Source organism: Pseudomonas sp. FG-3G (assembly GCF_901007645.1).
In the GTDB taxonomy this organism is placed as follows: Bacteria; Pseudomonadota; Gammaproteobacteria; order Pseudomonadales; family Pseudomonadaceae; genus Aquipseudomonas; species Aquipseudomonas rhizophila.
Genome location: NZ_CAAKGZ010000034.1, coordinates 1 through 113,182 on the forward strand (window position 1 = coordinate 1; position 113,182 = coordinate 113,182).

Annotated in this window: 97 protein-coding genes and 1 pseudogene (1 of these 98 cut by a window edge); 44 read left to right on the plus strand and 54 right to left on the minus strand. The window is 60.2% G+C overall.

The genetic code is table 11. From position 1 onward, the window contains the following. Positions 1-117 precede the first annotated feature (117 nt). Both PSEUDOMOFG3G_RS28455 and PSEUDOMOFG3G_RS28460 read right to left on the minus strand, forming a co-directional pair. The gene (locus tag PSEUDOMOFG3G_RS28455) at positions 118-903 is read right to left on the minus strand and encodes a methyl-accepting chemotaxis protein (RefSeq protein WP_370695180.1); all 786 of its coding nucleotides are present in this window, start codon (positions 901-903) and stop codon (positions 118-120) included. Positions 904-1,020: 117 nt separating this feature from the next. Further along, positions 1,021-2,046: pseudogene (locus tag PSEUDOMOFG3G_RS28460) on the minus strand (cache domain-containing protein); the annotation flags it as partial. A gap of 203 nt (positions 2,047-2,249) precedes the next feature. Between PSEUDOMOFG3G_RS28460 and PSEUDOMOFG3G_RS22090 the strand changes: the two are divergent. The 3 genes from PSEUDOMOFG3G_RS22090 (at position 2,250) to PSEUDOMOFG3G_RS22100 (ending at position 6,332) form a co-directional block, all read left to right on the plus strand. After that, the gene (locus PSEUDOMOFG3G_RS22090) at positions 2,250-2,750 is read left to right on the plus strand and encodes a sigma-70 family RNA polymerase sigma factor (protein ID WP_047230328.1); all 501 of its coding nucleotides are present in this window, start codon (positions 2,250-2,252) and stop codon (positions 2,748-2,750) included. After that, a complete protein-coding gene (locus PSEUDOMOFG3G_RS22095) occupies positions 2,740-3,741 on the plus strand; it encodes a FecR domain-containing protein (protein WP_139048639.1) in 1,002 nt (333 codons plus the stop codon). The genes PSEUDOMOFG3G_RS22090 and PSEUDOMOFG3G_RS22095 overlap by 11 nt, the downstream gene beginning before the upstream one ends. An 86-nt stretch (positions 3,742-3,827) precedes the next feature. Continuing rightward, positions 3,828-6,332: a TonB-dependent siderophore receptor gene (locus tag PSEUDOMOFG3G_RS22100; RefSeq protein ID WP_139048640.1), complete on the plus strand. Its 2,505-nt coding sequence runs from the start codon at positions 3,828-3,830 to the stop codon at positions 6,330-6,332. A gap of 152 nt (positions 6,333-6,484) precedes the next feature. On the opposite strand, the gene PSEUDOMOFG3G_RS22105 is transcribed toward PSEUDOMOFG3G_RS22100, so the two are convergent. Then, a complete protein-coding gene (locus PSEUDOMOFG3G_RS22105) occupies positions 6,485-7,558 on the minus strand; it encodes a fatty acid desaturase (RefSeq protein WP_047230302.1) in 1,074 nt (357 codons plus the stop codon). Positions 7,559-7,658: 100 nt separating this feature from the next. On the opposite strand from PSEUDOMOFG3G_RS22105, the gene PSEUDOMOFG3G_RS22110 reads away from it, so the two are divergent. Continuing rightward, complete coding sequence (locus tag PSEUDOMOFG3G_RS22110; protein WP_139048641.1) at positions 7,659-8,663, plus strand: AraC family transcriptional regulator; 1,005 nt, start codon at positions 7,659-7,661, stop codon at positions 8,661-8,663. Between the two features lie 95 nt (positions 8,664-8,758). Here the strand turns inward: PSEUDOMOFG3G_RS22110 and PSEUDOMOFG3G_RS22115 are convergent, their stop codons facing one another. The 3 genes from PSEUDOMOFG3G_RS22115 to PSEUDOMOFG3G_RS22125 form a co-directional block, all read right to left on the minus strand. Further along, on the minus strand, positions 8,759-9,997 hold the full coding sequence (locus PSEUDOMOFG3G_RS22115; protein WP_139048642.1) for a type II toxin-antitoxin system HipA family toxin: 1,239 nt from the start codon (positions 9,995-9,997) through the stop codon (positions 8,759-8,761). Continuing rightward, complete coding sequence (locus tag PSEUDOMOFG3G_RS22120; protein WP_139048643.1) at positions 9,990-10,238, minus strand: helix-turn-helix domain-containing protein; 249 nt, start codon at positions 10,236-10,238, stop codon at positions 9,990-9,992. The genes PSEUDOMOFG3G_RS22115 and PSEUDOMOFG3G_RS22120 overlap by 8 nt, the downstream gene beginning before the upstream one ends. A gap of 121 nt (positions 10,239-10,359) precedes the next feature. Beyond that, a complete protein-coding gene (locus tag PSEUDOMOFG3G_RS22125) occupies positions 10,360-11,046 on the minus strand; it encodes a Crp/Fnr family transcriptional regulator (RefSeq protein WP_047230304.1) in 687 nt (228 codons plus the stop codon). A gap of 87 nt (positions 11,047-11,133) precedes the next feature. Between PSEUDOMOFG3G_RS22125 and PSEUDOMOFG3G_RS22130 the strand changes: the two genes are divergently transcribed. Further along, complete coding sequence (locus PSEUDOMOFG3G_RS22130) at positions 11,134-11,658, plus strand: DUF962 domain-containing protein (RefSeq protein WP_139048644.1); 525 nt, start codon at positions 11,134-11,136, stop codon at positions 11,656-11,658. Positions 11,659-11,709: 51 nt separating this feature from the next. Here PSEUDOMOFG3G_RS22130 and PSEUDOMOFG3G_RS22135 read toward each other — a convergent pair whose 3' ends face one another. The 9 genes from PSEUDOMOFG3G_RS22135 to dibA all read right to left on the minus strand — a co-directional run bounded on the left by PSEUDOMOFG3G_RS22135 (position 11,710) and on the right by dibA (position 22,340). Beyond that, positions 11,710-13,932, minus strand: a complete 2,223-nt coding sequence (locus tag PSEUDOMOFG3G_RS22135; RefSeq protein ID WP_139048645.1) for a GMC oxidoreductase — start codon at positions 13,930-13,932, stop codon at positions 11,710-11,712. Beyond that, positions 13,929-14,441, minus strand: coding sequence for a sorbitol dehydrogenase (locus PSEUDOMOFG3G_RS22140; protein ID WP_107321448.1), 513 nt, complete (start codon positions 14,439-14,441; stop codon positions 13,929-13,931). Before PSEUDOMOFG3G_RS22140 ends, PSEUDOMOFG3G_RS22135 begins: the two co-directional genes overlap by 4 nt. After that, on the minus strand, positions 14,431-15,801 hold the full coding sequence (locus PSEUDOMOFG3G_RS22145) for a cytochrome C (protein WP_139048646.1): 1,371 nt from the start codon (positions 15,799-15,801) through the stop codon (positions 14,431-14,433). Before PSEUDOMOFG3G_RS22145 ends, PSEUDOMOFG3G_RS22140 begins: the two co-directional genes overlap by 11 nt. Before the next feature lie 334 nt (positions 15,802-16,135). After that, the gene (locus PSEUDOMOFG3G_RS22150; RefSeq protein WP_139048647.1) at positions 16,136-17,125 is read right to left on the minus strand and encodes a sulfate/molybdate ABC transporter ATP-binding protein; all 990 of its coding nucleotides are present in this window, start codon (positions 17,123-17,125) and stop codon (positions 16,136-16,138) included. A 3-nt stretch (positions 17,126-17,128) separates the two neighbouring features. After that, complete coding sequence (gene cysW, locus PSEUDOMOFG3G_RS22155) at positions 17,129-17,998, minus strand: sulfate ABC transporter permease subunit CysW (protein ID WP_139048648.1); 870 nt, start codon at positions 17,996-17,998, stop codon at positions 17,129-17,131. 12 nt (positions 17,999-18,010) lie between these two features. Beyond that, entirely contained in the window at positions 18,011-18,829 is an 819-nt protein-coding gene (gene cysT / locus PSEUDOMOFG3G_RS22160; protein ID WP_047230311.1) for a sulfate ABC transporter permease subunit CysT, read from the minus strand. Between the two features lie 213 nt (positions 18,830-19,042). Continuing rightward, positions 19,043-20,056: a sulfate ABC transporter substrate-binding protein gene (locus tag PSEUDOMOFG3G_RS22165; protein WP_047230312.1), complete on the minus strand. Its 1,014-nt coding sequence runs from the start codon at positions 20,054-20,056 to the stop codon at positions 19,043-19,045. 51 nt (positions 20,057-20,107) lie between these two features. After that, complete coding sequence (gene oscA / locus PSEUDOMOFG3G_RS22170) at positions 20,108-20,290, minus strand: sulfur starvation response protein OscA (protein WP_047230313.1); 183 nt, start codon at positions 20,288-20,290, stop codon at positions 20,108-20,110. Positions 20,291-20,432: 142 nt separating this feature from the next. Then, positions 20,433-22,340, minus strand: a complete 1,908-nt coding sequence (dibA, locus tag PSEUDOMOFG3G_RS22175) for a phosphodiesterase DibA (protein WP_139048649.1) — start codon at positions 22,338-22,340, stop codon at positions 20,433-20,435. Positions 22,341-22,486: 146 nt separating this feature from the next. On the opposite strand from dibA, the gene desA reads away from it, so the two are divergent. Together desA and PSEUDOMOFG3G_RS22185 are read left to right on the plus strand one after the other, a co-directional pair. Then, a complete protein-coding gene (desA, locus tag PSEUDOMOFG3G_RS22180; RefSeq protein ID WP_076383221.1) occupies positions 22,487-23,671 on the plus strand; it encodes a delta-9 fatty acid desaturase DesA in 1,185 nt (394 codons plus the stop codon). 273 nt (positions 23,672-23,944) lie between these two features. Next, positions 23,945-24,478, plus strand: coding sequence for a cysteine hydrolase family protein (locus tag PSEUDOMOFG3G_RS22185; RefSeq protein ID WP_139048650.1), 534 nt, complete (start codon positions 23,945-23,947; stop codon positions 24,476-24,478). Between the two features lie 69 nt (positions 24,479-24,547). Here the strand turns inward: PSEUDOMOFG3G_RS22185 and PSEUDOMOFG3G_RS22190 are convergent, their stop codons facing one another. Continuing rightward, positions 24,548-25,423, minus strand: coding sequence for a serine/threonine-protein kinase (locus tag PSEUDOMOFG3G_RS22190; protein ID WP_139048651.1), 876 nt, complete (start codon positions 25,421-25,423; stop codon positions 24,548-24,550). Positions 25,424-25,814: 391 nt separating this feature from the next. On the opposite strand from PSEUDOMOFG3G_RS22190, the gene PSEUDOMOFG3G_RS22195 reads away from it, so the two are divergent. Next, complete coding sequence (locus PSEUDOMOFG3G_RS22195) at positions 25,815-26,174, plus strand: DUF6124 family protein (protein WP_107323128.1); 360 nt, start codon at positions 25,815-25,817, stop codon at positions 26,172-26,174. Between the two features lie 238 nt (positions 26,175-26,412). On the opposite strand, the gene PSEUDOMOFG3G_RS22200 is transcribed toward PSEUDOMOFG3G_RS22195, so the two are convergent. Then, positions 26,413-26,775 (minus strand): hypothetical protein, encoded by a 363-nt coding sequence (locus tag PSEUDOMOFG3G_RS22200; protein WP_139048652.1) that lies wholly within the window; start codon positions 26,773-26,775, stop codon positions 26,413-26,415. 290 nt (positions 26,776-27,065) lie between these two features. Between PSEUDOMOFG3G_RS22200 and PSEUDOMOFG3G_RS22205 the strand changes: the two genes are divergently transcribed. Both PSEUDOMOFG3G_RS22205 and PSEUDOMOFG3G_RS22210 read left to right on the plus strand, forming a co-directional pair. Next, positions 27,066-27,764, plus strand: a complete 699-nt coding sequence (locus PSEUDOMOFG3G_RS22205; RefSeq protein WP_139048653.1) for a hypothetical protein — start codon at positions 27,066-27,068, stop codon at positions 27,762-27,764. Then, the gene (locus tag PSEUDOMOFG3G_RS22210; RefSeq protein ID WP_139048654.1) at positions 27,761-28,669 is read left to right on the plus strand and encodes a hypothetical protein; all 909 of its coding nucleotides are present in this window, start codon (positions 27,761-27,763) and stop codon (positions 28,667-28,669) included. Before PSEUDOMOFG3G_RS22205 ends, PSEUDOMOFG3G_RS22210 begins: the two co-directional genes overlap by 4 nt. A 192-nt stretch (positions 28,670-28,861) precedes the next feature. Here PSEUDOMOFG3G_RS22210 and PSEUDOMOFG3G_RS22215 read toward each other — a convergent pair whose 3' ends face one another. The 3 genes from PSEUDOMOFG3G_RS22215 to PSEUDOMOFG3G_RS22225 form a co-directional block, all read right to left on the minus strand. Next, on the minus strand, positions 28,862-29,137 hold the full coding sequence (locus PSEUDOMOFG3G_RS22215) for an HU family DNA-binding protein (protein ID WP_024777879.1): 276 nt from the start codon (positions 29,135-29,137) through the stop codon (positions 28,862-28,864). A gap of 192 nt (positions 29,138-29,329) precedes the next feature. Then, on the minus strand, positions 29,330-30,478 hold the full coding sequence (locus tag PSEUDOMOFG3G_RS22220; RefSeq protein WP_047226792.1) for an NAD(P)/FAD-dependent oxidoreductase: 1,149 nt from the start codon (positions 30,476-30,478) through the stop codon (positions 29,330-29,332). A 35-nt stretch (positions 30,479-30,513) separates the two neighbouring features. Next, entirely contained in the window at positions 30,514-30,678 is a 165-nt protein-coding gene (locus PSEUDOMOFG3G_RS22225; protein WP_047226732.1) for a rubredoxin, read from the minus strand. A gap of 197 nt (positions 30,679-30,875) precedes the next feature. Here PSEUDOMOFG3G_RS22225 and PSEUDOMOFG3G_RS22230 point away from each other — a divergent pair, with 197 nt between their 5' ends. Beyond that, complete coding sequence (locus PSEUDOMOFG3G_RS22230; RefSeq protein WP_047226791.1) at positions 30,876-31,439, plus strand: chorismate lyase; 564 nt, start codon at positions 30,876-30,878, stop codon at positions 31,437-31,439. After that, on the plus strand, positions 31,439-32,329 hold the full coding sequence (gene ubiA, locus PSEUDOMOFG3G_RS22235; protein ID WP_139048655.1) for a 4-hydroxybenzoate octaprenyltransferase: 891 nt from the start codon (positions 31,439-31,441) through the stop codon (positions 32,327-32,329). Before PSEUDOMOFG3G_RS22230 ends, ubiA begins: the two co-directional genes overlap by 1 nt. A 92-nt stretch (positions 32,330-32,421) precedes the next feature. Here the strand turns inward: ubiA and PSEUDOMOFG3G_RS22240 are convergent, their stop codons facing one another. Then, the gene (locus PSEUDOMOFG3G_RS22240; RefSeq protein ID WP_076383212.1) at positions 32,422-32,808 is read right to left on the minus strand and encodes a hypothetical protein; all 387 of its coding nucleotides are present in this window, start codon (positions 32,806-32,808) and stop codon (positions 32,422-32,424) included. A gap of 152 nt (positions 32,809-32,960) precedes the next feature. On the opposite strand from PSEUDOMOFG3G_RS22240, the gene phoB reads away from it, so the two are divergent. From phoB to PSEUDOMOFG3G_RS22255, 3 genes are all read left to right on the plus strand, one after another. Then, positions 32,961-33,650, plus strand: coding sequence for a phosphate regulon transcriptional regulator PhoB (gene phoB, locus PSEUDOMOFG3G_RS22245; RefSeq protein WP_003177195.1), 690 nt, complete (start codon positions 32,961-32,963; stop codon positions 33,648-33,650). Between the two features lie 81 nt (positions 33,651-33,731). After that, the gene (gene phoR, locus PSEUDOMOFG3G_RS22250; protein WP_230682609.1) at positions 33,732-35,018 is read left to right on the plus strand and encodes a phosphate regulon sensor histidine kinase PhoR; all 1,287 of its coding nucleotides are present in this window, start codon (positions 33,732-33,734) and stop codon (positions 35,016-35,018) included. Between the two features lie 123 nt (positions 35,019-35,141). Beyond that, complete coding sequence (locus PSEUDOMOFG3G_RS22255; RefSeq protein WP_047226728.1) at positions 35,142-36,482, plus strand: hemolysin family protein; 1,341 nt, start codon at positions 35,142-35,144, stop codon at positions 36,480-36,482. A gap of 144 nt (positions 36,483-36,626) precedes the next feature. On the opposite strand, the gene PSEUDOMOFG3G_RS22260 is transcribed toward PSEUDOMOFG3G_RS22255, so the two are convergent. From PSEUDOMOFG3G_RS22260 to PSEUDOMOFG3G_RS22295, 8 genes are all read right to left on the minus strand, one after another. Further along, a complete protein-coding gene (locus PSEUDOMOFG3G_RS22260; protein WP_047226727.1) occupies positions 36,627-37,523 on the minus strand; it encodes a M23 family metallopeptidase in 897 nt (298 codons plus the stop codon). A gap of 237 nt (positions 37,524-37,760) precedes the next feature. After that, positions 37,761-38,723, minus strand: a complete 963-nt coding sequence (locus PSEUDOMOFG3G_RS22265) for a response regulator (protein ID WP_047226726.1) — start codon at positions 38,721-38,723, stop codon at positions 37,761-37,763. Between the two features lie 169 nt (positions 38,724-38,892). After that, on the minus strand, positions 38,893-39,654 hold the full coding sequence (gene phoU, locus PSEUDOMOFG3G_RS22270; RefSeq protein WP_047226725.1) for a phosphate signaling complex protein PhoU: 762 nt from the start codon (positions 39,652-39,654) through the stop codon (positions 38,893-38,895). A 121-nt stretch (positions 39,655-39,775) separates the two neighbouring features. Beyond that, positions 39,776-40,609, minus strand: a complete 834-nt coding sequence (pstB, locus tag PSEUDOMOFG3G_RS22275) for a phosphate ABC transporter ATP-binding protein PstB (RefSeq protein ID WP_047226724.1) — start codon at positions 40,607-40,609, stop codon at positions 39,776-39,778. Between the two features lie 139 nt (positions 40,610-40,748). Then, a complete protein-coding gene (gene pstA, locus PSEUDOMOFG3G_RS22280; protein ID WP_047226723.1) occupies positions 40,749-42,419 on the minus strand; it encodes a phosphate ABC transporter permease PstA in 1,671 nt (556 codons plus the stop codon). A 15-nt stretch (positions 42,420-42,434) separates the two neighbouring features. Further along, positions 42,435-44,468, minus strand: coding sequence for an ABC transporter permease subunit (locus tag PSEUDOMOFG3G_RS22285; RefSeq protein WP_171061290.1), 2,034 nt, complete (start codon positions 44,466-44,468; stop codon positions 42,435-42,437). Positions 44,469-44,934: 466 nt separating this feature from the next. Continuing rightward, positions 44,935-45,939 carry a phosphate ABC transporter substrate-binding protein PstS family protein gene (locus PSEUDOMOFG3G_RS22290; RefSeq protein WP_047226721.1) on the minus strand — a complete coding sequence of 335 codons (1,005 nt, stop codon included), beginning with the start codon at positions 45,937-45,939 and terminating at the stop codon, positions 44,935-44,937. Positions 45,940-46,169: 230 nt separating this feature from the next. Beyond that, a complete protein-coding gene (locus PSEUDOMOFG3G_RS22295; RefSeq protein ID WP_047226720.1) occupies positions 46,170-47,468 on the minus strand; it encodes an MFS transporter in 1,299 nt (432 codons plus the stop codon). 362 nt (positions 47,469-47,830) lie between these two features. Here PSEUDOMOFG3G_RS22295 and PSEUDOMOFG3G_RS22300 point away from each other — a divergent pair, with 362 nt between their 5' ends. Both PSEUDOMOFG3G_RS22300 and PSEUDOMOFG3G_RS22305 read left to right on the plus strand, forming a co-directional pair. Then, entirely contained in the window at positions 47,831-48,235 is a 405-nt protein-coding gene (locus PSEUDOMOFG3G_RS22300; protein WP_003177184.1) for an acyl-CoA thioesterase, read from the plus strand. A gap of 57 nt (positions 48,236-48,292) precedes the next feature. Next, entirely contained in the window at positions 48,293-49,192 is a 900-nt protein-coding gene (locus tag PSEUDOMOFG3G_RS22305; RefSeq protein ID WP_047226719.1) for a D-hexose-6-phosphate mutarotase, read from the plus strand. Positions 49,193-49,326: 134 nt separating this feature from the next. Here the strand turns inward: PSEUDOMOFG3G_RS22305 and PSEUDOMOFG3G_RS22310 are convergent, their stop codons facing one another. The 5 genes from PSEUDOMOFG3G_RS22310 to PSEUDOMOFG3G_RS22330 form a co-directional block, all read right to left on the minus strand. Next, entirely contained in the window at positions 49,327-49,863 is a 537-nt protein-coding gene (locus PSEUDOMOFG3G_RS22310; protein WP_076383207.1) for a DUF3299 domain-containing protein, read from the minus strand. A gap of 87 nt (positions 49,864-49,950) precedes the next feature. Continuing rightward, on the minus strand, positions 49,951-50,196 hold the full coding sequence (locus PSEUDOMOFG3G_RS22315; RefSeq protein WP_039593587.1) for a GlsB/YeaQ/YmgE family stress response membrane protein: 246 nt from the start codon (positions 50,194-50,196) through the stop codon (positions 49,951-49,953). 103 nt (positions 50,197-50,299) lie between these two features. Further along, on the minus strand, positions 50,300-51,385 hold the full coding sequence (locus PSEUDOMOFG3G_RS22320; protein WP_047226717.1) for a 5-(carboxyamino)imidazole ribonucleotide synthase: 1,086 nt from the start codon (positions 51,383-51,385) through the stop codon (positions 50,300-50,302). A 12-nt stretch (positions 51,386-51,397) separates the two neighbouring features. Further along, positions 51,398-51,889 (minus strand): 5-(carboxyamino)imidazole ribonucleotide mutase, encoded by a 492-nt coding sequence (gene purE / locus PSEUDOMOFG3G_RS22325; RefSeq protein WP_003196369.1) that lies wholly within the window; start codon positions 51,887-51,889, stop codon positions 51,398-51,400. Positions 51,890-52,224: 335 nt separating this feature from the next. Beyond that, positions 52,225-53,142, minus strand: a complete 918-nt coding sequence (locus PSEUDOMOFG3G_RS22330; protein WP_139048657.1) for a LysR substrate-binding domain-containing protein — start codon at positions 53,140-53,142, stop codon at positions 52,225-52,227. A 181-nt stretch (positions 53,143-53,323) separates the two neighbouring features. Here PSEUDOMOFG3G_RS22330 and aspA point away from each other — a divergent pair, with 181 nt between their 5' ends. The 8 genes from aspA to PSEUDOMOFG3G_RS22370 all read left to right on the plus strand — a co-directional run bounded on the left by aspA (position 53,324) and on the right by PSEUDOMOFG3G_RS22370 (position 67,024). Beyond that, positions 53,324-54,748, plus strand: coding sequence for an aspartate ammonia-lyase (gene aspA, locus PSEUDOMOFG3G_RS22335; protein WP_025216214.1), 1,425 nt, complete (start codon positions 53,324-53,326; stop codon positions 54,746-54,748). A 492-nt stretch (positions 54,749-55,240) separates the two neighbouring features. Further along, positions 55,241-56,692 (plus strand): sodium:alanine symporter family protein, encoded by a 1,452-nt coding sequence (locus tag PSEUDOMOFG3G_RS22340; protein ID WP_139048658.1) that lies wholly within the window; start codon positions 55,241-55,243, stop codon positions 56,690-56,692. A 129-nt stretch (positions 56,693-56,821) separates the two neighbouring features. Beyond that, positions 56,822-57,826, plus strand: a complete 1,005-nt coding sequence (locus PSEUDOMOFG3G_RS22345; protein ID WP_139048659.1) for an asparaginase — start codon at positions 56,822-56,824, stop codon at positions 57,824-57,826. Between the two features lie 182 nt (positions 57,827-58,008). Beyond that, positions 58,009-59,001, plus strand: a complete 993-nt coding sequence (locus PSEUDOMOFG3G_RS22350) for an AraC family transcriptional regulator (RefSeq protein WP_139048661.1) — start codon at positions 58,009-58,011, stop codon at positions 58,999-59,001. A 384-nt stretch (positions 59,002-59,385) separates the two neighbouring features. After that, entirely contained in the window at positions 59,386-59,748 is a 363-nt protein-coding gene (locus PSEUDOMOFG3G_RS22355) for a DUF6124 family protein (protein ID WP_139048662.1), read from the plus strand. A 379-nt stretch (positions 59,749-60,127) separates the two neighbouring features. Continuing rightward, on the plus strand, positions 60,128-61,159 hold the full coding sequence (locus PSEUDOMOFG3G_RS22360) for a histone deacetylase family protein (protein WP_139048663.1): 1,032 nt from the start codon (positions 60,128-60,130) through the stop codon (positions 61,157-61,159). 11 nt (positions 61,160-61,170) lie between these two features. Further along, positions 61,171-62,271, plus strand: coding sequence for a polyamine ABC transporter substrate-binding protein (locus PSEUDOMOFG3G_RS22365; protein WP_139048664.1), 1,101 nt, complete (start codon positions 61,171-61,173; stop codon positions 62,269-62,271). A 151-nt stretch (positions 62,272-62,422) separates the two neighbouring features. Next, a complete protein-coding gene (locus PSEUDOMOFG3G_RS22370) occupies positions 62,423-67,024 on the plus strand; it encodes a dermonecrotic toxin domain-containing protein (RefSeq protein WP_139048665.1) in 4,602 nt (1,533 codons plus the stop codon). Between the two features lie 124 nt (positions 67,025-67,148). On the opposite strand, the gene PSEUDOMOFG3G_RS22375 is transcribed toward PSEUDOMOFG3G_RS22370, so the two are convergent. After that, a complete protein-coding gene (locus tag PSEUDOMOFG3G_RS22375) occupies positions 67,149-68,699 on the minus strand; it encodes a PLP-dependent aminotransferase family protein (protein ID WP_139048666.1) in 1,551 nt (516 codons plus the stop codon). Positions 68,700-68,799: 100 nt separating this feature from the next. On the opposite strand from PSEUDOMOFG3G_RS22375, the gene PSEUDOMOFG3G_RS22380 reads away from it, so the two are divergent. The 3 genes from PSEUDOMOFG3G_RS22380 to PSEUDOMOFG3G_RS22390 are packed head-to-tail and all read left to right on the plus strand — an operon-like array spanning position 68,800 to position 70,572. Further along, entirely contained in the window at positions 68,800-69,441 is a 642-nt protein-coding gene (locus PSEUDOMOFG3G_RS22380; RefSeq protein WP_139048667.1) for an FMN-binding negative transcriptional regulator, read from the plus strand. 2 nt (positions 69,442-69,443) lie between these two features. Next, positions 69,444-69,890: a GNAT family N-acetyltransferase gene (locus PSEUDOMOFG3G_RS22385; RefSeq protein ID WP_139048668.1), complete on the plus strand. Its 447-nt coding sequence runs from the start codon at positions 69,444-69,446 to the stop codon at positions 69,888-69,890. Between the two features lie 10 nt (positions 69,891-69,900). Continuing rightward, on the plus strand, positions 69,901-70,572 hold the full coding sequence (locus tag PSEUDOMOFG3G_RS22390) for a GNAT family N-acetyltransferase (protein WP_047226706.1): 672 nt from the start codon (positions 69,901-69,903) through the stop codon (positions 70,570-70,572). Between the two features lie 159 nt (positions 70,573-70,731). On the opposite strand, the gene PSEUDOMOFG3G_RS22395 is transcribed toward PSEUDOMOFG3G_RS22390, so the two are convergent. Beyond that, the gene (locus PSEUDOMOFG3G_RS22395) at positions 70,732-76,080 is read right to left on the minus strand and encodes a dermonecrotic toxin domain-containing protein (RefSeq protein ID WP_139048669.1); all 5,349 of its coding nucleotides are present in this window, start codon (positions 76,078-76,080) and stop codon (positions 70,732-70,734) included. Between the two features lie 235 nt (positions 76,081-76,315). After that, positions 76,316-77,215 (minus strand): homocysteine S-methyltransferase family protein, encoded by a 900-nt coding sequence (locus tag PSEUDOMOFG3G_RS22400; protein WP_139048670.1) that lies wholly within the window; start codon positions 77,213-77,215, stop codon positions 76,316-76,318. 113 nt (positions 77,216-77,328) lie between these two features. Here PSEUDOMOFG3G_RS22400 and PSEUDOMOFG3G_RS22405 point away from each other — a divergent pair, with 113 nt between their 5' ends. Beyond that, positions 77,329-78,150 (plus strand): ABC transporter substrate-binding protein, encoded by an 822-nt coding sequence (locus tag PSEUDOMOFG3G_RS22405; protein ID WP_076383200.1) that lies wholly within the window; start codon positions 77,329-77,331, stop codon positions 78,148-78,150. Next, positions 78,147-78,983 carry an amino acid ABC transporter permease gene (locus PSEUDOMOFG3G_RS22410; RefSeq protein WP_047226702.1) on the plus strand — a complete coding sequence of 279 codons (837 nt, stop codon included), beginning with the start codon at positions 78,147-78,149 and terminating at the stop codon, positions 78,981-78,983. The genes PSEUDOMOFG3G_RS22405 and PSEUDOMOFG3G_RS22410 overlap by 4 nt, the downstream gene beginning before the upstream one ends. A gap of 282 nt (positions 78,984-79,265) precedes the next feature. Here the strand turns inward: PSEUDOMOFG3G_RS22410 and PSEUDOMOFG3G_RS28170 are convergent, their stop codons facing one another. Further along, on the minus strand, positions 79,266-79,730 hold the full coding sequence (locus tag PSEUDOMOFG3G_RS28170) for a hypothetical protein (RefSeq protein WP_257220618.1): 465 nt from the start codon (positions 79,728-79,730) through the stop codon (positions 79,266-79,268). On the opposite strand from PSEUDOMOFG3G_RS28170, the gene PSEUDOMOFG3G_RS22415 reads away from it, so the two are divergent. Next, complete coding sequence (locus tag PSEUDOMOFG3G_RS22415; RefSeq protein WP_257220619.1) at positions 79,695-81,353, plus strand: autotransporter domain-containing protein; 1,659 nt, start codon at positions 79,695-79,697, stop codon at positions 81,351-81,353. The two genes, PSEUDOMOFG3G_RS28170 and PSEUDOMOFG3G_RS22415, sit on opposite strands and share 36 nt — an antisense overlap. Before the next feature lie 63 nt (positions 81,354-81,416). Here the strand turns inward: PSEUDOMOFG3G_RS22415 and oadA are convergent, their stop codons facing one another. Together oadA and PSEUDOMOFG3G_RS22425 are read right to left on the minus strand one after the other, a co-directional pair. Then, positions 81,417-83,225 (minus strand): sodium-extruding oxaloacetate decarboxylase subunit alpha, encoded by a 1,809-nt coding sequence (oadA, locus tag PSEUDOMOFG3G_RS22420; protein WP_047226700.1) that lies wholly within the window; start codon positions 83,223-83,225, stop codon positions 81,417-81,419. An 11-nt stretch (positions 83,226-83,236) separates the two neighbouring features. Then, positions 83,237-84,652 (minus strand): acetyl-CoA carboxylase biotin carboxylase subunit, encoded by a 1,416-nt coding sequence (locus tag PSEUDOMOFG3G_RS22425; protein ID WP_047226699.1) that lies wholly within the window; start codon positions 84,650-84,652, stop codon positions 83,237-83,239. Between the two features lie 188 nt (positions 84,653-84,840). On the opposite strand from PSEUDOMOFG3G_RS22425, the gene PSEUDOMOFG3G_RS22430 reads away from it, so the two are divergent. Next, a complete protein-coding gene (locus PSEUDOMOFG3G_RS22430; protein ID WP_047226698.1) occupies positions 84,841-85,803 on the plus strand; it encodes a LysR family transcriptional regulator in 963 nt (320 codons plus the stop codon). On the opposite strand, the gene PSEUDOMOFG3G_RS22435 is transcribed toward PSEUDOMOFG3G_RS22430, so the two are convergent. From PSEUDOMOFG3G_RS22435 to PSEUDOMOFG3G_RS22445, 3 genes are all read right to left on the minus strand, one after another. After that, positions 85,745-85,954: a PA3496 family putative envelope integrity protein gene (locus PSEUDOMOFG3G_RS22435; RefSeq protein WP_047226697.1), complete on the minus strand. Its 210-nt coding sequence runs from the start codon at positions 85,952-85,954 to the stop codon at positions 85,745-85,747. The two genes, PSEUDOMOFG3G_RS22430 and PSEUDOMOFG3G_RS22435, sit on opposite strands and share 59 nt — an antisense overlap. Positions 85,955-86,086: 132 nt before the next feature. Continuing rightward, positions 86,087-86,953: a transcriptional regulator HexR gene (hexR, locus tag PSEUDOMOFG3G_RS22440; RefSeq protein WP_003187110.1), complete on the minus strand. Its 867-nt coding sequence runs from the start codon at positions 86,951-86,953 to the stop codon at positions 86,087-86,089. Between the two features lie 140 nt (positions 86,954-87,093). Next, entirely contained in the window at positions 87,094-89,967 is a 2,874-nt protein-coding gene (locus PSEUDOMOFG3G_RS22445) for a bifunctional diguanylate cyclase/phosphodiesterase (RefSeq protein WP_076383197.1), read from the minus strand. Positions 89,968-90,227: 260 nt separating this feature from the next. Between PSEUDOMOFG3G_RS22445 and uvrD the strand changes: the two genes are divergently transcribed. The 3 genes from uvrD (at position 90,228) to PSEUDOMOFG3G_RS22460 (ending at position 94,141) form a co-directional block, all read left to right on the plus strand. Then, positions 90,228-92,411, plus strand: coding sequence for a DNA helicase II (uvrD, locus tag PSEUDOMOFG3G_RS22450; RefSeq protein ID WP_047226695.1), 2,184 nt, complete (start codon positions 90,228-90,230; stop codon positions 92,409-92,411). A gap of 308 nt (positions 92,412-92,719) precedes the next feature. Continuing rightward, the gene (locus PSEUDOMOFG3G_RS22455; protein ID WP_139048672.1) at positions 92,720-93,595 is read left to right on the plus strand and encodes a Tim44 domain-containing protein; all 876 of its coding nucleotides are present in this window, start codon (positions 92,720-92,722) and stop codon (positions 93,593-93,595) included. A gap of 138 nt (positions 93,596-93,733) precedes the next feature. Continuing rightward, positions 93,734-94,141: an SMI1/KNR4 family protein gene (locus tag PSEUDOMOFG3G_RS22460; RefSeq protein ID WP_003187120.1), complete on the plus strand. Its 408-nt coding sequence runs from the start codon at positions 93,734-93,736 to the stop codon at positions 94,139-94,141. A 22-nt stretch (positions 94,142-94,163) separates the two neighbouring features. On the opposite strand, the gene PSEUDOMOFG3G_RS22465 is transcribed toward PSEUDOMOFG3G_RS22460, so the two are convergent. Next, on the minus strand, positions 94,164-95,927 hold the full coding sequence (locus PSEUDOMOFG3G_RS22465; protein WP_139048673.1) for a cation:proton antiporter: 1,764 nt from the start codon (positions 95,925-95,927) through the stop codon (positions 94,164-94,166). 255 nt (positions 95,928-96,182) lie between these two features. On the opposite strand from PSEUDOMOFG3G_RS22465, the gene PSEUDOMOFG3G_RS22470 reads away from it, so the two are divergent. Then, positions 96,183-96,668: an acyl-CoA thioesterase gene (locus PSEUDOMOFG3G_RS22470; RefSeq protein WP_047226692.1), complete on the plus strand. Its 486-nt coding sequence runs from the start codon at positions 96,183-96,185 to the stop codon at positions 96,666-96,668. Positions 96,669-96,707: 39 nt separating this feature from the next. Here PSEUDOMOFG3G_RS22470 and pdxY read toward each other — a convergent pair whose 3' ends face one another. Continuing rightward, on the minus strand, positions 96,708-97,580 hold the full coding sequence (gene pdxY / locus PSEUDOMOFG3G_RS22475; protein ID WP_139048674.1) for a pyridoxal kinase PdxY: 873 nt from the start codon (positions 97,578-97,580) through the stop codon (positions 96,708-96,710). A 119-nt stretch (positions 97,581-97,699) separates the two neighbouring features. On the opposite strand from pdxY, the gene PSEUDOMOFG3G_RS22480 reads away from it, so the two are divergent. Continuing rightward, positions 97,700-98,122, plus strand: a complete 423-nt coding sequence (locus tag PSEUDOMOFG3G_RS22480) for a DUF3301 domain-containing protein (protein ID WP_139048675.1) — start codon at positions 97,700-97,702, stop codon at positions 98,120-98,122. 12 nt (positions 98,123-98,134) lie between these two features. Here PSEUDOMOFG3G_RS22480 and PSEUDOMOFG3G_RS22485 read toward each other — a convergent pair whose 3' ends face one another. Beyond that, a complete protein-coding gene (locus tag PSEUDOMOFG3G_RS22485; RefSeq protein ID WP_139048676.1) occupies positions 98,135-99,100 on the minus strand; it encodes a GTP-binding protein in 966 nt (321 codons plus the stop codon). 27 nt (positions 99,101-99,127) lie between these two features. Between PSEUDOMOFG3G_RS22485 and PSEUDOMOFG3G_RS22490 the strand changes: the two genes are divergently transcribed. Continuing rightward, complete coding sequence (locus PSEUDOMOFG3G_RS22490; RefSeq protein ID WP_047226688.1) at positions 99,128-99,481, plus strand: hypothetical protein; 354 nt, start codon at positions 99,128-99,130, stop codon at positions 99,479-99,481. Here the strand turns inward: PSEUDOMOFG3G_RS22490 and PSEUDOMOFG3G_RS22495 are convergent. Both PSEUDOMOFG3G_RS22495 and zigA read right to left on the minus strand, forming a co-directional pair. Continuing rightward, positions 99,478-100,128, minus strand: a complete 651-nt coding sequence (locus PSEUDOMOFG3G_RS22495; protein ID WP_139048677.1) for a DUF1826 domain-containing protein — start codon at positions 100,126-100,128, stop codon at positions 99,478-99,480. The genes PSEUDOMOFG3G_RS22490 and PSEUDOMOFG3G_RS22495 overlap by 4 nt on opposite strands. Next, positions 100,128-101,336 (minus strand): zinc metallochaperone GTPase ZigA, encoded by a 1,209-nt coding sequence (zigA, locus tag PSEUDOMOFG3G_RS22500; protein ID WP_139048678.1) that lies wholly within the window; start codon positions 101,334-101,336, stop codon positions 100,128-100,130. The genes PSEUDOMOFG3G_RS22495 and zigA overlap by 1 nt, the downstream gene beginning before the upstream one ends. 162 nt (positions 101,337-101,498) lie before the next feature. Between zigA and PSEUDOMOFG3G_RS22505 the strand changes: the two genes are divergently transcribed. From PSEUDOMOFG3G_RS22505 to PSEUDOMOFG3G_RS22525, 5 genes are all read left to right on the plus strand, one after another. Beyond that, the gene (locus PSEUDOMOFG3G_RS22505; protein ID WP_139048679.1) at positions 101,499-101,891 is read left to right on the plus strand and encodes a glutamine synthetase; all 393 of its coding nucleotides are present in this window, start codon (positions 101,499-101,501) and stop codon (positions 101,889-101,891) included. 127 nt (positions 101,892-102,018) lie between these two features. Beyond that, positions 102,019-102,915 carry a GTP cyclohydrolase FolE2 gene (gene folE2, locus PSEUDOMOFG3G_RS22510; protein ID WP_047226685.1) on the plus strand — a complete coding sequence of 299 codons (897 nt, stop codon included), beginning with the start codon at positions 102,019-102,021 and terminating at the stop codon, positions 102,913-102,915. Continuing rightward, on the plus strand, positions 102,912-103,580 hold the full coding sequence (locus PSEUDOMOFG3G_RS22515) for a metal ABC transporter ATP-binding protein (RefSeq protein ID WP_047226684.1): 669 nt from the start codon (positions 102,912-102,914) through the stop codon (positions 103,578-103,580). The genes folE2 and PSEUDOMOFG3G_RS22515 overlap by 4 nt, the downstream gene beginning before the upstream one ends. After that, positions 103,580-104,446: a metal ABC transporter permease gene (locus PSEUDOMOFG3G_RS22520; protein WP_139048680.1), complete on the plus strand. Its 867-nt coding sequence runs from the start codon at positions 103,580-103,582 to the stop codon at positions 104,444-104,446. Before PSEUDOMOFG3G_RS22515 ends, PSEUDOMOFG3G_RS22520 begins: the two co-directional genes overlap by 1 nt. Before the next feature lie 11 nt (positions 104,447-104,457). Beyond that, positions 104,458-105,333 (plus strand): metal ABC transporter substrate-binding protein, encoded by an 876-nt coding sequence (locus PSEUDOMOFG3G_RS22525; RefSeq protein WP_139048681.1) that lies wholly within the window; start codon positions 104,458-104,460, stop codon positions 105,331-105,333. A gap of 105 nt (positions 105,334-105,438) precedes the next feature. On the opposite strand, the gene PSEUDOMOFG3G_RS22530 is transcribed toward PSEUDOMOFG3G_RS22525, so the two are convergent. Beyond that, positions 105,439-105,960, minus strand: coding sequence for a DUF3617 domain-containing protein (locus PSEUDOMOFG3G_RS22530; protein WP_139048682.1), 522 nt, complete (start codon positions 105,958-105,960; stop codon positions 105,439-105,441). 141 nt (positions 105,961-106,101) lie between these two features. Here PSEUDOMOFG3G_RS22530 and cls point away from each other — a divergent pair, with 141 nt between their 5' ends. Continuing rightward, positions 106,102-107,541, plus strand: a complete 1,440-nt coding sequence (gene cls, locus PSEUDOMOFG3G_RS22535) for a cardiolipin synthase (protein WP_139048683.1) — start codon at positions 106,102-106,104, stop codon at positions 107,539-107,541. Between the two features lie 15 nt (positions 107,542-107,556). Here the strand turns inward: cls and cfaB are convergent, their stop codons facing one another. The 5 genes from cfaB to hflK (PSEUDOMOFG3G_RS22560) form a co-directional block, all read right to left on the minus strand. Then, positions 107,557-108,744, minus strand: a complete 1,188-nt coding sequence (gene cfaB, locus PSEUDOMOFG3G_RS22540; RefSeq protein WP_047226679.1) for a C17 cyclopropane fatty acid synthase CfaB — start codon at positions 108,742-108,744, stop codon at positions 107,557-107,559. Between the two features lie 152 nt (positions 108,745-108,896). After that, positions 108,897-110,840, minus strand: a complete 1,944-nt coding sequence (locus PSEUDOMOFG3G_RS22545) for a cation-translocating P-type ATPase (protein WP_139048684.1) — start codon at positions 110,838-110,840, stop codon at positions 108,897-108,899. Next, positions 110,837-111,889: a protease modulator HflK gene (hflK, locus tag PSEUDOMOFG3G_RS22550; protein WP_139048685.1), complete on the minus strand. Its 1,053-nt coding sequence runs from the start codon at positions 111,887-111,889 to the stop codon at positions 110,837-110,839. The genes PSEUDOMOFG3G_RS22545 and hflK (PSEUDOMOFG3G_RS22550) overlap by 4 nt, the downstream gene beginning before the upstream one ends. Next, positions 111,886-112,923: a protease modulator HflC gene (gene hflC / locus PSEUDOMOFG3G_RS22555; RefSeq protein WP_139048686.1), complete on the minus strand. Its 1,038-nt coding sequence runs from the start codon at positions 112,921-112,923 to the stop codon at positions 111,886-111,888. Before hflC ends, hflK (PSEUDOMOFG3G_RS22550) begins: the two co-directional genes overlap by 4 nt. Next, positions 112,920-113,182, minus strand: partial view of a protease modulator HflK gene (hflK, locus tag PSEUDOMOFG3G_RS22560; protein ID WP_139048687.1) — the end only. 1,699 nt of this gene lie beyond the right edge of the window; the window shows 263 of its 1,962 coding nt (coding positions 1,700-1,962); its start codon lies beyond the right edge, outside the window; its stop codon occupies positions 112,920-112,922. Before hflK (PSEUDOMOFG3G_RS22560) ends, hflC begins: the two co-directional genes overlap by 4 nt.

A 113,182-nucleotide genomic window follows, 5' to 3' on the forward strand; every position in this document is an offset into this window, starting at 1 on the left:
GGCTCGCTCCCACACTGATTTCGGTTGGGCGCAAGATCCAGTCACACCGCCAATCCCCTGTGGGAGCGAGCCTGCTCGCGATGGCGGCGGCACGGTTGGCGGTGAGGTCGGCTGAGATCAGATCTTGAAGCTGTCCACCAACTGCTTCAGCCGATTGGCCTGTTGCGACAGGGCATCGCAATCCTTCAGGGTTTCATTGAGGTTGGCGACGCTTTGCTGGTTCAGCAGGTTGATGTGGCTGACATCCATGTTGAGGGTTTCCACCACGGCGGTCTGTTCTTCGGTGGCCGCAGCCACCGACTGGTTCATGCCGTCGATTTCACCGATGCGCTGCGTCACGCTGACCAGCCGCAGACCCGCCTGGTTGGCCACTTCCACGCTTTCTTCGCTGGAAAGCTGGCTGGCGTTCATCGTCGTCACCGCTTCACGGGAACCGACCTGGAGCGAGGTGATCATCTTGTGGATTTCTTCCGCCGACTCCTGGGTGCGGTGCGCCAGGTTGCGCACTTCATCGGCCACCACCGCAAACCCGCGCCCGGCTTCACCGGCACGGGCCGCTTCAATGGCAGCGTTCAGCGCCAGCAGGTTGGTTTGCTGAGAGATGCCCTTGATCACGTCCAGGATGTGCCCGATGTTGTCGGTGCTGGCGTTCAGGGTTTCGATCTGGGTGCACGAGAGGCTGATCTTCTGTGACAGCTCGGTCATGGCCTGGATGGTTTTTTCCACCACCTGGCGTCCGTCATCGGCTTGCTCGCTGGCACCACTGGCCTGTTGCGAGGCGTCGGCGGCATTGCGGGCGATTTCCTGGGTCGCGGCGCCCAACTGATTGATGGCCGCTGCCACGCTGTTGGTGCGGGCGCTCTGTTCGTCGGAGCCAACGAGCGAGGCATTGGACGAAGTCATCACCCGCTGCGACAGGTCATGCACTTGTCGAGTGGCGGAAGACACCTCCGAGATCGACGCGTGAATCCGCTCCACGAATTGGTTGAACGAGCTGCCCAGCTCACCGAACTCATCCTTGCCCTGTACCACCAGACGCCGGGTCAGGTCGCCTTCACCTTGGGCGATGTCCTGCATGGCGCGCCCCATGGTGGTCAATGGACGCATCAACACCTGGATCAACAGGCTCAGCAGCAACGCAATGGCCGCCACCGCCACAAACATCGCAATCAGCGCCGAGGTACGGAAATGGCTCAGCGGCGCGTAGGCCTTGTCTTTGTCGATCGATAGACCGATGTACCACTGGGTATTCGGCAGGCCTGCGACGGGGGTAAACGAAAGAATGCGATCCTGCCCATTGAGCTCAACCTCCTGGATACCTTTCTCGATGCGCACTGGCGTACCGGGGTAGATGTCCTTGAGGTTCTTCATCACCTGATCCTTGTCCGGGCTGACGATGACCTGACCGTCGCCGCTGACCAGAAACCCATGGCCGATGCCGCCGAAATCCACGGAGTTGATGATTTTCACCAGGGTTTCCAGGCTCAGGTCGCCCCCCACCACACCGAGCAGCTCACCGTTGTGCTTCACCGGCAGGGCGATGGTCACCACCAGGCCACCGACCGCTGCCAGGTAGGGCGGGGTCAGCATGGTTTGATCGATGGTGACTGCCTGTTTGTACCAGGGGCGCTGGCGCGGGTCGTAGCCGTCGGGCATTTTTGCGTCAGGGCGCTGGGTGAAGACGCCGTTGGCCTGACCCACGTAGGTGAACTGGAAATTCGACGTCAGCGCCGGCTGATCCACCAGCCCCGGCAGATCGGCACCCGCGCCCTGGTGCGCAATATTCTGCGCCAGGTTTTCCAGCACCAGCACCCGGCCGCTCATCCAGTTCTGGACGCTGCTGGCCGTCAGGTCGCCGGACTGCTGGATGGAGGATTCGAGACTGCTGCCAATGGTTTTTCGTTGCAGGTAGTCGTTGTAGAGCGTGAACAGGGCAAAAGCCAGAACGACCACACCAGAGGCGGCCAGAAGGATTTTATGGCTGAACTTCAGATTCATCGACAGGCTTCTTATGCAGGGAGTGGGGGTGCATTCCGGTTGCAGCATTCATGTCACAGCGCGGGCGGACTTGTGATCTGCTCCACTTTGGTGCACGCATATAACGCTGTCGGCAAAAGTTAAAAAAATATGAGCCCTTTAAACAAATGGGCGACGGAAGGACACGGTGCGTCGAACGGTGGTTGCAAATTCACTGACCCCTGATGACAATGCGACCTATTATCATTTGCGACATCCAGGCCTTCGCGTTCATGTCATCTCCCGAGTTTGCAGTACAGACGCTCTACAGCAACCATCACGGCTGGCTTCACACATGGCTGCGCAGCCGCTTGGGCAATGCTGCCGACGCAGCGGACCTGGCCCAGGACACCTTCGTGCGCCTGCTGCAACGCACCGAACGCCTGGAGCTCAAGTCGCCCCGCGCCTTTCTACGCACCATCGCCCAAGGCCTGGTGATCGATCATTGGCGCCGGGAAGAAATCGAACGCGCTTACCTGGAATCCATCGCCCACCTGCCACCCGCCCAAGCCCCCGACACCGAAGCCCAGGCCTTGATCCTGGAGCTGCTGGAAGCCATCGCCAGAATGCTCGAGGGCCTTAAGCCGAAAGTGCGCAGGGCATTTCTGCTGGCCCAGTGCGAAGGCCTGACGTACAAGCAGATTGCCGAGCAGATGGGCATTTCCTTGCGCTCGGTGGAACGATACGTCGCCGATGCGCTGTATCACTGCTATGTGTTGCGCTATGAAAGCTGAGCCTGTGGATAACGTGTTGAATCGACGCAGCGGCCCATCCCAACAGGTAGTCAGGCAAGCGATCAACTGGCTGCTGCGCCTGCGCAACCATGCTGCCAATCCGGCCTTGCGCCAACAATGCGAAGTCTGGCGCGCCGCCCATCACGAACACGAATTGGCCTGGCAGCGGGTGCAAGCGCTGCACAGTGAGTTGACCTCGAACCTGCGGGCGGTCCCCGGCGCCCACGTCGCTCTCGACACCCTGGAAAACAGCGCCCAGCGACTCGGTCGGCGCCAGGCCTTGAAACTGTTGTCGGGGGTGGCGCTGCTAGGCTCCGCCGCGTGGCTGGGCAAGGACCTGGGCTGGCAGCCGTGGAGCGCGGATTTCGCCACGGCCACCGGCGAACATCGAGGTTTCCAGTTGCCCGACGGTACGCGGCTTGAACTGAACACTGACAGCGCCGCCGACCTGGACTACACGACCGAGCATCGCCTGATCAGCCTGACGCGAGGTGAAATCATGCTCACCTGCGGACGCGATCCCGCGCGGCCGCTGCTGGTGCGCAGCCGACATGGCCTGTTCGAAGGGCTGGACGGGCGCTTCGTGGTACGGCAGGACAATGCCTGCACACGCCTGAGCGTCACCCGTGGCAGGGTCGCGATCCTTTCACACCGTGGCGCCGATGGTGCCCCGCTACAGGTGAGCGCCGGGCAGAGCTATCTGCTCAGCTCATCGACAGCGACCATGGCGCCGCCGCTGGATATGGACATCGGTGCCTGGGCGGAGGGTTTGCTCGTGACACGCAACATGCGTCTGGAGGACTTCCTCAACGAGGTAGGACGTTACCGCCAGGGCTATCTGAAATGCGCCGCGTCGATTGCGGACCTGCGCTTGTCAGGCGTTTTCCGCCTGGAAGACACCGACAGGTTGCTGGCCGTCCTGCCGCGCACGCTCCCCGTTCAATTACGCTATCGAACTCGTTGGTGGGTCACGGTGCAGGAATCGGTCTGATTTTTTTTGGCGGGTTTTGCGCACAAGTCCGGCTAGGACAGTAAGCAACGCTTATCTGCCCTTAGCGACTCCAACGGAAACCCACAATGACTGAGCGCGTAAACCTCAACACCCCCTTTGGCTGCTCCTCGCAAACAGGCCTGTTGCGCCATGCCATCCGTGCTGCACTGTTCTGCACGGTGTTGAGTGCGGGCGCCGTGCCAATGTTCGCCGTCGCGGCGCAAGACGGTGTCACCACCGCGCGCCAGAGCTACAACATTGCCGCCGGCCCCCTGAGCGATGTGCTGAACCAGTTCGCTCGTCAGGCCGGCATCACCCTGGCAAGCACTCCGCAGCAGACGAGCGGTATCCAGTCCCCGGGACTGCACGGCGAGTATTCGACGGACCAGGCCCTGAGCCATCTGCTCAGCGCTTCAGGCCTGACCGCCGTCAGCCCGGATGGCAGCAGCTATGTGCTGCAAGCCGAGGCCTCGGGCGGCACGTTGGCGCTGCCGACCACCGACATCAAGGGGTTTGCCCTGGGTAACGCGTTGGGCAGCATGGCGGGCTACAACGCCACCCACAGCCAGGTCGCCACCAAGACCAGTACCGCCCTGCGGGAAACCTCGCAAAGCGTCTCCGTGGTCACCCGCGAGCAAATGGACGACCAAGGCGCGCAAACCGTCTCCCAGGCCATGCGCTACACCCCAGGGGTATTGACCAACCCCTACGGCGCGACCCATCGCTACGACTACGTGGCGATGCGCGGCTTCAACGATGGCTCGGTGGACAACATCTACCTCGACGGCCTCAAGTCCATGGGCGACAGCGGCACCTACAGTTCCATGCAAGTCGACCCGTACTTCCTTGAGCGGGTCGACATTCTCAAAGGCCCGTCCTCGGTGCTCTACGGTCGCAGCTCGCCCGGCGGCCTGGTGGCACTCACCAGCAAGAAACCGCTGTACGAGGCCTATCACCAAATCCAGGCCACGGTCGGCACCCAGGGCCAACGCGGCATGGGCTTCGACTTTACCGGGCAGGTGGATGATGACAAACGCATCGCCTATCGCCTGGTGGGGCTGGCGGATACGTCCGACACGCAGTTCGACCACACCAAGGAAAAGCGCTTTGCCCTCGCCCCCACGGTGAGCATCGACTTTACCGAAGACACGTCGCTGACGCTTCAGGCCTACCTGCAGCACGACCCCGACGGTGGTTATCACGGCGGCATGCCGGCCGACGGCGCCTTGCATCAGCGCAACGGCAAGCGTATCTCGGAAAATTTCTTCGAAGGCGAGCCGGGCGTCGATGGCTATGAACGTGATCAGCAGTCGTTCGGCTACCAGTTCGAACACCGTTTCAACGATGTCTTCACCGCCCGGCAGAACTTCCGTTACCTGGACTCCCAAGTCACCAATGATCAGGTCTACGCCTACGGCTGGACCACGCCGACCAGCAACGAGCTGAACCGCTACTACACCGGTGCCGAAGAAAAACTGCATTCGTTCATCGTCGACAACATGCTGCAGGCTGAATTTTTCAGCGGGGCGACCAAGCACACCGTGCTGATGGGCGCTGACTATCAGCGGCGCAAGACCGTGGTGGATTGGACCAGCGGCAGCCTGGCCCCGATCAACGCCTTCGACCCGGTCTATGGCAACTCGGCTATCACCTACTTCAGCCCCACCAGCTACCTGCGGCGCCTGGAACAGACCGGTGTCTACCTGCAAGACCTGATCGAGATGGATAAATGGCGTTTCTCCCTGGGCCTGCGTCAGGACTGGGTGAAAACCTCGGATGAAAACCGCATCGCTGAGTTCGGCCGCCCGGAAGGCACCGAGATCAACGACAAACGCAGCAAGCTCACAGGCCGCGCCGGGGCGCTGTACCTGTTCGACAACGGCCTGGCGCCGTACGTCAGCTACTCCGAGTCGTTCAACCCCAACTCCTACGCCGACAGCGCCGGCAACCCGCTGTCGCCGACCGATGGCAAGCAATGGGAACTGGGCCTGAAGTATCAGCCACCGGGTACGGATGACCTTTACACCGCCTCGCTGTTCCGTATCGACCAGGAGAACCTGGCGACCAAACTACCCCAGGAAAACTTCTACCGCGCCGTCGGTGCCGTTCGCTCCCAGGGCCTGGAACTGGAAGCGCACCTGCAACTGACCGAGCAGTTCAAAGTGCTGGGCAGCTACACCTTCACCGATATCGAATATTCGAAATCGATGATCAGCACGTTGAGCACCGCCACCGACATCATCGAAAACAAAGGCAACTCACCGACCCAGGCCCCACGCCACATGGCTTCGGTGTGGGCGGACTACAAGTTCGACAGCGGCGCGCTCGATGGCCTGCGACTGGGCGGTGGCGTACGTTATGTCGGCTACAGCTGGGCCGATGCGGAAAACACCATGAAGGTGCCGTCCTATACGCTGTTCGATGCGTCGGTGGGGTATGACCTGGGCAAGGTCGGCTTGAAAGGTGTGGACGTGCGCCTGAACGCAAACAACCTGACCAACGAAACCTACGTCGCCTCCTGCGCCAGCTTGAGCTACTGCTACCTGGGCGAAGAACGCAACGTGGCGGCGACGGTGAGTTACCAGTTCTGACCCGTTCTCTTTGGTAACTCATTCTCTGTGGCGAGGGAGCTTGCTCCCGCTGGACGCGAATCGGCCCTGGTTTTTTTGGGGCTGCTGCGCAACCCAGCGGGAGCAAGCTCCCTCGCCACAAGGTTCGGCTTTACTTCTCGAACCTGTTTGCGTCAAACCCGCACCGCATCCCCTTCCTCCCGCACCACACCCTCTTCCCGCACAAACCGGTTCGCCCGCCCAAACGTGCCGAAATCATTGAACCGCACGCCCATCTCACGCATCACTTTGTGGGCCACCGGCACCGTCATCTGGCGGATGTAGAACGGCTCTTTGACCACGAAATGATGGACCCCGTGGCTACTGCCGAAGTTGAAGCAGAACGCCTGCAATGGCCACAGCCACCAGGGGTTGAGCACCTGGGTTTGCTGGATGACATTGCCCGGCTCGATGTCGCCGTAGTAATGCATGTTCGAGCTGATGAAATGCAGGCAAAAGGTGCGCAGCACGTTCGGGCCGATGATCACCACCGCTGCGATATCGATCACGTGCATCACTGCCAGCGTGGTTGCCGACCAATCAATCGACGTGCCAAGCAGATAGGCGACAGCGTTGGCCCCATGGAAACCGAGAAACACGTACCACGCGCCCCAGTGCAACAGCGCCAGCGGGAAATACACCTTCAGCGTGCGCTTGAGGATGCTGCGCTTGTGCGCCCAGGTCTTGGCCCGCAGCAGGCGAATGAAGGCCGACATCACGTTGTCGCCCACCATCAGCAAGCGCGCCAGCCCCCAGGGCTCGCCATTGGTAATGGCCCGCTCTTCCAGGTCGGCCTCGCTGCCGGACACTTTGTGATGATTGAGGTGCAAATGGCGGCGGATCCAGGGGTTGATGGTGCTGGGCCGCGCCAGCCAGACCAGGCCCATCATCAGGTTGTGGGGTACGCGCTGCTTGCGAAAATACATGCTGTGGATCAGGTCGTGTTCCAGCTCGTGGGTCAGTGAAGCGAAAAAAGCGTTGAGCAGCAGGCATGCCCAACCGGCCAGGTGACCGTTGATGTAGAGCAGCGCCGAACCGACCATCCCGGCCAGGGCGAACGCCAGGATGCCCGCGCCCAACGCATCCTGATGACGCAGGATCGGGTAGCGCTGGCGCAGTTCCTCGCCTCGGGCCAAGACCACCTGGCGAATATGGGCCGATCGCTGTTGTGCATTCAATCGCTCGGGGCTTGCGCAAGTGCCGTGCATGGCTTACATCCTCTTCTATCGATGTGCTCATCCTGCCGGGCGATGCCCCTTAGGGTGGTAGCCGTAAACGCCAACCTGTTGACCGCAAGCGCCAATCGCCATGACTGAACCCACCTCCCTCGCCAGTTGGACCCGCGCCCTGCGCAAACAGCTTGATGCGTTGGGCCTGGACAGCCATGCCCTGTGCCTGGAGGCCGGGCTCGATCCGCAGTTGATGGACGACCCGAATGCCCGTTATCCGCTCTCGGCCACCACGCGTCTGTGGGAACTGGCCGTGCAGGCCAGCGGTGATCCGGCGATCGGCCTGCGGGTTTCGCGCTTCGTCAGTCCCACCACGTTCCACGCTCTGGGTTATGCCCTGGTGGCCAGCGGCAGTTTGCGAGAAGTGTTTGAGCGAATCGTGCGTTACCACCCGGTGGTCAGCGATGCGTTGATGCTGCAACTGAGCCGCTGCGAAGACCGATACCGCTTCACGCTCGACGTGCCCCAGGGCCGGGCGACGCCGGCCTTTGAAGCCATCGATGCGTTCGCCGCGATTTACGTGCGCACGTGTCGCAACCGACTGGGCCGCGATTACGCGCCGCTGGCGGTGTACTTGCGGCGCCCGGAACCGACGGACCCCGGCCCCTGGCATAAAGTGTTCCGTTCACCTGTGTATTTCGGCGCCGAGCAAGATTGCCTGGAATTCAACCTCGTCGATTTCGACAGCCACCTGGACGACGCCAACCCGGAGCTGGCTGAACACAACGAGACGGTACTCAAGCGCACCCTCGCCCAGCTCCAGCCGCTGACCTGGGAGCGCAAGGTGCGAGCCGCTATCGAGGCCCAACTGCCCGAAGGCGAACCCAGCGCCGAGCGTATCGCCCAGGCCATGCACCTGAGCCTGCGCAGCCTGCAACGGCATTTGGCCGATGAAGGCTGCCGCTTCGACACGCTGCTTAACGAATGTCGGGAAAACCTGGCACTGCTGCACCTGCGCGACCCACAGTGCTCACTGAGTGAAGTCGGTTATCTCCTGGGTTTTGCCGATGCCAGCAGCTTCAGCCGGGCGTTCAAGCGCTGGACCGGAATGACCCCGGGGCAGTTTCGGGACGGGTTGCGCTAGGGGTTTGCGTTGGCTGGGCCGGCCCTATCGCGAGCAGGCTCGCTCCCACATTTGATCTGTGGCATACACAAATCCCTGTTCGAGAAGGCGATGGGTCAGTCGATGCCGGGCTTGAGGCTGCGAGCGAGCCCAGCCGTCCATACTTCGATCATTGCTTCGCCGGTCGCCCTGAACTGTTGATTAGCGCCCATATAACGGCGCATCTCGGCCATGGCAAGGTCCATCCCATGAATGACCTGCTCTATCAGTTCCTTGCAACGCTTTTCGGTCAGGTTGCAGGCCGATCGACCGAATTGCATGAGCATCTTGTGTTTGGGCCAGGCTTTTGAGCCGCCCAGCAACAGCGCCATGTTGTCGTTGCGGATATACACCGCAGTGGTGACGATGTCATAGGCTGGCGCGAGCCGGATGGTCGCATCAACGCCGCAATGCCCATACAGCACACCGAAATTTTTCAGATGCGCGTCGCCATTTTTCAGGCCCGCCGAGAGGGCAACGATTTTGAACAGAGACTCCAGTGCCTGATTGAGCAAGTGCGGCGAGACAAATGCCTTGATCTGTCGAGCCGCCCCTTCATAGGAACCGTCATATTTGGTCCTGGACGGAGAGCCGTTGAGTACACAGAAGTCCTCAAAGCCCAGATACTCCCCGGTATCCGCCATATCAAAGCGTTTGATGATTAGAAATTTGCCGCGCTCACTCAGCTCGAACTCCGGTACCTCAAGCCCCGCGTGCAGCGCAGCTCGCATGCAAAAAAATTCATTCGCCGCCAGTTCCGGAAATTCGTCAGCCCGAAATGCCTTGATCAAATGCGTGGCGCCCCGGTGGGTCAAGCGATCAACTGTCGATGCACTGTCACGTACCAGCACCTTGGGTTGTACCCCGGAAACCCCCGAATACTGTCCATAGGTGTGCAGTAAATCGTCGAACAAACCTTCAGCCCCGTCGTGCACCAGCAAATCCGCCAGGCTGGTTTCGGGTGGTACAGCTTCTGCCCGCAAAGGACCGATGCCAACGCGCCCCAATTGATGAGGCCCCACAATGGCAAGCATGGCGAAGTCGTCAAATCCGCGCACCGCCTTGCTGAAGCGACGAACCAACTCATCACGCAAAGCACCTTCCGGCAAGTTCATTTCAAAGATCGGCAGGACCCCTGATTCCCAGGTGTAGCTTTCAAGACGCACGGGCATGGTCAACGAGACAGACTGCTCCTCACTCGTGGTTGCGGCATAAGTAAATACGGAGTTACTGCGCTGTTGGCCTCGTCCCAGAATGCCAACAGGCGTTTCGCCGACGCAGACCTGCAACCTGTCCAGACCTTGCTCGTCAGCCATGGAAAGAGTCCTTTTTCAGGGAGTCGAGCGTAGGACGCTTCGGTGGACGGGCAACAGCTGTCAGCTCATAACCGAAGCCATTGAGGATCGCTTCGACCTTGCGGATCCCGACTTCAGCAATCGTATTGTTTTCGATGCCCGAGATCGTGGCACGGCTCATGCCGTATTGCGCGGCCAATGCATGTTGAGAGAGGTTATGTTCCTTGCGCAGTCTCCTGAGCAATGGGCCAAGGGTTTCCATCATTGTCTCCGCATTGTATACAGTGCAATATTGTCATAAACACATAATTTGCACTGCATTTAATTCAAATACAACACCAGCGTAGCCTATTCACATATCCTGTGGAGGCTTCAGGTCGGCTTCAGATTGTGGTCAACGCCCGAAGCCGCTCGATATCCAGGATTTCAATCTCACCATAAGCCAACTGCACAATGCCCTGGGCCTGAAGGTCCTTGAGGATCTGGTTGGTGGTCTGGCGCGACAGTGAGAGCATGAGCGCCAGTTGCTCCTGGGGCAGTTGCAAGACCCGTCGCGCCGGTTCGATTTCGCCGTAGCCTTCGGCGATCATCAGCAGGCGATTGGCAACACGTACCGGGGCGGGCATCAGGCTCAGGTGTTCGAGATTGATGAAGGTCAGGCGCAGTTTGTGGCTCATCAGCCGCGCAATATCTCGCCAATAGACCGGATGTTCTTGCAGAAACGCCATCAACGGCGCCTGAGGCAAGTGCAGCAAGGTGCACTGGCCCACGCTCACCGCGTCATGGGTGCGCGGCTGGCCATCGAACAGGCAGATTTCACCAAACCAGTGGGGCGCTTCCACCACGCTGAGCAGCGCTTCCTTGCCCTGTTCGTTCACTGCGCCGATCCGTACCGCGCCCTCCAATACGGCGTACATCCCGCAGGGCGGGTCACCGCGCTGGAACAACCGATGCCCCGGCACCAGTCGGCGCACCCGCGACATGCCCAACAGACTATTCTGTAACTCAGCGGGCAAGTGGCTGTACCAGTGACCGGCCAACAGGTGCGAGTGCCAGGGATGCGTATTCATGAAAACTCCGGGACAAGTGTCGGCTAGCTGACAGAACACCTCGTGGGGCCCGGGCATCATGCAGGCATCACCTCAGGAGGAACAACAATGAAAAGCCTCGTTGATCATCTCAGTCAATACGCCGCCTACCACCGCGATCCACGCAACATCGCCACGCACTTCATCGGTATTCCGCTGATTTTCGTCGCCGTCGCCGTACTGCTGTCACGGCCGGGTTGGCCGGTGGGCGTGCTCCTGGTGTCGCCGGCGTTGCTGATAGCGGTAGCCAGTGCCTGGTTCTATCTGCGCCTTGAGTTGCGCCTGGGGGTGCTGATGACGGTACTGCTGGCCCTGGCGCTATGGCTGGGCCAGGTGCTCGCCGCGCAAAGCACCTTGGTATGGCTGGGCAGTGGCTTGGGGATGTTCGTGGTGGGCTGGGTGATCCAGTTCGTCGGTCACTATTGCGAAGGCCGTAAACCGGCGTTCGTCGATGACCTCACCGGGTTGATTGTCGGGCCGCTGTTCGTGGTGGTGGAGGCGGGCTTCCTGCTGGGGCTTCGTAGCGAACTGAAGCGGGCCATTGAAGAACGCGCCGGGCCCGTGGCCTTGCGTCACCAACGCTCGGCCGTCTGAATCTGTGGGAGCAAGGCCTGCTCCCACAAGAGTCAGGCCTTACCGCTCAAGTTACAGCGCACCAAACTCGACCCGTATCGTCAGCGCGCCGGTGTTATCTTTCAAACCAGACCCATGTTGCCCGGTCAGGTCATCGTTGATGCACAGTTGCAGTTCCCCTTGCTGGTCGCCCGGAACCTGCGCCAGATCCCCCACCAGGAACGGCGTTCCATCGTTGCCCACACGACCGATCAAGGCGCCTTCGGCGGCACCGGGCAAGGCATAGCTGCTGTAGTCGATGTGCCGCGAACCGCCCTTTCCATCGACATTGCCGCCCTGCGGGCTGGCACACCATAACCCACTGACGTAGCGAACCACGCGCGGTATCAACCCGTTGATCTGCACTCCAGTGCCCTGCCAGGCGATGTTGGATTGGACCTGCATGGTCACCGCCTTCAGGTCGTTGGCCACGGTGTCCCCGGCCTGGAACGACAGCGCCGCAATCGTCAGGCTCGGGTTCGAGGTGCCCGTGCTGGGGAACACGCCATCGCCCACCAGGAACAGGTTCTTGTGGTCCCAACTGCGCTGGTATTTGTCCACCACCGACTTGGCTGGATCATCGCCCATGCGATAGGTCCCCATCAGGTGTCCGGCGCCCTGGAAGCTGTAATCTTCGCCTTTGTAGTTGAAGGTCCCTTTGCCAATGGGTGCTGTCAGTTCCACGGCGCCGAGCAGGTCCTTGATGATGTGGCTCGCCAGTATCTTCGCCTGCCTGAAACCTTCCTTGGTGTAATCGGACAGGTCGTAGTGGATTTCCGGCCGAAGAATGCCGAGCCCGTCCTTGTAGTTATCCGTCGAGGGCACGATGTAGCTGTTGGACTGGTCGGGATGGTCTTCCACCTGTTCCACCAGGAAGCCGATCCGAAACTGGCGGATGAACAGTTCGTTGAGTTTTTTGATCAGTGCCGTGCCGTAAAGCGCTTCAGTGGGCGGCGCCGGTGTCTCTTTCGCCGGCAATGGATTGGTGCGACTTATGTTCTTCCCGTCGATAAAATCGGCCACGGTGACGTAAGGATCGCCAACCGGCCAGTTCCAGCCTTCATTGCCGATTTCGATGCGCCATGCCGCTCGCTGGCTGCGGAAGGCACCGTCACGCAGGCTCTCGATGCCCGCCGTGGACACCGGGCCACGATATGGGAAAACCGTCTTGCCTTCCGGCATCAGCCCCCACGCCAGGTAAATCGGATGGTCGGACAGGCTGCGTCCCACCTGCCCGCTGCTGTTGGCCACACCTTTGGGCCAGTCCGGGGTCTTGGAGTTGAGCAACAATTTAGGGGTTTCGATGGCATGGGCCGCGATCACGTAACGCTGCCCGATGGCCACACCGTTTCCCGTCTTCGGTCCCTCGCCAAGCTGATATTGAATGAATTCGATGCCATTGATGTTCTTGTCCGGGCCCACGGTCACTTTGCTGGCCACGGTCCGGTACATGACCCGGACGTTGCCGGTGGCCCGGGCCTTGTTCATGGTCACCGTGGCGTCGTACTTGGCCTGGATCGGGCAGATCGGCGTGCAGTTGGTATTGCCGGCACACACCCGGCGCCCGGCGTAGGGCTGGGAATTGCGCCCCGCCGGGGTCGGACTGACCACCAGCGGCAAGCCGTCGAACGTCTGCCCGGTCACGGCGCTGACAAAACTGCCGTCAACCAGTGACAGCGGAATGCTGTGCATCGGGAATGAATAGCCCTCGGGAAAGGTCATGCCCAGATAAGCCTGGTCGGCGACATTGGCCGACACACCGATTTCCGCCTCGGCCCGGCAATAGGCACTTTGCAGATCGTCGTAGCCGATCGGCCAGTCCACCCCGACGCCGTATTTGCTCTTCAGACGAAAATCGTTCGGCACCATGCGCAGGCACGTCCCGACCCAATGCCAGGTCGTCCCGCCGCCCACCCGTTCATAGGTGCTGTTGAAGGGCAACGGGCCTTTCTGCACCAGGTAACTGATTTCCGGTTTGTCCCAACCCAGGATCAGATCGGCGATGGTTGCCCGCGGGGCATTTTCCTTGGTCGGGTCGCGCGGTGTGTCCAGGGTCGATACCGGAGGATAGGGCGACTCCGGGGTTTTCAGGGTCGCCGTGTAGAAGCGCTCCAGATACTGCGTACGATTGGCCGGGATCTCCGGGCCCGATTCGAGCACCAGCACATCCACGCCAGCCATGCCCAACTGATAAGCGATGATGCTGCCGGCCAGCCCCGCACCAACGATGACCACCTCTGCTTGTTCGGTACTCATGACGAAGCTCCTTGCTGCGCGTTGGCAGCTACTCCGGTGTAATCCTCAAGGCTGGGCGGCGTCGTGTTCCAGTAGCCGAAGAACATCTCGCTGTAGCCCATAGGGTGAGCCTGGGCGGCTTTCCAGGCCCATCCATTGATATAAGCCTGGTCGGACACCACCGTCTGCTCATCCTTTTTGAAACTCGCCGCGTCATAGGGTTGGTACCAGACGCCCAGCAACCACAGCTTCATGATCGAACGCGCGGCTTTGGCGGTCTGCGTGTCGGCCGGTAGCGCTCCGTCCATCAATACCGCTTGGGCGATCTGATCCGGGGATTGATTGTCCCCCGCCAGGTTGGCGTATTGAGTCAGCAATGTACTGAGCACATCAGGCGTGATTCTTGGCGTGATGAATTCAAGAAACAGCGGAGGCAAACCCACCTGGTCGATCGCCGGTGCCAATCGCTCAGTGGAAATGCCAGTCAGGACCGATGAAAGGCCTACGAAATTTTCCAGTTCACTGCTCATGCTTGACTCCTTGTCCAGTCGTGGACTGCGCGCGTTCGAGCAAATAGGTGAAATCCGCGAAGCTGGTGCGCGGCGATTCGGTGACATGGGTTGCCGCATTGCCATGACACGCCATGCAACTGGAGGACGCTTGGGGCACGGTGCCCTGGATGTAGGTTTCCAGTGTGGCGTTGGCCAGGAACAACGGGGCAGGATTGCCCAGCGGGTTGGCGGCTGATATCTGACAGTTGGGCTGTGGTGCCGACGGCCACTGGGTACTGATCAATTGATAGTTCGCCCAGACGCTCTGTGGGTTGACCGTACGCAACAGCGCTTGATAGGTGGCGTTCAGGGTTTTGGTGGCTTCGGTCAGCGGTATCTCACGCACGATCTGCGAGGGGGTTGCCTTGACCGCCGGGTTCCATGGCCGGGGCGGCGGCTGGTTGATATCGCTTTGGCTGGCAGCGTTGTAGAACAGATAAGGTCCCACCCGTTGGGCCGGGGGGGTGGTCTGTTCGGGTACGTTTTTTACATGTTCAAAGGTCGACCAGACCCACTGCGCGGCGCTGTCGGTCTTGTGAACGATGTGCAGTCCCACCAACCCCACCGGTTCGGACTTGCACGACTCCCCGACAATGGGTCCTTTGCTCGGGTCGCTGTTTCCCGGTGTATAGACCAGCGCATCGACGGTGTGAAAATCCTGCGGACGATCATTGGCGCCCAGCACTTTCCACGATGCTTTCACCATCAGCGCGCCGACGTCCTGTGTCTTGGCCGAGCCGCAACTGAAAGCCACGGCGTTGGTCGGGTTTGCGGCAAAAAACTTCTGCTGGCCTTCGATGCTGTACAGACCATTGTCGACAATGGAATTGAACATCGATCGGTTGACCACGATTTCGTTGCGCGTATAGGCCCCGTTCTGATCCACCAGCGGGCCGCTCTCGAAAGGCTGGATAAACTCATCCAGCACATCGGGCACCTTGCCCATCTGCTGCAACAGGCGCCCGGACTTGAGCGACTTGCACGCTTCGGGAATCGTCGCCGGCGCGTCCCAGGCCAACGGCGCCTGACCCTTGGCCCGGAAGATCTGGTAGCTCTCTTTCCAGCTTTCCCACACCGTGGCCCCATCCTGTTTGCCGATGGGAGTGCCGGTATTGGGATTGCCGTTGTCCAGCGCCGGCCAGTTCAAGGCAATGAAGGTCTGCCATGACAGGTCATCGAAATCGCGCTGAAGGCTGGCCAGCGTGGGATGTTCCTCGGCAACCGTGACATCGAAGGGTATCTGCGGTGACAACGAGGGGGTGGCGCTGACGGATGGGCTCAATAAAACGCTTAGCAAGGCACAGCCAAACGGGCCATGCCGACTGACTTCCATTCTCATGCTTTATCTCCTTGGCATCAGGGCGCCAGGGGATAACACCGGTCCGTCATTGGACTCTTACTGCCTCCTGGCAAGTCAGAGTCTAGGTAGGGTTTGGTTCAAGGCCAGGTGCAGAAGTAGAACCGATCGAAGCAAGGCCAAGCGGGGTTATTCGGATTCGGCTCGGGGTGTCAGTGAGGGCGCCATCGCGAGCAAGCTCGCTCCCACAGGAGACTGGGGCTGGGCCGCAGATGTTGTGGCCGACACCGCTCCCACAGGTTTTTTGGGTTGCCCACAGACTTGTGGTCAAGCCCATTCCACTGTGGGAGCGAGCCTGCTCGCGATGCTTTTGATCTTAAAGGTTTGAGACTTTCTGCCAGACCTTCGGCTTGAAGAACAGCGTCTCGCCCTTCGCCAGGCCCACCAGGCTGTCGTGGTCCTTCACCACTTCAGCTTCGATCAGCTCGCTCTGGCCTTCCACCTTCAGGGTCACCCGAGTGGTGGCGCCCAGCGGGCGAATGTCGCGCACTTCGGCGGCGTGGTGATCCTCCAGCTCCGAACGCGACAGCGAGACTTCATGGGGGCGGAACAGCACATGTCGATCCTCACCCAAGTGCAGGCGGTTCGAGTCGCCGAGGAAGTGATACACAAAGTCGCTGGCCGGGTTTTCGTAGACATCGCCCGGTGAGCCAATCTGCTCGATCACACCCTTGTTCATCACCACGATCCGATCCGCGACTTCCATGGCCTCTTCCTGGTCGTGAGTCACGAACACCGAAGTCAGGTTGATGTCCTCGTGCAACCGTGCCAGCCAGCGCCGCAGTTCCTTGCGTACCTTGGCGTCGAGGGCGCCGAAGGGTTCGTCCAGCAGCAACACCTTGGGCTCCACCGCCAGGGCGCGGGCCAGGGCGATACGCTGGCGCTGGCCGCCGGAAAGCTGTTCGGGGTAACGGTCGGCAAGCCAGTCCAGTTGCACCATGTTCAATAACTCGTGGACCTTGGTCGCGATCTGGCTTTCGTTCGGGCGTTGGTTCTTGGGCTTCATGCGCAAGCCGAAGGCAACGTTGTCGAACACCGTCATGTGGCGGAACAGGGCATAGTGCTGGAATACGAAACCGACGTTGCGATCACGCACGTCGTGGCCGGAAACATCCTCGCCGTGGAACACGATGTTGCCCTGGTCCGGGGTTTCGAGGCCGGCGATGATCCGCAGCAAGGTGGTCTTGCCGCAACCCGACGGCCCCAGCAGGGCCACCAACTCGCCGCTCTGGATGTCCAGGCTGATATCGTCCAGCGCCTTGAAGGCGTGGAAATTCTTGCTGACGTTACGAACTTCGATCGACATGACTTATTCCTCCGCGGCGCTGGCGCGCAGGCGGTTGATTCGGTTTTCGCTCCACTGCTTGAGCAGCAGGATCAAGAGCGCCAGGATCAGCAACAGGCTCGCCACAGCGAACGCGGCCACGTGGTTGTATTCGTTGTAGAGGATCTCGACGTGCAAAGGCAGGGTGTTGGTGACCCCGCGAATGTGCCCGGACACCACCGATACCGCGCCGAATTCGCCCATGGCCCGGGCGGTACACAGCACCACGCCATAGATCAGCCCCCACTTGATGTTCGGCACGGTGACATGCCAGAACATCTGCCAGCCATTGGCACCCAACAGCCGCGCGGCTTCTTCTTCCTGGGTGCCCTGCTCCTGCATCAGCGGGATCAGCTCACGGGCCACGAACGGCACGGTGACGAAGATCGTCGCCAGCACGATGCCCGGCAGCGCAAACACAATCTGGATGTCGTGATCCGACAGCCACGGCCCGAACAGGCCCTGGGCACCGAACATCAGCACATAGACCAGGCCGGCGATCACCGGCGACACCGAGAACGGCAGGTCGATCAGGGTCACCAGCATGCTCTTGCCACGGAATGAATATTTGCTCACGCACCACGCGGCGCTGACCCCGAACACCAGGTTCAGCGGCACCGAGATCAGCACCGCGATCACCGTGAGCTTGAGCGCCGACAGGGCATCGGGTTCGAAGATTGCGGCAAAGAACGCCGCCAGGCCCAGCTTCAGCCCCTGGGAGACTACGATGAACAGCGGCAGCAGCAGGAACAGCGCAAAGATCAACCAGCCAAGACCGATCAGGACTCGCCGCGATGTTGCACTGCCGCGGCGGGCGGCGTTGGTGGAGGCCGCGTAAATAGACGATTGGGACATGTTCGCGCCTCCTTATGGGGTTTCGATGCGCCGCTGCAGCAGGTTGATCAGCAGCAACAGGACGAAGGAAACCACCAGCATCAGCACGCCGATGGAGGTGGCGCCGGTGTAGTCGTATTGGTCGAGCTTGACCATGATCAGCAGCGGCAGGATCTCGGTTTTCATCGGCATGTTGCCGGCGATGAAAATCACTGACCCGTACTCACCCACGCCACGGGCAAAGGCCAGGGCGAAGCCGGTCAACCAGGCCGGCAACAACGCCGGCACAAGGACGTGGCGGAACACCTGCCACGGCTTGGCACCGAGACAGGCGGCGGCCTCTTCGACTTCACGGGGGATATCGGCCAGCACCGGCTGCACCGTGCGCACCACGAACGGCAGCGTCACGAAGGTCAGCGCCAGGGTGATGCCCAGCGGGGTGTAGGCGATCTTGAAACCCAGGTCGGTGGCAAACTGGCCGACCAGACCGGTCGGCGCATACAACGCCGTCAGTGCAATACCCGCCACGGCGGTGGGCAAGGCGAACGGCAGATCGATCATTGCATCGATGATCTTGCGACCGGGGAAGGTGTAGCGCACCAGCACCCAGGCCAACAGCGTACCGATCACACCGTTGATGATCGCCGCGCACAGAGCAGTGCCGAAGCTGAGCTTCAAGGCCGCCAGCACCCGTGGCGCGGAGATGATCGCCCAGAACTGTTCCCAGGTAAGTTGGGCGGCATGTACGAACATTGCCGCCAGGGGTATGAGCACAATCAGACTGAGGTACACCAGGGTGTAGCCCAGCGTCAGCCCGAAGCCGGGTATGACGGGGGATATGCGACGCGACATAAAGGTCCTTGGTTGAGAACGCGCAAAAACTGTGGCGAGGGGATTTATCCCCGTTGGGCTGCGAAGCAGCCCCAAAGCAGCCGACTCAATTCACCTGAGCATAAAGACATGCCAGATTCGGGGCCGCTTCGCGCCCGAACGGGGATAACTCCCCTCGCCACAGATTCAGTGTCCGGCCTTAGCTTGTAATCAGCTCATTCAGGCCTGCCCAGCTTACTGCGCCTGATAGATCTGGTCGAAAATACCGCCATCGTTGAAGAATTTCGGCTGGGCGGTTTTCCAGCCACCGAAGTCCTTGTCGATGGTCACCAGGTCCAATTTCGGGAACTGCCGGGAGTACTTGGCGGCCACGTCCTTGTCACGTGGACGATAGAAGTTTTTCGCGGCGATTTCCTGGCCGGCCGGGCTGTAGAGGTGCTTGAGGTAGGCTTCGGCGATCTCCAGGTTGCCCTTTTTCTCGGCATTCTTGTCCACCACCGCCACCGGCGGCTCGGCGAGGATCGACAACGACGGCACGACGATGTCGAATTTGTCCGCGCCGCCGTCTTCTTTCAGCGCCAAGAAAGCTTCGTTTTCCCAGGCCAGCAACACGTCGCCCTGACCGTTGTTGACGAAGGTAATGGTCGAGCCGCGGGCGCCGGTGTCGAGGATCGGCACATGCTTGAACAGTGCTTGAACGTATTGCTTGGCCTTGGCTTCGTCACCACCGTTGGCCTTGAGGCCATAGGCCCAGGCGGCGAGGAAGTTCCAGCGAGCACCGCCGGAGGTCTTCGGGTTCGGGGTGATGACCGACACGTCATCCTTGATCAGATCGCCCCAGTCCTTGATGCCCTTGGGATTGCCTTTACGCACCAGGAAAACGATGGTCGAGGTGTACGGTGTGCTGGCTTCCGGCAGGCGTGTTTGCCAATCCGCCGGCAGGGACTTGCCCAGCTTGGCGATTTCGTCGATGTCGCCAGCCAGAGCCAGGGTCACCACGTCAGCCCGCAGGCCATCGATCACCGCCCGACCCTGCTTGCCCGAGCCACCGTGAGATTGCTGGATCTTCACGCTATCGTCCGGGTGCGCTTTCTTCCAGAAACTGGCGAATTCGGCGTTGTAATCCTGGTACAGCTCGCGAGTCGGGTCGTAGGACACGTTAAGCAACTCGTAATCCTTGGCAAAAGCGGAACCTGCAAAAACAGCGCTGGCCAAGACGGCCAAGGCATAACGGCGAATTGACGGCATGGTGAAAACTCCTGGAATTCCGGTTTTTTTATGTTTGTGAAGTGTTGGTCTTCAACCCGGTTTGTGGCTCGGCTGCTGCAACCGGAATTTTTCCTTGCGCTCGATCTGGACGACTTGCGCGTTGTGCACAGTGATTTCCACCGCGCCAAAACGAAGGTCCCGCAAGGCATTGAGGATCTCGCGCAACAGAGTTGCTTCGTCCTGACCGTCAACGCTGCGTAGAGATGCGCTCATGCTATTGCTCCTTGAATGCCTGGAAGTGGGCGGCACCGTTTGTGGCGTAGGAGCAATACTAGATAGGCGTAGATATTCTTAAAAAGACTATTTAAGAATTTTTATATAACCAAAAACACAAGCAGCCGATGTGCAAAGGCAATTAATTGATTGCGGGCGCGCGATCCCAATCCAGCTGCTGCGCGGCAACGGGTCGTCCGAACCAGTAGCCCTGCCCCATCCCACAGGCATGTTCCAGCAGGAACGCTGCCTGCTCGCGCTGCTCGATGCCTTCGGCTTGCACTTGCATACCCATGCTGCGGGCCAGGGCGATGATTACCCGGACAATCGCTGCGTCGTCCTCATCCCACGGCAACCCGGCCACAAAGCCCTGATCAATCTTGAGCTTCTGGACGGGCAAGCGTTTGAGTCGCAGCAGCGACGAATAACCGGTACCAAAATCATCGATAGCCAGTCGCACCCCCAATTCCCGCAGACGGTGCATTTGCTCCAGGGCCACCTCCGGATCGTCCATCACCGCGCTTTCGGTCACTTCCAATTCCAGACAGGCCGGGTCCAGGCCTGAAACGTGCAGCACCCGCGCGACCTGTTCGTACAGCTCGCGACGGGCGAACAGCCGACTGGAAACGTTGACCGCGACAAACGATAACGCCACCCCGGCCTCCTGCCATTGACGCATCTGTCGACAGGCCTGCTCCATGACCCAGGCATCGATTTGGGCGATCAGCCCGGTGCGCTCGGCGATGGGAATGAACTCGGCCGGCGAAACCAGACCGCGCTCGGGATGTTCCCAGCGCACCAAAGCCTCGACACCGATCAGGCGGCTGGTCGCCAGATCGTGTACCGGCTGGTAATGAACCCGCAGCTCCTGCTGCTGGAGCGCGCGTCGCAGTTCGAAGGCGATCTCGACCCGTTGCTGGGCATGAGCGGTGAGTTCTTCGGTATACAGGGCGTAGCCATCGCGCCCGGCACTCTTAGCCTTGAACAAGGCGGAGTCGGCATTGCGCAGCAGTTGCCCCGCGCTGAGGGCATCCCCGGGAAACAGGCTGATGCCCACGCTGGCATTGATGAACAAGAGCTGGTTTTCGAGGCGTAACGGTTCTTTCAGGGCATCGATAATGCGCTGGGCCAGCACCGCCGCCTGCGCCGGCTGCGAGCAATTTTCCACCAGCACCGCAAACTCGTCGCCCCCCAGCCGGGCCAAGGTCACGCCGGGCGCAAACAACCCCCGGAATCGCTCCGCCACGCTTTTGAGCAATTGATCGCCAACGTGATGCCCCAGGCTGTCGTTGATGTTCTTGAAATGGTCCAGGTCCACCAGCAACAAGGCGCAGCCGCGTTTGTGCAACTGCGACGACGCCAGCGCCTGCTCGGCGCGATCGGAAAACAGCAGGCGATTGGGCAGACCGGTCAGCGGATCGTGGTGGGCCAGGTACGCCAGTTCGTGCTCCGAATCCTTGATCGCGCTGATGTCCGAGAACACCGCGACGTAATGGCTCACCTGACCGTTATCGTCGCGAACGACGCGGATCGTCTGCCATTGCGGGTAGATCTCACCGCTTTTACGTCGGTTCCAGATCTCGCCGCTCCACTCGCCACGGCTGCCCAGGGACGCAAACATCTCCTGGTAGAAATCCGCCCCGTGACGGCCAGACTTGAACAGGTTGGGCCGCCGGCCCAACACCTCATCCCGGGCATACCCTGTAATCGTCATGAAGGCGCGATTGACGTGCACGATCAGGCCGTTCGGGTCCGTCACCAACACCCCTTCGCGCGTGCAATCGAAGACGGCGGCGGCCTGGCGCAAACGTTCGCCGTCGGCACGGTGTTCGCCTGTTCCGAAAAGCCGGGATATCCGCACACCCGCCAGGAAAACCAATCCGGCGCTGACCAGGACCCAGGCATATCCGTTGATCAACTGCCAGCGAAGCTGATCGGCAGATTGATCGAAAAAGCTGCTCAATAAATAACCAACCAGCTGCAGCCAGACGACCGACAGCACGAGATAAAGCAGCGCTCCACGCATGGCGCTGCGGTGATAGACGGTCATTCGGCGATCCATGTCCCCACAAAGAGGTGGGAATTATAGAGTAAGAAACATCCTGCCACTGTTATCTGAAAGGCCGACTGGTTTTATCTGTGCGGCAGGTGATAATGCAACGGCTGTTTCTATCTTTATCGAGGGCCCTATAGCCTATGTGGTACGAAGGTTTTCTTGGCTTGTCGCCCTGGTCACTGGTGGCAGTCACCCTGCTGATGACCCATGTCACGATCATTGGCGTCACGGTCTACCTGCACCGTTATTCGGCTCATCGCTCCCTGGAGCTCAACGCCGGCCTCAAACATTTCTTCCGCTTCTGGCTGTGGTTGACCACGGCGCAGAACACCCGCGAGTGGACCGCCATCCACCGCAAGCACCACGCCAAATGCGAAACCGTCGATGATCCCCACAGCCCGGTGATCAAAGGCCTGTCCACCGTGCTGCGCAAAGGCGCCGAACTCTATCGCGCCGAAGCGGAAAACCCCGAAACCCTGCGCATCTATGGCAAGAACTGCCCTGATGACTGGATCGAGCGTAATCTCTACAGCCGCTTCCCACTCATGGGCGTGGCGATCATGGGCGTCATCGACCTGCTGCTGTTCGGCACCATCGGCATCACCATCTGGGCCATCCAGATGATGTGGATTCCGGTCTGGGCCGCGGGCGTGGTCAATGGCCTGGGTCATGCCGTGGGCTACCGCAACTTCGAATGCCGCGACGCGGCGACCAACCTGGTGCCCTGGGGCATCCTGATCGGTGGCGAAGAACTGCACAACAATCACCATACCTACCCCAATTCGGCCAAGCTGTCGGTACGCAAATGGGAGTTCGACCTGGGCTGGGCCTGGATCCAGGTATTCAGTTTCCTGCGCCTGGCCAAGGTCCAGCGCGTCGCGCCGATCGCCCACCGTGTCGAGGGCAAGGGGCATCTGGACATGGACACCGCCATGGCGATCCTCAACAACCGTTTCCAGATCATGGCCCAGTACCGCAGGCTGGTCATCGCGCCGCTGGTCAAGCAGGAACTGGAAAAGGTCGATCACTCGGTCCGCCACCAATTCCACCGGGCCAAACGCCTGTTATCGCGGGAAACCAGCCTGCTGGATGAGCGTCACCACGCGCGCATCCAGAGCATGTTGGAACACAGTCAGGCGTTGAAGGTGATCTACGAAAAACGCCTGGCCTTGCAGCAGATCTGGGCCAAGACCAGCAGCAACGGCCACGACATGCTCGCGGCCATCAAGGAATGGATCCACGAAGCCGAGGCCAGCGGCATCCAGTCCCTGCGCGACTTCGCTGACCAGCTCAAGACCTACTCGCTACGGCCTGCAACGGCCTGATAAGCAACCCCGCCAGCCGGCGGAATGCTGTTCACTTAAAAAGATGGCGCTTCTCCTTGAGTGGGGAAGCGCCTTTTTTTGGGGGCCTTGTGTGCTAGTGTCGAGCTATGACCCATTATTGCCTCACCTCGACTACCACCACCACGACCGCTGAAAGCGGAGCGTGCGAGGTATCGTGAGCCAATAGCAGACGAACTTCAAAGGCCCGCCAGCGATGGACAGGGCCTTTTTTACGCCCTTGTGTCGCTGGCTCAAACGCAAGGAGATGCACTCATGTACGCCCTATTGATACTCGATATCCAAGTCGGGCTTGTTCACGGCCCGGAAAAACCATGGCGCTGCGAAGAGTTGTTGGCAACAGTGAATACCCTGATGGACAAGGCACGCAACGCTGGCGCCCCGATTTTTCTCGCGCGCCACATTGGGCCCGATGGATCTCCAATCGAACCAGGCAGCCCGTTGACGATGATTGCGCAGGAACTGAAGCTTCTGGGTGAAGAGGTGGTATTCGAAAAACGGCGGCCCAACGCCTTCGAAATGACCGACCTGGCGGAGAATTTGCGGTCTCTCGGGGCTACCGGCGTGGTGATCACTGGCATGAAAACCCAATACTGCGTCGATAGCACCTGTCGTGCTGCTCGTGATCTTGGCTTCGACGCGGTACTTGTCGCCGAAGGCCATACCTGTTCAGACACGCCCGTGATGAAAGCCAAGGACATCGTTGCTCATCACAATGCGACTCTTGAAGGGCCGTTCTGCCGACTAGTTCGGGCTGAGGAGTGGAGCTTCCAGCAGAGCCGAAACTAAGGGAATGCACATGGCTTGCCGGCCACAAGATGCATTGCCGGCACGCTCATGACATTGCTCGCAACCGACTTACCACCAGGACGACTCAGCACCCAAGGCGTCACGCAACTGCGCCGCAGTAATGCGGCGCTGTCCCGGATCAAACGTCAGCGCCAAGCGCAACGCCGCCCAGCAACGCCTGGGCAAATTGCGCGGAGCTTTGAGTTCGCGCTCCATGCGGGCGTCTCGAGCTTGGGTTGAAGGTAAACGGCGGAACGGGTGTTTGCCGCTCGCCAGCTCATACAGTAAGCAAGCCACCCCATAGGCATCGGCCCCCTCTGACAACGGTGCGCCGTCAAGCAACTCAGGGGCGGCGTAGCTCGGGGTCCAGGCGTTGAGGCGGTCTCGACTCAGGTTTGGCAGGCCCTTCAACGGGCCCTCTTGCGCCAGGCCCAAGCCGAAATCGAACAAACGCACCCCCTCCTCGCTGAGCATGACGTTGCTTGGCTTCATGTCCCCGTGCAGCACGCCCCTGCTGTGGGCATACGCCAAGGCGTCGAGCAGCGGCGCGGCGATGGCGTGCAGTTCATGCCAGGGCAAACCCAGCGGCCGCTCGCAAAGCAGTTTGTCCAAGGTCAAGCCGCGCATCAGTTCCATGGTGATAAAAGCCCGTCGATGGTCAGCATCCACTTCGAAGGTGTATGGACGCAACACGTTCGGGTGATGCAATCGTCTGCTCAGGGCGAACTCGCTGTAGAGCAGCGCGCTCGCGTCAGGTGAGCCATCGAATTGCTCACTGAGCATTTTCAACGCAATGTACGGATCGGGATCACCGTATTGTTCGTGTAGCAGGTCCCGTACGCGATACACGATTCCCATGCCGCCTGCTCCGAGCAGGCGTTCTAGGCGATAGCGACCTGCGAGTACTTCCGGCATGTCGCTGATACGACGCTCGCCCGATGCCATCGAAGCAGACGCATTGGCGAAGGCGGAATTCGTGGCATGGCTACCCGCCCCACCTATTTAGCACCCCTTTTCCATCAAGCTACGCATCCTTGCGCCTTTGCCTACAACTACGCCAGAATCCACCCGCTTGTGCGCCTTGCCCATGGGTTCTATCGTTTCCCTGCCACTGCCCATCAGTGGTCGGGTTTAGTAGCCCTGGTTGGAAATACATAATGGTTGCATGAGTCTCATCAGTCAGGCGTCGCCTGCATTTGATGGTGGCTGTGCGCATGGCGCCTTCGGGCGCGCCGGGCTTTTATGTATTTTCCACCGGTCTACTAACTTGCGCACAGCTGCCACCCCCTTCGTTTAGTAGCGAGATGGTTGCGGCCTACTAGAAGGAAAAATGCATATGTTCAAGATAACGCCGAACCCTCCAGAAACAGACCCAACCTCGACTCATTCCGGTAGCAAAAATAAAAAGCACGACGAAGCCGCCAAACGCGCCTTGGATCACTACCTGCTACCGAAACCGGAAAAGTCCGAAGAGGCATCCAAACCGGGCCAGTTGTTCACCGTGGCAAAAAACGCCGACAACGAATGCCTGCTCGCCAACCTCAGCGAAAACCTGGCATCCGCCGACGCGATGATCAGCAACCTGGCTTTCGACCTCGAAGGCCCCCGCCGCCACATCGCCCTCGGTGTCCAGCAACTGATCGAACTGAGTTCATTGCTGGCGAATCGGGTGCTGGATAACGTCGATCCGCGATAACAACCCATCCGATACCAAACCCGACGTCTTGCGTCGGGTTTGGTGTGTTTGCATCTGACCAAAGCGAACCTGTTTCATCTCATCATTGGGCTGCGATTTTGTTTCGCTGCATCACTTACAGACACCTAGCAAACGGCACAAGAACTAACGACTATCGACCTTCGTCTGCTATCGACTCAAGCGGACATACCTAATGACCACCATTCGCCGTGTTTAACCACCGGACAGGACTGCATAATCAAGGCGCTGCTGGATAGAACTCACCATCATCACCCTGAACTCTCGCGTTCAAACTGCGAGCAATCTCTTCGAGTTTTGAGATCGCCTTGTCAGTCGGATTTTTTGTATACAGCTCACCAAGATCTGAGCGATACCAGAGCGGAAATGACTCTCCAGATATGGAGACCATAAAGTCTTGTGGGCTATTGGCAACATCCCTGATGACCTCTGGGTCGGTTTTCAAATGTTCTTGCCATTCTTCGAAGGTGATTTTGGGACCGAAGTCGTCAGCCCAAAAATTCTTGCGACTGATATGTAGATCGTAACCGGCGACTGCAAAGGTGCTAACCCCCATGAGAAGCACTGAAAGAAAACTACGCATATGCCCCTACTTGAGGATGTCTGTGGGATTTATGCTGACGTCCTGAGACTTTCCTTACAAGGGGAGCCTGCTACAAAAGTCCGCTCTTGGCCGGTAGCTGCCGTCGGAACGAACCGCACAAACCCGTATGCGCCCTATAGATTCACGCGGACAACCTCCACGCGGCTTCAAAATTTGCAGTTTCCCCCGAGCATCCCGTAACTCAGCAGAAAAATATCAATCTGCCACTATTGTTATGACCATTGCTGCCGACACAGACAGCATCGTTTTTAATCATAGGGACTTGATGCATGTCTTTTCACACCTTCCGCACCCTCGCTGCACTGACGTTACTCGCCTGCCTCACGCTCACCGGTTGCGCCCATGTTCAACCGCCAGTACCACTGGATCATCAATTCTGGGACGCCAAGGAGCCGACTATCGGCGTGGCGATTACCGTCGTGCCGGAGCCTGTGCTGGCGCTGACCGGCAATCAGGGTCTTCTGGATTTTGCCATCAACAAGGGCGTTAACAGCACGCTCAGCGACAGTGTCGAGAAATGGCAAGTCAAGGACCTCAACACGCTGCCGGACGCCATTGTCGCCAAGTTGCAGGCCAAGGGTTACAAGGCCAAACGAATCGACGAGCCGGTGGATCTGAAGGTCTATAAGGAAGTCAGTTTCCGCGAAGGCTACACGGTCCGCGACCTGACGCCGCTCAAGGCGACTTACGGGGTGGATCGCCTGTTGTTGGTCAACATTCTGGCTACCGGCGCCACTCGCAGCTATTACAGCGTCGTGCCGACCAGCGTGCCGATGGCCCAGGTGGGCGGGCAAGGCATGGTGGTTGATCTGGCCGACAACAAGCTGCTGTGGTTCAAACCTTTTGCCGTTGTGCAGGCCGCTCAGGGTGAGTGGGACGAGCCCAACTACGCCAATCTGACCAACGCCTTCTACCAGGCGATGGATACCAGCCGCCAGCAAATGATCACCCCGTTCGAACAACAATGAAACGGGCGCTGTTAGCGGCCGGCACGCTGGCCCTGCTGGTGCTGGCCGGTTGCGCGCAGAAGCCTGCGCCGCCGGCCGGTTTCAAGTCGCAAGAGGCGGTGACTTACGTCCAGGCCCATGGGGTCAAGGTGGATGTACAACTGCCGCCGGCGTTCGTGGGGGCCAGCACTGTGGTCGACGCCAAGGCCGCGCAGCAGGCCGCGTCGTCGAGCCATAATCTGATCGCCAGTTCCGGCAACACTGCCGGGCTTGCCGGTTTGCTGGTCGCCAGCCTGATCAATACCCAGATGGGCAGCGGCAGCTTGCAGCGAGATGCGGAAACCGCTGCCGCCAAGGAGTCGCGCCCGCTGGCCGACCTGTTGGCGGGCGTGCCGTTGCAGGAACGTCTGCAACAGCGTTTCCAGCAGGCTTCGCTGGCGGCCGGCCTCAAGCAGGGAGCGGGGCCCGTGACCGCGCGCCTACTGGTCGAACCTAAACTGATGCTCACTCCCGATCGCGGCAGTTTCGTGCTGATCAATCAGGTGCAGGTCCAGGATATTGCCGGTTCGGCGCTGTACCGCATGCGCATCGAAGTCACCAGCCAGCCGATTCGGCGTTGCGGCAGCCGCTGCATTGATGATGGCAGCCTGGATCTGACGCAAGTCACGGCGGTGCTGGACGAGTGCATCGACGAATCGATGCGCGTGCTGACCACTGACCTGATGCTGCCGACCCCACCGCCAGCCGCTCAGGAAACCTTGCGTTATGTGCTCGATGGTCAGCGCGTGGTCGAGCGCGGTTATCAACTGGCCCACAACGGCAGTTACTGGCGTTATCGCAACCTCTACGGCGCGGTGAAATCAGTGCCGGTGCCGTTCGAGGATGCGCTGACAGAGGCGCAATTGCAGAAGGTATACGGGCGTTAATCTGGGTTGCGCCACCGAGCGGGGATAAATCCCCCGCCCAACCAACAGGCGGCCATCGCGAGCAGGCTCGCTCCCACATTGGCGGTTTGGGGCATTCGACGTTCGGGACAAAGCCATAAAAAAAGGGCATCCGACTCAATCGGCATGCCCTTTTTTTCTACCGTTGCCCCCTAACCGGGGAACCCGCGGCGATTATGGATTGACGCTGTCCTTCAACATTTTGCCCGGCTTGAAGGCGACGGTGTTGCTGGCCTTGATCTTCACCGGCTCACCGGTCTGTGGGTTTTTGCCGGTACGCGCGCCGCGGTGGCGCTGCAGGAAGGTGCCGAAGCCTACCAGGGTGACGCTGTCCTTGCGGTGCAGGGCGCCGGTGATTTCTTCGAGAACGGCGTTGAGGACGCGGTTGGCTTGCTCTTTAGTGAGGTCAGCCTTTTCCGCGATGGCGGCGGCGAGTTCTGGTTTACGCATGAATGAAGCCCCTTTTGACGGTTTTTTTGTTGTTATGTCTGGGCTGTACTCATGGAAACAGCCCCTAAGGCGCCGCAGGCTCTACTCTGCGGCAGACGGGAGTGAGGATGGCACGGGGCCGCAGGCGACGCCAGTGTCAGGGTGGCCTTTGTCGCGCCGAAAGCAGGGTATTTACGACAGAAGGACTGGCATTTACGCCAGCAGCGCTGGAAGCTCTTTGTTCAGTGCCAGTTTTTCCATCACGGCCGCGCCGGTCAGGGCGTAACCCAGCAGGTTGCCGTTGGCGTCGCGGCACAGGGCCTTGATGTCACTGCCCTGCCCTTCGACGCTCCACACGCCTTCGCTGCCCCGTGGTGGTGGCGAAACCACCAGTGGGCACACCGGGGTTTTCACGGTAATTGGCATGGCACCGTAGCGCACGGCGGTCGGGTTGCCGGCCAGGGTTTGGGCCAGGGCACGGGCGCAGCTCATCAGCGGCATGACGTACAGCAGGTTCAGGCCGTCGACCTCGGCGCAGTCGCCCAGGGCGTAGATGTTGGCGTGGGAGGTTTTCAGGTGGCGGTCGACCACCACGCCGCGATTGACCACCAGGCCGGCAGCGGCGGCCAGGTCGATGCGGGGGCGCAGGCCGATGGCCGAGACCACCAGGTCGCAGGCGATCACCTGGCCGTCGGACAGATGCGCCTCCAGCCCGTCGGCCACCCGTTGCAGGCGATTGAGCACCGGCCCCAGGTGGAAACGCGCACCGAGGCTTTCCAGCCCAGCCTGTACCGCAGCGGCGGCCGCAGGGTGCAGCAGGGTCGGCATGACTTGCTCGCACGGCGCGACCAGTTGCACTTCGTAACCGCCCAGGATCAGGTCGTTGGCGAATTCGCAGCCAATCAGCCCGGCACCGAGCAAGAGCACCCGGCGCTTGCCGGCAGCCGCTGCGCGAAAGCGTGCGTAGTCTTCCAGATCGTTGATGGGGAAGATCAGGTCCGAGGCATCACCCTGCACCGGCACACGCACGGTTTCTGCGCCCCAGGCCAGGATCAGGTCGCGGTAGTTCACCGTTTCTTCGCCGATCCACAAGCGTTTGTGGCCCGGATCGATGCCGCTGATGCGGGTGTGGGTGCGCACTTCGGCGTTCAGTTGCTCGGCCATGGCGCCCGGCTCGGCCATGCTCAGGCCGTCGGCGTCTTTGTTTTTGCCAAAGCCTGTGGAGAGCATCGGCTTGGAGTAGGAGCGACCGTCATCGGCGCTGATCAGCAGCAGCGGAGTTTCGCTGTCGAGTTTGCGAAACTCCCGGGCCAGGTTGTAACCGGCAAGGCCCGTACCGACGATGACGACAGGTGCACTCATGTTGCTCTCCATGTAGCTCTCCATGCAGGAAACGATCAGATAGCGATCATTTCGAAATCCGATTTACCCACGCCGCAGTCCGGGCAGAGCCAGTCTTCGGGTACGTCCTGCCAGGCAGTGCCGGGCGCGATGCCGTCATCCGGCCAGCCAAGGGCTTCATCGTAGATCAGGCCGCAGACAATACATTGCCACTTTTTCATTCAGGTACTTCCTCAGGTGTCGGCATTTGCCGGTATGGTTGGGTCGATGTAAAGCTGCCCCTTCCGGCTCAGGGCGTTTTGTACTGATCGGTCGCGATAGATGCAAGCATGATCGACGCTAAGACCGCCCCGCTGAATCAAATTCGCCAACCGACATGGTAAGCTCGCGGCCTCATTTGCTGCCATTCAAGACCTCTGTGCCGCATACAAATTCGATATTTCCTACACTCCAATGGTTGCCCCAGCCCCTGCTGTCGCCTCGCCCTGACGCCTGTGTGCTCGACTGGCTGTTCGACGAAGGGTCCCTGACCCGGCGCCTGACGCGGCTGTCGGATGAGCGTTTCAGCGTGACGCCGCTGTTCGAAGGTTGGCAACCCTTGCGGGCCGATGAATGTGCCGCGCTGGATCTGGCCGAGGGCAGCGAAGGCTGGGTACGCGAGGTGTATCTGCGCGGCCATGGCGAGGCCTGGGTGTTTGCCCGCAGTGTGGCGGCGCGTAGCGCGTTGCAGGGCGACGGTTTGCAGATGGACGAGCTGGGCAGTCGCTCCCTGGGCGAGTTGCTGTTTTGCGACCAGGCGTTCCAGCGCCGGGCCATCGAGGTTTGCCATTACCCCGAACAATGGTTGCCGGCTGAGGTGCGCGCTCGTGAACTGTGGGGCCGCCGTTCGCGTTTTGATCGCGGAACGTTGAGTGTGCTGGTGGCGGAAATTTTCCTGCCGCGCCTGTGGACCGTCGCCCGCGCCTATTCGGAGAATTGCTGATGTACGTGCAACTGCTCAAATCCTTGAACCGCCTGAACCCGCGGGCGTGGGACTTCGTGCAACTGACGCGTCTGGACAAGCCCATCGGCATCTATCTGCTGTTATGGCCGACGTTGTGGGCCTTGTGGATTGCCGGCGAAGGTTCGCCGTCCCTGGCCAACATCGTGATTTTCGTGCTTGGCGTGGTTCTGACTCGCGCCGGTGGTTGTGTGATCAACGACTGGGCCGACCGCAAGGTGGACGGCCACGTCAAACGCACCGAACAGCGCCCGCTGGTGAGCGGCAAGATCAGTTCGAAAGAGGCACTGGTGTTCTTCGCGGTGCTGATGGGCGTGAGCTTCCTGCTGGTGCTGTGCACCAATGCACCGACCATCTTGCTGTCCCTCGGCGGGCTGGCGCTGGCGTTCAGTTACCCGTTCATGAAGCGCTACACCTACTATCCGCAAGTGGTGCTGGGGGCAGCGTTCTCCTGGGGCATGCCGATGGCGTTCACTGCCGAAACCGGGAGTTTGCCGGCGGCGGCCTGGCTGCTGTACATCGCCAACCTGCTGTGGACGGTGGGTTACGACACCTATTACGCGATGACTGACCGGGACGATGACTTGCGGATCGGCGTCAAGTCCACGGCCATTCTGTTTGGCGATGCCGACCGGGTGATCATCCTGACGCTGCAGGGCCTGGCCTTGGGTTGCCTGCTGCTGGCCGGGTCGAAATTCCAGTTGGGCGGCTGGTTCCACTTGGGGCTTGTGGCCGCTGCCGGGTGTTTTGCCTGGGAATTCTGGTACACCCGCAGCAGGGACCGGATGCGCTGCTTCAAGGCTTTTTTGCACAACCATTGGGCCGGGTTGGCGATTTTCGTGGGGATTGTGCTGGATTACGCGTTGCGGTGAGACCGCTGACCCAGCGCTGAACCCACGGTCATGAAAATCTTTGTGGCGGAGAGATTGCTCCCCCGCCACAAAAGCGTTTTAGCACCGATCAGCTACTTGGGCTTGGCAACCTTCCAGGCACCGCCCATTACGCCGTCACCGGTCTTGTCTCCTTCTTTCTCGTCCTTCACGAAGGTGTACAGCGGCTTGCCGTCGTAGGCCCACTGCGACGACCCGTCGTCGCGCGTAATCACGGTCCATTTACCCATGGGCATGGCAGCGCTTTCAGCCTTGAGCGGTGGCCAGTTCTCGGCACATTTGGCGACGCACGCTGACTTGCCGCCTTGGTCTTTTTCAAAGGTGTACAACGTCATGCCCTTGTGGTCGGTCAGCATGCCATCTTTGATCATCGCCGGTTCGTCAGCCGCGTACGCCAGCGCCGGCAGCACCAAGGCAACCGCCAGGCCCAGGGCCTTGATGGATTGGGTAAGGTAAGTCATGGAAACCTTCTTTTGCAGTTGTCAGGAATCGGACTCAAAAGCTTAGTCCAGGATCCTCTACACTGCCGGGTGCCGAGACAAGTGTCACACGACTGCAATAATTCCGTTATCTAATGCGGCGCAAGACAGTTAAATGACAAGAGGATTACCCCATGGTTGGCAGGAGCATTCTGATCGTCGACGACGAAGCGCCCATCCGCGAGATGATCGCCGTTGCGTTGGAGATGGCCGGCTATGACTGCATGGAAGCAGAAAACTCCCAACAGGCCCACGCCATCATCGTCGACCGCAAGCCCGACTTGATTCTGCTGGACTGGATGCTTCCCGGTACGTCTGGCATTGAACTAGCGCGACGCCTCAAGCGCGATGAGCTGACCGGTGATATCCCGATCATCATGCTCACCGCCAAGGGCGAAGAAGACAACAAGATCCAGGGCCTGGAAGTTGGCGCCGACGACTACATCACCAAGCCGTTTTCCCCTCGGGAGCTGGTGGCACGCCTGAAGGCCGTGTTGCGGCGCGCCGGTCCGACCGATGGCGAGGCCCCGATTGAAGTCGGCGGCCTGCTGCTGGACCCCATCAGCCACCGAGTGACCATCGACGGCAAACCCGCCGAGATGGGCCCGACCGAATACCGCCTGCTGCAGTTTTTCATGACCCACCAGGAGCGCGCCTATACCCGTGGGCAACTGCTGGACCAGGTCTGGGGCGGTAATGTTTATGTCGAGGAGCGCACCGTGGACGTGCACATTCGTCGCCTGCGCAAAGCCCTCGGCGATGCCTATGAGAATCTGGTACAAACTGTGCGCGGCACCGGTTATCGTTTTTCGACCAAGGCCTGACCCGAGCCCTTACCGCCCGACAAGCTGACAAGGACGCGCGTTCAATTGAATCAAAACTGGCATGGCACCCTGATTCGCCACATGTTGTTGCTAGTGACCGGCTGTCTGGTCGTGGGCCTGATCACCGGCTTCTACGGCTGGAGTCTGGCTGCGGGCCTGGCGCTGTACCTGGCCTGGACGCTCAAGCAATTGCTGCGCATGCATGAGTGGCTGCGCCTGCATAAACCCGACGAGGCCCCGCCTGACGGCTATGGCCTGTGGGGTGAGGTATTCGACAGCATCTATCACCTGCAACGGCGCGACCAGCGCGTGCGTGGCCGCCTGCAAGCGGTGATCGACCGGGTCCAGGAGTCCACTGCGGCGCTCAAGGACGCGGTGATCATGCTCGACAGCGATGGCAACCTGGAATGGTGGAACCGCGCCGCCGAAACCTTGCTGGGCCTCAAGACCCCTCAAGACAGCGGCCAGCCGGTGACCAACCTGGTGCGCCACCCTCGCTTCAAGGAATACTTCGAACAGGAAAACTACGCCGAGCCGCTGGAGATTCCTTCGCCCACCAATGACCGGGTGCGCATTCAGCTGTACCTCACGCGCTACGGCAACAACGAGCACTTGATGCTGGTGCGTGACGTGACGCGCATCCATCAGTTGGAACAGATGCGCAAAGACTTCGTCGCCAACGTCTCCCATGAGTTGCGCACGCCGTTGACCGTGATCTGCGGGTATCTGGAAACCCTGCTGGACAATGTCGAGGAAGTGAACCCACGCTGGAGCCGCGCGTTGCAGCAGATGCACCAGCAAAGCGGGCGTATGCAGACCCTGCTCAATGACCTGCTGCTGCTGGCCAAACTTGAAGCCACCGATTACCCCTCGGACAACCAGCCGGTGCCTGTCGACGACTTGCTGCAAATCATTGTTGAGGATGCCCAGGAACTCTCCGGGCCCAAGCAGCAGACCATCACCCTTGAAGCCGACCCTAACGTGCAGCTCAAGGGCAGCGAGGCCGAATTGCGCAGTGCCTTCTCCAATCTGGTGTTCAATGCCGTCAAGTACACGCCGGAACAAGGCCGGATTCACGTTCGCTGGTGGGGCGACGGCCAAGGCGCACACCTGAGCGTGCAGGATTCGGGCATCGGCATCGACAGCAAACACCTGCCGCGCCTGACCGAACGTTTCTACCGCGTCGATTCCAGCCGCAACTCCAATACCGGCGGCACCGGGCTGGGCCTGGCGATCGTCAAGCACGTGTTACTGCGGCATCGCGGGCGCATGGAAATCAGCAGCGTGCCCGGCCATGGCAGTACGTTTACCTGCCATTTTGCCCCGGCACAGACGGTTCGCGCGCGCCTCACCCGCGCCGCCGATTGAGACCGGCCAGCACTCGCCACTAGGCAACGGCCCAGTCAGCCGCTACATTGGCTGACTTGTGCCTGCCTTTTCAGGCACTCATTTCCAATCCTTTCGAATATACGGTACCCGCAAAACTCCATCATGGACCCTTCCCCTGGCTTGTCCCTGGCAACACTCTTCGCCGAATTCGGCATGATTCTTTTTGCTCTGATCCTGGTTCTGCTCAACGGCTTTTTCGTTGCGGCCGAATTTGCCATGGTCAAACTGCGCTCGACCCGGGTCGAGGCCATCGCTGAGAAAAACGGCTGGCGCGGGCATATCCTGCGTACCGTTCACAGCCAGCTCGATGCTTACCTGTCGGCCTGTCAACTGGGTATCACCCTGGCCTCCCTGGGCCTGGGCTGGGTCGGTGAGCCGGCGTTCGCCCACGTTCTGGAGCCGCTGCTGGGCGCGGTCGGCGTTGAGTCACCGGAAGTGATCAAGGGCGTGTCGTTCTTCACCGCGTTCTTCATCATTTCGTACCTGCACATCGTGGTCGGTGAGCTGGCGCCCAAATCCTGGGCGATCCGCAAGCCCGAGCTGCTGTCGCTGTGGACCGCCGTGCCGCTGTACCTGTTCTACTGGGCCATGTACCCGGCGATCTACCTGCTCAATGCCAGCGCCAACGCCATCCTGCGTATCGCCGGCCAAGGCGAACCCGGCCCGCATCACGAGCACCATTACAGCCGTGAAGAACTGAAACTGATCCTGCACTCCAGCCGTGGCCAGGACCCAAGCGACCAGGGCATGCGTGTGCTGGCCTCGGCCGTGGAAATGGGCGAGCTGGAAGTGGTGGACTGGGCCAACTCCCGGGAAGACCTGGTGACGCTGGAGTTCAATGCGCCGCTCAAGGAGATCCTGGCGATGTTCCGTCGCCACAAGTTCAGCCGCTATCCGGTGTACGACAGCGATCGCCAGGAGTTCGTCGGCCTGCTGCACATCAAGGATCTGCTGCTGGAACTGGCGGCCCTGGATCACATTCCCGAGTCGTTCAACCTGGCCGAACTCACCCGCCCACTGGAGCGCGTGTCGCGGCACATGCCGCTCTCGCAGCTGCTGGAGCAGTTCCGCAAGGGCGGCTCGCACTTCGCCCTGGTTGAAGAAGCCGACGGCAACATCATCGGTTACCTGACCATGGAAGACGTGCTGGAAGTGCTGGTGGGCGACATCCAGGACGAACACCGCAAGGCCGAGCGCGGCATCCTGGCCTATCAGCCGGGCAAGCTGCTGGTGCGCGGCGACACGCCATTGTTCAAGGTCGAGCGCCTGCTGGGTATCGATCTGGACCACATCGAGGCCGAGACCCTCGCCGGGTTGGTCTATGAAACCCTCAAGCGCGTGCCGGAAGAGGAAGAAGTGCTGGAAGTCGAAGGTCTGCGGATCATCATCAAGAAGATGAAAGGACCGAAGATTATTCTGGCGAAGGTGTTGATGCTCGGTTGAGCCCCACCTTTCTACAAGGCATGCACAATCTCTGTGGCGAGGGAGCTTGCTCCCGCTCGGCTGCGAAGCAGTCGTCGCTTTTGGGGGCGCTTCGCGACCCAGCGGGAGCAAGCTCCCTCGCCACAGTAGATCGGCGCCAGCCGCTTACTGCTTGCCCAACGCAAAGTTGGGCAAGTCGCCCACCGGTTGATTGAACTGGTAGGGAATCGACACCAGCCCCAACCCGGTATTGCGCTGCACCACGAAATGCAGGTGCGGACCTGAACTGTTGCCGGTATTGCCCGACAGCGCCAACGGCGTTCCCACCATCACCCGTTGCCCTTCCCGCACGCTCACCGAGCCTTTTTGCAGGTGCAGGTACACGCCCATGGTCCCGTCATCGTGCAGCACCCGCACGAAGTTGCCCGACGGGTCGGTGCCACGGCCGGTCTGGTGGTTTTCCGTCTTGACCACCACGCCGCCGCGCGCCGCGATGATCGGCGTGCCCTCGGGCATGGCGATGTCCATGGCATAACGGTTTTTGGGGCCATAGTGGCTGTATTGACCGTTGGCCCCCTGGCTCAGCCGAAACGGACCACCACGCCACGGCAGCGGGTAGCGATAAGCCTGCGCCGTGCCTGCAGGGTCGCCCAGGGAGTATTCGAACCGTGGGGTGTACACCAAAGGCTTCCCGGGGCGCGTGGCCGTGAGCAGCGCCAGACGCAGGTTACTGCGCGCCGGCAGCACCCGCCGGATCGGCCGGCTCGGCGCCCCACTGACGTTGCGTAGCCCGGCAAAACTCAATTCGATCTCCACCGGCGCGTACAAGTCGTTGCGCACGAACACCGCGTCCGCGCCCTTCTGTTTCTTGATATCGAGAAACACCTGGCGCTCGAGACGTTCGACCATGCGATCACGGAACACGAACACCTGCGCGCCCTTGCTGGGGCGATCGCTGTAGGACACCACGCCATTGGCATCGGTGGATTTGTAGATCGTCATGGCCACGGCCGAGGTGGAGGCCAGGACAAGACCACAGGCAAACAGCAGGGGCAAAAACATGGGCAAAAATTCTGTCGAAATGAAGGCCTGTACAGCAGCCTAGCAGCTGGATGGACCAGCGTAGTCGACGGATGTTTCAAAATGGGTTGGCCGATAGGGCGCTATTGTCGCTGGTGACCCCATCGCGAGCAGGCTCGCTCCCACACTAGATCTGCTGTGGACACAAATTTTGTGAACAACAGAGATCACTGTGGGAGCGAGCCTGCTCGCGATGACTGACTGAAGGACGCCGCCGAATCAGGCGCCAGGTACGAAATGCTTCTGCGCTGTACCGCGGGCAATCAGGCGGGAGATGTAGTCGAGCTTCTGTGGGTCTTTATCGACAAAACGGAAGGTCAGTTGCAGCCATTCGCTGTCGGGGGTCTGCTCGTGAGCAACGATGGCGTGCAAGTAACCGTTGAGGCGAGCAGTTTCGGCGTTGTCGCCCTGCTCCATGTCCAGCACGGCGCTTTCCAGCACCTGTGGCAGGGTGTCGGTGCGTTTGACCAGCAGCAGCGCTTCCTTGAGGCTCAGGGCCTTGATCACGCATTGCTGGGTGCCGCTGGAGAGGCGCAACTGGCCCTGACCACGGTTGGCGCCAGCCGGGGCGGTGGAGGCTGAAGGCGCTTTGACCGGCGGGCTGTTGAGCATGCCGCGGGCTGGAGCAGCAACAGCGGCAGGCGCGGCAGCTGCAACGACAGCAGGCTTGGCAAACGGATTGACCGCCGGAGCCGCCGCCGCAACCGGAGCAGCCTTGCCGCCGGTAAGCGCGCTGAGCGAATCATTGCCGAACGCCGAGTTCATCTTGGTCGGAGCGCTGTTCATCAGGGTGTCGAGCTTGCCAACCTTGTGCAGGGCCTGCTTGACCTTGGTCAGCAGTTGCTCGTTGGTGAACGGCTTGCTGACGTAGCCGGAAACGCCGGCCTGGATCGCCTGGACCACGTTTTCCTTGTCGCCGCGGCTGGTGACCATCACAAACGGCATGCCCTTGAGATTGTCCTGCTGGCGGCACCAGGTCAGCAGCTCCAGGCCCGACATTTCCGGCATTTCCCAATCGCACAGCACCAGGTCGAACGCCTCACGGGCCAGCAGGGATTGGGCTTTCTTACCGTTCACCGCATCTTCGATGCGGATGCCCGGGAAGTAGTTGCGCAGGCACTTCTTCACCAGGTCACGAATGAACGAAGCGTCGTCCACGACCAACACACTGACCTTACTCATCCAGATACACCTCTAAAAAATCCCGGCAAGCATACCGCTTTTACTGATGGCATATTGCCAAAAAACCTTCAGTCACGCCGGGACTCTTCGTTCGCGGGGTGCTGCTATCGATTAAAAAAGCCGCAAAAAAAAGCCCGACCAGAAGGCCGGGCGCTTTTCTTGGGCAATCTTACTTATCGTCAGTTTCGCCCGGAACATTAGCGGTTTCGGACGAGGTGCCCTCCACTTCGGCCTTCATGCGCTTGAGCCCCAAGTGACGCACGTCGGTGCCGCGCACCAGGTAGATCACAAGTTCCGAGATGTTGCGCGCATGATCGCCGATACGCTCCAAAGAACGCAGCACCCAGATGATGCTCAGCACCCGGGAGATGGAGCGCGGGTCTTCCATCATGTAGGTCGCCAGCTCACGCAGCGCGGTCTTGTATTCGCGGTCGATGATCTTGTCGTACTGGGCCACCGACAGTGCCAGGTCGGCGTCGAAACGGGCGAAGGCATCCAGTGCGTCGCGCACCATGTTGCGCACCTGGTCGCCAATGTGACGAACTTCGACGTAACCGCGCGGCGCCTCGCCTTCTTCGCACAGCTGAATGGCGCGACGGGCGATCTTGGTGCTTTCGTCGCCGATTCGTTCCAGATCGATCACCGACTTGGAGATGCTGATGATCAGGCGAAGGTCGGAAGCGGCCGGTTGACGACGGGCCAGGATGCGCAGGCACTCTTCGTCGATGTTGCGCTCCATCTGGTTGATCTGGTCGTCGATCTCGCGCACTTGCTGGGCCAGGCCGGAGTCGGCCTCGATCAGCGCGGTCACCGCGTCGTTGACCTGCTTTTCCACCAGCCCGCCCATGGCCAGCAGGTGACTGCGTACTTCCTCCAGCTCGGCGTTGAACTGTGCGGAAATGTGGTGAGTAAGGCCTTCCTTCGAAATCATCTTGTGCGCTCCGCGAAAGTTGCAAGCTTCAAGCTGCAAGCTTCAAGCAGTTGAATGTTGATCCTGATACCGCACCGCTTCTGTATCGCCGCGTCAAACGTGCGGCTTGCAGCGGCCTCGACTAGCCATAACGACCGGTGATGTAGTCTTCGGTCTGCTTCTTGGCCGGGTTGGTAAACAGGGTGTCGGTGTCGCCGAATTCCACCAGTTTGCCCATGTACATGAAGGCGGTGTAGTCGGAAACCCGCGCCGCCTGTTGCATGTTGTGGGTCACGATGACGATGGTGAATTTGGATTTGAGCTCGTAGATCAGCTCTTCGACTTTCAGGGTCGAGATCGGGTCCAGGGCCGAGCAAGGTTCGTCGAGCAACAAGACTTCCGGCTCAACGGCGATGGTACGGGCAATCACCAGACGTTGCTGTTGACCACCGGACAGGCCCAGTGCCGATTCGTGCAGACGATCCTTGACCTCGTCCCACAGCGCCGCGCCCTTGAGCGCCCATTCCACGGCTTCGTCAAGAATGCGCTTTTTGTTGATGCCCTGGATGCGCAGGCCGTAGACCACGTTCTCGTAGATGGTTTTGGGGAACGGGTTAGGCTTCTGGAACACCATGCCCACACGACGACGCAGCTCGGCCACATCTTCGCCCTTGCGGTAGATGTCGTTGCCGTAGAGGTTGATTTCGCCCTCGACGCGGCAGCCGTCCACCAGATCGTTCATACGGTTGAAGGTGCGCAGCAAGGTCGACTTGCCGCAGCCCGACGGACCGATGAACGCGGTGACGCGCTGTTTCGGAATGTTCAGGCTGACGTCGTACAGCGCCTGCTTCTGACCGTAGAACAGGTTCAGGCCGGGCACTTCGATGGCGACGGTTTCCTGAGCCAGGTCCAGGCTCTGCTTGTCGCGGCCCAGGGCCGACATGTTGATGCCGCGTGCTTGTGTCTCGTGTTGCATGGGAGGCTCCCTGTGCTAACAAATTCGGTTCGGTTGTCTGGGAGCGAGCCTGCTCGCGATTCAGGCAACTCGGTTTGGCTTTAAAACCGAGGTGATGCCATCGCGAGCAGGCTCGCTCCCACAAAAGATCAGTGTGAAATCAGCTATCGAGTGCTTTGTACTTCTCGCGCAGGTGGTTACGGATCCACACCGCCGACAGGTTGAGCGTGGCAATCACCAGCACCAGCAACAGCGCCGTGGCGTATACCAGCGGTCGCGCCGCTTCGACGTTCGGGCTCTGGAAGCCTACGTCATAGATGTGAAAGCCCAGGTGCATGATCTTCTGGTCCAAGTGCAGGTACGGGTAGTTGCCGTCCAGCGGCAGCGACGGGGCCAGTTTCACCACGCCTACCAGCATCAATGGCGCCACTTCACCCGCGGCGCGAGCCACCGCGAGGATCATGCCGGTCATCATCGCCGGGCTCGCCATGGGCAGCACGATTTTCCACAGTGTCTCAGCCTTGGTCGCGCCCAGGGCCAGGGAGCCTTCGCGCACGGTACGGGGGATACGCGCCAGGCCTTCTTCGGTGGCGACGATCACCACCGGCACCGCCAGCAGCGCCAGGGTCAGGGACGCCCAGAGCAGGCCCGGGGTACCGAATGTCGGTGCCGGCAGGGCTTCGGGGAAGAACAACCGGTCAACCGAACCACCTAACACATAAACGAAGAAGCCCAGGCCGAACACACCGTAGACGATGGCCGGTACGCCCGCCAGGTTGTTCACCGCGATGCGGATCAGGCGGGTCATCGGTCCCTGGCGAGCGTATTCGCGCAGGTACACCGCTGCCAGCACACCGAATGGCGTCACCACCATCGCCATGATCAGGGTCATCATGACGGTGCCGAAAATCGCCGGGAAGATCCCGCCTTCGGTGTTGGCTTCACGAGGATCGTCGCTGAGGAATTCCCAGACCTTGCTGAAATAGAAACCGATCTTGGTGAACGTCCCCATGCCGTTCGGCTGGTAGGCATGCACCACTTTGCCGATCTCGATTTCCAGTTCTTTGCCATTGGCATCGCGGGCGGTCAGGCTGTCGCGGTTGAACTGCGAATGCAGGTCGCCCAGACGCGCTTCGATGTCTTTGTAGCGGGCATCGAGCTCGGCGCGGTCAGCGTCCAGGTCCGCTTGTGCAGCAGCGTCCAGCTTGCCTTCCAGCTCCAGCTTGCGACCTTTGAGACGAATGCGCTCAAGCCCTGCGTTGATTGCGCCGATGTCGGATTTTTCCAGGGTCTTGAGCTCAGCCGCGAGTTTGTTGACCCGGGCCACGCGAGCTTGCAGTTCCGGCCAGGCCGCTTCGCCTTCGGCGATGACCTTGCCGTTCTCTTTGACGTTGACCAGGTAGCCGTAGAAATTACCCCACTCACGACGCTCGATGGCCATCAGCTCCGGCGGCGTGGTCTGGTTGGTCAGCCAGTCACCGACGATCCAGGTGAAATCCGTGCCGTTGAGGTCTCGGTTGCCGACCTTGATCAACTCGCGGGTCATGAACTCGGGGCCTTCGTCCGGCACCGGCAGGCCAGCGCTTTTCAGACGCTCGCGGGGCACTGATTCCTTCTGCACCACTTCGCCTACAACCAGATGCGCGGGCATGCCCGGCACGTTGTAGCTGGCGTGGATCAGGTCCGCCGGCCAGAAATGGCCCAGACCGCGCACGGCAATCACTGCCAGCAGGCCAATGGTCATGATGACCGCGATGGACACCGCACCACCGCTGATCCAGACGCCGGGGGCGCCGCTCTTGAACCATCCTTTCAGGGAGTTCTGTTTCACAGACTTCTACCTTTCTTAAAGCGACGAATATTTCTTGCGCAGACGCTGACGGATCAGCTCGGCGAGGGTGTTCATGATGAAGGTGAACAGCAGCAGCACCAGCGCCGACAGGAACAGCACGCGGTAATGGCTGCCGCCGACTTCCGACTCAGGCATTTCCACCGCCACGTTGGCCGCCAGGGTGCGCAGACCTTCGAACAGGTTCATTTCCATGACCGGCGTGTTACCGGTGGCCATCAGCACGATCATGGTTTCACCGACCGCACGGCCCATGCCGATCATCAGCGCCGAGAAGATGCCGGGGCTGGCGGTGAGAATCACCACGCGGGTCATGGTCTGCCACGGCGTGGCACCGAGGGCCAGCGAGCCCAGGGTCAGGCCACGCGGCACACTGAACACGGCGTCTTCAGCGATGGAGTAGATGTTCGGGATGACCGCGAAACCCATCGCCAGGCCGACTACCAGGGCGTTGCGCTGGTCGTAGGTGATGCCCAGATCATGGGAGATCCACATGCGCATGTCGCCACCGAAGAACCAGGCTTCCATGTACGGGCTCATGTACAGCGAGAGCCAGCCCACGAACAGGATCACCGGGATCAGCATCGCGCTTTCCCAGCCCTCTGGCACCTTCAGGCGCACGGACTCAGGCAAGCGGCTGAAGACGAAACCGGCCACCAGGATGCCAACGGGCAACAACATCAGCAGGCTGAAGATACCTGGCAGGTGCCCTTCGACGTAGGGCGCCAGGAACAGGCCGGCGAAGAAACCGAGGATCACCGTCGGCATCGCTTCCATCAGTTCGATCACCGGCTTGACCTTGCGGCGCATGCCCGGGGCCATGAAGTACGCGGTGTAGATCGCGGCAGCAATCGCCAGCGGCGCAGCCAGCAGCATCGCGTAGAACGCCGCTTTCAGGGTGCCGAAGGTCAGCGGCGAAAGGCTCATCTTGGGTTCGAAATCGGTGTTGGCCGCAGTCGATTGCCAGACGTATTTAGGCTCGTCGTAGTTTTCGTACCAGACCTTGCCCCACAACGCGCTCCACGAGACTTCCGGGTGCGGGTTATCCAGCAGCAACGGTTGCAACTTGCCGCCTTGCTCCACGATCAGACGGTTGGCCCGAGGTGACATGCCGAACAGGCCCTGGCCGTCGACCACCTGGTCCACCAGCAAGGTGCGGTGAGCGGTACTGTGGAACACGCCGAGTTTGCCGGAAGCGTCCAAGGCCACGAAACCTTTACGCCGTTCCTCGGCGGTGATCTCAACGATCGGCGCAGTGCCCATCTGGAACGTACGAATCTGTTTCAGGCGTTGCTCACCGTCCGCATCGCGGGCCATGAACCACTGAGCCAGGCCACCTGTGGAGTCACCAATGATCAGGGAAATCCCGCCTACCAATTGGGTGCTGGCGGTGACCTGGGCGTCGCCGTTCTCAAGCAGCTTGTAGCGACCGTTGAGGCTCTTTTCCCGCAGGCTGAACACATCGGCCTGGGCACGCCCGTTGACCACATACAGCCATTGCTGACGCGGGTCGACGAAGATGTTTTTGACCGGCTCGGTCATCTGCGGCAGATCGATACGCGTCTGCTCGCTGGTGACTTCACCGGTCATCATGTTTTCTTCGCTGGTGATCGACAGCACCTGCAGTTGCGCGCCCGTGGAACCGGCGAGCAACAGGGTCGAATCAGTGGCGTTGAGCGATACGTGCTCCAGCGGCGCGCCCTGCTCGTTGAGCACAATCGGCGTTTCGCCGTACGGGTACTCGATGGCCGGCGAAATGGTTTTCTTGCCGTCCGGATAGCTGACTTTATAGGTATGACGCACCACCAGTGCCTGGCCGTTGGACAGACCGATCACCACCAGCGGGCTGCCGGGTTGGTCTTCGCCGATGGAGGTCACGCTGGCACCCGCCGGCACCGGCAGGTCGACACGACGCAGCTCTGCCCCGGTGTCTACATCAAAGAACAGCGCCTGGCCCTTGTCGGAAATCCGCATCGCCACCTGGTTCTGCTCTTCGATGGCGATCATCAGCGGTTTGCCGGCGTCCTGCATCCAGGCAGGAGTAATCGAGTCCTTGGAGGTCAGGTCCGCGCCCTGGAACAGCGGGAGGACCACATACGCCAGGAAGAAGAAAATCAAGGTAATGGCCGCCAGCACGGCGAGCCCGCCGACCAGAACGTACCAGCGGGTCAGGCGATCCTTGAGCGCGCGGATGCGGCGCTTGCGTTGCAGTTCAGGCGTATTGAAGTCAATGCGCTTGGGAGGGGAAGTCGTAGTCATTGTGGAATTGGCCAGATCATTCATGCGCACACCCTAGCGATCCTGTATGACAGAAAGATGACAATGCAGTGACGCAACAAATCCGCCGCCCGTGAATACCGGCAGCGGACAGAAATTGGGGTGTGGGGGGCTTGCTCGGGATGGGGTCATCACATTCAAACCTCAATGTTGACTGACCTACCGCTATCGCGAGCTAGCTCGCCCCCACAAAAGCCCGGGTGTGGCCCGGGCTCAGGTATTACTTCTTGGCGACGTTGGAGCCTTCGCCTTCGGACAGACCCAGGTCAGCCAGGGCCTTGGCGGCAACCTTGGCTGGCAGTGGGATGTAGCCGTCCTTGACCACAACTTCCTGACCTTGCTTGGACAGAACCAGCTTCAGGAACTCAGCTTCCAGCGGGGCCAGAGGCTTGTTCGGAGCCTTGTTGATGTAAACGTAGAGGAAACGCGACAGTGGGTACTTGCCGTTCAGGGTGTTTTCTTCGGTGTCTTCGATGAACTCGCCGCCTTCTTTCTTGGCAAGAGCAACGGTTTTCACGCTGGCGGTTTTGTAGCCGATGCCCGAGTAGCCAACGCCGTTGAGCGAGCTGCTGATGGACTGTACAACCGACGCCGAACCAGGCTGTTCATTGACGTTGGACTTGTAGTCGCCTTTGCACAGGGCTTCTTCTTTGAAGTAGCCGTAGGTGCCGGATACCGAGTTACGACCGAACAGCTGGATTGGCTTGTTGGCCAGGTCACCGGTCACGCCCAGGTCACCCCAGGTCTTGACGTCAGCCTTGGCGCCGCACAGGCGGGTCGACGAGAAAATTGCATCGACCTGAGCCATGGTCAGGCCTTTGATCGGGTTGTCCTTGTGTACGAACACAGCCAGGGCGTCCACGGCCACTGGAACAGCAGTAGGCTTGTAACCGTATTTGGTTTCGAAGGCCTGCAGCTCGTTGTCCTTCATCTTGCGGCTCATCGGGCCCAGGTTGGAGGTGCCTTCGGTCAGCGCAGGTGGCGCAGTGGAAGAACCGGCGGCCTGAATCTGGATATTTACGTTCGGGTATTCTTTCTTGTAGTTCTCGGCCCACAGGGTCATCAGGTTGGCCAGAGTATCGGAGCCGACGCTGGACAGGTTGCCCGACACACCGGTGGTCTTGGTGTAGCTCGGGATGGCTGGGTCGACAGCGGCAACCGCGTGGGCGGTCGCAACGCCAGCGGCGACAAAGGTCATTGCCGTCATCAAACGCTTCAGTTTCATGCCTTACTCCTAGCAGATAGGTGTGTTAAGTCGGCCAAGTATCGGTAAGCCGTGTGAACACTCTATGGCTGAAATATGACAATTGGATGAAAGGCCATTATTGAGATTTAAAAGACGATCGAGCAGGCCCAATCGCGAGCAGGCTCGCTCCCACAGGGGATGTGCGGTGAACGCAGATCCGGTGTGGGAGCGAGCCTGCTCGCGATGAAGTCAATACAGTCAATAACTGCTTAACGACCTTCCTTCCAGAGATACGCCCCCACCGCAATCCCGATACCGCAGATAACCGCCACGTAATAGGCCGGCCCCATCGGGCTTTCCTTGAGCAGCAGGGTGACGATCATCGGAGTCAGGCCGCCGAAGATTGCATAGGCCAGGTTGTAGGAGAACGACAGACCGCTGAAGCGCACCACGGCCGGAAACGCCTTGACCATGACATAGGGCACCGCGCCGATGGTGCCCACCAACAGCCCGCTCAGGGCATAGAGCGGAAAGAGCCAGTCGGGGTGGTTGAACAGGCTGTGGTAGAAGGTCCAGGAGGTGATCAACAGCAACGCGCTGCCGAACACGAACACTCGTCCGGCACCGAAGCGGTCGGCCAGCACGCCCGAGCCGATGCAGCCAAAGCTCAGGAATACGATCGCCAGGCTGTTGGCCTGCAACGCGGTGGTCGGGCTGAAGTGATACACCGTTTGCAGCACGGTCGGGGTCATCAGGATGATCACGATGATGCCGGCCGACAGCAGCCAGGTCAGCAACATCGAAAGGGCAATGGCGCCACGATGATCACGCAGCACCGCTCGCAGCGGTACTTCCGCAGCCAGGGCCTTGCGCAGTTGCAGCTCGGCGAATATCGGGGTTTCGTGCAGCCAACGGCGCAGGTACACCGAGAACAGGCCGAACACACCCCCCATCAGGAACGGAATCCGCCAGGCGTAATCCGCGACCTCCACCGGCGTATAGATGCTGTTGATGGCCGTGGCCACCAGCGAACCCAGCAAAATCCCCACGGTCAGGCCACACGTCAGCGTGCCGCAGGCGTAGCCGATGTGGCGCGCCGGAACGTGCTCGGAAACGAACACCCAGGCTCCCGGCACCTCACCACCAATGGCCGCGCCCTGGATCACGCGCATCAGCAACAGCAGAATCGGCGCCCACATGCCGATCTGGGCATAGGTCGGCAGCAACCCCATGATGAGGGTCGGCACGGCCATCATGAAAATGCTCAGGGTGAACATTTTCTTGCGTCCCAGCAGGTCACCGAAGTGAGCCATGATGATCCCGCCCAGCGGCCGGGCCAGATAACCGGCGGCAAAAATGCCGAACGTCTGCATCAAGCGCAGCCACTCAGGCATTTCGGCGGGGAAGAACAATTTGCCAACCACGGTGGCGAAGAACACGAAAATGATGAAATCGTAGAACTCCAACGCACCGCCCAAGGCAGAAAGCGACAGGGTCTTGTAGTCGTTACGGGTCAACGGACGAGCCGATTGAACGGGTGTCGCCGTGCTCGAAGGCGCAGTGGTCATGGCAAGGGCTTCTCTTATAGTCAGTTCTGCAACCCCGGACAACGGTGGGCAGGCTCGGCACGATAGCAAATTGTTCAAAAAAGCACATAGAGGTGCGTAATTGACAGTCAAAATCGGAACCGGGTGGTCGTCTCGACGTCTATCGCTCGATATACTCGCAACCTTGCAACACTCTGTAAGGGGTTGCTGTGCGAAAACGTCGTTGGCGGCGTAGTAACCTGCCAGCCGGTTTCGCAGAGTTTCCCTTTGGCACGCCTTTACGAAAAACGTGACGAACGCATGTTCGGGCTGAATCGTTTTTTTCAAAGACGGCTATTCACCTGATACATAAGACAGAGTTACGGGTCAGAGGCACCCCCGGCATGATAGAGCTCGAACAGGAAGATCCAATCCCGCAAGGCGACCTGGCCCTGCAAATCACCGCGCTTCCCCGCGAAACCAACGGCTTTGGCGATATTTTCGGCGGCTGGCTGGTTTCCCAGATGGACCTGGCCGGCACGGCCATGGCCAGCAAAGTGGCCGGTGGACGCGTGGCCACCGTGGCGATCGATCGCATGGCGTTTCTGGTGCCGGTGGCCGTGGGTGCCCAGCTGTCTTTTTATACCCAGGCGCTGGAGATCGGCCGCAGTTCGATCCAGATGATGGTCGAGGTCTGGAGTGACGATCCGCTGTCCAGCGAATGGCGCAAGGTCACCGAGGCGGTGTTTGTGTTCGTCGCCATCGATGGCAGTGGCCGTACCCGCTCGGTTCCGCCGCGCGCCCGTTAAACACGGGGGCCGTTTTGCGGTCCATTGCAGTTCATGTTCCTGAGCGAGACTTGCAGTATGCCTACGCCCCATGTCGAAGCCGTCAAACTGGATGAACTGAACGGCTGGCGCATCCGCCACGGTCAGGCCGAGTTGCTGGTGGCCCAGCAAGGCGCGCACATCCTCAGCTATCAGGTCGACGGCCAGCCGCCGCTGATCTGGCTCAACGACCAGGCAACGTTCAAGGCGGGCAAGAGCATCCGTGCCGGGGTGCCGGTGTGCTGGCCGTGGTTCGGCAACCTGACGCGCAACCCCGACAGCGTGCAGGCCATGCGCGTGAGCAACGATCCGGCCACCGCTCACGGCCTGGTGCGGGCCATGGATTGGGAGCTCAAGGGCATCGAAGCCCAGGGCGAGAGCCTGAAAGTGGAATTCGTGCTGCCCTACCCCGAAAACGGCCTCTCGGGCTGGCCCCATCAGGTGGACCTGACGCTGACTATCGTGATGGACGAGCAGTTGCACATCCACCTCACCAGCCATAACCGCGGCAGCGAAACCGTCAGTCTGAGCCAGGCGCTGCACAGTTACTTCGCTGTCAGTGACGTGCGCAACGTGCATGTCGAAGGCGTGGATGGCTTGCGTTATATCGAAACACTGGACGACTGGAATACCGTGACCCAGGCCGGCGACCTGCACTTTGCCGGCGAGACTGATCGCATCTATCTCGATACCCCAGCGAAGCTGAGCATCGTTGACCCGCACTGGGAACGACGCATCGAACTGACCAGCAGCGGTTCACGCTCGGCGGTGATCTGGAACCCCTGGACCGAACGCGCCAAGGCCTTCAGCGACATGGCCGACGATGGCTGGCAGCGCATGCTGTGTATCGAGACGGCGAACGTGATGGACGATGTGGTAACGCTGTTGCCGCAGGCCAGTCATACCCTCGGGGTGAGCATCGGTAGCAAGCCGCTCTAAGCCACACCACAAAACTTTGTGGGAGCGAGCCTGCTCGCGATAGCGGACTGACCGTCAATATCGTTGATGGCTGACCCACCGCTTCGCGAGCAAGCTCGCTCCCACATTGGGATTTGTATCAGGCCAGCCGGCCGTTACAGATCCGCCTCCTGCACCACCCTCACCTTTTCCGCTTCCAGCGCGTACGCCGCACTGGCCAGGTCGTTGTCGACCTTTTCGATCTTCAGCGTGCCGGTCACCCAGAGCGGTGTGTAGATGTCGTCCAGCTTCAAACCCTTGGGATAGCGCACCAGCACCAGTTGATTGGGCGGAGGTGGCGGGACGTGGATGCAGGCGCCAGGGTAAGGCACCAGGAAGAACAGCGTGCTGCGGCCCTTGGCGTCGGACTCCAGCGGCACCGGGTAGCCGCCCAGGCGGATATGCCGGTCGTTCATCGACGCCACGGTCTTGCTCGAATACATCACCGCCGGTAAGCCCTTGCTTTGTTTCAAGCCACCTTTTTCGGTGAAGGTGCCGCTGGCTTCGGGGGTGTTGTGGTCAATCTCGGGCATGGCCTCGAGGGCTTTCTGGTCCGACTTGGGCATCAGTTCTAGCCAGTCGGTTTCCGGCAGTTCGGCGGCGTGGGCCAGGCCGCTGCCCAGCAGAAGGAGGGTCAAGACTAAACGGCGCATGAATGAGCTCGGCAATAAGTAGGAAGTACGACGCCGGGCATTCTAGCCCTCCCTGCGCGCCAACGCAGAGGGGGCTTTGTCACAGAATCAGTTTCTTTTGATCAGACCGTAGATCACCAGCAACACCACCGCGCCCACCAGGGCACCGATGAAACCGGCGCCTTCGCCAGCCTGGTAGATGCCCAGGGCCTGGCCGCCGTAAGTGGCTGCCAACGAACCGCCGATACCGAGCAGGATGGTCATGATCCAGCCCATGCTGTCATCGCCCGGTTTCAGGAAGCGCGCCAGCAGGCCCACGATCAAGCCGATAAAGATGGTTCCAATGATTCCCATGGCATTTCCCTCTGAGGTAAGTCGCTAGACCAAAGCCCGTTCGGGCTTTGGCACCTAGCCATCAGAGAAGTTAGCCGACCAATGGTTCCACCGACACTGAAGACTATTGTTCGGCGATCAGTGTCTCGACCTTGATGATCTGCTGGGCCAGCGTGGCCCGGTCAGCGCAGCGCAGGTTGGCGTGGCCGACCTTGCGTCCGGCCTTGAACGCCTTGCCATAGTGATGCAGGTGGCAATCGGCAATCGCCAGGACTTTCTCGCTGTCCGGCACCTTGCCGATGAAATTGAGCATCGCGCTTTCGCCGACTTTGGCGGTCGAGCCCAGCGGCAGCCCGGCCACCGCCCGCAGGTGGTTTTCAAACTGGCTGCACTCGGCGCCTTCGGTGGTCCAGTGCCCGGAGTTGTGCACGCGCGGGGCGATTTCATTGGCCTTGAGGCCGCCGTCCACTTCAAAGAACTCGAACGCCATCACGCCGACATAGTCCAGTTGCTTGAGCACACGGCTGGAGTAGTCCTCGGCCAGGGCCTGCAGCGGATGATCGGTGCTGGCAACGGACAGCTTGAGAATGCCGTCCTTGTGGGTGTTGTGCACCAGCGGATAGAAACGGATTTCCCCGTCGCGAGCCCGCACGGCGATCAACGAGACTTCCCCAGTGAACGGTACAAAACCTTCCAGCAGGCAGGCCACGCTGCCCAGCTCGGCGAACGTGCCGGCCACATCCTCAGGATTGCGCAGGACTTTCTGGCCCTTGCCGTCGTAGCCCAGGGTGCGAGTCTTGAGGACCGCCGGCAGACCGATGGAGGCAACGGCGGCCTCCAGGTCGGCCTGGGACTGGATGTCAGCGAACGCGGGTGTAGGGATGCCCAGGTCCTTGAACATGTTCTTTTCGAACCAGCGGTCGCGGGCGATGCGCAAGGCTTCGGCACTCGGGTAGACCGGGACGAACTGGGACAGGAAGGCAACGGTTTCGGCCGGGACGCTCTCGAACTCGAAGGTCACCAGATCGACTTCATCGGCCAGTTGGCGCAGATGGTCCTGATCACCGTAGTCGGCCCGCAGATGTTCACCCAGCGCGCTGGCGCAGGCGTCCGGCGCCGGATCGAGGAAAGCGAAGTTCATTCCCAGCGGCGTTCCCGCCAGGGCCAACATGCGACCCAACTGGCCGCCACCGATTACACCGATCTTCATTCGTCAACCACCTCAGGCAATGCGTGGGTCTGGATTGTCCAGGACGCTGTCTGTCTGCTCAGCACGGAATTTTTTCAGCACGGTATGAAATTGTGGGTGCTTGGCGCCCAGGATGCTCGCCGACAGCAGGGCCGCGTTGATCGCACCGGCCTTGCCGATGGCCAGGGTCGCGACCGGAATGCCGGCCGGCATCTGCACGATCGACAGCAGCGAATCGACGCCCGAGAGCATCGACGACTGCACCGGCACGCCCAGCACCGGCAGGTGAGTCTTGGCCGCACACATGCCTGGCAGGTGGGCCGCGCCACCGGCACCGGCGATGATCACCTCGATGCCACGCGCCTCAGCCTCTTCGGCGTACTGGAACAGCAGGTCCGGGGTGCGGTGGGCGGAGACCACTTTCACCTCGTAAGGGATGCCGAGCTTTTCCAGCATATCGGCGGTGTGGCTAAGGGTGGACCAATCGGACTTGGAGCCCATGATCACGCCAACCAGTGCACTCATCGTCGTGCCTCTTCTCTCTGGGCGCCCGCAGGCGCGTCAAAAAACAACAAGCCACGCAGGAAACCGGCGTGGCTTGTTGTACGAATTATGGCCGATCTGGACCGGCCGAAGGCCGCGCAGTATACCTCAATGAAATAGATAAACAGCCCCTGTCGCGACCATCTGTCATTTGTGGTTAAACGGCGGTTTTATTGACTCTCAGGTCAGCGAAAAAGCACCACAATTCCCCTGTGGGAACGGGCTTGCTCGCGATAGCGGACTGACATTTAACATCATCGTTGCCTGACACACCGCTATCGCGAGCAGGCTCGCTCCCACAGAAGATCTTCGTGGTATCAGGTGCCAGTCACGCCTTGCGCCGCGCCGCCCTCGAGCTTGCGCCACAACAAGCGCACGTTGGCCTTGCGCACCAGCGCGCAGCGGTACAGGCGGATTTCCAGGGGCACGTGCCATTGCGTGCCGCCGCAGACCACCAGTTCGCCCCGGGCCAGTTCGGCGCGCACGCTCAGTTGCGGCACCCAGGCGATACCCAAGCCCTCCAGCGCCATGCTTTTGAGGCTGTCGGCCATGGCCGTTTCGTAAACCGTGGTGAAACGCAGGGCCCGCTGGCGCAGCAACTGGTTCACCGAGCGTCCGAGAAATGCACCGGCGCTATAGGCCAGCAAGGGCACGCTGGCCTCGCCTTCAAGGTCGAACAGCGGTTTGCCCTCAGCATCGGCAGCACACACCGGCAGCATTTCGGTCTGGCCCAAGTGCAGCGAGGGGAAAATCTCCGGGTCCATTTGCATGGCCGAATCCGGGTCATAGAAGGCCAGCATCAGATCGCAACCCCCTTCACGCAACGCATGCACGGCGTCGCCGACGTTGGTCGCCACCAGCCGCGTGGCGATGTTCAAGCCTTCGTTGCGCAGTTGTGCGATCCAGCGCGGGAAGAAGCCCAACGCCAGGGAGTGCGCGGCCGCCACTTGCATCACCTCGCCCTGCCCGCCTTCCAGATGGTGCAGATGACGCAGCACTTCACCCAGTTGCTCGACCACGGTACGCGCCGTCACCAGGAACAACTGCCCCGCTGCTGTCAGTTCGATCGGTGTGCGAGAGCGGTTGACCAGGGTCAGCCCCAGCGCCGCTTCGAGGCTGCGGATGCGTCGGCTGAAGGCCGGTTGCGTCACGAAGCGCCGTTCGGCCGCCTGGGAAAAACTGCGAGTCGCGGCCAGGGCACTGAAGTCCTCGAGCCATTTGCTTTCTAGATTCATCACGTCCTCCCAAGGCACGCACCAAAACAGGTCACACGCTCGCCGTACCGTCGGCGTCACACCCGCATTATGCCGAATGTGCATAGGGCAGTGTTTAACAGCATTGGCCCTAATTTTTCTGAAAGCCTAGGATTCACAGCGTTCCGGCTCAGACCGGGTCCTTATCGAGATGATTTCTATCATGTCTTCCGCTGCATCATTCCGCACAGAAAAAGACCTGCTTGGCGTACTTGAAGTACCGGCGCAAGCGTATTACGGCATCCAGACCCTGCGAGCGGTGAACAACTTCCGTCTCTCCGGCGTCCCGATCTCGCATTACCCCAAGCTGGTGGTCGGTCTGGCAATGGTCAAACAGGCCGCCGCTGATGCCAACCGCGAGCTGGGCCAACTCAGCGAAGCCAAGCACGCCGCTATCAGCGAAGCCTGTGCACGACTGATCCGCGGCGATTTCCACGAAGAGTTCGTGGTGGACATGATCCAGGGCGGCGCTGGCACTTCAACCAACATGAATGCCAACGAAGTCATCGCCAACATTGCGTTGGAGGCCATGGGCCACAACAAAGGCGAATACCAGTACCTGCACCCCAACAACGACGTGAACATGGCGCAGTCCACCAACGACGCCTATCCGACCGCGATTCGCCTGGGTCTGCTGTTGGGTCACGACGCGTTGCTGGCCAGCCTCGACAGCCTGATCCAAGCCTTTGCCGCCAAGGGTGAAGAGTTCAGCCACGTCCTGAAAATGGGCCGCACCCAACTGCAGGACGCTGTGCCGATGACCCTCGGCCAGGAATTCCGCGCCTTCGCCACCACCCTGAGCGAAGACCTGGCACGCCTCAAAACCCTGGCGCCTGAACTGCTCACCGAAGTAAACCTGGGCGGCACCGCCATCGGCACCGGCATCAACGCCGATCCGCGCTATCAGGCCCTGGCCGTACAGCGCCTGGCAACCATCAGCGGCCAGCCGCTGGTACCGGCCGCCGACCTGATCGAAGCCACGTCCGACATGGGTGCCTTCGTACTGTTCTCCGGCATGCTCAAGCGCACCGCGGTCAAGCTGTCGAAGATTTGCAACGACCTGCGCCTGCTGTCCAGCGGTCCTCGCACCGGCATCAACGAGATCAACCTGCCGGCTCGCCAGCCAGGCAGCTCGATCATGCCGGGCAAGGTCAACCCGGTGATCCCCGAAGCGGTCAACCAGGTAGCGTTCCAGATCATCGGCAACGACCTGGCCCTGACCATCGCGGCCGAAGGCGGGCAACTGCAATTGAACGTGATGGAGCCGTTGATCGCCTTCAAGATCTTCGACTCGATCCGCCTGCTGCAACGGGCCATGGACATGCTGCGCGAACACTGCATCGTCGGCATCACCGCCAACGAAGCGCGCTGCCGCGAACTGGTCGAGCACTCGATCGGCCTGGTCACCGCCCTGAACCCGTACATCGGCTATGAAAATGCCACCCGTATCGCCCGTGTTGCGCTGGAAAGCGGCCGCGGCGTACTGGAACTGGTGCGCGAAGAAGGCTTGCTCGACGATGCCATGCTCGACGACATCCTGCGCCCCGAAAACATGATTGCTCCGCGTCTCGTCCCGCTGAAGGCGTGATCGACGCAATGACTGCTCACCAGGTCGAGGGACTAGACACCTCTCACCTTTTGAGGGCTTGGGGATTTATTCCCCAAGCCCTTTTTTTTAACTGATAGCTACAAACGATTAGAGAACCTGTAGGAGCGAGCCCGCTCGCGATAAACGATGACGCGCTGCCGTTTGAAAAAACCGCGTCGCCAGCCATCGCGAGCAGGCTCGCCCCCGCAAGAACCTGACCGCGAGGCCAGGTGATTCAAAGGTCCGTTTCGTCGCACGCACCACAATCGTGCAGACGGGCGCCGCACTGGTAGGTATAGTGCCGCCCCTCTTCGCGTGAGCGGTCGTCAGAAACGAGACCCCCAACACATGCGAAAACCGAACTAATAACAAACCCGCAATATGGACCGGGACGAAACATCGCCTCACCTGTTGTGCCGCGCGCCGACCGATGTAACACGATGTTTCCAAATGGCCAGCATTTGCTTAAACAAAAAACAGCGAGGAATACTCATGCTCGAAGTCATCAACGACTTCCTCTCAGGGAAAGTGCTGATCGTGCTCATTGTCGGGCTCGGTAGCTACTTCACGATCCGCTCGCGTTTCGTCCAGTTCCGTCATTTCTTTCACATGTTCGCGGTATTCCGTGACAGCCTCAAAAGCAGCGCCGGCCAGCTCAGTTCCTTCCAGGCCCTGATGCTCAGCCTGGCCGGTCGTGTCGGCGCGGGCAACATCGCCGGTGTCGGCATCGCCGTCACCCTCGGCGGACCCGGCGCGGTGTTCTGGATGTGGGTGACCGCGCTGGTCGGCATGTCCAGCAGCTTCTTCGAATGTTCCCTCGGCCAGCTCTACAAGCGCTGCGACGCCGAAGGCCAATTCCGTGGTGGCCCGTCCTATTACATCCAGCACGGCCTGCAGAAGCGCTGGCTGGGCATGATCATGGCGTTCCTGCTGCTGATCACCTTCGGCTTCGCCTTCAACGGCCTGCAGGCCCATGCCGTGACTCACTCGCTGAACAACGCTTTCGGTTTCGACACCACCTACACAGGCATTGGCCTGGCGGTGCTGTTGGGCCTGGTGTTCATCGGTGGGATCAAGCGCATCGCCAAGGTTGCTGACCTGCTGGTGCCGGTCAAAACCCTGGCGTACATCGGCGTCACCCTCTACGTGATCGTGCTGCAGTTCGATCAGGTGCCGGCCATGCTGACCACCATCGTCAAAAGCGCCTTCGGCCTTGACCAGGCCTCTGGCGGCCTGATCGGCAGCGCCATCGTCATGGGCGTCAAGCGTGGCGTGTTCGCCAACGAAGCGGGCCTGGGCAGTGCGCCAAACGTCGCAGCCGTGGCCTCGGTCGAGCACCCGGTGGCTCAGGGTGTGATTCAGGCGTTCAGCGTGTTCCTCGACACCTTTCTGATCTGCACCTGCACCGCGCTGCTGATCCTGCTGTCGGGCTTCTACACCCCGGGCTTCGAAGGTGACGGTATTGCCCTGACCCAAAACTCCCTCGCCGCCGTGGTGGGTGACTGGGGGCGGGTATTCATCTCCGTGGCCCTGTCGCTGTTCGTGTTTACCTCGATCCTCTACAACTACTACCTGGGCGAGAACAACCTGCGCTTCATGGTCGGCGAAAACCGCAAGGTGCTGATCGGCTACCGCACCCTGGTACTGGTGTTGATCTTCTGGGGTGCCATCGAGAACCTCGGCACCGTGTTCGCCTTCGCCGACATCACCATGACCCTGCTGGCGTTCGTGAACCTGATCGCGCTGTTCCTGCTGTTCAAGGTCGGCATGCGCATCCTGCGTGACTACGATGACCAGCGTTCGGCCGGCATCAAGGTTCCGGTTTTCGATTCCAGCAAGTTCCCGGACCTGGATCTGGACCGCAAGGCCTGGCCAGCCAACCCTTCGGCACCGGTAGCCGCGCCTGGAAAGGCTCCGGCAGGCGTGGCCGCCGCGCAACGCTGATCGGTAGGCTGTTGGAAAAACCGGGCGCACCCTCTGCGCCCGGCGTGACACAGCGTAAGGTCGGCGTCATGCTCGACCTTATGTTGTGACAGCCCGATGAGCTGTCGCTTTCGTCCTCGGAGAACACCCATGAATTTCTCGACCTACCCTGCCGCCCAGCACGTCATGGTGCTCTACACCGGTGGCACCATCGGCATGCAGGCCAGCGCCCATGGCCTGGCCCCGGCATCCGGTTTCGAAGCACGGATGCGCGATTACCTGCACAGCCAACCCGAACTCGTCATCCCGCAATGGCGTTTCCGGGAAATGTCGCCGCTGATCGACAGCGCCAACATGACCCCGGCCTACTGGCAGCAACTGCGCGAAGCAGTGGTCGACGCCGTGGATGTGCAGGGCTGCGACAGCGTATTGATCCTGCACGGCACCGATACGCTGGCCTACAGCGCGGCCGCCATGAGCTTCCAGTTACTCGGCCTGCATGCGCGGGTGTGTTTCACCGGCTCCATGTTGCCCGCCGGCGTGACCGACAGCGATGCCTGGGAAAACCTCAGTGGCGCGCTGGTCGCCCTCGGCCAGGGGCTGGCGCCGGGTGTGCATCTGTATTTCCACGGCGAGCTGTTGGCCCCGACCCGTTGCGCCAAGGTGCGCAGCTTCGGTCGCCATCCGTTCAAACGCCTGGAGCGTCAGGGCGGTGGCATCAAGGCAACCTCGCTGCCGGCACAGCTCAATTACGACCAGCCCAAGCAACTGGCGAACGTCGCGGCGCTGCCGCTGTTTCCCGGCATCAGCGCCGAAATTCTCGATGGCCTGCTGGGCAGCGGCATCCAGGGCCTGGTGCTGGAATGCTACGGCAGCGGCACCGGCCCGAGCGACAACCCGGCCTTCCTCGCCAGCCTCGAGCGGGCGCGGGACAGCGGCGTGGTCGTGGTGGCAGTGACCCAATGCCATGAAGGTGGCGTCGAGCTGGACGTGTACGAGGCCGGCAGTCGCTTGCGTGGCGTCGGCGTGCTGTCCGGTGGCGGCATGACCCGTGAGGCGGCATTCGGCAAGTTGCAGGCGTTGATTGGCGCTGGGCTGCCGGTGGATGAGGTTCGGCGGCTGGTTGAGCTGGATCTGTGTGGCGAGTTGAGCTGACACCCGGCAAAACCTGTGGGAGCGAGCTTGCTCGCGATGGCTGACTTTCATTCAGCATCAATATTGAATGTTCCACCGCTATCGCGAGCAAGCTCGCTCCCACAGGGGCTCGCTCAAGCCTGGCAATCTTCGTTCGGCATACAACTTGCTCCATCTCCAGCCTCCCCCGGCCGGAAACGAACATGCTTCACTCCCACCTCACCACACTCAACGCCGTCTCCCTGGTACTCAATACCTTCAAGCACGAAGGCCTGCCCAGTGATGCATTGCTGACCGGCAGCGGCATCAGCGCGGCGGATCTGAGCCGGGCCGACACGCGCATCACCACCAATCAGGAGATGCAGGTCTGCGCCAATGCCGTGGCCCTCAAGCGCGACATCGGCCTGGAACTGGGCTTGCGCATGCACGTGTCGTCCTACGGGATGCTGGGGTATGCCCTACTCAGCAGTGCCACTTTGGGTGACGCTTTGCGTTTGGCGCTGCGCTATCCGGCGCTATTGGGAACACTCTTCGACCTGCACTTGGAAGAAGGCCATGAAACGGTCTGGCTCAGCGCCAGCGAATATCGGGAGAACCCCGCCCTGGCGGTGTTCAACGCCGAGTTCTGCATGGTTTCGCTAAAAGTCATCTGCAACGACCTGCTCGGCCAGACACTGCCTCTGCGCGCGGCGCGCTTCGAACATTCGGCGCCCGATTACCAGGCGCGCTACGCAGCGCTTTTCGACTGCCCGGTGCGTTTCGACAGCATCGACAACGCGTTTGCCTTCGACCGTCACTGGCTGGAACAACCACTGCCCCTGGCCGACCCCATCACCCACCACGCCATGGCCGAACGCTGCCGTCGGCAGAACACCGAGTTCACCGGTCGCCAGGCCTGGCTGGGGCGGATTCGCCAACTGCTCAGTGCACAATTGAACGCCGCTCCCGGCCTGGAAGGCTTGGCAGAACAAATGAACTGCTCGTCGCGCACCTTGCGTCGTCACCTCAAAAATATGGGCTGCAGCTATCAGGAACTGCTCGACGAACTGCGCTTCGAACGGGCCAAGCAGATGCTGTGCGAGGATAAATTGCCGATCTATCAGATTGCCGAAATGCTCGGTTTCAGCGAAACCGCCAGTTTTCGACATGCCTTTGTGCGCTGGAGTGGGGTGGCGCCGAGTCAGTTCAGGTCCTGAACCTTCGGTAATCGCCGCTTTCACGCACAACACCTATCCCCTGTGGGAGCAAGGCTTGCCCGCGATGGCGTCCGCTCAGACACATCCAGCGCCCTAAAAACTGACGCCAGATAGACCGCAACAACCGGTCTACGACGGCTGCGCCGCCGAGCGGGAGCAAGCTCCCTCGCCACGAATCGCAGAGCGACACGAAGCTCTGTTTACCCACCCGCCGTCACACTTCCACCACCCCACGCAACCCTGCGCAGTTGCCTACAACTACGCCAGAATCCGCCTGCTTGTGCGCCTTGCCCTCACCACCTATCGTCTCCCTGTCGCTGACATCCAGCGAACGGGTTTGGCGGCCCGGTTGACGAAAGTTCCTCACGTGAAAGGAGCTTCACTATGTTCAAGATTAAACCAAACCCAGCAGAAGCAGATCCCAACTCCCCCTACTTGGACGGTCTCAACGCAAAAAAGCTCGACGAAGCCTCCAAACGCGCATTGGACTATTACCTGGCGGCCAAACCAGCAAAACCCGCGGAAACCATCCAACCCGGCCAGCTATTCTCCGTCGTAAAAGGCCTCGACAACGAATGCCTGCTGGCCAACCTCAGCGAAACTCTGGCTTCTGCCGACGCGATGGTCAACGAGTTGGCTTTCGATCTGGAAGGCTCGCACCGCCACTTCCTCCTCGGCATCCAGCAACTGATTGAGCTGAGTTCATTGCTGGCGAACCGAGCGCTGGATAACGTCAAGCCACGCTAGCCGTTACACCATCAACCCCGTGGCGAGGGAGCTTGCTCCCGCTGGGTGGCGAAGCCGCCCCAAAACAGGCTGACGCATTCTCCAGACAAATCGCATCAGCCGGTTTACGACGGCTACGCCGCCGAGCGGGAGCAAGCTCCCTCGCCACATGCCGTGTATGCCTTCAGATCAGGTGTAACGTGCCGCCGCCTTCGCGAGCAAGCTCGCTCCCACAGGAGCTCCATGCCCCACCCCCGCGCACACCCGCGCCACCAAGGGGCGATTTACGGTCAAACCTTTTGGCCATTTCGATCCCCTTTTGGCCTCTCCTGCCGTTCTCTGAAACGCCGCACGCCGCAAGACTGTGTTCAAACCGACCAGCCTTGCGGAGAACAAAAAAATGCTGACGATCTATTCAGACGATCACCACCTGCACCACGGGCGTTGCGAGTTGATGGACGGGCAATTGATGCCCTGCTTCGAGATGCCGTCCCGGGCCGATCATGTGTTGGAGCGGGTCAAGGCGCGGGGACTGGGGCCGGTGGAGGCGCCGCAGGATTTTGGCCTGGGGCCGATCCAGCGCATCCACAGCGCGGCGTATCTGGAATTTTTCAAAGGTGCTTGGGACCGCTGGGCCAAGTACAACCGCGAGGGCGATTTGTTGCCCTTCACCTGGCCTGCGCGGACCTTTCGCACGGTCATACCCACGAGCCTGCACGGCCAGTTGGGTTATTACAGTTTCGACGCCGGCGCGCCGATTACCGCCGGCACTTGGCAGGCAGCCTACAGCGCCGCCCAGGTCGCCCTAACCGCCCAGGCCGAGATCCAGCGCGGCGCTCGCAGTGCCTTCGCGCTGTGCCGCCCGCCGGGGCACCACGCCGCCGGCGACTTGATGGGCGGTTATTGCTACCTCAACAACGCCGCCATCGCCGCCCAGGCGTTTCTCGACCAGGGCCATAAGAAGGTCGCGATCCTCGATGTCGATTACCACCACGGCAACGGCACCCAGTCGATTTTCTACGAGCGCAGCGACGTGCTGTTCGCTTCGATCCACGGCCACCCGGAAGCCGAGTTTCCGTTCTTCCTCGGTTACGCCGACGAGTACGGTGAAGGCGCCGGTGAGGGCTTCAACTTCAACTATCCTCTGCCGGCCGGTTCAGGCTGGGATACATGGAGCGCGGCGCTGGAACAGGCATGCGGGCAGATCCAAGGCTACGACGCCGATGTGATCGTGGTGTCCCTGGGCGTGGACACCTTCAAGGACGACCCGATCTCGCAGTTCAAGCTCGACAGCCCGGATTACCTGGCGATGGGCAAGCGCATCGCTGCATTGGGCAAACCGACCCTGTTCGTGATGGAAGGCGGTTACGCGGTGGCAGAAATCGGCATCAATGCCGTCAACGTTCTCGAAGGTTTCCAAAGCGCCGAATGAGGAATACAAGCATGAACAGACTCAAGCGTTTAATGGCTCCGACCGTGTGCGCCGCGCTGCTTTGCGGCGCTGTTCAGGCCGAGGAGCGCACCTTGCGCGTCTACAATTGGTTCGACTACATCACGCCCAAGGCCCTGGAGGATTTCAAGGCGCAGAACAGCCAGATCAAGCTGGTCTACGACATCTTCGACACCAACGAAGCGCTGGAGGCCAAGCTGCTGACCGGCAATTCCGGCTACGACGTGGTGGTGCCGTCCAACGTGTTCCTGGCCAAGCAGATCGAGGCCGGGGTGTTCCAGCCCCTGGACCGCAGCAAGCTGCCAAACTGGAACCACCTCGATCCCAAGCTGATGAAGCTGATCGAAGCCAACGACCCCGGCAACAAATTCGCCGTGCCCTACATGTACGGCACCATCCTGATCGGTTTCAATCCGGACAAAATCAAAGCTGCCCTGGGTGACAACGCGCCGGTGGACAGCTGGGACCTGATTTTCAAGGAAGAGAACATCAGCAAGCTCAAGCAGTGCGGCGTGGCGCTGCTCGACTCACCGTCGGAGATCCTGCCCCTGGCCTTGCAGCACCTGGGCCTGGACCCCAACAGCAAGCAACCGGCGGACTATGCCAAGGCCGAAGCGCTGCTGATGAAGATCCGCCCGCACATCACCTATTTCCACTCATCCAAGTACATGGCTGACATCGCCAACGGCGATATCTGCGTGGCGGTCGGTTACTCCGGCAGCTTCTCCCAGGCGGCCAACCGCGCCAAGGATGCCAAGAACGGCGTGACCGTGGACATGCGCCTGCCCAAGGAAGGCGCGCCAATCTGGTTCGACATGCTCGCCATCCCTAAAGGGGCGAAAAATCCGGACGACGCCTACACCTTTATCAACTACTTGCTGCAACCGGAGGTGATCGCACCGGTCAGCGATTTCGTTGGCTATCCGAACCCCAACAAGGACGCCACCGAAATGGTCGACCCGGCGATCCGCAGCAACCCCAACCTGTATCCGACCGAGGCGGCGATGGCTACGCTCTACACCTTGCAACCGTTGCCCAGGGACGCCGAGCGCGCGCGGACGCGAGCCTGGACCCGGATTAAATCCGGCCAGTAAAGGCTCTGTGGCAAAGGGTTTATTCCCAACCGGGCATTGTCAGGCGGCCTATACATAGTTACCACCTTCCCTGTCTTGTACCTCCCTAGCATGGAATCCCCGAAGCATTCAGCGGCGGGGATTCCACCTATCGCAAGACAGGGAGCGTCAGATGACCAGAACCTCTACAACCACGAACACTACACCTGAAGCCAGCCTCAAGAATGCTGTGCTCAACCAGCTACTCGCAGGGCCTACCTCCCCGGAAGTTGCCGCGGTGCTCCTGCGCAGGGCCCTCAAGAAAATGTATCCGACACTGGACCTCGATCCGCTCAACACAGTCGTTGGCGAGCCTCGCTGGGACATTGTCGACGGCGAAATCCTGGAACTGCCCACCCGTTACGAAACCCTCAGCGATATGGTGGCCGAACGAGTAGGCGTGAGCGATTCGACCATGCTGATCGAAGGCGTGCACTTTTTGACTCAGCTACCGATCAGCACCCCGGAGGTGCATCTGCCGGTACGTATCGAACAGATCGGAGCCCTGATCAACGAACTGGAGCCCGTCATGTTGTCCGCCTGCCAGGAACAACAACTGGCGTACTGGAACGCGCCAGTGGGCACATCCGGCCCACGCTGGCATGAGCTCTCCAGAACGCTGCGCAAGATCTGGGACGTCAAAGAGGTCAATGGCTGGACCACGACCGAATGCGACATGGCCAGGCAATTGTTCCTTTACCCCAACCCGGAGGACCGCAAGCAACATGATCGCTACGACACTCACGCGTACCTGATCGACATCGATGAAGTTGACGGGACCAAAGTGAGCCGCCTGAACGAAAATTCGTTGGTGGTACTGATCGGAACCATCGCCAGTAAAGAGGTCATCCTTACGTACTCGCTGCGCGACAGCTATAAAAAATTCGATTCACAGCAGGCGCTGGGGCAATTTCTCCCGACGCAACTGGACACCACGTTCCGCAAGAAAATCCAGTGGCGGCTGTATGAGCCCACCGGCAACATCTTCGATCAAAAGGCCTGCGGCCTGATCGCCATGCAGGTCAAGATCCTCGGTTCCTCCAGCTTTCTGAAAAAAGTTGCATCCATCGAAGACGACCAGCCAGTGACCAGCGGGCTGGACGCAGAAAAAGGTCTTGGCGCGACCTGGTTCGATAAAAAGATCCCCGACTGGCTGCTGGCAGCGTCGATATCCGATCAGATTCTGTTCGCCCAGCACATGAAAAACCTTTCGGCGTTGAGCAGTTCCCATGCCGGCAAGACCTACCTGGACGATATTGCTCCTATCAAGGAGTTTGCCTTGAACGCCCTCAAGAAGCAGATGCAAGCGGACCATGCCGACGCTGCGACACTCGATCCGGAAAAAATCGAGATCCAGATTCGCAGCCTCGTGGCCTGGGGGTCTTTTATCGTTCCGGGCAAATTCGAGACCACCCGGTTCAATCTCGTTGAGCTGGCCTTGCAAAACCTGATTGCACTGCCCCTGGGCAACAAAACCGTCAGGTCCCTCACCGACAAGGTGTTGCCCACCTGGATGACGACCGACTACATCGAAAGCCTGATCACCAAAATCGATATCGGTCGCGTCTATCCCGATCTGGTGAAGAGCAAACTGCTCGACGATCCGACCGAATCGGCCCGCCGCGAAGAGTTGTACACCTCCCAGTTGCGCATTCAACTGCCCATGCTGGCGCTGGAGGGAAAGATCCGAGGGCGTGGGAACATCGACGAACGGGGTTACCGTTATGTCGCCGCACTGATGGAACCGGAGGAAGCCGATCGCAAGGTCGACGGACAACCCATCGTCTTGCGCAGGCTGGCCTTCATATCCCAACAGAAACTGATCCCCTCGGAAGACATCGTGACCAATATGTTCGTGATCGGTCCGAAGAATCCAGACGCCGGTCCCTGCCTGCTTTATCGACCGCTGCTTGAGCCGCAGTTGTGCCAGTACCCCTCCTCCAGCAACCTGTTGTATGCGATCAGGCAAATCCCTGAATTGCGCCAATCGGTCCTGGCCTGGCTACCCGATGAGGTGCGCAGCAATTACAGCCGATACATTTTCTCGGGCCCGCTGCCCTCACCCTGGGTCATCGTTGAGTTTGCGACGGACCCTTTTACATCATGGCTCGATAGCGCCCCCGTCGGTTTGAGCGAAAAAACCCTGGGCCCCGATTTCCTGCCACTGTTGTTCAAGGCCAATGCCAATGCCCTGGTCGAGCTTGCAGACCGGCAATCGGTCTCCAACAGCGAAACCCGCTGGAGTACGTTCAAGCAGGCAGGCTGGCTGATTTTCAACCTGGCCCTGCCTTATCTGGGCGCTGCCGTGGGCACCGCCGTCTGGCTCTGGCAAATTCTGGATGACATTGAAACGCTGATGCAGGACAGCGAACACGCCAACGACCAAGCCACATGGGAGGCATTCGTCGACCTGCTGCTGAACCTGGCCATGGCGATCACCACCCACGCTATCGACCATGCCAGAGAAGGCACACGCAGTCGCAGGGCAGCGGCGCCGGAGGTGTTAGAGGAGCCGGTCAAGCTGGTTAAACCCAAGCTCATTATCGAAAAACTCGCGCCTTCCACCGCTAAGCAACCGCACCCCGAACACTATGAGTCCATCCATTCCAGCGGTGCCTTGACAGGCAAATCGGGAGAGGGTGCCAAGCTCCTTGAGAGTTTCAGTGTCGACGCGCCCGAAACACCAGGGCAGGCCCATACCGATGGCATGTCCAAAGGGCTCTATCAACGACAGGGGCGGTGGTACGCCAAAGTGGGAGAAAAATGGTTCAACGTGCTGATGGTGGGCGATAAGGTCTGCGTCGTCGACGGGAAGAATCCCTCGCGCCTGGGCCCTCCCCTGAGGCTGGATGTACACGGCAATTGGCATATCGACATCCGTTTGCGCCTGCGCGGAACGGGCTCAAAAGGTGCGATGGAAAAAGTCATCGCCGACACTCACCGCCGCAGCGTTCAACTGCTGGCCGAACTGAACCGCTTCGAAGAAAAAAAACCGGAGCACCAGGCACTGCTGACAATGAATGCGCAAGAATTGAACAGCGCCTCGGGCTCCGCCAAGGAGACCAAGCGCAACGTTTACTTGAGCACCTTGAAAACCCAGCGCGAAAGCTATGAAGAAGCGCTGAACATACTGACGCAATGGCCCGTCTTCCAATCAAGACCCGACGCGCCTAAAGCCAGGCTTGGCTACCTGAACGCACAGATCAACTTCACGTTCGAAGAGATAGACGCGCTGAAAGAGCGGTTTACCCCTGCCCTGAGAACAGCCATGGACATGGCCACCACCGGCGTCGCGGTCGTGGAGCAGCAGCACGTCGATGCAGCCGAAAGCATGATCCGGGTCGGCGAGGACATGAACGAGCGCCTGGATTACATGGAGACCCGTTTTTCCAGGCTCAAGATACTGGGGCGTGAAGGTTTTGAGTTTATCCGGCAGCACCGTGGAAGAATGCCGACCTACAAGAGCGACGGTATTCGTCTTATCCAGTTGGACATGTATCGCCACCTCTGCCTGTCGCTCGACAGCATCAATACAGTGCCCGAAGGTTGGGCGGTCATTAACCAACTGGTTGATAGCGCCACGATCGCCTTCCAAAGCCTGCACGACGCCATCGAGGAACGCAGCGTGATCCGGCTGGATGAGCAAATCGATGCATTTGGCAGTCTCACGGAACAGTTCACCGCCCTTGAAGAACAACTCGAATACGTGGGCACTGAATACAAGGACAGCGCCCGGCCGGCCGAACTCAATCGGCTGAACAAGCAGATCGGCGGCCTGAAAAAACGGGCACTGCAACATTTGGCCCAGGCCCTGGATGAGAGAAGCAACCGGCGCAGCATGGGCAACCCTTACGAGCCACGCCCCAGGTTCAGGAAGAAGTTCATCAGGGCACGCTTTTGGGGCCTTGTCAGTGGTGAGCCTCGTTTAACGAAAATGCAGGAAGAAACCGATTGGGTCGATGTGAAGAACCCGGTCACGGACAAGATCATCGCCACCTTCCACCGCAAGGGAACCGGTGAGTGGGTGCCCCATGCGCTCGCCGACACGCCGCAGATCGTCCCGCCACTGGCAACCAGCCTCGCAAAGGGCCAAGCCCTGATCGATGGGCTGGAGGCGTTCCAGGCGCAGGTCGAGGAGCACATGAATGCGCCAGGCCGATCGCCCACCGGTCTCGGAATGATCCTGAACGCCCATGCAAACAGGATGGAGAAAGTCGGCATTGCAATCAAAAAGGCAGTGGACAGTGCCTCGAACGAAACCGTTGAAGTGTCAGTAAAACAAAAGCGTACCGCCGAAGCCCTGCGCATGGCACTCAAGACGCAAGCGAAGGCCCTGTACGAGGAAGCCTTCGATGCCGTACTGAATGTCATCAAACATCGCCCTCCGACCATGGATGGCGTCATTTGGCTTAAAAGCCGCAACCGTATTTCCATCACCAAACTAAAGAACCGACAAAAAAACAAAGGCCCTCTTCGCGGCTATCTCGACCGGTATGAGATCAGGGACGTGAAGGAAAACAAAACGCTTTGGTTTGCCGATTTCCGTTACTCCACCGACTGGGTCCCCGCCCACGCCTACCTTTCCGGTCGCTTGAAAACACCGGAGCAAGTCAACAAGGGAGCACGCGCCGACGCCACCCAGGATCTCACCCAGCGCCAACTGATCGATCTTTACCGCAGCGAAATTGCGGTGGATCAGGCCAGGGAAGTGTTCTTTCCAAAGCGGCCCTCATAACGGTCAGGGTCTGAATCTGTGGGAGCGGGCTTGCTCGCGAAAGCGGTGGATCAGCCAGCCGCCATGTTGGATGCGCCCACGTCTTCGCGAGCAGGCTCGCTCCCACAGGGATTGTGCCAAGCGCTCAGCCTCCTGTTCTCCAGGCCTTGGCCAGGCTCGCCAGCGCGGTGCCAATCGCTGCTGGCGGGACGGCCGCGAACCCCAGCACCAGCCCGGCTCGCACTGGCGTCGTCGTGGTGGGCAACCAATAACCACTCAAGCCATTGATTTCGACACCGGCATGGGTCGCTCGGGCTATTAGCTCTTGCTCACGCTCGACGCTGTTCATCGGCACAGTGACGTGCAGGCCCGCCACCACCGTGGGCATGGCGCCAACCCCTGGAACCGCCTTCGGCCAGCCGGCCAGCAGCGCGTCGCGCCTGGCCAGGGCGGCCCGGCGCATACGCCTGATGTGCCGTTGGAAATGCCCGGCGGCCATGAATTCGGCCATCACCGCCTGGGTACTGACTTCAGAGTGGCGTACATCCACCGCACGACGTCGGGCGAAGGCGTCTACCAGGCCGGGTGGCAACACGAGATAACCCAGGCGCAAGGCCGGGAACGCGACTTTGCCGAACGTCCCGACATAAAGAACCCGCCCCTGGCGATCCAGTGCAGCCAGAGGCGCCAGCGGCGCACCGCTGTAGCGATACTCGCCGTCATAGTCATCCTCGACGATCCAGCCATTATTGCGCTCGGCCCAGGTCAGCAGCTCCAAGCGCCGCGCAAGGCTCATGACGACCCCGGTCGGGTATTGATGGGACGGCGTGACATAAGCCAGCCGACAGTGGTTCAACGTACCCAGCGCCGCGCAATCCAGACCATCGCCATCCACGGGCACCCCTCTGACCTCGGCACCGGCGACAGAGAACGCATGCCCGGCAGCGCGATAGCCGGGGTTTTCCACAGCCACGACGTCATCCGGGTCCACCAGTAGCTGTGCACAAAGGCTAATGCCCTGCTGAGCTCCGCTGGTGATCACAATTTGTTCAGCTGTGCAGTGCAGGCCTCGGGAGCTGCGCAGATACGCTGCGATAAGACCGCGCAAGCGCGCATCACCTTGGGAATCGCCATAGCACAGTTGCTGCAGATCCGGCTTGCGCCAGAAAGCCGCGTTCAGCTTGGCCCAAACCTCGAAAGGAAACAGATCGAACGCCGGAACACCGACCCGAAATGCCCTTGGCGGACCCAGGGGTGGTTGGGGCAAATGGTGCTTTCCAACCCGTTCCAATGCACCGCTGTGGATAACTTTACTGGATGGACCCACAGGTAAATCCAGCCAATCTGTGGGTAAACCAGTGGATAAGCCTGTTGAAAACCCTGTGGATACTTTTGTGGATATGTTTTTCAGCGGCAGGGCCGTCGACGACAGTTTTGCCACATAAGTGCCGTCACCGACCCGTCCTTCGATGAAACCCTCGGCGTAGAGCTGGTCATAGGCCCGCACCACGCTATTGCGGGAAATCGCCAAGGCCGCCGCCAGATCGCGACTGGCCGGCAGACGCGTACCGCTGGCCAACCGCCCATCCAGCACCCGCATACGCAAAGCCTGGTAAAGCTGGCGACTGAGCCCCTGACGGCGGTCCAGCTCAATGCCGGCGGGGTTGAACGACAGTGGCGGCACGGCATTGTTCATGAGAGTCCTCGCAAATGGACCTATCGAATTGGTCATAAGTGGCTCTTACAACAGACCAATAGCCTGCCTAGGATGCTCGCATTCGCCAAGGAAAATCGTCATGTACAACCCACAAGCCTTTGTCGTCGAAGACCTGCCCCAACTGCATGCCATGATGGGTGATTGCCGCCTGGCTGTATTGATCACTCACGGTGAACACGGCTTGCAGGCCAGTCATTTGCCACTGTTGCTGGACCCGCAACAAGGCCCCAATGGCAGCCTCTACGGCCACATGGCCCGGGCCAATCCACAATGGCATGACCTGGAAGCCGGTGCCGAAGCATTGGTGGTTTTCGCCGGGGCCGACGCCTACGTCAGTCCCGGTTTCTATCCCAGCAAGGCCGAACACGGCAAAGTCGTGCCGACCTGGAACTATCTGGCCGTACACGCCTATGGCCGCGCAGAGGTGTTCAGCGATTCCCATCGCCTGCGTAACCTGGTGGGCGCCCTGACCGATCGTCACGAAGCCGGCCGCGCCCAGCCCTGGAAAATCGATGATGCACCGGCGCAGTACATCGACAGCATGCTCAAGGCCATCGTCGGTTTCACCCTGCCCATCCAGCGCCTGGAAGGCAAACGCAAACTCAGCCAGAACCGCAGCCCCGCGGACATCAGCGGGGTGCGCCAGGGTCTTGCCGCCAGCCTGGACCCGCAGGACCAGGCCCTCGCATACCTGATGCATGACCTATCCTCCAAGGAGTGAACATGAGCCATCCCCAGATCCGCCTCGTCAGCGCTGACGATCACGCCGCCTGGTTGCCGTTGTGGCAGGCCTACCTGCGTTTCTACAACACCGAACTGCCGCAGGCCGTGAGCCAAAGCACCTGGCAACGCCTGCTCGATGACCGCGAGCCGACCCACGGCGCTCTCGCCTGGAACGGCGACGCGGCGGTAGGCCTGGTGCATTTCATTTATCACCGGTCGAACTGGAGCATCGAAAACTCCTGCTACCTGCAAGACCTGCTGGTGACAGAGCACAGCCGCGGCACCGGGGTCGGTCGCCAGCTCATCGAATTTGTCTACACCACCGCCAAGGCCGATGGTTGCTGCAAGGTGCATTGGCTGACCCACGAAACCAACGCGACGGCGATCCAGCTTTATGAGCGCATCGCCGAGCGCCCGGGTTACATTCAATTTCGCAAAGCCCTGTAAGGAGCGCAGCATGTCGATTTCCCTCGCCGATTGGAAAGGCGCTCCGGCGCCGTCTACGCAGTTGCTCGAAGGGCGCTTCATCCGCCTGGAAAAACTCGATCCGGCGCGTCACGCCGACGGCCTGTGGCAAGCCCTCGAAGGGCCCGGTGCCGACCCGAAACTCTGGGATTACTTGCCCTACGGCCCGTTCAAGGATCGCAGTGCGTTCGATGCGTGGCTGGCCAATCACGCCGCCAACGTCGACCCGTATTTCTTCAGCGTGATCGACCGCGCCAGTGGCGAGGTGCAGGGCATCCTCAGCCTGATGTCGATCGTGCCAGCACAAGGCCGCATCGAGATCGGCCATGTGACCTTCGGCGCGCCGATGCAGCGCTCGCCGAAAAGCACCGAGGCGATTTATCTGTTGGCCAAGGAATCTTTCGCTCTGGGTTATCGGCGCCTGGAGTGGAAGTGCAACAACGCCAATGCCCGTTCCAAATACGCTGCCGAGCGGCTGGGCTTCACCTTTGAAGGGGTGTTCCGCCAGCATATGGTGGTCAAGGGCCAGAACCGCGACACCGCGTGGTACTCGATGCTGGATTCGGAGTGGCCGGCGATCCGGGCAGGATTCGAGCGCTGGCTGAGTGAGGAGAACCAGAGCGCGGGTGGGCAGGTGCTTGGGTTGGTGGAGTGTCGCTCTTAAATTGTTTCGCCTGACAGTCAGCTATCGCGAGCAGGCTCGCTCCCACAGGAGCCCAGGGCGAATGCAGAATCTGTATTCGCCGCCAATCCCTTGTGGGAGCGAGCCTGCTCGCGATGGCTATTGGGCAGTCGACACATTCGTCGCCTGCCCACCGTCAAATCACTCCGACTTGCGCTTCACCTCACCAAACTGCTTGAGCGAGTCAGGGGTCACGCCCCGTCGTGCATACTGCCAGGCCCATTGCGGGATGCTCAGATGACTTTCCAGGTACACGGCAAAATCCAGACGGCTATGCCCCAAGCGGTTAGCTGGGAAGTTAAAGTTGTAGAGATAGAGCTGGGCCCGTCGTTGGCCGATGGCGAACAGGGTCTGGATGATTCGATTCGCACGGGCTTCTTCTGCCCCCAGGCTTTCTCTTAATGCCAATCCAAATTCCAGTCCAGAACGCAGCGACCCCGGTCGTCCAAGCGCCTGCCGAATAGTCGCATCGCTAAAATGCGGCCCAATCAGGTCAAGCCAGATCTGCATGGCGTAATCGGCTCGCAGACGCATAAGGTTCCCCACTAAACCCGGGGTATTTAACAAGATGGCCACCCGATTATTGGACGGCGACTCCCCTGGAGGGCTAAACAACTTCGCGACGGCAGGTACGTCTATGCTCTCAACGTTCTTCCACGCCCCGCCCAGGAACTTCATGAACGCCATCAAATTAAGTCGATAAACGAGAATGTTTTGCAGGTTCTGATCATTGAACACCTGCATCCAGTCAAGGTCGATGCGTCCCGTACGCTCCAGTTCGGCATAACGGGCGTCTGCATACGCGGCAATGAGTTCAAAGCGCCTGTCGGACAGCGCCGGATTACGGATCCACCTCGCGACGTCACTCACGGACAACATGCCACCGAGGTTGTGAGCGATAACGCGGGATCTCAGGATAATGTTGGCCCGCCGCAGCAGATCAGGGAAGCGCCCAAGGGCCGTTCTGAATAAATCAACGGTCCGCTCGACCATGTCGGCATACATGAACTGATCAAACAGCTCAGCATCGTCATCGACGAACTTGTCCCGAACACGCATCAGCTGGTCTTTTACGTCATCCAGATCATTGCGATCCACGAGATGGGCACCGTCCAGCAGCGTTTCTAGCTCATCCGGGTCCAGATGATCGTGCAGCGCCTCCTCATGCCTGACATAGGCCAGGCTATTGCGGGGATGATGACCGACCAACTGCCGGGCGGTGACCCCATACTCCAGCATGATGTGGGCCACGTCTTTGGAAACCAGCAGGTACTTGTCATCGAGCAGCCGGAGAATGTTCTGATCATCGACAGGCGGCAGCAGAATGTCCTCGAACAGTTGCTTCATGGTGACTTTTTCCTGCGCGGAAAAAGGGCCGCTGGTGCCCGCCGTCAGGTTCGCCGGAGACCGGGGCGATAACATGCGGCCGACTTCCTGCAGGATCTCAGGGGGTAACTTAGTCCCTGGCGCCCCAGTAATTGCCATACGAACAGTTCTGTTTGCATGCAGGTCCAAGTAATCCAAGGTCGGTTGGAACAAGCGCTGCGGGTTGGGCGTTCCGTAGACGATCCGGGTGAGATCGAGCATCGCCGCATTGTCCAGAAGATTGACCAGCGATGGCGCATTTTCAAAGAGCGCTTGCTGCACTCTGGAGACTGGCGGCGCCACGTATTGACTCAACTCCGGATGTAGATCGACATGATCGGCTGCCGCATCACGCAGACCCTGCATCGTGAACGTCTCCTGGGCCTGCCCTTCATTCAACCCAGCCGCCAAGGCCTTGAATAGGCAATCACCATCGGCATCGATATCCACCACGCGCTCACCCAAGAGCAAACTGTAATGGTCATGACCGGTTCGTCTCAAAACGACATCTGTGTCTGCTCTATCTGGATGCTCGGCCACCGGATAAATCGTTTCATGTTGCCCCGGGGTAAAACGCACCGACCAGGCACGTTGTGCGGATATTTCATCAATGATCAGCAAGCTGCGGTTTTGTGGCCAGATCGCCAGGCGCGTCATGATTGACGGCACCAGGTCTATGATCCGATTGTTCCAACTGCCCGGCGTGCGTATCGAATTGGAAACAGCGGAAACCGATAGGGCAGGCTTCTTTGACGGGCCCGGTTGGGCAGGCGTCTGCGCCGGCCGTTTGCCGCCGCCCCGGCCAAAGCCCACGGCACGCCACTGCCCATCGGACATGCGCGCCACGGTGCTGCGCATCACCCCACTGGAGCGGATGTCCAGCCCCGTCATCGGGTTGACCAGGGTGGCTTCGGTTGCATCCAGCTTCGTGTGGTCATGCACACGGAACACCGTCCCGTCGGGTTGTCGCACATACACGGGGCGAGCCGTCACACTGCCGGTGGCCACATTGCTGATCGTGGCACGATAAAAGCCTCGCGCGTCCGCGGTCAGCCCACGGATCACCGAGACATCCTTCACCGCATAAGGAGCATAGATCGCCATGTCCAATGGCAACCCGGACAGCGCTTCATCCTGACTCTGGCGCGCGGTCACCGCGCGGAAAAAAGATTGGCCCCGAGAGGGCACGGTGCCTCGGGCAAGACGCGATCCGCCATGGTTCGCTACCGCATGTACGAGCGCCAGAGTCTTCAGGTTCAGCGGAATAGCCCCGGTCCTGTACACCAGCAAGCCGGTCTTGATGGCGCTCTTGAGCATCTGGAAACCCGGCGCCAGGAACATACCGGCCAACTCCATGACAACCTCGATCGCCATCTGCCCGAACCTGCCATAGGTTTGATGACGGACATCGCGGTTACTGTTGGAACGCTGATCGGCATGGGCACTGTGAAAGTTGATGTGCGCCCGGTGGAGGGCTTCAAGAAGATCGCCGGTGATCAACGAACCGCGAATCAGCGGACGCCCCCCCTGTTGCCCCAGCGTGCGTTTTATCTCGGAAGGGTTACGCGTGGAGATACGCGAACGGAAATACGCCTGCCAATCCTCCCGTGACAACAGCTCGGCAACGCCCTCGCTCAGATCGGCAAACTCGTGGAAGTCCTCGCCCTCGGGACTGTCGGGAAAATAAACCCCCACGGTGCCCTTGATATCCGGCCCTTCCTGATCGGAAAACACCAGCACACCATTGATGCTGACCGCATTGCCCATATGGGCGTGTCGGCCGCCGACGGCCATGCTTCCACCCAACATCAGACCGTACACATGCACGCTGCGCCCCATGACGGAGGCGCGGGCCTCTACCGACGGCGAGCTCAGGACAGTGTCCAGCCAGAGGGCGAGTTTCTTCGTTGATTTGGGTGGGTTGAAGGTCTTATCGACCACCAGGGCCTTGAACACTGTGTCGCCCTTGAGCGAGGCCTCATAGCCTTTGAATTTCAGATTGGCCAGGTACGCTGTCTGCCAGGCCTTCTTGTAGGCCGGTTTATTCATTTGCTCCCTGAGCATGGCCTCATAACTGCCACCGGCATCGATGCTCGTCACCATCTTGGCCAGTTCGCGCCCGCTCAACGTAATGAAATAGCCGTTGGCCGGGTTGCGGATACGTTCGCCGTCGGAATCGATCAGGTAAGCGCTCAGTACCTCCCTCATTGCATTCGGGTGCTGAGACGGTCGCAGGTTATCCAATAGCAACTGGGTCAGGCTGCTGACACGGGACTGCCCCGGGTTGGCCCTCTTCCCATAGAAAAACGTAACCATGGACAGGTCCGGATCGGGGTCTATGTCCGCGTGCACGACCTTTTGCAGATATTGCCTGATCTTCTGGCGGGTGAACTGCAACAACGTCTGGATATCACTGGCTGCCGATTTATAGGCGGCTTCCAATACCAGCAGCTCCAGACCGCGATAATGCGATTTTTCCGCAGAGGTCGCCGTTTTAAAGAAATCAGGGCGATTGTCTTCAACCAGGGTTTCCTGGCGCGCAGCCAGTGGCCCGGCAAGGGACAGCATGGGCAGGTCCAGCGCATTTTCGACATTCAGGGCAAAGGCAGGCAAGGCGAGTGTTTCGTTTACAGGCGCATTCAGAAACGTTTCCAGCGCGGCACTTTGAAACCACAGCAGGTCATCGGCTGCGATTTCAAAGGCGTGTCCAGACAATTCAGAGGCGATATCCCGAATCCTGCGTTTTTGTCCCTCATAGACAGGGCTGACCTTATTGACCAGATCCTTGAAGGAACGGAATTTCTGGATCCCTCCTTCCAGCGAGTACAGGAACAATGCGGACTGGTCGGCCCGCTTGATGGTCATTGCAGCGGGCCATTTGCGGGGCGCTGCGGCACCCATGTCGAGCATGACGGCATAAACATGGGGAATGGGCGCCCGCAACAGGCGGTTTCTGTCCGTCATGCGAGGATGGGTCGTGATGATGTCCAGCAGGCGATCCTCATCGTTCTGCAGGTTGCGCTCACTCAGAGTCAATTGGAGGGCCGGATCCCGATCAGCCTTGTACAGATCGAACAAATACAAGAAGCGCCGAAACAGCAAAAAAGCAAGCGCCGCTTCAGCTGTGGATGGGCTTGGTGTATCGAGCCAGTCCGCTACGTACTTACCCGTGCGAAACGCAAGGAGGTCATCCTGAAACTGCCGCTTGAGACTTTCGTTGGTGGCCGGTTGAGCGACATAGAATGCCGACTCCATGATGGCTGCAGTTTTCCGATCCAATGGGCTGACAAATAGGCTGTCAGCCTCTTCCACCGTATCCGCACGACTGAAGAATCCCACGCCATCGACCGTGTAGGTGGGCCGTGTGTCCGTTGTCAGGCAGCTCAACATGACGTCGGTAAAGCGCTGCGAGGAGATCAACGCACGCTTACCCATCGAGTCGACGCTAAAGTGGTTCACGTAGCAGTGATCCGGGTCCAGGTGCTCAAACGCCGAGGCACGGAATTTCCCTTGCGCAAGCTTTGCCTTGATTCTGCCGACCAGCAGACTCTTGAGTACCGTGTCGAACGTTGGAAGCGCGGCGAGCAACCGGGCCAGCTTCACCTGATTGGCATCCAGAAGCCCCAATTGCCGGAGCTGCTCTTTTTCACGGGCGCCGAGCAGATTGCCGTGAGCATCCACCTCGGTGATGAGGGGCTGTCCAGTGCCCTGATAACCGGGCTCGATGCCGGCTCGCAATTGCTGCAGGACGTCTTGCGAGAGTGCTTTACCGTTGGCCCGCAGTGACGAAAAGTCCAGGGACATCTGACTTCGGTGGGGATAAACCCAGCCCTCTCGCGGGGACAAGGCGGAGGAGGAAGCCCGGCTTTGATGGGCTCTCAGAAAGCCTTGTGTCACGGCGTCCCGCAACGCCACCGCGGCGGTTTTGCGTTCAGCGGCCGAATCGACAGTCTCGACCTCCAGATAAGTGACCTGAACCTGCACCTCGCCGGTGAGGCCCCATTGGGCTAACCATTGATCGGCAAATGTATGAGGTTGAAATCGGCTCCCGTTGGGTAACAGGCTGATGGGTTTCAAGCGCGCGAAAGAAGGCACGCCACGTTCATTTTCAGAGAAAACAGTCATTTCAGTGTCCGGTTGTGATCAGGGCTGGGACCCTATCGCGCCGTTCGAGCGGAAATGACATACATATGTATGGAGGGGTTAGAGGGTTCGGGGAAAAGCGTAAGTCCAAATGTCAGCAGAATCTCACGACTCCGTGGCGAAGGCGCTTGCGCTCGGTTGCGCAGCAACCGCAAGTTCTTAGGGCCGCTGCGCAGCCCCGCGCCACAGGGTTATTCCACAGTACGATGAACCAGGCTCAGACCAGCTTTTGCGCCAGCACCGCAATATGCTCCGGCCCAATCCCGCAGCAGCCGCCCAGATGGCTTGCCCCGCGCTTGCGCCAGTCAGCCGCCCACTGAAGGTACCCTGGTGGATCAAGGTCTTCGCGCAGCGGGTCCAACCCGTCGTTGGCCGTCGCCTCCTTCGGCTGCGGTGGGAACGCGTTGGCGTAGGCTCCAATGTGGATCTTCACCCCCAGACGCTCGAAGGTGTCCCGCGCGGCATCGATTGCTGCGCCGATCACTTCTGGTTGGCTGCAATTGAACAGCAGCGTTTCGACGCCGAGCTCGGCGGCCACTGCCGCCGCGTCCGCCACCGGCTCACCGGAACGCAGGCGCGGCACTTCATCGGTGTCTTCATCTTTCAGGGTGAATGACAGCCAGAACGGCTTGCCGTCCTTCGGCAGCCCGGCGTGGATCGCTCGCGCTTCAACCGTCGAGCTTTGGGTTTCGGCCAGCCACAGGTCAACATGAGGCGCCAGGCCTGTCACCAGCGGCGCCAGCAATTCATTGGCACGGCAAGCATCGAACAAATCGGGTCGATAGGAACCGAACAACGGTGGCAGCGACCCGGCAATCCGTACTGATTTGCCTGAGGCCTGTACCGCCCGCTGCGCCAGCTCCCCAGCCAGCGCCGCCAATGCCTGGCCCTCGACTGCAAAGCGCTCCTCTCCGATGTGAAACGGCACTACGGCGTAGCTGTTGCTGGTAATCACGTTGGCGCCGCTGGCGATGTAGGCCGCGTGTACCGCTTCGACCGCCTGGGGTGCTTCGCTCAAGGCCAACGCCGACCACTCGGGCTGTCGGAACGGGGCGCCCCGGCGTTGCAGTTCGCGGCCCATGCCGCCATCAAGGATGACTATCGTTGCTGCGCCCATATGCGATTCACTCATAAGCTTATGAAAAATACTCACTACCGGAGTCCTTCTTATAACTATTTAATACGCACCCATCGGTTAACCACAACTTATTTTTCAGCCAGGGATCTCTCGTGAAATTTCAACCGCTGCTGGCCCTCGGCCTGACTCTACTGGCCGTTTCGTCACAAGCGCTCGCAGGCGCCACGCTGGATCGCATCGAGCAAAAAAAAGAACTGGTCGGCGTGCTGATGGAAAGCTATCCGCCCTTCTCATTCCTCAACGATCAGAACCAGCTCGACGGTTTTGACGTGGATGTTGCCAAAGCGGTCGCTGAAAAACTGGGCGTGAAGCTGCGCCTGGAAACCCCCTCCTGGGACGTGATTGCCGCCGGGCGCTGGAGCGGGCGCTATGACATCTGTATCTGCTCCATGACGCCAAGCAAGGCCCGCGCCGAGGTGTTCGATTTCCCGGTCCAGTATTACGCCTCGCCAGCGGTGATCGTGGTCAACGCCAAGGACGACAGCATCCATGGCGCCAGTGACCTGAGCGGCAAGAAAGTCGGCCTCACCAGCGCCTCCAGCTACGAGAGTTACCTGAACAAGAACCTGGTGATCGAAGGCGCCGAAGACACCCGTTTGAGCTACCCCTTCGAGGACGTGCAGATCGCCCCGTACGACACCGACAACGTGGCCTTCCAGGATCTCGGCCTGGGTGCCGGGGTGCGGCTGGACGCGGTGCTGACCAACTTGGTGACTGCGCAGCCGCGCCTGACCGAAGACAAACGCTTCAAACTGGCGGGCGAGGCGCTCTATTCCGAGCCGAACTCGGTGGCCATCGAAAAAGGCGACGCCGAGTGGAACAGCAAGGTGCGTGAAGTGTTCGCCCAGTTGAAACAGGACGGCACCTTGAGCAAGCTTTCCCAAAAGTGGATCGGCGCCGACATCAGCCAATGACTTCCTTTCCATCCCCTTCTCGGCCACCGCAACCGGTGGCCGAGTCGCGCCTGAAAAAGATCTTCGGTTTTCGCACACGGTTGTACCTGACCTGGGCAGCCATGCTGGTGTTGTTCGCGAGTTTTTTCCTGAGCTTCGACCTGAAATTCTCCATCATCCTGGACAAGCTGCCGAATCTGCTGGGCGTGCACCTGGCACCCAACGGCTTTCTGCAGGGCGCGGCGCTGACGCTGTTTCTATGCCTGTGTTCGATCGTCGCTTCGTCCTTGCTGGGTTTCATCACCGCCCTGGCGCGGCTGTCCAGCAGCGCGGTAGCCTTCGGCATTGCCAGTTTCTACGCGTCGTTCTTTCGCGGCACACCGCTGCTGATCCAGATTCTGCTGATCTACCTGGGCCTGCCACAACTGGGGCTGGTGCCGGGCGCGATTGCCGCCGGGATCATCGCCCTGTCGCTGAACTACGGCGCCTACCTGAGCGAAATCTTCCGCGCCGGCATCCTTGGCGTCCCCCATGGCCAGCGCGAAGCCTCCCTTGCGCTGGGCATGGGTGAAACCGTGATCTTCTGGCGCGTCACCCTGCCCCAGGCCATGCGCACCATCATTCCACCGACCACCAACCAATTCATCTCCATGCTCAAGGACTCGTCCCTGATCTCGGTGATGGGCGTCTGGGAAGTGATGTTCCTGGCGCAATCCTATGGTCGTTCCAGCTACCGCTACATCGAAATGCTCACCACGGCGGCGATCATTTACTGGTTGATGTCCATCGCGTTGGAGCTGATCCAGGCGCGGATGGAGCGGCATTATGGGAAGGCTTATCTCAAGCGCAGCTGACAGGACAGTTCCGAGGATCTTGTAGGGCGACGCTTCAGGTCATGGAAGCCAACGCGACGATCTCTGGATCGCAACACGACCGGCCTACAGATTCCATCTGCTGTGGCTTGCCCAAGGCGCGGCGTTAGCTGGCAGCGTGACCGGGGGTGGAATTTTTAAAGTGCGGACTTCTTTCAAGAGAGGCCGCACTCGATGTCTATCCAACATTTACACCCACCCCAACACCTTGCCCTGGCAATCGCCTTGGCGCTCGGCTGCGCCGATGTTTCGATGGCTCAGCCATCAGCCGATATTCTCACAACCGCCGAGCAACAAGAGCACCTCAAGGCCTTCGCCGAAGCTAAGGATACCAAGCGGCAAAATGCCAACGCCTCCCGTAAAGGCGACGCGAAATGGACGGGCAAAAATGACTGGGTCATCATCAGCGCAAACGCAAAATTCCCCGGGATCATTGATGGTGGCGGCGGAAAAAACGTTCTGCGCCTGGACGCCGCCAAGCATCCGATATTGGCTGAAACCCGAAATTTCATGGCTTTGCAGGTTGCGCAAGGCGAATGGCAACACACCGGGAGCTTCGCAGGCTGGGGAGTGATCGAGCCAGACACCACGTTGCTCAATACTGGTCGAATCGACGGGCAGGTAGGGGTTCTCGGCACTCTGGATAACCAGGGCGTGATCGCCAATCGCGTGACTGTCGAGCCAGGTGCCAGCATGACGAACTCCGGCGTGGTCAATGGGCAGGTTCATGTACGCGAGAAGGCCAGCTTCAGCGGCAATGGCACTGTGGAGTTCTTGAGTATCGCGGGCCAGTTGGAAGTCGGCCCCGAAACAGGCGCACCCTCCGTAACTCAGGATTTCTCGTTGGCGGAGACTGCCGAGCTGATCTACGGGGTCAATGCAGATGGTGGTAGCTCCACGATCAACGTTGAAGGCACCGCGCTCCTCAACAACGCGACGCTGACCGTCGCCGGCGTGCCGGGCGAATACATTGAGGCGCGCGAGCACACGGTCATCCGCGCGGGGAAGATCGAAGGAACGTTCGGCACGGTCTCCAGCAATCTGGCCTTCATGACGGCGACGCTGAGCCCCACCGATACGCAAGTCAACCTGACTTACGCGCGCAACGATGTTCCCCTCAAGCAAGCAGCAACTACCGAAAACGGGCAAGAACTTGCGGCCCATATCGAAGCGCTGCAACCGGTCAAACCAGCAGCGCCCGCCCCCATCGACGTGCCTACCGTTGCACTGGCAGCTGGTGCCCGACCAGTGATCGAAGCCCCAGCAATCAAACCCGTCGAGCCACCCAAAATCACCAGCACCGCTCCCAAACCCACCGGCCAATTGCAAACCACCCAGCCAGTCGCAAAACCCAACGCCGCCATCAACGCCTTGCTCGGCAGCGATATGATGACCGCCGCCAGCGCCATCGACCAACTGAGTGGCTACAACACTGCGGATCTGGGCAACGCCACCTTGAGCAGCATCGCGCCGATCAGCAGCGGAATGCTTTCGGCCATGGGCCAGAAAAACCCCGGGAGCGTGCACGCTGACGGTCAAGTCTGGGTCCAGGCCATCGGGAACAGCGGCAGTATCGGCAAACAATTGGGCAGCTATGCCCTGAAACACTCGACAAAAGGTGTGATGCTGGGAACCGACTGGGCCATCAGCCCGGATTGGCGCCTGGGGATAATCGGCGGCAAGACGCAAACCCGGCTGGACGGCCAGCAGTTCGATGGTCGGCTCGACAGTTGGCACCTGGGCGCCTACGCCTTGCGCCAGGACGGGCCATGGGCGCTGCGCCTGGGCGCCGTTTACGGCAATCATGACGGCAGTACCAAGCGTCATGTGCTCTTCAACGGTTTCAGGGATCGCCTCAAAGGTCGCTACGATGCCAATACGCAGCAGGTCTTTGGCCAGCTCGGTTACAACCTGAACATCGGTCACTTCGATATCGAGCCTTATATCGACCTTGGTTACCAACGCTACCAACGCGATCGCTATTCGGAGAACGGTGGCGACGCGGCGTTGCAGTTCAACGGTCAGACCCAGGACTATTTCCACAGCAACCTGGGCCTGCACCTCGCCCGGTCATTCTCTCTTGACCAGGGCATGCGACTGACGCCGCGCTTGAGTCTCGGTTGGAAACATCTCTACGGCGAGACCCGAGGCGCTTCCCGCCAGGGCCTGGTCGGCGCAGGCAAGTCGTATACCGTCGAAGGCGTCGAACTGGACCGTGACAGCCTGCTCTTCGAAACAGGGCTGGACCTGGCCGTTTCGCCCAGGCATACCCTGGGGGTGAGTTATAAGGGTGAAACCGGTCAGGACAACCGTAACGGGGCGTTGATGGGCCAATGGCGAATGATGTTCTGACAGGCAAAAAAAAGGGGAGCACATGCCCCCCCGAGGTTAAACGGTTGTATCGAGGCTGTTAGCTCAGCCTTCGATCTCGATCAGGATCTCGCCCGGATTGACCCGGTCGCCCTTGGCGACATGAATGGCGGTGACCTTGCCGGCGATAGCCGCCTGCACTTCGGTTTCCATCTTCATGGCTTCGGTAATAAGCACCGCTTGGCCGGCCTTCACCACATCGCCCTCCTTGACCAGCACATCGACGATGTTGCCCGGCATGGTGGTGCTGACATGGCCCGGCGCAGTGGCTTGTTTGCGCTTGCTGCTGCCGCCGCCGACAAACTCATTGAGCGGTTCGAACACGACCTCTTCGGGCATGCCATCGATGGACAGGTAGAAGTGACGCTTGCCTTCAGCCTTGACGCCCACGCCGGTGATGTCGACGCGGTAGGTTTCGCCGTGAACATCGATGACGAACTCGGTCGGCACGCCTTCACCACCCGCCGAGCTCACACTGCCCGCCTCAGGGATTGGCAACAGCACTTCCGGGGTCAGGGTGCCGGCTTCGCGTTCTTCGAGGAACTTGCGCCCGATGTCCGGGAACATGGCGTAAGTCAGTACGTCTTCTTCGGATTTGGCCAGTGCGCCGATTTCGCCACGCAGCTTGGTCATTTCCGGCTTGAGCAGGTCGGCCGGACGCACATCGATCACGTCTTCGCTGCCGATGGCCTGACGGCGCAGCTTCTCATTCACCGAACCCGGAGCCTTGCCGTAGCCGCCCTGCAAATAGAGCTTCACTTCGTTGGTGATGGTCTTGTAGCGCTCACCGGCCAGTACGTTGAAGAACGCCTGAGTGCCGACGATCTGCGAGGTCGGGGTCACCAGCGGCGGGAAGCCAAGGTCTTCGCGCACCCGTGGAATCTCTGCCAGCACCTCGTTCATGCGATTCAACGCGCCCTGCTCTTTGAGCTGGTTGGCCAGGTTGGAAATCATCCCGCCCGGCACCTGATTGACCTGGACGCGGGTGTCCACCGCCGTGAACTCGCTTTCGAACTGGTGGTATTTTTTGCGCACCGCATAGAAATACAGGCCGATTTCCTGCAGCAATTCCAGGTTCAGGCCAGTGTCGAACTCGCTGCCCTTAAGGGCCGCAACCATCGACTCGGTGCCCGGATGGCTGGTGCCCCAGGCGAAGCTGGAGATCGCGGTGTCGATGTGATCGGCGCCGTTTTCGATCGCCTTGAGCTGGCACATCGCGGCCAGGCCAGCGGTGTCATGGGAATGGATGAACACCGGCAACGACTGCTCGGTCTTCAATGCCTTCACCAGCTCGCCAGTGGCGTACGGGGTCAGCAAACCGGCCATGTCCTTGATCGCCACCGAGTCGCAACCCATGGCTTCCATTTGCTTGGCCTGGGCTACGAAAGCCTCAATGGTGTGCACCGGGCTGGTGGTGTAGGCGATGGTGCCTTGGGCGTGCTTGCCTGCGGCTTTCACCGCCTCGATGGCGACCCGCAGGTTACGCACGTCGTTCATCGCATCGAAAATACGGAACACATCGATGCCGTTGACCGCAGCCTTGGCCACGAACGCCTTGACCACGTCATCGCTGTAATGGCGATAGCCCAGCAGGTTCTGACCACGCAGCAGCATTTGCAGGCGAGTGTTGGGCAGCGCCGCACGCAGTTGGCGCAAGCGCTCCCACGGGTCTTCCTTCAGGAAGCGCACGCAGGCGTCGAATGTTGCGCCGCCCCAGACTTCCAGCGACCAATAGCCGACTTTGTCGAGCTTGTCGCAGATCGGCAGCATGTCTTCGGTGCGCATGCGAGTGGCGAGCAGCGATTGGTGAGCGTCGCGCAGGATCGTATCGGTTACGTGAATCTTCTTGGACATTGTTATTTTCCTTACAGGCCTGCGTGGGCGGCAATGGCGGCGGCGATGGCCAGGGCCAGCTCTTCGGGTTTGCGCTTGATCGAGTAGTTGGTCAGCTCAGGATGGCTTTCAACGAAGCTGGTATTGAACTGGCCACTACGGAATTCCGGGTTGCGCAGGATTTCCTGGTAATACGCCGCGGTGGTCTTGACCCCTTGCAGACGCATGTCGTCCAGGGCCCGCAGGCCACGGTCCATTGCTTCTTCCCAGGTCAGCGCCCAGACCACCAGCTTCAGGCACATCGAATCGTAGAAGGGCGGAATGGTGTAGCCGGTATAGATCGCTGTGTCGGTGCGCACGCCCGGGCCGCCGGGGGCGTAGTAGCGGGTGATCTTGCCGAAACTGGGCAGGAAGTTGTTTTTAGGGTCTTCGGCGTTGATCCGAAACTGCAGCGCGAAGCCACGGTGATGAATGTCTTCCTGCTTGACCGACAACGGAAGGCCGGAGGCGATGCGGATCTGTTCACGAACAATGTCGATGCCGGTGATTTCTTCGGTGATGGTGTGTTCCACCTGCACCCGGGTGTTCATCTCCATGAAGTACACCTCGCCCTCGGCGAGCAGGAACTCCACGGTGCCGGCGTTCTCGTAGCCCACAGCCTTGGCGGCGCGCACCGACAGGTCACCAATGTAGGCGCGCTGCTCAGGCGTCAGTTGCGGGCTGGGGGCAATCTCGATCAGCTTCTGGTTGCGACGCTGGATCGAGCAATCACGCTCGAACAGATGCACCACGTTGCCAAAACTGTCACCCAGGATCTGCGCTTCGATGTGCTTGGGATTGACGATGCATTTTTCCAGGAACACTTCCGCCGAACCAAAGGCCTTGGTGGCTTCGGAAATGACCCGCGGGAAAGCCTGTTCGAGCTCTTCGCGGCTGTTGCAACGACGGATACCCCGACCGCCACCACCGGACGTAGCCTTGAGCATCACCGGGTAACCAATGCGGTCGCCTTCGGTCAGGGCCTCTTCGATGCCCGATACGTTGCCTTCGGTGCCCGGCGTGACCGGTACGCCGGCCTTGATCATGCTGCGACGCGCTTCGGTCTTGTCGCCCATGCGGCGAATGACTTCAGCCGACGGACCGATGAATTTGATCCCGCGCTCGGCGCAGATGTCCGCCAGCTCGGCGTTTTCCGAGAGAAAGCCATAACCGGGATGCAACGCATCGCAACCGGTTTCCACAGCCAGGTTCACCAGTTTGCGCGGGTTGAGATAGCCGGCCAGCGGATCGGCGCCGATGCTGTGGGCCTCGTCCGCACGCTTGACATGCAACGCATGACGGTCAGCGTCGGAATAGACCGCGACCGAGCGAATGCCCATCTCGGCGCAAGCGCGCACGATGCGGACGGCAATCTCACCACGGTTGGCGATCAGGATCTTTGTTATCAATTGGAGGTTCCCTTGAGCCGGTGGTACCACGACCTGGAGCTTCAGGTCGACGCGTGACCAGATGTAACAATCGGTCGCAGCACCACACTAGTCCTGGCTGTTGATTAACAAAAATGAATATTTATTGGGTCGTGCATAAGCAAAGACTTATAGTTGACTCATCCGCCCCGCCCGAGAGCCTATAGAAAATGCGTAAGTCATTGATGCGTATGACATTACGTCAACTGCAGATTTTCAATGAGGTGTGCGACCTGAGGTCCTACAGCCGCGCAGCCGACGAAATGTCTCTCACACAACCGGCCGTTAGCCTACAGATTCGATCACTTGAGGAGCTGATTGGCCAGCCGCTGTTTGAGTACGTTGGCAAAAAACTCTACATGACCGAAGCCGCCGAAGCCCTTCAACGCGCCAGCCGGGACATCTTCGGGCGCCTGGAAAACCTCGACATGCAGTTGTCGGACATGCAGGGCTCGCTGCAAGGCCAATTGAAGCTGGCGGTGGAATCCAGCGCCAAGTACTTCGTGCCGCACCTGTTCGCCGCCTTCAAGCGCCAGCACCCGGAGGTCAACCTGAACCTCACGGTGGTCAACCGCGGCCAAGTGATCCGAAGGCTCTCGGACAACCGCGACGATCTGGTGATCATGTCCATGGTGCCTCAGGACATGGGCCTGGAATTCCTGCCATTTCTCAATAACCCGATCGTCGCTGTGGCGCCGCCCGACCATCCGCTGTGCCACATGGGCCCGTTGCGCTTGCAAGACCTTGAGCCGTATACGCTGCTGCTGCGCGAGCCAGGGTCAGGCACGCGGCTGGCCTGCGAGGAGTATTTCAAGGAGAAACGGGTGCACTTCACCCAGACGCTGGAAGTGGCGTCGGCGGAGGCCCAACGCGAATGCGTTCTCGCAGGGCTGGGCGTGGCGCTGTTGACGCGCCACGCCGTAAGCCGGGAGATGGTGTCCGGCGCTCTCATCGAGTTGCCGGTGGAGGAGCTGCCGCTGTACCGCAGTTGGTGCCTGGTACAAGCCAGGGCGAAACGCTTGTCACCGGTGGCTCACGCCTTCCTGGCGTTCGTTCGCGGCGAGCGTGCTCAGATCATTGGCCTGGTTGAGCGTTTCGACGGGAAGCCGCCGATGTTGCCTGCCAATAGTTGAATTCTGCTGCGTCCGGAAACTCGCTGATTTCGGCCAGCAGCTGGCGCTGCTCACAGCGGTCTTCGATGGCTCGACGGAACGCCATGCGGCGCTGGTCTTCCTGCTGACGACGGGTTTTGACGGCGCTGCGTTCTTCGTAGGACTGGGTCATGTCGAGACTCCCAAGACGTATACGGGAGCTTTACGATGAAGGCGCGCGATGACGGTTTGGCGGCGCGAGCGTTACAGAACGATGAATTCGCAGATCCCCTCGCCACAGATGCCCCAACTTCAAGACCAGCGGTCAATCGTCCAGCGCTTTCACCGACTTGGGTGACAACCGCAAGCTGCGCAGGCTGCGTTTCACGCTCTTGAGGTGATTGACCAAACTTGGGCCGCGCGCCATGGCGACGCCCATCGCCAGCACATCGATCACCACCAGATGGGCGATGCGCGAGGTCAACGGCGTGTAGATCTCCGTGTCTTCATGCACGTCGATGGCCAAGTTCACCGTGGACAGCTCGGCCAATGGGGTCTGGCTCGGGCACAAGGTGATCAACGAGGCGCCGCTTTCGCGCACCAGGTTGGCGGTGATCAGCAGATCCTTGGAACGGCCCGACTGGGAAATGCAGATCGCCACGTCGGTGGGCTTCAGCGTGACCGCCGACATCGCCTGCATGTGCGGGTCGGAATAAGCCGCGGCCGTCAGCAGCAACCGGAAGAACTTGTGCTGGGCATCGGCCGCCACCGCGCCCGAAGCACCGAAACCATAAAACTCGACACGCTGGGCCTGGGACATGGCCGTGACGGCTTTTTGCAACGCCACCGGATCAAGCTTCTCGCGAACCTCCATCAGCGTATGCAGGGTCGTGTCGAAGATTTTCAGGCTGTAGTCGGCGACCGAATCGTCTTCATGGATCGCAAACTGGCCGAAGCTCGCACCCGCGGCGAGGCTTTGCGCCAGCTTGAGTTTCAGGTCCTGGAAACCCGAACAACCGATGGCTCGGCAGAAACGCACAATGGTCGGTTCGCTGATGCCGACGCTGTGGGCAAGATCGGCCATGGAGCTGTGCATCACGGCCGCAGGATCAAGCAATACGTGATCGGCGACTTTCAGCTCCGACTTGCGCAGCAGATGGCGTGACTGGGCGATGTGTTGCAACAGGTTCAAGGGATTGGACTCTTGTTATTGGCAGAAGCCGGGATGTAGCAAGCTTGTAGTTATACTACAAGAATCGGCTTTTTGCCCGCCCAATCCGTAACTCAATCTCCCGGTTTCATGCCGCATGCACGCCATGTAGCAACGGCGGGCTAGCAATCATCCCGATTAGCCCATAACAGCGCGGCCAACCCTTGTGCTTCAACCGGTCGGCTGATGAGATAGCCCTGAACCTCATCACATTGTTCAGCTTTCAGAAACTCGAGCTGCTCTGGCCGCTCGACGCCTTCGGCCACCACTTTGAGCGACAACCCATGGGCCATTGCAATGATTGCCCGGGTAATGGCCGCGTCTTCGCTACCCTCCGTCAGCCCACGAATGAACGCCTGATCGATTTTCACGTAATCCACAGGGATGCGTTTGAGATAACTCAGAGACGAATAGCCGGTACCAAAGTCATCGATCGCCAGCTTGACCCCGAGGTCGCGCAATTGCTGGAACGTCGCGATGATGTGCTCAACGCTGTCGAGCAACTGGCTTTCAGTCAGTTCCAGTTCCAGGTATTGCGGCGCCAGACCGGTTTCCTCCAGCACTTGCCGAACCAGGCTGACCAGCTTGCCTTGGCGCAACTGATGCACCGACAGGTTGACCGACACCCTGATCGGCGCCAGCCCCTCACGCTGCCATTGGCACGCCTGCCAACAGGCCTGGCGCAACACGAACTCGCCGATCGGCCCGATCAGCCCGGTCTCTTCGGCCAGGCTGATGAAGTCTCCCGGCGGAACTCGGCCCATGACCGGATGATCCCAACGCACCAACGCCTCGGCGGCGTTAAGGCGGCCGGTCGCCAGGCACAATTTGGGTTGATAGAAAACCTTCAACTGCTGCTCTTCAAGGGCCTTGCGCAGTTGATTCTCCAGTTGCAGGCGCTCCAGCGTGCTGGCCTGGAGGCTGTCGGTATAGAACTGGAAATTGTTGCCGCCCAGATGCTTGGCATGTTGCATGGCCATGTTCGCCTGACTGACCAGCGTGGAAATCTCCCTCGCATTGTCGGGCAACATGCTGATGCCGATCGAGGCGCTGACCACCAGTTCGTGGCCCTCGATGGTGAGCGGCAGGCGCAGCTTGGCGGACAGGCGGGTCGCCACCCGCGCCAGGCTGGAAAGGTTGCCGTAGGCGTCGAACAGCACCCCGAACTCATCGCCAGACAAGCGGGCGATGGTGTCCGCTTCGGGCAACGCATTGATCAGGCGGCGGGCCATCTTCTGCAACAGTTGGTCAGCAACATCATGGCCGAGGCTATCGTTGAGGAGCTTGAAACGGTCCAGGTCGATATGCAGCAGTGCCAGGCTGCGTCGTCCGCCCTGACGCACCCGCTGGTGGGCTTCGTGCAGGCGCTCACGGAATAACGAGCGGTTCGCCAGCCCGGTGAGTTCGTCGTAATGGGTCAGGTAGCGCATTCGCTCTTCGGACTCGCGCCGGGCCGAAAGATCGGCGAAGAAGCCCACGATATGGCTCACATTTCCCCGCGCATCGCGCACCACGTTCAGTTGCAGCCACTGGGGATACAACTCGCCATTGGCCCGGGCCTCCACCAGTTCACCTTGCCAGGTGCCGTGCTGCTTGAGCGCCTGGCGGATGATCGGGTAGTGCCGGCGGGCATCACGACTGCACGGCAGATCGACGACATTGCGTCCCAGCATGTCATCGATATTAAAACCGGTGACCCGCGTGAACGCCTGGTTGGCGGCCAGCAGTGCGTAATGCGGGTCAAAAATCACAATGCCTTCGCTGGCGGCCTCGAAAACCGTGGCCGCCAATTGGCGCTGTTGCTCAAGTTCTTTACGGGTGCTGATGTCTCGCCGGGTGCCGACCATGCGCAACACGCGGCCACTCGGGCTGCGCTCCACAGCCCGACCGCGGTCTTCGATCCAGACCCAATGGCCATCGCCGTGACGTACGCGGTATTCGATCTGGTAGTCCTCGCTGCGGCCTTTGAGGTGCTCAACGAGGGCGCGTTTGAGGGCCGGCACGTCTTGAGGATGCAGACGCGGGGTCAGGTGACTGAGCATCGCTGTGATGTACTCAGGCTCCAGGCCGAACAGTTCCTTGAGCTGGGTGTGATGGACTTCGTCGGTTTGCAGGTTCCAGTCCCATAGCCCCAACTCACTGGCCTTGAGCGCCAGGTCAAGACGGGCTTCGCTCTTGCTCAGGGCCTGGCTGGTCGCCTCCAACTCGAGGCTGCGCTGTACCACGCGCGCCTCCAGTCCTACCTGGGCCGACCGCAGTTTTTCCTCGGCGCTGCGGCGTTGTTCGACTTCCCGGCCGAGTGCCTCGTTGAGCTGCGCGCTACGCGCTTGCGCCTGCTGCAAATGCTCGATCAGCGCCTGATTCTGGAACCTTCGCAGCATGCCACTTTGTATCAACCGGTTGACCTGCCAGGCCACTACGCTGAGCGAGACGAGTACGACCAGTCCGAGCCAGCCCCATCCGCGCTGCTGCTCATCGCCGCCCCAGAAGAGATAACCGATGGCCGGCAACAGGCACGGTAAGGTAAAGGACAAAAACGCCGGAAGGCTCACAGCATAGGCAACGCTGGCTGACAAGGTGGCCGCGCCAATCAGGCCGAATACCCAGGCCTGTTGCTGAAAGCTGTCTGCCGGTACCAGTGCAATACCTGCTCCGGCCAATGTCAGCCCGGTCATCGCCGAGCCGAGCAAAAACATTCGCAACCATATCGGGTGCGCCTGGCGGCTGGGTATCGCCGAATCGAAGGCCGCCACCTGAATGACCCGTAGCGCAACCAGCGAGAGCAACCAGACCAGCCAGACGCTGACCTGAAAATGACGCGAAGGCCCCCACAACAACGCGGCGCAAACCAGGCCGTTGACCAGCATGAACAGCGTGGGCAGCAGCGAACCCTGATACAACAGCCTTGTGCGTTCGACCGCCATTTCCGTGGCGTACTGCTTGCAGATGATCCGTGGCTCCACACAGGGGCCCGCCAGATCGGAATTTAGGGTCATAGGCACTGTTCTTGTTCTTATTCAGCGGAGCATGGAGAACCCGAAACATGCAGCGAGCATACACAAGGCAACGGCCATCCCACACTGCCCAAGCTCATAAAAATGCTGAAAAAGTCGCTATTTCATTGGGTCGCGAGCCCTTCAAGCGAGCCCGGCCAATGCCTGTGGCCCATGACCGACCGGTCATCACCGACCGGTCTTTTATCGGCTGGGGCAAAGCTCGGTTTGCCCGGGCTGCCGCCGCACCCTAGAATGCCCCGATGCGCGATGATCTCTCCCTTCTGCTGAACTCCCTCAACGATGCCCAACGCCAGGCCGTAGCGGCCTCCGTGGGTCGTCAGTTAGTCCTGGCCGGTGCCGGCTCCGGTAAAACCCGGGTGCTGGTGCACCGTATCGCCTGGTTGATCCAGGTCGAGAACGCCTCGCCCCATTCGATCCTGTCGGTGACGTTCACCAACAAGGCCGCTGCCGAGATGCGCCATCGCATCGAGCAACTGATGGGCATCAACCCGGCCGGCATGTGGGTCGGCACCTTCCACGGCCTGGCGCACCGCTTGTTGCGGGCGCATTGGCAGGAAGCCGGCCTGAGCCAGACTTTCCAGATTCTCGACAGCGACGACCAGCAGCGGCTGGTCAAGCGGGTGATCCGTGAGCTGGGCCTGGATGAACAGCGCTGGCCGGCCCGTCAGGCCCAGTGGTTCATCAACGGCCAGAAAGACGAAGGCCTGCGTCCGCAACACATCCAGGCCAGCGGCGATCTGTTCCTGGCGACCATGCGCAGCATCTATGAAGCCTACGAGGCGGCGTGTCAGCGGGCTGGCGTGATCGACTTCTCCGAGCTGCTGCTGCGCGCACTGGACCTGTGGCGCGATCACCCAGGCCTGCTGGCGCACTATCAGAAGCGCTTCCGGCATGTGCTGGTGGACGAGTTCCAGGACACCAACGCCGTGCAATACGCCTGGTTGCGCCTGCTGGCCAAGGGCGGCGACAGCCTGATGGTGGTGGGCGATGACGACCAGTCGATCTACGGCTGGCGCGGCGCCAAAATCGAGAATATTCATCAATATTCGGCGGACTTCCCCGACGCCCAAGTGATCCGCCTGGAACAGAACTACCGCTCCACCGCCGGCATTCTCAAGGCCGCCAACGCCCTGATCGCCAACAATACCGGGCGCCTGGGCAAAGAACTGTGGACCGACGGCGGCGAAGGCGAAGCGATCAACCTCTATGCCGCCTTCAACGAACACGATGAAGCCCGCTACGTGGTGGAAACCATCGAAAGCGCGCTGAAAACCGGCCTGGCCCGCAGCGACATCGCCATCCTGTATCGCTCCAACGCCCAGTCCCGGGTGTTGGAGGAAGCCCTGTTGCGCGAACGTATCCCGTACCGCATCTATGGCGGCCAGCGCTTCTTCGAGCGCGCCGAAATCAAGAACGCCATGGCCTACCTGCGCCTGCTCGAAGGACGCGGCAACGACGCGGCCCTGGAGCGGGTGATCAACGTCCCGACCCGGGGCATTGGCGAGAAAACCGTCGAAGCGATTCGCGACCACGCGCGCCACAGCCATGTGTCGATGTGGGAAGCCATGCGCCAGTTGGTCACCAACAAGGGCATGACCGGCCGCGCCGCCGGTGCGCTGAAGGCGTTCATGGACCTGATCGACGACCTGGCCACCAAGTGCACGGACATGCCGCTGCATTTGATGACTCAGACCGTTATCGAGCAGTCCGGCCTTATCGCCTACCACGAGGCGGAAAAGGGCGAGAAAGGCCAGGCCCGGGTGGAAAACCTCGAGGAACTGGTCAGCGCCGCACGCAACTTCGAGAACACCGAGGAAGACGAAGAGCTTTCGCCACTGTCGGCCTTTCTGGGCCACGCCTCTCTGGAGGCCGGCGACACCCAGGCCGACGAGCATGAAGACAGCATCCAGTTGATGACCCTGCACAGTGCCAAGGGTCTGGAATTCCCCTACGTGTTCCTGGTGGGAATGGAAGAAGGCCTGTTCCCGCACAAGATGAGCCTGGAAGAGCCGGGACGCTTGGAAGAGGAACGACGCCTGGCCTACGTTGGCATCACCCGCGCCATGCAGAACCTGGTGTTGACGTACGCCGAGACCCGACGCCTGTACGGCAGCGAAACCTACAACAAGGTGTCGCGCTTCGTCCGTGAAGTGCCCAAAGGCCTGATTCAGGAGGTGCGGCTGTCCAACAGCGTCAGCCGTCCGTTCGGCGGCGGCCAGCAGCAAAGCACCAGCAGTCTTTTTGGCGGCAGCGACATCCCGGAAACCGGCTTCAGTCTCGGCCAGACCGTGCGACATTCGGTGTTCGGCGATGGCGTGATCCTCAACTTCGAAGGCGCCGGCGCCCAGGCCCGGGTTCAGGTGAACTTCAGCGAAGGCAGCAAGTGGCTGATGCTGGGGTATGCCAAGCTGGAAGCGATCTAGGCGTTCTGAAAGCTTTTTATGTGGGAGCGAGCCTGCTCGCGATAGCAGTGGATCAGGCAACATTGACAGTGACTGACCCACCGCGATCGCGAGCAGGCTCGCTCCCACAGGTCGGATTGCTCACGCCTGCTGCCTTTCCGATAGAACTTGTCCCCCTTTCCTACAGCCAAAAGCCAACAAGCCCTCTTGCGCGGCTGAAGCTGAACCTAACCTGTCACGCAAAAGCCCGAAACACTCTGCCGCTAGCCAGCAACAGTTCACCTGTGCAACATGGCGCGCGTGCTATCCACAAATGGGAATGCCCTTATATGAAACGTTTTCTTAGCATCGCCATGGCGTTGTGCATCGGCCTGACGATGGCCATCGACGCCAATGCCGCCAAGCGCTTTGGCGGTGGTAAAAGTTCGGGCGCTGCCCCGACCCACCAGACCAGCCAGATGGCGCCGTCCTCTGCGGCCGGCTCTACCGCGGCTACTGCGGGCGCGGCCGGTGCGGCTGGCGCCGCCACCAAAGCCAGCGGTGCTTCGCGCTGGCTCGGCCCCCTGGCCGGCATCGCCGCCGGTGGCCTGCTCGCCTCCATGTTCATGGGCGACGGCTTCCAGGGCATGCAGATCTTCGACATCCTGATCATGGCGGTCATCGCCTTCCTGGTCTTCCGCTTCATTGCCGCCCGTCGTCGCAAGCAGCAGGAGCAACTGGCTCCGGCCGGTCATGCGCCGATGCAACGTGAGGTGTTCAACCAGCAACCGGCCAGTGGTTCGATCTTCGGCGGTTCGGCAGCACCCGTTGCTGCTCGTCCGGTGATCAACGCGCCAGCCTGGTTCAACGAAGAGCGCTTCATCGAAGCTGCGCGCAACCATTTCATGTCCCTGCAGCAACACTGGGATGCGAACGAAATGGACAAGATCTCTGAGTTCGTGACTCCGCAACTGCTGGAATTCCTCAAGCGCGAGCGGGCCGAACTGGGCGATGGCTTCCAGTCGACCTACATCGACAATCTGCAAGTACAGCTGGACGGTGTCGATGATCGCGCCGACAAGACCATCGCCACCCTGACCTTCAGCGGTGTGTCGAAGGACTCGCGCTTTGACAAGGGCGAAGCGTTCAGCGAAAGCTGGAACATGGAACGTCCCCAGGGCGATGACCAGCCTTGGCTGGTGGCCGGTATCCGCCAGAACAGTTGAACCTCTGCGCGTTTTGCATGTTGAAATAAAAGAACCCCGGCTCAGGCCGGGGTTTTCTATTTCGCGGTTGCATCTATAGCGAGCTACTGTATAAACCGCTCCATATAAACCGCGCCATCGAGAAAGAGGATCCCGGACGTGGAAGAAATCATCGAACAATTGCGTGAAGCCAACGAACCCGTGCCGGTTCCACTGGAGTTACCTGACGAAGACTTGCTGGTGGAGATCGAAGAGCAGCTGTTCATCGATATTCCGTTCGTATTCAGAGAGTTTTTGCTGACGGTCAGCGATGTTGTCTACGGCAGCCTGGAACCCGTGACCGTCACCGATCCGCAGTCCCACACCTATCTGCCAGATGTGGCCGCCAATGCCTGGGATGCCGGTGTCGACCGTAGCCTGATCCCGATCTGCCAGGACGGCGACGACTACTACTGCGTCGAAGAAGACGGGACCGTGGTGTTGTGGCAGGCCGAAGAAGAGCTGATTGCCGAAGAAACCTGGGAATCGGTCTGGCACTGGGCCCGGGACGTCTGGCTGGAAAGCTGATCCGCCGCACGTCCGCCGCCGGTCAATGCCCGGACGATTCCTTGTGATTGTCCAGGGTCTCCAGCAAGGCCACCTGCATCCGCGTATGCAGGCGGACGAACCAGCGCCAGAGCAATGCCGCCACGACCGTGGCCACCACCGCGATCAGTACCAGCAACTTGTTGGTCGGCAGAATACTGGCCGACAAGGCTGCCAAGAGCAGGAAAATCATCAGCAGCGAGAGGATCGGGATCACTTCTGCGATCACTCGACGCACGCGCTGGGTGTGACGGCCGGCCATCTCCGGCTTCACGCCCATTTCCGCCAGCAGCATCGACAACGCCTTGAGCTTGCGATACGCGGCAATCAAAAACGGCAGCGACAACAACAACGCCCCGCCCCAGATCAGTGCTTTGTGCCAACTCGGGTCGCTGATCCAGGCTTGCAGGTAGGCCGACATCTGTTCGGCAAAGTAGCCACCGGCGATAAAAATCGCGATGACCAGCGCCAGATTGATGCCCACCTGCAGCAAAATCCGCCGGATCATGGCGGCCACCAGCGCCCCCTCCCCTTGGGGTTGAATGCTGCGAAGCCACTCGCCATACATTCCCAGTACCCTCGACAGCCGTTGTGGCATAACGGCAGCCAGCCTGACCGATAAAGGGTCGGCGGCCCGGATCAGGTACGGGGTCAGCAGAGTGGTCAGTACCGAAACCGCGACCGCTACCGGATAAAGGAAATCGCTGGTGACCTGCAAGGTCATCCCCAGCGATGCGATGATGAAGGAAAATTCGCCGATCTGCGAAAGGCCCATCCCGACTCGCAGCGAGGTCCTCCCGTCGTTGCCGGCAATAAAAGCACCGAGGCCGCAAGAGAGCATCTTGCCCAGCACCACCGCGGCGGTAATCACGGCAATCGGCCAAGCGTATTGGAGCAATATGACCGGATCGAGCATCAGGCCGATGGCGACGAAGAAGATTGCGCTGAACAAGTCGCGTACCGGCTCCACCAACCGTTCGATTTTCAGCAACTGCCGCGACTCGGCCATGATCGCGCCGATCAGAAACGCTCCCAGCACCATGCTGTATTCCAGCTTTACCACCAGCAGGCAAAAGCCGAAACACAGGCCCAGCACGGTGATCAGCAACATCTCGTCGCTGTCGAACTTCGCCACGTAAGCCAGCAGCCTGGGCACCAGCAATATGCCGATCACCAGGGCGACAATCATGAATAACGACAATTTGCCGACCGTGGAGAACACTTCGCCGGAGCTGACCGTCCCGCTGACAGCGATGCTCGACAGCAAGGCGATAATGCCGATGCCCAGGATGTCTTCGACGATCAGGACCCCGAAGATCAGTTGCGCAAAGCGCTCGTTCTTCATCTTCAGATCATTGAGAGCCTTGACGATGATGGTGGTCGAGGAGATGGCCAGGATCGCCCCGAGGAACAACGAGTCCATGGTGTTCCAGTCGAACCAGCGCCCGATTTCGTAGCCGATCCAGATCATCAACACAATTTCGAGAAACGCCGCGATGAACGCCGTGGCGCCCACCTTGAACAACTTGCGCAGGCTGAACTCCAGGCCCAGATAAAACATGAGGAAGATGACCCCCAACTCGGCCAGGGTCTTGATCGTCTCTTCGTCATGGATAAAACCGAAAGGCGGCGTATGCGGGCCGATGATGAAGCCTGCAACGATGTAACCCAGCACCACGGGTTGTTTGAAACGATGAAAGAGTACCGTGACCAGCCCCGCTGCCATCATGATGATCGCCAGGTCTTGAATAAAACTGATGGCATGCATGGTGGGGCTCCCTGTTCAAATGACTCATCACAGAGCTGGACGAGTCCGTTTCCTTTGTAGGAAATACCCTCGCAAGGGGCTTTTGAAGGGTACCACCGCGACTTCCGACAAAAAGACAGTGCAATATATGGAAACAGATCCACCGGAGCGTGACGGCTGCCACAGGCGCAGCGTCCCGATACTGGTAGTTTGAAAACCTTCCAGCACCCGCAGAGGTGCACTCCCGAAATTGCTGCCTTGAACCGTGAGTACGTTATGGAACCCGGAAACGCCCAGCTGTCGATGACGGTGCTGATGACCCCCGATATGGCCAACTTCTCTGGCAATGTGCATGGCGGCACCCTGCTCAAGTACCTCGACGAAGTCGCCTACGCCTGCGCCAGCCGCTACGCCGGGCGCTATGTAGTGACGCTGTCGGTTGACCAGGTGATTTTCCGCGAGCCGATTCATGTCGGCGAGCTGGTGACGTTTCTGGCGTCGGTGAACTACACCGGTAACACGTCAATGGAAGTGGGCATCAAAGTCGTGACCGAAAACATTCGTGAACGCTCGGTGCGCCACACCAACAGCTGCTTCTTCACCATGGTTGCGGTGGACGACCAGCGCAAACCCGCCGCCGTCCCGCCATTGCAACCGCAGAACAGCGAAGAAAAACGCCGTTACGAACAAGCCCAGCAGCGTCGGCAAATTCGCCAGGAGCTGGAGAGGCGCTATCAGGAAATCAAAGCCGACGGCCCTTAACAGATCCGCCCGGCTCGCGCCCACAGGGATTCGCGTTGATCAGAGGCTGATCGGTACAGCTTCGAACCTTACCCTCGGATGGGTGATCCGGTCCTGGGCGCGTACCAGTTCCAACTCGTAACTGGCACACGCCTGGGTTTCCAGCAGTACTTCATGTACGGCTGCGGCAGTGAATTCGAGCGCCGCCACCAGGCTGTCTCCCAGCACCACTCGCGCCAGGAACAGCCCCGAGGTCAGGTCTCCCACCCCCACCGGCTGACGAGGGAATGCGAGTAATGGACGACGCAGGTGCCAGCTACTGTCGGCGGTTACCAACAACATTTCGAAGCTGTCCTCCGGCTTGCCCGGATAGGCCAGGTGTTTGACGAGTATCGCTTTGGGTCCGCGGGTCAGGAGCGCGCGAGCCATGGCCAGGCAGTCCAGCAGCGACTGCGCCTTGCGTCCCGAAAAACTGTCCAGCTCCAGCTGGTTCGGGCACATGATGTCCGCCACACCAGCCGCTTCCTCCAGGAGAAAATCGCTCACCTCGGGCGCCACGATGCAACCCTTCTCCGGATGCCCCATGACCGGATCACACAAATAAATTGCCTTGGGATTGCACGCCTTGATTCGCGCCACGCCCGCCAGAATCGCCTGCCCTTGGGCGGCGCTGCCCAGGTAACCGGACAACACCGCGTCACAATTGCCCAGCTCGCCGATTGCGGCGATCCCCTCTACCAATGCCGGTATCTGCTCAGAGGCAAGCACGTCGCCGGTCCACTGTCCGTACTGAGTGTGATTGGAAAATTGTACGGTGTTGAGCGGCCACACGTTCACCCCCACCCGTTGCATCGGAAAGACTGAAGCGCTGTTACCGGCGTGACCGAAGACCACGTGGGACTGGATGGCAAGCAGATGAGGGGTACGTTTCATGCGGGATGTTTCCGTAAAACGAATGAAATTCAAGCCGCGCAGTATGCGACTAAACGCAACCTGTACGACAGACCGGGGACACAGTTAAGCTGACAGCAACTTGTAGGAGCACTTCGTTCATGCTGACCCTTGGAAATATTTTCGTGCTGATGCTGTTGGCTACCGCCGGCGCCTGGCTGTGGCACAACCATGGTTTGCGCGAACGAGCGTTGGCGAGGGTCATGCAACATTGCGCCAACCTCAAGATCGAGCTGCTGGACGGCAACGTGGCGCTGAAAAAGATTGGGTTAGTCAAAGACGCCAGCGGACGCCGGCGCCTGGCCCGTATCTATAACTTCGAATTCACCGTCACGGGTGAATCGCGCCATTCGGGCACCATTACCCAGTTCGGGGCCCACAGCGCGCAAATCGAGCTGGCGCCTTACCCAATGCCGTTCGAAGAGTCAGCGCCGACACCGATCGAACCGGTCCAGACCAGGCCCAGGGCCGAAGTCATCGAGTTGAGTCAGTGGCGCCAGGAACACAACAAGTGGAAGCCTTGAAGCAAGGCTGACTCACGGGCACCGACAGTTAGCCAGGCCGGCTTGCAGCGCTGCCACGTCTTGAGGCTCATCAAAAATCAATTCGATTCGTGAGTCCTGGCGCCACTCGCTGGCCTGCCACCGCAGCGTCGCGCCCTCCAGCGCATTGGCTGAAACCCAGCCATCGGCGCTGTGGATAACCATCTTCGCCCGCTTCCAGCCCCAGCCTTGCAGCCAGCGCATCAACGTCGCCGTATCCAGTCGCTGACTCGGATGCCAGCGCCAGCCAATACTCCAGCCGCCTTCCTGTTGCTGATACAGGCAGATGGGCGATGTCGGGTCGGTCCAGACGGCCGGCATCTGTCCCACCTCCCTGGGTAGACTCACGTTAGCCACAATCCCGCTTCCGCGTGCCGCAAGACCTGGCAGCCGATCGATCGGCAAGGCTGCCTGTCGGGTCCAGTACAGGGCAATCTCCGGCAGTTGCGCGGTGATGCCCAGGCGTTCGGTTTCGCTCAAGTGCTCGGATTTGTTCAGCACCACCAACCCTGCATCGGCCAGAGTTTGCCGCTGCGCGTCGGGCAACGGCGTGCCATCCGCCATCGCTCGGGCATCGAGCACCAACACGCAAGGCTGAACCGCCAGCACGCCGAGCCATGGCGTTTCGTTCAGTTGCCGCATCAACTGCGCCGGATGGCCCAGGCCGGAGGGCTCGATAAACAGTCGATCCGGGCGCGCCTTGCGCAGTAAACGAGCGAGGCCGATCTGAAATGGCGCGCCGTTGACGCAACACAAACAGCCCCCGGCCACTTCGCCCAGTGCGATACCATCGGCAGTCTGGGTCAACAACGCCGCGTCCAGGCCGATTTGACCAAACTCGTTGATCAGCACCGCCCAGCGCTCATTCGCCGGGCGCTGCGCCAGCAATTGCTTGATCAGGCTGGTCTTGCCAGCACCCAAAGGGCCTGCGATGACGTGGGTGGGAATGTTCTGCAACATAATCGGCGGCTTTCGAGGGAGGTGAACATGCGGTTGATCGGCTGTTTTTTACTGGCGCTGACGTCGAACCAGGCGCTGGCCCAGGCTTGTGTCGTGCATAGCCAGGCAGAACGGCTCGATGTAAAAGTCTGCCAGCAGAACCGCAATATTCCGCAGAAACTGTTCGCCGACGGCTTCTGCCAGCCAAACCTTGCCGGACAAAAAGTCGAGGTACAGTACGTCGATCAATGCCCTGGCGGCGCGTTTGGCATCTGCAGCAATGCCCAGGTCGCCAATATGCCCTACCGCCAGGATATTCACTATTACGGCGTAGCCAGCGATGCGGCCTATCTGCAGCCGTTCTGTGAAGGACAAAGTCAGGGCAACTGGCTCAAACCTTAAGCGAGCCAGTCCAGAGTCAGGATCAGTCGACGCTCCCCCGGCGCCAGCTGCGGCGAGCGATGGATCAGGCCCATGCCCTCATTACCATGCCACTTCTCGCCTTTGAGCAGCGCCACATCGCCACAGGCAAACTGCTGAACCGCATGCGAGTCACCCGGTTCAGCGTCAGGTTGCCCCAGACATCGACGATCCATCACACCTTCCTTTAGCCACTGGCTGCCCACGCCAGCGTACGTGGCTATCAGCCGTACCGGCACATGGTCGACGTGAAAACGCGGGCACATGGCCTTGTCCAGCGTTCGCAGGCGCAGGCCGACACGTTTGGCGCCCAGCAGGCAGGCAAACGCACTGACCAGCCAGGAGACATCGGTGATGAAGCCTTCATAGCCATGCAGATCGCCAAAGCCTGCGGCGAGACCGTCCAGTGCCGGTTGCGCGTCCTCGTGCGGCAGGTCGAGCACCCGCGATTCGGCCAGAGGCTGATCCATGGAAAGCACCATTGCCGCAAAATCACTGATGTGCGCCGGCAGTTGACGTTGCCAGACCGCCAGGTTGGTATCGTCGTCCAGAATTTGCGTCAGGATCCGCGGGGTATCGCCCTGAACCTGGCGTACCGGCACTTCCCGCTTCGGATTGGGCGCCAGCATCACGCTGCCGCCTCGTCATGCCAAGGGCCGAACGGATCCGGCAGCAAACGCCAACTGTCGACACCCTGGGCCATTTCCGCGTCACTGAGCAGGCAAGCGTCCAGCTCGGCGGTCAGTTGCGTGAAGTCGATATTCTGGCCGATGAATACCAGCTCCTGCCGGCAATCACCGGTGGCGGGAAGCCAGTTTTTCAGGATGGCTGCGCTGCTTTCCTCATCTTGCGGCCATTGGCTTTTCGGCACGAACCGCCACCAGCGCCCAGCGAATCCATGTCGCATCAAGCCGCCGGCCTGGGACCAACTGCCCGCTTCCTCATGTTTGCTGGCCAGCCAGAAGAAGCCCTTGGAGCGCAGGAGCTTGCCATTGGTCCACGGACGGTCGATAAAACTGAAAAAACGCTGGGGATGAAACGGCCGGCGCGCCCGGTAAGCTGCCGAAGCGATGCCGTATTCTTCGGTTTCGGGCACGTGCTCACCGCGCAGCTCCTGCAGCCAGCCCGGTGCTTGAGCCGCGCGCTCGAAGTCGAAAAGGCCTGTGTCGAGGATCTTTTCCAGCGGTACTTGGCCCATGACCATGGGAATGATCTGCGCCTGGGCGTTGAGCCGTTCCAGAATCGCGATCAACTCCTCCCGTTCGTGACGGCCAATCAGGTCGATTTTGCTGATCAGAATCACATCGGCGAACTCGATCTGTTCAATCAACAGATCAGTAATGGAACGCTCATCCTCCTCCCCCAGGGTTTCGCCGCGTGAAGCGAGGCTTTCGGCCGCCTGGAAATCCAGCAGGAAATTGACCCCATCGACCACTGTCACCATCGTGTCCAGCCGTGCCACATCGGCCAGGCTGCGGCCTTGTTCATCACGAAAAGTGAAGGTTTCCGCCACCGGCAAGGGTTCGGAAATCCCCGTGGACTCGATCAGCAGATAGTCGAAACGGCCTTCCCTGGCGAGCTGGCCGACTTCTTCCAGCAGGTCTTCACGCAACGTGCAGCAAATGCAGCCGTTCCTCATCTCCACCAGTTTCTCTTCAGACCGGCTTAGGGTGACATCTCGCTGGACTTCGCTGCCATCGATGTTGATCTCGCTCATATCGTTGACGATCACCGCGACGCGCAGGTTGTCGCGATTGCGCAGGACGTAATTGAGCAGTGTGCTTTTACCGGCGCCGAGAAATCCGGACAGCACGGTTACAGGGAGACGATTGGGCACCAGGTATATCCTCATCGGGCGGGCCGCGCTGATGCGGTTGAATGCATGTAGCGGCTCTTTTCTTCAGGCTTGGGTTCGGTTCAAGGTCTAAGCCTTTTTAATGTTATAGTATAACAACAACATTTAACCAGCCTCTCGGCTCAACCGGTCTGAAGTAAAAACATGCGCAGTTTTCTGAAATTCGTATTCGCAAGCCCGATGCTGATATTGGCGCTAGATGCTTCAGCCCAGAGCCCTATGTTGGCAAACTGCACTCGCAGCGCGAATTTACTGGCCTGTGTCGATGGGCAAGGTAATGCCTACAGCGTCATGACGGCCGGAAACACCCTGTATCTCCGTGGATTTGAAGTAAATGGCCGCCGCTATTGGGCACAAACCACTAGCCGCTATGGCCAGCTGACGTTCTTTACCGGAATAGCTTCTGACGGAGAGACCTGGGTGGGATACAGTCGGCGCGTGGGCTGGACGACAATCAATCGTTTCTCGAGCTCGGGTGGAAGCACTGGGAAATTTTTATGCGGACGCATAAGCGGTTGCCAGGACGCACCACGCTGATGTTTCACGTGGAACGGTACGAAAAGCCCTCACACCCAGCAAAATGAAACTGCATTCATGAACTAGTGCTCGTCGAACACAATGTTATAGTATAACGTTTGTTGTGTACCTATGACGGACCTTGAATATGAATGCGTTCACTCTGCCGGACGTTGCCGCGCAGGCTTCGCGCCAGGCCTTGCCCCTTGACTGGGTAGGCATGTGCGGCATCGCGGTACCCGTATTGATCGACGGTCAGCGTCTTAACGCGATCGCTGATGCCGGTGTCAGCCTTGACGACGGTGAAGCCCGAGGCATCCATATGTCACGCTTGTACCTGGCGCTGGAGCTGCTCGAAAGCGCAGCGCTGTCTCCCATGCTGTTACGCCGAATCCTCCAGCAATTCCTCGACAGTCACGCCGGTCTGTCCGACGCCGCCTCGCTGAGCATTTGTACCGATCTACTGTTCAAGCGCCCTGCGCTAGTCAGCCCATTGGCTGGCTGGAAGCGCTATCCGGTCAGCATCGAGGCCCACCTGAAAAATGATGTGTTCCACGTGGAACTGACCATTCAGATTGCCTACTCGTCCACCTGCCCTTGCTCGGCCGCGCTCGCTCGTCAGTTAATCCAGCAGCAATTTGTAGACGACTTTGCCAATAAAGCGCTCGAGCACGCCGGAGTCCTGGCCTGGCTAGGCTCATCAAAAGGCATCCTCGCCACGCCTCACAGTCAACGCAGCACGGCCACGGTGAAGCTGAGACTGAACAGCGACGTCGACGAATTGCCGCTGCTGTCGCTCATCAACGAAGCCGAAGCAGCCCTCGGCACGGCCGTACAAACCGCCGTGAAACGGGCAGACGAACAAGCCTTCGCCCTCGCCAATGGTCAAAACCTAATGTTCTGTGAAGACGCCGCGCGGCGGCTGAGCATGGCTTTGAGGCGATCCCCCGATATCGCCTCCCTCGATGTGCGAGTGGTGCACGCCGAAAGTTTGCATGCCCATGACGCTGTGGCACAAAGCCGTTGGGTCAGGGAGGCACTGTGATTCGTTGCCAGTCATTGCGCTGGGGCGCCCCGGGCCACCCCCTCACACCCCCGTTGAACATAGAGCGGCCGGCGGGAAGCCTGACGGCCATCGTCGGAGCCAACGGTGCGGGCAAAAGCAGCCTGCTGAAAGTGCTGGCGGGCCTGCAAAAACCCCTATCCGGCAAAGTCGTGCTGGATGTTCCACGTCGCGGCAGCGTCTCGTTTCTGGCGCAACAGCAACATCTGGATCGGCAATTTCCAATCAGCTTGCAAGAGTTGGTGGCGGCGGGATCCTGGGGGAGCAGACACACGCCAGCGATGCGCCGCCATCGCTTGAAAGCCGTACTGCAAGACTGGGCGTTGGATGGCTTGGAGCATCGCTCGTTGATGGCGTTGTCGGGAGGCGAGCTGCAACGCGCCCTTCTCGCCCGTTTGAGTCTGGCCGAAGCGCCCCTGTTGTTGCTCGACGAACCCCACGCCGCCCTCGACGAACAAGGCCAGGCGCTACTGTGGAAACACCTTCACGGCTGGCATGCCGAAGGCCGCACCCTGGTGGTGGTTTGTCATGATCTCGCTGCGGTGCGCCAACATATTCCTCATACACTATTGGTCAGCCAGGCTGGTTGCACGCTGGGCCGCAGTGTCGATTTGATTACCCAACAACCCCTCACGCAGGTGGCCTGATGCTCGCGGCCACCCACCTCTGGCAACCCTTTCAGGAATTTGTCTTCATGCGCCGGGCGCTGCTGGGCGGCCTGGTATTGGCGTGCAGCACGGCACCGCTTGGGGTGTTTTTGATTCTGCGACGCATGAGCCTGATAGGCGACGCCGTCGCTCATGGCATCTTGCCCGGAGCCGCACTGGGTTTCTGGTTCGCCGGGCTGAGCCTGCCAGCCCTGACGCTGGGCGGACTCGGTGCAGGCTTGAGCATGGCCGGGGTGGCAGCCTGGATTACCCGTCGCACCGGTCTGCGGGAAGACGCCAGCCTTGCGGCGATCTATCCCATTTCCCTGGCCGCCGGTGTGTTGATTCTTGGTATGGCCGGCAAACGCCTGGACTTGCTGCACCTGTTGTTCGGCTCCGCGCTGGCGGTAGATGGCCCGACACTTACCGGCATGCTCTGGGTTTCGGGGGGCAGCCTGCTCGCCATGGCGCTGATTTACCGACCGCTGTTGCTCGACACCCTGGACCCTCTTTTCCTGCAAACCGTCAGCCGGCTGGGCCCTCTGGCCCATGGCGTATTTCTGACCTTGGTCGTGCTGAACCTGGTCATCGGCTTCCAGGCCATCGGCGCACTGATGGTGGTCGGTTTGATGATGTTGCCGGCTGCCGCTTCACGATTCTGGAGCCGTCGTTTGCCGGTTCTGATGGGAGTCGCGGCGCTGTTTGGATGTGTGTCGGTGTGGCTCGGACTGCTGTTGTCATTCCACTTCTCGCTACCCAGCGGGCCGGCCATCGTGCTGGTGGCGGGCGCGTTGTATCTGCTGTCCGTAGTGTTCGGTCCGGTGCACGGTTTGCTGCGTCGCCCGCCTTTACTCACATCCCAATGAGGTGTTTCCCGATGCGCGTTCTGCTCGTGCTGTTCAGTCTGATGGTGTCCTTCTCCACGTCTGCCGCCGAAAAGCTCCAAGTGGTGACCAGCTTCAGCATCCTTGCCGACATGACCCAAGAGGTCGGCGGCGAGCATATCCAGATCACCAACCTGGTGGGGCCGGACGCGGATGCTCACACTTACGAACCCACCCCAGACGACGCCAAGGCGTTGCTCAGCGCCAAACTGATCATCAAGAATGGTCTGGGTTTTGAACCGTGGCTGGATCGCCTGGTCACCAGCACCGAAACCAGCGCACCGGTGATCAGCGCCAGTCGCGGCGTTATTCCTCGTTCGCTGGATGAAGAGGGCGAGACCGTCCCCGACCCGCATGCCTGGCATAACCTGGCAAACGCCGAGCTGTACGTCAGGAACATCACCAAGGCGCTGGAAGCCGCCGACCCGGCCCACAGGGTCGACTACGAACGTAACAGCCAGGCGTATCTGAAAAAGATCTATGCGCTGCTCGCCGATGCCAAGGCCAAGCTTGGTGCCTTGCCACCGGGCAATTGCAGGATCGTGACGTCCCACGATGCCTTCGGCTACCTGGGACAGGCCTATGGCATTGAGTTTATCGCGCCCCAGGGGCTGTCCACTGAACGGGAGCCCTCGGCCGCCGATGTCGCGGCGCTGATTACCCAGATACGCCAAGCGAAAGTAAAAGCCGTGTTCATGGAGAACATCAAGGACGCGCGCCTGCTCAAGCAGATAGCGGCTGAAAGCGGTGCGCACATCGGCGGCACGCTGTACTCCGATGCGCTGGCGGCCAGCGGACCGGCCAGTACCTTCATCGGATTGTTCGAGTACAACCTGAATACGTTGTACGACGCGTTGCGCCGGCCATGATTTGCAAGCGTCCTTGAACGAACTTTCGTGGGAGCAAAGCTTGCTCGCGACGCGCACGAGCCTTGCTGCCACAGATCAACCAGGTCATGTACGCCAGAGCTGGATTCAAGCCCTCGGCTTGACCGTCCCGCAATCCTGCCCCAGCCACACGGCGCGAGTGTCCAGGCTGCCGTTCTGCTGGATGCCGGTGGCATTGAATGTGCCGTTCACCGCCGTAGTGAATTCCCGATCACTCTGGAATGTTGCCACCCCATTGCCTTGGGCTTTCGGACAACTGAAACGAAACTTCCACTGATTGCCGGTGCGCTCGGTGATCTGCTGCTTGCACCCCGATTGCGGGTCTTGCAGCGGAATGTCATTGGTCTGGACCTGCTCCGGGGTGAGGCATACGCGAATACCCTTGCCACCCATGGTGATGCCCTGCTTTTCCAGCATCGCCCGTTGCTCCGGGGTTATCTGGTTTTGCAGTTGGCCAAGAATCAGTTGCAGGTCCGGCAGATTCTGGTTGTCGACCTTCATATTGCTTGTAGTCAGTTCCCACAACCCTGGTTGAAGCATCTGCGCCTGAGCCGCCACAGAAACCGACAAACCAACCGTCAGGGCCAAACCCAGCAGACAAACTTTCATCACAAGCACTCCAGAGGACAGGTGGCCGTTAGACGTCTCCCACAGGCTTCGGTTCAGGCTCGGCAGGAGTGAATTAATTAGCGACATCCGTCGTGGAACATGGTCTGTTAAGCATTGAAACTTCAGGAGCAAGGCTGCCCCATGGATTACTTCGGCCCGCATGTTTTCGGTTACCTGATCGCACTGCTTCACACTCTGGGTTCCATCGCCGCCGTTCACGCGGTGCTTACGGTGCGCACCGCTCAGGGTTCCATCGCCTGGGCCCTGTCGTTGGTATTTATCCCCTACCTGACATTGATTCCCTATCTGGTTTTCGGCCGGAGCACGTTCGACGGCTATATCAAGGCGCGCCGGCAAGCCAACGAAGAAATGCGCAAAGCGGTTTCCGAGCTGAACTGGCGGCCATGGGTCGAAGAAGCCCTCGCCGCCCGCGCCTCTGAGGCCTACGCCTCGTTACGGGCGATGCCCAAGCTGGGCCGCACGCCGTGCCTGGCGAACAACCAGGTGCGCTTGCTCATCAATGGCTTCGCCACATTCGAGGCGATTTTCGAGGCCATTGAGAGGGCCCGGGAAGCCGTGCTGATTCAGTTTTTCATCATCCACGACGACCGTCTCGGTCAACGTCTAAAAGCGCTGCTCCTGAAGAAAGCCGCCGAAGGTGTTGCGGTGTATCTGCTGTATGACCGCATTGGCAGCCATTCCCTGCCCCACCGCTACGTCCAGGCTTTGCGTGATGGCGGGGTCCATGTCAAAGCCTTCGCCACCCGTAGCGGCTGGCTCAACCGATTCCAGGTCAATTTTCGCAACCATCGCAAAATCGTCGCGGTGGACGGCGTCTTGGGTTTCGTTGGCGGCCATAACGTGGGCGATGAGTACATGGGTGAAAAGCCGCCCTTGGCGCCATGGCGCGATACCCATGTGGAAGTACGCGGGCCCGTCGTGGCGAGCATGCAAGAGTCGTTTGCTGAAGACTGGTTCTGGGCGGCCCGCTCATTGCCGCCGCTCATCCTGCCGGACGCGTACCCGGATGATGGCGTGCTCTGCCAGTTACTGGCCAGCGGCCCGGCCGACGCGTACGAAACCTGTTCACTGTTTTTTGTCGAAGCGATCCATGCGGCCAGCGAACGTATCTGGATCACCACGCCGTACTTCATTCCTGATGAAGCGGTATTCGCTGCGTTGCGCCTGGCGGTATTGCGCGGGGTAGACGTGCGCATCTTGCTGCCCTCACGCCCGGACCATAAGGTCGTTTACGCGGCGTCGAGCCTGTACGCATTCGAAGCCGTACGGGCCGGCGTGCGGGTGTTTCGTTATGAGCCGGGCTTCCTGCACCAGAAAGTCGTGCTGATTGACCGGGAAATCAGCGCCATCGGCAGTGCCAACCTGGACAATCGTTCGTTCCGGCTCAACTTCGAGGTGATGCTACTGACCGTGGATATTTCGTTCGCCGCCCAGGTCGAGCAGATGCTCGAGGACGACTTCGCCCAAGCGCTGGAAATAGACAAACAGGAAAGCCGGGAGACCCACCGCCTGCAGAAGATCGGCATGCGGATCGCCCGGCTTATTTCCCCGATACTCTAAGTGGCACACATCTGATCAAGGGGTATAGATGTCGTCGCGAGTCCAGGGCAATTCATGGCTGCCATCGGCGTGCGTCTTCACCGCCAGGATCTGGTGCAGGTTGATCCACCCCTTGGCGAACGCGTAGGCGCATCCGGCCAGATAAAGCCGCCAGATCCGCAGCGCTTGCTCCGGCACTTCTTTGGCGGCGGCCTCAAGATTGTCTTCCAGCCGCTCACTCCAATGATCGAGCGTGCGGGCGTAATGCATGCGCAGGCTTTCCACATCGACAATCTCCAACCCCGCTTCGCTGATCTGGGCGGAAATCATCGACAGGTGCGGCAACTCGCCGTTGGGGAACACATACTTCTCAATGAATTCGCCCGCGCCACGTCCGACCGGGCGGCCATCAGTGTGCTTGGCGGTGATGCCATGGTTCATCACCAAGCCACCCTCGCGAACCGCGCCGAAAAGCGTTTTGCAGTACTGCTGGAGATTGGCATGGCCAACGTGCTCGAACATGCCGACGCTGACCACCTTGTCGAAGCGACCGTCCTGGGGCAGGTCCCGATAGTCGAGCAACTGCAACTCCACTTGATCCTCCAGCCCCTGCGCCTTGACCCGTTCCCGAGCGAGGGTCAGTTGCGCCTGGCTGAGGGTAATGCCGAAGACCCTGGCGCCGAATTCCCGGGCAGCGTAACGGGCCAAACCACCCCATCCGCACCCCACATCCAGCAGATAATCACCGGGTTGCAGACGCAGTTTGCGACACAGATGGCGGAATTTGGCTTGCTGGGCTTGTTCGAGGGTTTCGCTACCGGTCTCGAAATAGGCACAGGAATAAGCCATGTCGCTGTCGAGCCACAGCTGATAGAACGCGTTGGAAAGGTCGTAATGATAGGAAATCGCTTTGGCGTCGGTTTCCTTGTCATGAACTGAACGCACGGGTTGATTCGCGCCATCGTCTTCCATCAGCGCCTGACTCAGTTCATCACAGACGCGAATGACTTCGTTGATCGAACCTTCGAGTTCCAGCTTGCCTTCTACAAACGCCGCACCCAGCGCGTTCAGACTGGGGTGGGTGAATTGCGCGACCATTTGTGGGTCCTTGACCACGATCGTGACGCTGGGGTCGGCACCCAACGTAAACTCATGGCCGTCCCAGAGCCGCAGCCGAAGCGGTAAATGCAGATTCTGTAAGGCCGGTGGAAGTTGCGCGAGCATGAGATATCCCCCTTGTTTCAGACGACTGAAATGAGGGTAGACCATCCTAGAAAAATAGCAGGCTATCGAATTTATAGCCTTTTTCTATCGCCTTCCACATCTACTGTTCTAACCAGTAACTCCCTGAAGGGGTACACCCTCTGCGTAGCTGACTATGAGTATGGCCTACAGTTCGCCGAAATTCCCCTTTGGTCGAGGGTCTCGATTTTCAACAACGGTTCCTGAAACCGCAAAAGACGCCCGGCATTGCCCAAGACCAGCAACGTGCTCACGTTATGCAGCAATGCCGCGATCATCGCCCCAGCCGCGCCAAGCCAACCGAATGCGGCGAAAGCGATGATCGCCAGCGTCCAGCCCAACCCGATGATCACGTTGACCTGCAACGTGCGCCTGCATCGACGACTCAGGCGCACGCAGGTGCCGAGGCGGCGCAGGTCACTGCCGATCAATACAATGTCCGCCGACGCAAGCGCGATGTCCGAGCCACCCGCCCCCATCGCTATGCCCACTACTCCGGCCTTGAGCGCCAGGGAATCATTGATGCCATCCCCCACCACCATGGGTCGCAAGCCGTGGTCGATCTCGGCCATGACCCGTTTAAGTTTGTCTTCAGGCAAAGCGTGAGCCTGCACTTCGCCAATACCGATTTCCCGCGCCAGTCTGTTGGCTACGCTCTGGCGGTCCCCGGTCAGCAACAACTGGCGCCCCAGGCCCAGCGCCCGCAACTCAGCCATGGCCTGGCGCGCTTCCGGCTTGGTGCTGTCGGCCAACAACAGCCAGGCGATGAACGTTCCCCCCAAGGCCAGGCCGGCAATAGGTCCGTCATGGTCAGGGATCGGCGAAGTCTCGATCCCCAACCGGGCGAACAACTCAGCCCGACCAAGAGCCGCCTCACCTTGGTCGGTCATCGCCACCACACCCAACCCTTGGTGTTCGTGGATTTCGGTCAGCGGCAGATATTTTTCCGGCGCCACCAACCCAGCCAACGCACGACTGACCGGATGGCTGCTGGCCGAACCAAGGCTGGCGGCCAATGGCAGCAGAAAGGATTCATGCTCGCGGACGCTGTCGATGGATTGCAGGCGAAGGATGCCGTGGGTGAGCGTGCCCGTTTTGTCGACGACCAGCGAGGTCAGGTCCGCCAGTTCCTCCAGGAAGGCCGCACTACGGATCAGGATTCCATGACGCGCCGCGACTGCGATGCCGGCAACCGCCGTCGCCGGAGCTGACAGGACCAGTGCGCAAGGACACGCTGCCACCAACACCGCCAGCATCGCCTGGGCGTCGTTTGTAACGAACCAGGTCACCGCCGCCAACAGCAACACCAGCACCAGATAGCTGGCGGCGTACCGTTCAAGCAACCGGGTGATGGGCGGCTTGGAACGCTCGGCGTTTTGCATCAGGGCAATGACTCTGCCCAGCGTCGACTCATCCCCCGTGCGAGTCACTTCCAGGCGTAGCAGGCCATCGAGGTTGATCGCGCCCCCAAAAACCTCAGTGCCCACCAGCGCCTCCAACGGCACCGATTCACCCGTAATGGGCGCGGTGTCGAGACTGGCCTGGCCAGACAGGACCCGACCATCCACCGGCACCCGATCACCGGCGCGCACCTCCACCACATCGCCGGGTTGGAGCGTGGCGTTGTCGACTTCAATTATCGAGCCGTCGGCCTGAACCTTGCGCCCCTGGCTTCGGGTCAGTTGGGCGAGGGCATCGATGGCTTCCTGGGAACCGAGGACGCTGCGCTCCTCCAGCACGTGACCAAAGGTCATGATGATCGGCAACAGCGCAGCCGTCAGCAAATCCCCCGTGGCCCAAGCGCCGAGCATGGCCAGGGCAATCAGTTGATCGGTGACGCCATGCAGGCTCGGATATCGCAAGCTGTACCAGGCCGAACGCATCACCGGTACAGCCACCAGCACGGAGGCCGCCCCCCACAGTAGTTGGCTGACAGCGTTCTGCTCCGGCGCCCACCCGCGCCATACCAGACCCAACGCGAGCAGACCGAGGGCAATCATCGCCAGCGTCAGTTGCCGCGCAACCGTACGCTGTTCGCTGGAAGACAACATGGACGCGGTGAGGGTTTCGGCGTTCATTGCTCAGCTCCCTGAATGATCAGGCGGGAATCGTCTTGCGGATCGACCGTTGTCACTGAACCGGCTTGGCGAAGAATCCCGGGGATACGTTCACGATAAAGACGTAGCAACATCTGAGGATCGCTCTCCTGAGTCTTCGCCAGACTGAGGACCGTGGCAGTGTCAGCCGAGGCTTTGGCGAGCCGTTCACTGGCCTGAGCATGGGCAATCTGAAGGGCACGGTCGGCGTCCTCGCGGGCGGTCTGGGTCAGTTTCTCGGCTTCGGTGCGGGCGTTCGCCACGGTTTTGTCCACCTGCTGGCTAGCGGTCAATACCGCATTGAACGCACCCACCGCAGGGCCCGGAAGGCTCGATTGCACATCGACGCGCACCACCTCGATCCCTAGCCCCTGCCCTGTCGCGGCAAGATCGGCCAAGCGTCGATTGATGCCCTGGAGCAGATCACTGCGCAAGCGTTCACGACGTTCGGCCGCCTGGTTATCGCGACCGATCAATTCGGGACGAGCCACGAGAATCGTATCCAGGTCCCGTGCTGCAGTAAGGCTTATGGCGCTGCGGGTGACCAACCGGTCCAGCGCCGGCAACACATGCTCGCCCTGTACAACGAAGGCATAGGGCTCGCTGACTTTGTAGAACACCCGCACATCCAACTGCACCACTCCCGCGTCACCGGTCAATAGATAGCCAGAACCGGCCAGCGCATCGCTGACCGGTGAGGCAAAACTGGCGACGCGGTCAGCCTGCAAAGCCGCATCCGAACGCAGCAGGTTTTCCACCCGCCGCTCCAGGACCCGATCCGCCGCCGGCAGCAAGATCACGTGTTCCACCGGACGAGGCCAAGCAAGCAACAGGCCGGCACTCTGGACTCGATCCAGGGCGCCGAAGCGCAGGATCACCGCGCGACTCTGCGGATCAATCTGTCGCACATTTGAAAATGCCCAGGCCAGCGCGGCTAAAACCGTGACGGCATAGAGCGCCAGAAAGGCTAGCCGTCCGGCCTGAATCCAGGGACTGACGGAGGTATTTGTTCCACGTGGAACCAAACTCATGGCCGTGTTCCACCTAAACGTTCCACGGATGGTGGGCCCTCTACCAAGGCGCGAAACGGTGCAGCGTCGGTGCGCAAAATCAGTTTCGTACCTGGGGAAACAATTGTTCCCAAGGTGTCCAGAGAGCGCAGAAGGTTGTAGAGCTGGGGGGACCCGGCGTATGCCTTGCTATAGATCCCGGCAGCTTCAACACGGGACTGCGCCTCGATCTCAGCCGCTTTCACCTTTGCATCGGCCTGAAGAATCCTCGCACCACGCTCTGCGGCAGAACGAATCTGCGCCGCTTCACGCTTGCCAATGGCGGTGCGCTCAGTAGCAATGGTTTCACGCTCAGCGCGCATGCGGTCCACCGTCGCAGCCAGCGTCACCGACGGTAAGGTCAAGCGCTCGATGCCAACTTGCAGCACCCGAACGCCGTAGGTGCTGAGCAATTGTTGATCAATCTGCTGCCGCAACTGAGCTTCGAAATCGGCGATGCGCACCTGGCTGGCATCGGTATTGACCAAGCTGGCCAAATCAAAACTGGCGGCGGTGGTTTCCAAGGCTGAACCAACGAACGTGCGAATCTGCCGTGCAGCTTCATCCGGTTGATTCTGCACCGCACGCATAAAGCGCTGAACGTTTTGCGGGTCACCCTGCACCTGCCACGCGACGTAGGCCTGAACAATGATCCGCAATCCGTCGCGGGTACCCACGTCCTGCAGCCCGCTGGAGGTGGTGCGTAATCGCAGGTCCACCGGGATCGCCGCTTCGAACGGTGCCGGCCAGCGCCAGTTCAAACCTGGTTGCAGCAGCACCCGCGCCGGATTGCCGAAACGGGTAATGACCGTCGCCTCTCCCGAGCGCACTTGCACCAGGCTGGCGGCAGCGATAGCAAACGCCACCAGCAGCGCCGCCCAGCCCATCCGGTCCCAAGGAAACGGGCCGGCCACATGTGGATCGTCATGATGGTGATGATGCCCATGGTGATGGTGGTGGCCGGCATGAGCGTGACCGGGATGATCATGGTGATCATGTGAAGAAGACTGGCTCAATGGGCAGCTCCTGGCTGGACCGGGTTAGGCGGCGACGCGGGATCCGCCGGCAGCGTGAACGTACGCAAATCGAGGGTGGGTGCGTTGCTCCCAGCCCCCAGGCGATGATCGAGAATCAGCAGCTTTGCATTGCCAAGTCCCTGGCTTAGCTGGCTGAGATATTGCTCCAGCACAAAAGCATGGCCAGCCGTTGCGTAGGCTTGGCGTTCGGCGTTGAAGCGCAAGTCGGCGGCTTGGGCGGTCGCATTGATTTCTCGGG

What these genes read in the sequence shown, in the direction of transcription:
- PSEUDOMOFG3G_RS28455 (WP_370695180.1), bottom strand. Translation starts at nt 903, where the DNA reads ATGACTTCGTCCAATGCCTCGCTCGTTGGCTCCGACGAACAGAGCGCC.
- PSEUDOMOFG3G_RS22090 (WP_047230328.1), top strand. Translation starts at nt 2,250, where the DNA reads ATGTCATCTCCCGAGTTTGCAGTACAGACGCTCTACAGCAACCATCAC.
- PSEUDOMOFG3G_RS22095 (WP_139048639.1), top strand. Translation starts at nt 2,740, where the DNA reads ATGAAAGCTGAGCCTGTGGATAACGTGTTGAATCGACGCAGCGGCCCA.
- PSEUDOMOFG3G_RS22100 (WP_139048640.1), top strand. Translation starts at nt 3,828, where the DNA reads ATGACTGAGCGCGTAAACCTCAACACCCCCTTTGGCTGCTCCTCGCAA.
- PSEUDOMOFG3G_RS22105 (WP_047230302.1), bottom strand. Translation starts at nt 7,558, where the DNA reads ATGCACGGCACTTGCGCAAGCCCCGAGCGATTGAATGCACAACAGCGA.
- PSEUDOMOFG3G_RS22110 (WP_139048641.1), top strand. Translation starts at nt 7,659, where the DNA reads ATGACTGAACCCACCTCCCTCGCCAGTTGGACCCGCGCCCTGCGCAAA.
- PSEUDOMOFG3G_RS22115 (WP_139048642.1), bottom strand. Translation starts at nt 9,997, where the DNA reads ATGGCTGACGAGCAAGGTCTGGACAGGTTGCAGGTCTGCGTCGGCGAA.
- PSEUDOMOFG3G_RS22120 (WP_139048643.1), bottom strand. Translation starts at nt 10,238, where the DNA reads ATGGAAACCCTTGGCCCATTGCTCAGGAGACTGCGCAAGGAACATAAC.
- PSEUDOMOFG3G_RS22125 (WP_047230304.1), bottom strand. Translation starts at nt 11,046, where the DNA reads ATGAATACGCATCCCTGGCACTCGCACCTGTTGGCCGGTCACTGGTAC.
- PSEUDOMOFG3G_RS22130 (WP_139048644.1), top strand. Translation starts at nt 11,134, where the DNA reads ATGAAAAGCCTCGTTGATCATCTCAGTCAATACGCCGCCTACCACCGC.
- PSEUDOMOFG3G_RS22135 (WP_139048645.1), bottom strand. Translation starts at nt 13,932, where the DNA reads ATGAGTACCGAACAAGCAGAGGTGGTCATCGTTGGTGCGGGGCTGGCC.
- PSEUDOMOFG3G_RS22140 (WP_107321448.1), bottom strand. Translation starts at nt 14,441, where the DNA reads ATGAGCAGTGAACTGGAAAATTTCGTAGGCCTTTCATCGGTCCTGACT.
- PSEUDOMOFG3G_RS22145 (WP_139048646.1), bottom strand. Translation starts at nt 15,801, where the DNA reads ATGAGAATGGAAGTCAGTCGGCATGGCCCGTTTGGCTGTGCCTTGCTA.
- PSEUDOMOFG3G_RS22150 (WP_139048647.1), bottom strand. Translation starts at nt 17,125, where the DNA reads ATGTCGATCGAAGTTCGTAACGTCAGCAAGAATTTCCACGCCTTCAAG.
- cysW (WP_139048648.1), bottom strand. Translation starts at nt 17,998, where the DNA reads ATGTCCCAATCGTCTATTTACGCGGCCTCCACCAACGCCGCCCGCCGC.
- cysT (WP_047230311.1), bottom strand. Translation starts at nt 18,829, where the DNA reads ATGTCGCGTCGCATATCCCCCGTCATACCCGGCTTCGGGCTGACGCTG.
- PSEUDOMOFG3G_RS22165 (WP_047230312.1), bottom strand. Translation starts at nt 20,056, where the DNA reads ATGCCGTCAATTCGCCGTTATGCCTTGGCCGTCTTGGCCAGCGCTGTT.
- oscA (WP_047230313.1), bottom strand. Translation starts at nt 20,290, where the DNA reads ATGAGCGCATCTCTACGCAGCGTTGACGGTCAGGACGAAGCAACTCTG.
- dibA (WP_139048649.1), bottom strand. Translation starts at nt 22,340, where the DNA reads ATGACCGTCTATCACCGCAGCGCCATGCGTGGAGCGCTGCTTTATCTC.
- desA (WP_076383221.1), top strand. Translation starts at nt 22,487, where the DNA reads ATGTGGTACGAAGGTTTTCTTGGCTTGTCGCCCTGGTCACTGGTGGCA.
- PSEUDOMOFG3G_RS22185 (WP_139048650.1), top strand. Translation starts at nt 23,945, where the DNA reads ATGTACGCCCTATTGATACTCGATATCCAAGTCGGGCTTGTTCACGGC.
- PSEUDOMOFG3G_RS22190 (WP_139048651.1), bottom strand. Translation starts at nt 25,423, where the DNA reads ATGGCATCGGGCGAGCGTCGTATCAGCGACATGCCGGAAGTACTCGCA.
- PSEUDOMOFG3G_RS22195 (WP_107323128.1), top strand. Translation starts at nt 25,815, where the DNA reads ATGTTCAAGATAACGCCGAACCCTCCAGAAACAGACCCAACCTCGACT.
- PSEUDOMOFG3G_RS22200 (WP_139048652.1), bottom strand. Translation starts at nt 26,775, where the DNA reads ATGCGTAGTTTTCTTTCAGTGCTTCTCATGGGGGTTAGCACCTTTGCA.
- PSEUDOMOFG3G_RS22205 (WP_139048653.1), top strand. Translation starts at nt 27,066, where the DNA reads ATGTCTTTTCACACCTTCCGCACCCTCGCTGCACTGACGTTACTCGCC.
- PSEUDOMOFG3G_RS22210 (WP_139048654.1), top strand. Translation starts at nt 27,761, where the DNA reads ATGAAACGGGCGCTGTTAGCGGCCGGCACGCTGGCCCTGCTGGTGCTG.
- PSEUDOMOFG3G_RS22215 (WP_024777879.1), bottom strand. Translation starts at nt 29,137, where the DNA reads ATGCGTAAACCAGAACTCGCCGCCGCCATCGCGGAAAAGGCTGACCTC.
- PSEUDOMOFG3G_RS22220 (WP_047226792.1), bottom strand. Translation starts at nt 30,478, where the DNA reads ATGAGTGCACCTGTCGTCATCGTCGGTACGGGCCTTGCCGGTTACAAC.
- PSEUDOMOFG3G_RS22225 (WP_047226732.1), bottom strand. Translation starts at nt 30,678, where the DNA reads ATGAAAAAGTGGCAATGTATTGTCTGCGGCCTGATCTACGATGAAGCC.
- ubiA (WP_139048655.1), top strand. Translation starts at nt 31,439, where the DNA reads ATGTACGTGCAACTGCTCAAATCCTTGAACCGCCTGAACCCGCGGGCG.
- PSEUDOMOFG3G_RS22240 (WP_076383212.1), bottom strand. Translation starts at nt 32,808, where the DNA reads ATGACTTACCTTACCCAATCCATCAAGGCCCTGGGCCTGGCGGTTGCC.
- phoB (WP_003177195.1), top strand. Translation starts at nt 32,961, where the DNA reads ATGGTTGGCAGGAGCATTCTGATCGTCGACGACGAAGCGCCCATCCGC.
- phoR (WP_230682609.1), top strand. Translation starts at nt 33,732, where the DNA reads ATGTTGTTGCTAGTGACCGGCTGTCTGGTCGTGGGCCTGATCACCGGC.
- PSEUDOMOFG3G_RS22255 (WP_047226728.1), top strand. Translation starts at nt 35,142, where the DNA reads ATGGACCCTTCCCCTGGCTTGTCCCTGGCAACACTCTTCGCCGAATTC.
- PSEUDOMOFG3G_RS22260 (WP_047226727.1), bottom strand. Translation starts at nt 37,523, where the DNA reads ATGTTTTTGCCCCTGCTGTTTGCCTGTGGTCTTGTCCTGGCCTCCACC.
- PSEUDOMOFG3G_RS22265 (WP_047226726.1), bottom strand. Translation starts at nt 38,723, where the DNA reads ATGAGTAAGGTCAGTGTGTTGGTCGTGGACGACGCTTCGTTCATTCGT.
- phoU (WP_047226725.1), bottom strand. Translation starts at nt 39,654, where the DNA reads ATGATTTCGAAGGAAGGCCTTACTCACCACATTTCCGCACAGTTCAAC.
- pstB (WP_047226724.1), bottom strand. Translation starts at nt 40,609, where the DNA reads ATGCAACACGAGACACAAGCACGCGGCATCAACATGTCGGCCCTGGGC.
- PSEUDOMOFG3G_RS22285 (WP_171061290.1), bottom strand. Translation starts at nt 44,468, where the DNA reads ATGCAGGACGCCGGCAAACCGCTGATGATCGCCATCGAAGAGCAGAAC.
- PSEUDOMOFG3G_RS22290 (WP_047226721.1), bottom strand. Translation starts at nt 45,939, where the DNA reads ATGAAACTGAAGCGTTTGATGACGGCAATGACCTTTGTCGCCGCTGGC.
- PSEUDOMOFG3G_RS22295 (WP_047226720.1), bottom strand. Translation starts at nt 47,468, where the DNA reads ATGACCACTGCGCCTTCGAGCACGGCGACACCCGTTCAATCGGCTCGT.
- PSEUDOMOFG3G_RS22300 (WP_003177184.1), top strand. Translation starts at nt 47,831, where the DNA reads ATGATAGAGCTCGAACAGGAAGATCCAATCCCGCAAGGCGACCTGGCC.
- PSEUDOMOFG3G_RS22305 (WP_047226719.1), top strand. Translation starts at nt 48,293, where the DNA reads ATGCCTACGCCCCATGTCGAAGCCGTCAAACTGGATGAACTGAACGGC.
- PSEUDOMOFG3G_RS22310 (WP_076383207.1), bottom strand. Translation starts at nt 49,863, where the DNA reads ATGCGCCGTTTAGTCTTGACCCTCCTTCTGCTGGGCAGCGGCCTGGCC.
- PSEUDOMOFG3G_RS22315 (WP_039593587.1), bottom strand. Translation starts at nt 50,196, where the DNA reads ATGGGAATCATTGGAACCATCTTTATCGGCTTGATCGTGGGCCTGCTG.
- PSEUDOMOFG3G_RS22320 (WP_047226717.1), bottom strand. Translation starts at nt 51,385, where the DNA reads ATGAAGATCGGTGTAATCGGTGGCGGCCAGTTGGGTCGCATGTTGGCC.
- purE (WP_003196369.1), bottom strand. Translation starts at nt 51,889, where the DNA reads ATGAGTGCACTGGTTGGCGTGATCATGGGCTCCAAGTCCGATTGGTCC.
- PSEUDOMOFG3G_RS22330 (WP_139048657.1), bottom strand. Translation starts at nt 53,142, where the DNA reads ATGAATCTAGAAAGCAAATGGCTCGAGGACTTCAGTGCCCTGGCCGCG.
- aspA (WP_025216214.1), top strand. Translation starts at nt 53,324, where the DNA reads ATGTCTTCCGCTGCATCATTCCGCACAGAAAAAGACCTGCTTGGCGTA.
- PSEUDOMOFG3G_RS22340 (WP_139048658.1), top strand. Translation starts at nt 55,241, where the DNA reads ATGCTCGAAGTCATCAACGACTTCCTCTCAGGGAAAGTGCTGATCGTG.
- PSEUDOMOFG3G_RS22345 (WP_139048659.1), top strand. Translation starts at nt 56,822, where the DNA reads ATGAATTTCTCGACCTACCCTGCCGCCCAGCACGTCATGGTGCTCTAC.
- PSEUDOMOFG3G_RS22350 (WP_139048661.1), top strand. Translation starts at nt 58,009, where the DNA reads ATGCTTCACTCCCACCTCACCACACTCAACGCCGTCTCCCTGGTACTC.
- PSEUDOMOFG3G_RS22355 (WP_139048662.1), top strand. Translation starts at nt 59,386, where the DNA reads ATGTTCAAGATTAAACCAAACCCAGCAGAAGCAGATCCCAACTCCCCC.
- PSEUDOMOFG3G_RS22360 (WP_139048663.1), top strand. Translation starts at nt 60,128, where the DNA reads ATGCTGACGATCTATTCAGACGATCACCACCTGCACCACGGGCGTTGC.
- PSEUDOMOFG3G_RS22365 (WP_139048664.1), top strand. Translation starts at nt 61,171, where the DNA reads ATGAACAGACTCAAGCGTTTAATGGCTCCGACCGTGTGCGCCGCGCTG.
- PSEUDOMOFG3G_RS22370 (WP_139048665.1), top strand. Translation starts at nt 62,423, where the DNA reads ATGACCAGAACCTCTACAACCACGAACACTACACCTGAAGCCAGCCTC.
- PSEUDOMOFG3G_RS22375 (WP_139048666.1), bottom strand. Translation starts at nt 68,699, where the DNA reads ATGAACAATGCCGTGCCGCCACTGTCGTTCAACCCCGCCGGCATTGAG.
- PSEUDOMOFG3G_RS22380 (WP_139048667.1), top strand. Translation starts at nt 68,800, where the DNA reads ATGTACAACCCACAAGCCTTTGTCGTCGAAGACCTGCCCCAACTGCAT.
- PSEUDOMOFG3G_RS22385 (WP_139048668.1), top strand. Translation starts at nt 69,444, where the DNA reads ATGAGCCATCCCCAGATCCGCCTCGTCAGCGCTGACGATCACGCCGCC.
- PSEUDOMOFG3G_RS22390 (WP_047226706.1), top strand. Translation starts at nt 69,901, where the DNA reads ATGTCGATTTCCCTCGCCGATTGGAAAGGCGCTCCGGCGCCGTCTACG.
- PSEUDOMOFG3G_RS22395 (WP_139048669.1), bottom strand. Translation starts at nt 76,080, where the DNA reads ATGACTGTTTTCTCTGAAAATGAACGTGGCGTGCCTTCTTTCGCGCGC.
- PSEUDOMOFG3G_RS22400 (WP_139048670.1), bottom strand. Translation starts at nt 77,215, where the DNA reads ATGGGCGCAGCAACGATAGTCATCCTTGATGGCGGCATGGGCCGCGAA.
- PSEUDOMOFG3G_RS22410 (WP_047226702.1), top strand. Translation starts at nt 78,147, where the DNA reads ATGACTTCCTTTCCATCCCCTTCTCGGCCACCGCAACCGGTGGCCGAG.
- PSEUDOMOFG3G_RS22415 (WP_257220619.1), top strand. Translation starts at nt 79,695, where the DNA reads ATGACGAACTCCGGCGTGGTCAATGGGCAGGTTCATGTACGCGAGAAG.
- PSEUDOMOFG3G_RS28170 (WP_257220618.1), bottom strand. Translation starts at nt 79,730, where the DNA reads ATGAACCTGCCCATTGACCACGCCGGAGTTCGTCATGCTGGCACCTGG.
- oadA (WP_047226700.1), bottom strand. Translation starts at nt 83,225, where the DNA reads ATGTCCAAGAAGATTCACGTAACCGATACGATCCTGCGCGACGCTCAC.
- PSEUDOMOFG3G_RS22430 (WP_047226698.1), top strand. Translation starts at nt 84,841, where the DNA reads ATGCGTAAGTCATTGATGCGTATGACATTACGTCAACTGCAGATTTTC.
- PSEUDOMOFG3G_RS22435 (WP_047226697.1), bottom strand. Translation starts at nt 85,954, where the DNA reads ATGACCCAGTCCTACGAAGAACGCAGCGCCGTCAAAACCCGTCGTCAG.
- PSEUDOMOFG3G_RS22445 (WP_076383197.1), bottom strand. Translation starts at nt 89,967, where the DNA reads ATGACCCTAAATTCCGATCTGGCGGGCCCCTGTGTGGAGCCACGGATC.
- uvrD (WP_047226695.1), top strand. Translation starts at nt 90,228, where the DNA reads ATGCGCGATGATCTCTCCCTTCTGCTGAACTCCCTCAACGATGCCCAA.
- PSEUDOMOFG3G_RS22455 (WP_139048672.1), top strand. Translation starts at nt 92,720, where the DNA reads ATGAAACGTTTTCTTAGCATCGCCATGGCGTTGTGCATCGGCCTGACG.
- PSEUDOMOFG3G_RS22465 (WP_139048673.1), bottom strand. Translation starts at nt 95,927, where the DNA reads ATGCATGCCATCAGTTTTATTCAAGACCTGGCGATCATCATGATGGCA.
- PSEUDOMOFG3G_RS22470 (WP_047226692.1), top strand. Translation starts at nt 96,183, where the DNA reads ATGGAACCCGGAAACGCCCAGCTGTCGATGACGGTGCTGATGACCCCC.
- pdxY (WP_139048674.1), bottom strand. Translation starts at nt 97,580, where the DNA reads ATGAAACGTACCCCTCATCTGCTTGCCATCCAGTCCCACGTGGTCTTC.
- PSEUDOMOFG3G_RS22480 (WP_139048675.1), top strand. Translation starts at nt 97,700, where the DNA reads ATGCTGACCCTTGGAAATATTTTCGTGCTGATGCTGTTGGCTACCGCC.
- PSEUDOMOFG3G_RS22485 (WP_139048676.1), bottom strand. Translation starts at nt 99,100, where the DNA reads ATGTTGCAGAACATTCCCACCCACGTCATCGCAGGCCCTTTGGGTGCT.
- PSEUDOMOFG3G_RS22490 (WP_047226688.1), top strand. Translation starts at nt 99,128, where the DNA reads ATGCGGTTGATCGGCTGTTTTTTACTGGCGCTGACGTCGAACCAGGCG.
- PSEUDOMOFG3G_RS22495 (WP_139048677.1), bottom strand. Translation starts at nt 100,128, where the DNA reads ATGCTGGCGCCCAATCCGAAGCGGGAAGTGCCGGTACGCCAGGTTCAG.
- PSEUDOMOFG3G_RS22505 (WP_139048679.1), top strand. Translation starts at nt 101,499, where the DNA reads ATGCGCAGTTTTCTGAAATTCGTATTCGCAAGCCCGATGCTGATATTG.
- folE2 (WP_047226685.1), top strand. Translation starts at nt 102,019, where the DNA reads ATGAATGCGTTCACTCTGCCGGACGTTGCCGCGCAGGCTTCGCGCCAG.
- PSEUDOMOFG3G_RS22520 (WP_139048680.1), top strand. Translation starts at nt 103,580, where the DNA reads ATGCTCGCGGCCACCCACCTCTGGCAACCCTTTCAGGAATTTGTCTTC.
- PSEUDOMOFG3G_RS22525 (WP_139048681.1), top strand. Translation starts at nt 104,458, where the DNA reads ATGCGCGTTCTGCTCGTGCTGTTCAGTCTGATGGTGTCCTTCTCCACG.
- PSEUDOMOFG3G_RS22530 (WP_139048682.1), bottom strand. Translation starts at nt 105,960, where the DNA reads ATGAAAGTTTGTCTGCTGGGTTTGGCCCTGACGGTTGGTTTGTCGGTT.
- cls (WP_139048683.1), top strand. Translation starts at nt 106,102, where the DNA reads ATGGATTACTTCGGCCCGCATGTTTTCGGTTACCTGATCGCACTGCTT.
- cfaB (WP_047226679.1), bottom strand. Translation starts at nt 108,744, where the DNA reads ATGCTCGCGCAACTTCCACCGGCCTTACAGAATCTGCATTTACCGCTT.
- PSEUDOMOFG3G_RS22545 (WP_139048684.1), bottom strand. Translation starts at nt 110,840, where the DNA reads ATGAACGCCGAAACCCTCACCGCGTCCATGTTGTCTTCCAGCGAACAG.
- hflK (WP_139048685.1), bottom strand. Translation starts at nt 111,889, where the DNA reads ATGAGTTTGGTTCCACGTGGAACAAATACCTCCGTCAGTCCCTGGATT.